The sequence below is a fragment of the Bradyrhizobium sp. CCBAU 45394 genome (assembly GCF_028128655.1).
In the GTDB taxonomy this organism is placed as follows: domain Bacteria; phylum Pseudomonadota; class Alphaproteobacteria; order Rhizobiales; family Xanthobacteraceae; genus Bradyrhizobium; species Bradyrhizobium diazoefficiens.
In genome coordinates, this window is the sequence record NZ_LBIX01000165.1 from 1 (window position 1) to 115,343 (window position 115,343).

101 protein-coding genes, 1 tRNA gene and 6 pseudogenes (1 of these 108 running past the window's edge) are annotated in these 115,343 nt (G+C 59.0%); 46 read left to right on the forward strand and 62 right to left on the reverse strand.

Annotated elements, in window-relative coordinates:
* From WN73_RS22220 to WN73_RS22240, 5 genes are all read right to left on the reverse strand, one after another.
* On the reverse strand, positions 1–583 hold a 583-nt coding region (locus WN73_RS22220; RefSeq protein WP_271554975.1), incomplete at its 3' end, for an ABC transporter ATP-binding protein.
* Between the two features lie 735 nt (positions 584–1,318).
* Positions 1,319–2,116 carry an ABC transporter permease gene (locus WN73_RS22225; RefSeq protein WP_271554776.1) on the reverse strand — a complete coding sequence of 266 codons (798 nt, stop codon included), beginning with the start codon at positions 2,114–2,116 and terminating at the stop codon, positions 1,319–1,321.
* A complete protein-coding gene (locus WN73_RS22230; protein ID WP_271554777.1) occupies positions 2,116–2,940 on the reverse strand; it encodes an ABC transporter permease in 825 nt (274 codons plus the stop codon). The genes WN73_RS22225 and WN73_RS22230 overlap by 1 nt, the downstream gene beginning before the upstream one ends.
* A gap of 83 nt (positions 2,941–3,023) precedes the next feature.
* Positions 3,024–4,151 carry an ABC transporter ATP-binding protein gene (locus tag WN73_RS22235; protein ID WP_271554778.1) on the reverse strand — a complete coding sequence of 376 codons (1,128 nt, stop codon included), beginning with the start codon at positions 4,149–4,151 and terminating at the stop codon, positions 3,024–3,026.
* 339 nt (positions 4,152–4,490) lie between these two features.
* A complete protein-coding gene (locus WN73_RS22240) occupies positions 4,491–5,600 on the reverse strand; it encodes an ABC transporter substrate-binding protein (protein ID WP_271554779.1) in 1,110 nt (369 codons plus the stop codon).
* Between the two features lie 224 nt (positions 5,601–5,824).
* On the opposite strand from WN73_RS22240, the gene WN73_RS22245 reads away from it, so the two are divergent.
* The gene (locus WN73_RS22245; protein ID WP_271554780.1) at positions 5,825–6,070 is read left to right on the forward strand and encodes a hypothetical protein; all 246 of its coding nucleotides are present in this window, start codon (positions 5,825–5,827) and stop codon (positions 6,068–6,070) included.
* 76 nt (positions 6,071–6,146) lie between these two features.
* Here WN73_RS22245 and WN73_RS22250 read toward each other — a convergent pair whose 3' ends face one another.
* From WN73_RS22250 to WN73_RS22265, 4 genes are all read right to left on the reverse strand, one after another.
* Positions 6,147–7,808, reverse strand: a complete 1,662-nt coding sequence (locus WN73_RS22250; RefSeq protein ID WP_271554781.1) for an electron transfer flavoprotein-ubiquinone oxidoreductase — start codon at positions 7,806–7,808, stop codon at positions 6,147–6,149.
* 547 nt (positions 7,809–8,355) lie between these two features.
* Positions 8,356–8,736: a RidA family protein gene (locus tag WN73_RS22255; protein ID WP_271554783.1), complete on the reverse strand. Its 381-nt coding sequence runs from the start codon at positions 8,734–8,736 to the stop codon at positions 8,356–8,358.
* A 755-nt stretch (positions 8,737–9,491) separates the two neighbouring features.
* Positions 9,492–10,562, reverse strand: a complete 1,071-nt coding sequence (locus tag WN73_RS22260) for a dipeptidase (RefSeq protein WP_271554784.1) — start codon at positions 10,560–10,562, stop codon at positions 9,492–9,494.
* 199 nt (positions 10,563–10,761) lie between these two features.
* Positions 10,762–12,024, reverse strand: a complete 1,263-nt coding sequence (locus WN73_RS22265; protein ID WP_271554786.1) for an ABC transporter substrate-binding protein — start codon at positions 12,022–12,024, stop codon at positions 10,762–10,764.
* A 282-nt stretch (positions 12,025–12,306) separates the two neighbouring features.
* Between WN73_RS22265 and WN73_RS22270 the strand changes: the two genes are divergently transcribed.
* Entirely contained in the window at positions 12,307–12,489 is a 183-nt protein-coding gene (locus WN73_RS22270; RefSeq protein WP_271554788.1) for a hypothetical protein, read from the forward strand.
* A gap of 179 nt (positions 12,490–12,668) precedes the next feature.
* Here WN73_RS22270 and WN73_RS22275 read toward each other — a convergent pair whose 3' ends face one another.
* The 8 genes from WN73_RS22275 to WN73_RS22310 all read right to left on the reverse strand — a co-directional run bounded on the left by WN73_RS22275 (position 12,669) and on the right by WN73_RS22310 (position 23,461).
* Positions 12,669–13,553 (reverse strand): 3-keto-5-aminohexanoate cleavage protein, encoded by an 885-nt coding sequence (locus WN73_RS22275; RefSeq protein WP_271554790.1) that lies wholly within the window; start codon positions 13,551–13,553, stop codon positions 12,669–12,671.
* A 141-nt stretch (positions 13,554–13,694) separates the two neighbouring features.
* A complete protein-coding gene (locus WN73_RS22280; protein ID WP_271554792.1) occupies positions 13,695–14,654 on the reverse strand; it encodes a 3-hydroxyacyl-CoA dehydrogenase NAD-binding domain-containing protein in 960 nt (319 codons plus the stop codon).
* A 190-nt stretch (positions 14,655–14,844) separates the two neighbouring features.
* The gene (locus tag WN73_RS22285; RefSeq protein WP_271554794.1) at positions 14,845–15,627 is read right to left on the reverse strand and encodes a carnitinyl-CoA dehydratase; all 783 of its coding nucleotides are present in this window, start codon (positions 15,625–15,627) and stop codon (positions 14,845–14,847) included.
* Positions 15,620–17,698: an acetate--CoA ligase family protein gene (locus tag WN73_RS22290; RefSeq protein WP_271554796.1), complete on the reverse strand. Its 2,079-nt coding sequence runs from the start codon at positions 17,696–17,698 to the stop codon at positions 15,620–15,622. The genes WN73_RS22285 and WN73_RS22290 overlap by 8 nt, the downstream gene beginning before the upstream one ends.
* Positions 17,699–17,864: 166 nt before the next feature.
* Positions 17,865–19,025: an acyl-CoA dehydrogenase family protein gene (locus tag WN73_RS22295; protein WP_271554798.1), complete on the reverse strand. Its 1,161-nt coding sequence runs from the start codon at positions 19,023–19,025 to the stop codon at positions 17,865–17,867.
* A 42-nt stretch (positions 19,026–19,067) separates the two neighbouring features.
* Positions 19,068–20,261 carry an acyl-CoA dehydrogenase family protein gene (locus WN73_RS22300; protein WP_271554800.1) on the reverse strand — a complete coding sequence of 398 codons (1,194 nt, stop codon included), beginning with the start codon at positions 20,259–20,261 and terminating at the stop codon, positions 19,068–19,070.
* Between the two features lie 33 nt (positions 20,262–20,294).
* Positions 20,295–21,902, reverse strand: coding sequence for a 3-hydroxyacyl-CoA dehydrogenase NAD-binding domain-containing protein (locus WN73_RS22305; RefSeq protein ID WP_271554802.1), 1,608 nt, complete (start codon positions 21,900–21,902; stop codon positions 20,295–20,297).
* A gap of 587 nt (positions 21,903–22,489) precedes the next feature.
* Complete coding sequence (locus WN73_RS22310) at positions 22,490–23,461, reverse strand: D-2-hydroxyacid dehydrogenase (RefSeq protein ID WP_271554803.1); 972 nt, start codon at positions 23,459–23,461, stop codon at positions 22,490–22,492.
* Positions 23,462–24,327: 866 nt separating this feature from the next.
* Here WN73_RS22310 and WN73_RS22315 point away from each other — a divergent pair.
* On the forward strand, positions 24,328–25,134 hold the full coding sequence (locus WN73_RS22315; RefSeq protein WP_271554805.1) for an HNH endonuclease: 807 nt from the start codon (positions 24,328–24,330) through the stop codon (positions 25,132–25,134).
* Positions 25,131–26,351, forward strand: coding sequence for a DGQHR domain-containing protein (locus WN73_RS22320; RefSeq protein ID WP_271554806.1), 1,221 nt, complete (start codon positions 25,131–25,133; stop codon positions 26,349–26,351). Before WN73_RS22315 ends, WN73_RS22320 begins: the two co-directional genes overlap by 4 nt.
* A 351-nt stretch (positions 26,352–26,702) precedes the next feature.
* Here the strand turns inward: WN73_RS22320 and WN73_RS22325 are convergent, their stop codons facing one another.
* Positions 26,703–27,443: an HAD family hydrolase gene (locus WN73_RS22325; RefSeq protein WP_271554807.1), complete on the reverse strand. Its 741-nt coding sequence runs from the start codon at positions 27,441–27,443 to the stop codon at positions 26,703–26,705.
* Positions 27,444–27,448: 5 nt separating this feature from the next.
* A complete protein-coding gene (locus WN73_RS22330; RefSeq protein WP_271554808.1) occupies positions 27,449–28,330 on the reverse strand; it encodes a hypothetical protein in 882 nt (293 codons plus the stop codon).
* A gap of 512 nt (positions 28,331–28,842) precedes the next feature.
* Here WN73_RS22330 and WN73_RS22335 point away from each other — a divergent pair.
* From WN73_RS22335 to queD, 8 genes are read left to right on the forward strand one after another with little or no spacing between them, the layout of a single operon-like run.
* Entirely contained in the window at positions 28,843–29,916 is a 1,074-nt protein-coding gene (locus WN73_RS22335; protein ID WP_271554809.1) for a hypothetical protein, read from the forward strand.
* Complete coding sequence (dbpB, locus tag WN73_RS22340; protein ID WP_271554810.1) at positions 29,916–31,055, forward strand: DGQHR domain-containing protein DpdB; 1,140 nt, start codon at positions 29,916–29,918, stop codon at positions 31,053–31,055. Before WN73_RS22335 ends, dbpB (WN73_RS22340) begins: the two co-directional genes overlap by 1 nt.
* On the forward strand, positions 31,055–32,344 hold the full coding sequence (gene dpdA, locus WN73_RS22345) for a tRNA-guanine transglycosylase DpdA (RefSeq protein ID WP_271554812.1): 1,290 nt from the start codon (positions 31,055–31,057) through the stop codon (positions 32,342–32,344). The genes dbpB (WN73_RS22340) and dpdA overlap by 1 nt, the downstream gene beginning before the upstream one ends.
* Positions 32,341–33,426, forward strand: a complete 1,086-nt coding sequence (gene dbpB / locus WN73_RS22350) for a DGQHR domain-containing protein DpdB (RefSeq protein WP_271554814.1) — start codon at positions 32,341–32,343, stop codon at positions 33,424–33,426. The genes dpdA and dbpB (WN73_RS22350) overlap by 4 nt, the downstream gene beginning before the upstream one ends.
* A gap of 4 nt (positions 33,427–33,430) precedes the next feature.
* Positions 33,431–34,063: a 7-carboxy-7-deazaguanine synthase gene (gene queE / locus WN73_RS22355; RefSeq protein WP_271554815.1), complete on the forward strand. Its 633-nt coding sequence runs from the start codon at positions 33,431–33,433 to the stop codon at positions 34,061–34,063.
* A complete protein-coding gene (locus WN73_RS22360; protein WP_229158514.1) occupies positions 34,060–34,434 on the forward strand; it encodes a 6-carboxytetrahydropterin synthase in 375 nt (124 codons plus the stop codon). The genes queE and WN73_RS22360 overlap by 4 nt, the downstream gene beginning before the upstream one ends.
* Positions 34,434–35,141: a 7-cyano-7-deazaguanine synthase QueC gene (gene queC, locus WN73_RS22365; protein ID WP_271554817.1), complete on the forward strand. Its 708-nt coding sequence runs from the start codon at positions 34,434–34,436 to the stop codon at positions 35,139–35,141. Before WN73_RS22360 ends, queC begins: the two co-directional genes overlap by 1 nt.
* 50 nt (positions 35,142–35,191) lie before the next feature.
* Complete coding sequence (gene queD, locus WN73_RS22370) at positions 35,192–35,617, forward strand: 6-carboxytetrahydropterin synthase QueD (RefSeq protein ID WP_271554819.1); 426 nt, start codon at positions 35,192–35,194, stop codon at positions 35,615–35,617.
* Here queD and dpdD read toward each other — a convergent pair whose 3' ends face one another.
* The 9 genes from dpdD to WN73_RS44730 all read right to left on the reverse strand — a co-directional run bounded on the left by dpdD (position 35,618) and on the right by WN73_RS44730 (position 54,000).
* Positions 35,618–37,867, reverse strand: coding sequence for a protein DpdD (dpdD, locus tag WN73_RS22375; protein WP_271554821.1), 2,250 nt, complete (start codon positions 37,865–37,867; stop codon positions 35,618–35,620).
* Complete coding sequence (dpdK, locus tag WN73_RS22380; protein ID WP_271554823.1) at positions 37,864–38,403, reverse strand: phospholipase D-like domain-containing protein DpdK; 540 nt, start codon at positions 38,401–38,403, stop codon at positions 37,864–37,866. The genes dpdD and dpdK overlap by 4 nt, the downstream gene beginning before the upstream one ends.
* Positions 38,400–42,944, reverse strand: coding sequence for a protein DpdJ (dpdJ, locus tag WN73_RS22385; RefSeq protein ID WP_271554825.1), 4,545 nt, complete (start codon positions 42,942–42,944; stop codon positions 38,400–38,402). The genes dpdK and dpdJ overlap by 4 nt, the downstream gene beginning before the upstream one ends.
* On the reverse strand, positions 42,941–43,669 hold the full coding sequence (locus WN73_RS22390; RefSeq protein WP_271554827.1) for a hypothetical protein: 729 nt from the start codon (positions 43,667–43,669) through the stop codon (positions 42,941–42,943). Before WN73_RS22390 ends, dpdJ begins: the two co-directional genes overlap by 4 nt.
* Positions 43,666–46,767: a protein DpdH gene (gene dpdH, locus WN73_RS22395; RefSeq protein WP_271554829.1), complete on the reverse strand. Its 3,102-nt coding sequence runs from the start codon at positions 46,765–46,767 to the stop codon at positions 43,666–43,668. The genes WN73_RS22390 and dpdH overlap by 4 nt, the downstream gene beginning before the upstream one ends.
* Positions 46,767–47,669 (reverse strand): protein DpdG, encoded by a 903-nt coding sequence (gene dpdG, locus WN73_RS22400; RefSeq protein WP_271554831.1) that lies wholly within the window; start codon positions 47,667–47,669, stop codon positions 46,767–46,769. The genes dpdH and dpdG overlap by 1 nt, the downstream gene beginning before the upstream one ends.
* Positions 47,666–50,233 carry a protein DpdF gene (dpdF, locus tag WN73_RS22405; RefSeq protein WP_271554833.1) on the reverse strand — a complete coding sequence of 856 codons (2,568 nt, stop codon included), beginning with the start codon at positions 50,231–50,233 and terminating at the stop codon, positions 47,666–47,668. The genes dpdG and dpdF overlap by 4 nt, the downstream gene beginning before the upstream one ends.
* Positions 50,220–53,498 (reverse strand): protein DpdE, encoded by a 3,279-nt coding sequence (dpdE, locus tag WN73_RS22410; protein ID WP_271554835.1) that lies wholly within the window; start codon positions 53,496–53,498, stop codon positions 50,220–50,222. The genes dpdF and dpdE overlap by 14 nt, the downstream gene beginning before the upstream one ends.
* A gap of 160 nt (positions 53,499–53,658) precedes the next feature.
* The gene (locus WN73_RS44730; RefSeq protein WP_442870125.1) at positions 53,659–54,000 is read right to left on the reverse strand and encodes a PilZ domain-containing protein; all 342 of its coding nucleotides are present in this window, start codon (positions 53,998–54,000) and stop codon (positions 53,659–53,661) included.
* Positions 54,001–54,614: 614 nt separating this feature from the next.
* Between WN73_RS44730 and WN73_RS22415 the strand changes: the two genes are divergently transcribed.
* From WN73_RS22415 to WN73_RS22430, 4 genes are all read left to right on the forward strand, one after another.
* On the forward strand, positions 54,615–55,007 hold the full coding sequence (locus tag WN73_RS22415; protein ID WP_271554836.1) for an avidin/streptavidin family protein: 393 nt from the start codon (positions 54,615–54,617) through the stop codon (positions 55,005–55,007).
* Positions 55,008–55,576: 569 nt separating this feature from the next.
* On the forward strand, positions 55,577–56,137 hold the full coding sequence (locus WN73_RS22420) for a transcriptional regulator, SarA/Rot family (protein WP_271554837.1): 561 nt from the start codon (positions 55,577–55,579) through the stop codon (positions 56,135–56,137).
* A 445-nt stretch (positions 56,138–56,582) separates the two neighbouring features.
* A tRNA-Ile gene (locus tag WN73_RS22425) sits at positions 56,583–56,658 on the forward strand.
* Positions 56,659–56,828: 170 nt separating this feature from the next.
* Entirely contained in the window at positions 56,829–57,092 is a 264-nt protein-coding gene (locus WN73_RS22430; protein WP_271554838.1) for a hypothetical protein, read from the forward strand.
* Between the two features lie 21 nt (positions 57,093–57,113).
* On the opposite strand, the gene WN73_RS22435 is transcribed toward WN73_RS22430, so the two are convergent.
* The gene (locus WN73_RS22435) at positions 57,114–57,299 is read right to left on the reverse strand and encodes a DUF3606 domain-containing protein (protein ID WP_271554839.1); all 186 of its coding nucleotides are present in this window, start codon (positions 57,297–57,299) and stop codon (positions 57,114–57,116) included.
* Positions 57,300–57,419: 120 nt separating this feature from the next.
* Here WN73_RS22435 and ligD point away from each other — a divergent pair, with 120 nt between their 5' ends.
* Together ligD and WN73_RS22445 are read left to right on the forward strand one after the other, a co-directional pair.
* Positions 57,420–58,340, forward strand: a complete 921-nt coding sequence (gene ligD / locus WN73_RS22440; protein WP_271554840.1) for a non-homologous end-joining DNA ligase — start codon at positions 57,420–57,422, stop codon at positions 58,338–58,340.
* The gene (locus WN73_RS22445) at positions 58,340–58,537 is read left to right on the forward strand and encodes a hypothetical protein (RefSeq protein WP_271554841.1); all 198 of its coding nucleotides are present in this window, start codon (positions 58,340–58,342) and stop codon (positions 58,535–58,537) included. Before ligD ends, WN73_RS22445 begins: the two co-directional genes overlap by 1 nt.
* A gap of 173 nt (positions 58,538–58,710) precedes the next feature.
* On the opposite strand, the gene WN73_RS22450 is transcribed toward WN73_RS22445, so the two are convergent.
* Positions 58,711–58,944 (reverse strand): hypothetical protein, encoded by a 234-nt coding sequence (locus tag WN73_RS22450; protein WP_271554842.1) that lies wholly within the window; start codon positions 58,942–58,944, stop codon positions 58,711–58,713.
* A gap of 382 nt (positions 58,945–59,326) precedes the next feature.
* On the opposite strand from WN73_RS22450, the gene WN73_RS22455 reads away from it, so the two are divergent.
* From WN73_RS22455 to WN73_RS22465, 3 genes are all read left to right on the forward strand, one after another.
* Positions 59,327–59,788 (forward strand): Hsp20 family protein, encoded by a 462-nt coding sequence (locus WN73_RS22455; protein ID WP_271554843.1) that lies wholly within the window; start codon positions 59,327–59,329, stop codon positions 59,786–59,788.
* 83 nt (positions 59,789–59,871) lie between these two features.
* Complete coding sequence (locus tag WN73_RS22460) at positions 59,872–60,363, forward strand: Hsp20/alpha crystallin family protein (protein ID WP_271554844.1); 492 nt, start codon at positions 59,872–59,874, stop codon at positions 60,361–60,363.
* Positions 60,364–60,444: 81 nt separating this feature from the next.
* Positions 60,445–60,771: a hypothetical protein gene (locus tag WN73_RS22465; RefSeq protein WP_271554845.1), complete on the forward strand. Its 327-nt coding sequence runs from the start codon at positions 60,445–60,447 to the stop codon at positions 60,769–60,771.
* Positions 60,772–60,898: 127 nt separating this feature from the next.
* On the opposite strand, the pseudogene WN73_RS22470 reads toward WN73_RS22465, so the two are convergent.
* The 3 genes and pseudogenes from WN73_RS22470 to ku all read right to left on the reverse strand — a co-directional run bounded on the left by WN73_RS22470 (position 60,899) and on the right by ku (position 62,707).
* Positions 60,899–61,490 (reverse strand): annotated as a pseudogene (locus WN73_RS22470) (cell envelope biogenesis protein TolA).
* A gap of 24 nt (positions 61,491–61,514) precedes the next feature.
* Positions 61,515–61,763, reverse strand: coding sequence for a hypothetical protein (locus WN73_RS22475; protein WP_271554846.1), 249 nt, complete (start codon positions 61,761–61,763; stop codon positions 61,515–61,517).
* 17 nt (positions 61,764–61,780) lie between these two features.
* Positions 61,781–62,707, reverse strand: a complete 927-nt coding sequence (gene ku / locus WN73_RS22480) for a non-homologous end joining protein Ku (protein WP_271554847.1) — start codon at positions 62,705–62,707, stop codon at positions 61,781–61,783.
* Positions 62,708–62,852: 145 nt separating this feature from the next.
* Between ku and WN73_RS22485 the strand changes: the two genes are divergently transcribed.
* The 4 genes from WN73_RS22485 to WN73_RS22500 all read left to right on the forward strand — a co-directional run bounded on the left by WN73_RS22485 (position 62,853) and on the right by WN73_RS22500 (position 63,967).
* The gene (locus WN73_RS22485; protein ID WP_271554848.1) at positions 62,853–63,068 is read left to right on the forward strand and encodes a hypothetical protein; all 216 of its coding nucleotides are present in this window, start codon (positions 62,853–62,855) and stop codon (positions 63,066–63,068) included.
* A gap of 3 nt (positions 63,069–63,071) precedes the next feature.
* The gene (locus tag WN73_RS22490; RefSeq protein ID WP_271554849.1) at positions 63,072–63,317 is read left to right on the forward strand and encodes a hypothetical protein; all 246 of its coding nucleotides are present in this window, start codon (positions 63,072–63,074) and stop codon (positions 63,315–63,317) included.
* Positions 63,318–63,358: 41 nt separating this feature from the next.
* A complete protein-coding gene (locus WN73_RS22495) occupies positions 63,359–63,532 on the forward strand; it encodes a hypothetical protein (RefSeq protein WP_271554850.1) in 174 nt (57 codons plus the stop codon).
* Between the two features lie 78 nt (positions 63,533–63,610).
* Complete coding sequence (locus WN73_RS22500) at positions 63,611–63,967, forward strand: PRC-barrel domain-containing protein (protein ID WP_271554851.1); 357 nt, start codon at positions 63,611–63,613, stop codon at positions 63,965–63,967.
* Between the two features lie 509 nt (positions 63,968–64,476).
* Here the strand turns inward: WN73_RS22500 and WN73_RS22505 are convergent.
* From WN73_RS22505 to WN73_RS22520, 4 genes and pseudogenes are all read right to left on the reverse strand, one after another.
* A pseudogene (locus WN73_RS22505) lies at positions 64,477–65,027 on the reverse strand (extracellular catalytic domain type 1 short-chain-length polyhydroxyalkanoate depolymerase); the annotation flags it as partial.
* A gap of 26 nt (positions 65,028–65,053) precedes the next feature.
* On the reverse strand, positions 65,054–66,166 hold the full coding sequence (locus WN73_RS22510; RefSeq protein ID WP_271554852.1) for a glycosyltransferase family 4 protein: 1,113 nt from the start codon (positions 66,164–66,166) through the stop codon (positions 65,054–65,056).
* A 141-nt stretch (positions 66,167–66,307) separates the two neighbouring features.
* Entirely contained in the window at positions 66,308–66,517 is a 210-nt protein-coding gene (locus WN73_RS22515) for a hypothetical protein (RefSeq protein ID WP_271554853.1), read from the reverse strand.
* Between the two features lie 560 nt (positions 66,518–67,077).
* A pseudogene (locus WN73_RS22520) lies at positions 67,078–67,288 on the reverse strand (response regulator); the annotation flags it as partial.
* A gap of 193 nt (positions 67,289–67,481) precedes the next feature.
* On the opposite strand from WN73_RS22520, the gene WN73_RS22525 reads away from it, so the two are divergent.
* Positions 67,482–67,874 (forward strand): DUF2513 domain-containing protein, encoded by a 393-nt coding sequence (locus WN73_RS22525; RefSeq protein ID WP_271554854.1) that lies wholly within the window; start codon positions 67,482–67,484, stop codon positions 67,872–67,874.
* 66 nt (positions 67,875–67,940) lie between these two features.
* Here WN73_RS22525 and WN73_RS22530 read toward each other — a convergent pair whose 3' ends face one another.
* The gene (locus tag WN73_RS22530) at positions 67,941–68,171 is read right to left on the reverse strand and encodes a hypothetical protein (RefSeq protein ID WP_271554855.1); all 231 of its coding nucleotides are present in this window, start codon (positions 68,169–68,171) and stop codon (positions 67,941–67,943) included.
* A 1,254-nt stretch (positions 68,172–69,425) separates the two neighbouring features.
* Positions 69,426–69,704, reverse strand: a complete 279-nt coding sequence (locus tag WN73_RS22535; protein ID WP_271554856.1) for a DUF6894 family protein — start codon at positions 69,702–69,704, stop codon at positions 69,426–69,428.
* A gap of 866 nt (positions 69,705–70,570) precedes the next feature.
* On the opposite strand from WN73_RS22535, the gene WN73_RS22540 reads away from it, so the two are divergent.
* Positions 70,571–70,834 carry a hypothetical protein gene (locus WN73_RS22540; RefSeq protein ID WP_271554857.1) on the forward strand — a complete coding sequence of 88 codons (264 nt, stop codon included), beginning with the start codon at positions 70,571–70,573 and terminating at the stop codon, positions 70,832–70,834.
* A gap of 140 nt (positions 70,835–70,974) precedes the next feature.
* Here the strand turns inward: WN73_RS22540 and WN73_RS22545 are convergent, their stop codons facing one another.
* Positions 70,975–71,289: a hypothetical protein gene (locus WN73_RS22545; RefSeq protein ID WP_271554858.1), complete on the reverse strand. Its 315-nt coding sequence runs from the start codon at positions 71,287–71,289 to the stop codon at positions 70,975–70,977.
* On the opposite strand from WN73_RS22545, the gene WN73_RS44735 reads away from it, so the two are divergent.
* From WN73_RS44735 to WN73_RS22555, 3 genes are all read left to right on the forward strand, one after another.
* Positions 71,170–71,505: a Fic family protein gene (locus WN73_RS44735; protein ID WP_442870126.1), complete on the forward strand. Its 336-nt coding sequence runs from the start codon at positions 71,170–71,172 to the stop codon at positions 71,503–71,505. The genes WN73_RS22545 and WN73_RS44735 overlap by 120 nt on opposite strands.
* Positions 71,441–71,779 carry a DUF2130 domain-containing protein gene (locus tag WN73_RS22550; RefSeq protein WP_333937982.1) on the forward strand — a complete coding sequence of 113 codons (339 nt, stop codon included), beginning with the start codon at positions 71,441–71,443 and terminating at the stop codon, positions 71,777–71,779. Before WN73_RS44735 ends, WN73_RS22550 begins: the two co-directional genes overlap by 65 nt.
* A gap of 763 nt (positions 71,780–72,542) precedes the next feature.
* Complete coding sequence (locus WN73_RS22555; RefSeq protein ID WP_271554859.1) at positions 72,543–72,836, forward strand: hypothetical protein; 294 nt, start codon at positions 72,543–72,545, stop codon at positions 72,834–72,836.
* A gap of 111 nt (positions 72,837–72,947) precedes the next feature.
* On the opposite strand, the gene WN73_RS22560 is transcribed toward WN73_RS22555, so the two are convergent.
* On the reverse strand, positions 72,948–74,141 hold the full coding sequence (locus WN73_RS22560) for an MFS transporter (protein WP_271554861.1): 1,194 nt from the start codon (positions 74,139–74,141) through the stop codon (positions 72,948–72,950).
* Between the two features lie 336 nt (positions 74,142–74,477).
* Between WN73_RS22560 and WN73_RS22565 the strand changes: the two genes are divergently transcribed.
* The 3 genes and pseudogenes from WN73_RS22565 to WN73_RS22575 all read left to right on the forward strand — a co-directional run.
* Positions 74,478–74,948: a GNAT family N-acetyltransferase gene (locus WN73_RS22565; RefSeq protein WP_271554862.1), complete on the forward strand. Its 471-nt coding sequence runs from the start codon at positions 74,478–74,480 to the stop codon at positions 74,946–74,948.
* Positions 74,949–75,136: 188 nt separating this feature from the next.
* Positions 75,137–75,353, forward strand: a pseudogene (locus WN73_RS22570) (P-type conjugative transfer ATPase TrbB); the annotation flags it as partial.
* A gap of 7 nt (positions 75,354–75,360) precedes the next feature.
* Positions 75,361–75,641 (forward strand): annotated as a pseudogene (locus tag WN73_RS22575) (DUF7146 domain-containing protein); the annotation flags it as partial.
* Positions 75,642–75,706: 65 nt separating this feature from the next.
* Here the strand turns inward: WN73_RS22575 and WN73_RS22580 are convergent.
* Both WN73_RS22580 and WN73_RS22585 read right to left on the reverse strand, forming a co-directional pair.
* Positions 75,707–76,294: a tyrosine-type recombinase/integrase gene (locus WN73_RS22580; protein ID WP_271554863.1), complete on the reverse strand. Its 588-nt coding sequence runs from the start codon at positions 76,292–76,294 to the stop codon at positions 75,707–75,709.
* A complete protein-coding gene (locus WN73_RS22585; protein WP_271554864.1) occupies positions 76,236–76,967 on the reverse strand; it encodes an Arm DNA-binding domain-containing protein in 732 nt (243 codons plus the stop codon). Before WN73_RS22585 ends, WN73_RS22580 begins: the two co-directional genes overlap by 59 nt.
* Positions 76,968–77,156: 189 nt before the next feature.
* On the opposite strand from WN73_RS22585, the gene WN73_RS22590 reads away from it, so the two are divergent.
* The 3 genes from WN73_RS22590 to WN73_RS22600 are packed head-to-tail and all read left to right on the forward strand — an operon-like array spanning position 77,157 to position 78,537.
* Complete coding sequence (locus tag WN73_RS22590) at positions 77,157–77,807, forward strand: hypothetical protein (protein ID WP_271554866.1); 651 nt, start codon at positions 77,157–77,159, stop codon at positions 77,805–77,807.
* Between the two features lie 3 nt (positions 77,808–77,810).
* Entirely contained in the window at positions 77,811–78,053 is a 243-nt protein-coding gene (locus WN73_RS22595) for a hypothetical protein (protein WP_271554868.1), read from the forward strand.
* Positions 78,046–78,537, forward strand: coding sequence for an HAD hydrolase-like protein (locus WN73_RS22600; RefSeq protein WP_271554869.1), 492 nt, complete (start codon positions 78,046–78,048; stop codon positions 78,535–78,537). The genes WN73_RS22595 and WN73_RS22600 overlap by 8 nt, the downstream gene beginning before the upstream one ends.
* Before the next feature lie 638 nt (positions 78,538–79,175).
* Here the strand turns inward: WN73_RS22600 and WN73_RS22605 are convergent.
* Entirely contained in the window at positions 79,176–79,478 is a 303-nt protein-coding gene (locus tag WN73_RS22605; RefSeq protein WP_271554871.1) for a hypothetical protein, read from the reverse strand.
* 605 nt (positions 79,479–80,083) lie between these two features.
* Here WN73_RS22605 and WN73_RS22610 point away from each other — a divergent pair.
* On the forward strand, positions 80,084–80,317 hold the full coding sequence (locus WN73_RS22610; protein ID WP_271554873.1) for a helix-turn-helix domain-containing protein: 234 nt from the start codon (positions 80,084–80,086) through the stop codon (positions 80,315–80,317).
* A gap of 247 nt (positions 80,318–80,564) precedes the next feature.
* On the opposite strand, the gene WN73_RS22615 is transcribed toward WN73_RS22610, so the two are convergent.
* A complete protein-coding gene (locus WN73_RS22615; protein ID WP_271554875.1) occupies positions 80,565–82,154 on the reverse strand; it encodes a hypothetical protein in 1,590 nt (529 codons plus the stop codon).
* A gap of 202 nt (positions 82,155–82,356) precedes the next feature.
* Between WN73_RS22615 and WN73_RS22620 the strand changes: the two genes are divergently transcribed.
* Complete coding sequence (locus WN73_RS22620; protein WP_271554876.1) at positions 82,357–82,527, forward strand: hypothetical protein; 171 nt, start codon at positions 82,357–82,359, stop codon at positions 82,525–82,527.
* Here WN73_RS22620 and WN73_RS22625 read toward each other — a convergent pair.
* Genes WN73_RS22625 through WN73_RS22635 form a run of 3 tightly spaced genes read right to left on the reverse strand, consistent with a single transcriptional unit; the run spans position 82,512 to position 88,830 of the window.
* Complete coding sequence (locus WN73_RS22625) at positions 82,512–85,751, reverse strand: ATP-binding protein (protein ID WP_271554878.1); 3,240 nt, start codon at positions 85,749–85,751, stop codon at positions 82,512–82,514. The genes WN73_RS22620 and WN73_RS22625 overlap by 16 nt on opposite strands.
* The gene (locus WN73_RS22630) at positions 85,748–87,673 is read right to left on the reverse strand and encodes a trypsin-like serine peptidase (RefSeq protein ID WP_271554880.1); all 1,926 of its coding nucleotides are present in this window, start codon (positions 87,671–87,673) and stop codon (positions 85,748–85,750) included. Before WN73_RS22630 ends, WN73_RS22625 begins: the two co-directional genes overlap by 4 nt.
* Complete coding sequence (locus tag WN73_RS22635) at positions 87,637–88,830, reverse strand: trypsin-like peptidase domain-containing protein (protein ID WP_271554882.1); 1,194 nt, start codon at positions 88,828–88,830, stop codon at positions 87,637–87,639. The genes WN73_RS22630 and WN73_RS22635 overlap by 37 nt, the downstream gene beginning before the upstream one ends.
* A gap of 255 nt (positions 88,831–89,085) precedes the next feature.
* Between WN73_RS22635 and WN73_RS22640 the strand changes: the two genes are divergently transcribed.
* Positions 89,086–90,510 (forward strand): tyrosinase family protein, encoded by a 1,425-nt coding sequence (locus WN73_RS22640; protein WP_271554884.1) that lies wholly within the window; start codon positions 89,086–89,088, stop codon positions 90,508–90,510.
* A complete protein-coding gene (locus WN73_RS44740) occupies positions 90,510–91,253 on the forward strand; it encodes a copper chaperone (protein ID WP_442870123.1) in 744 nt (247 codons plus the stop codon). The genes WN73_RS22640 and WN73_RS44740 overlap by 1 nt, the downstream gene beginning before the upstream one ends.
* A 3-nt stretch (positions 91,254–91,256) precedes the next feature.
* Here the strand turns inward: WN73_RS44740 and WN73_RS22645 are convergent, their stop codons facing one another.
* The 4 genes from WN73_RS22645 to WN73_RS22660 all read right to left on the reverse strand — a co-directional run bounded on the left by WN73_RS22645 (position 91,257) and on the right by WN73_RS22660 (position 96,050).
* Positions 91,257–91,610: a helix-turn-helix domain-containing protein gene (locus WN73_RS22645; RefSeq protein ID WP_271554886.1), complete on the reverse strand. Its 354-nt coding sequence runs from the start codon at positions 91,608–91,610 to the stop codon at positions 91,257–91,259.
* Positions 91,611–92,106: 496 nt separating this feature from the next.
* On the reverse strand, positions 92,107–93,579 hold the full coding sequence (locus WN73_RS22650; protein WP_271554887.1) for a LytR C-terminal domain-containing protein: 1,473 nt from the start codon (positions 93,577–93,579) through the stop codon (positions 92,107–92,109).
* Positions 93,572–94,957: a hypothetical protein gene (locus WN73_RS22655; RefSeq protein WP_271554889.1), complete on the reverse strand. Its 1,386-nt coding sequence runs from the start codon at positions 94,955–94,957 to the stop codon at positions 93,572–93,574. Before WN73_RS22655 ends, WN73_RS22650 begins: the two co-directional genes overlap by 8 nt.
* Positions 94,923–96,050 (reverse strand): trypsin-like serine peptidase, encoded by a 1,128-nt coding sequence (locus WN73_RS22660; protein ID WP_271554891.1) that lies wholly within the window; start codon positions 96,048–96,050, stop codon positions 94,923–94,925. The genes WN73_RS22655 and WN73_RS22660 overlap by 35 nt, the downstream gene beginning before the upstream one ends.
* A 102-nt stretch (positions 96,051–96,152) precedes the next feature.
* Here WN73_RS22660 and WN73_RS22665 point away from each other — a divergent pair.
* From WN73_RS22665 to WN73_RS22675, 3 genes and pseudogenes are all read left to right on the forward strand, one after another.
* Positions 96,153–98,414: pseudogene (locus WN73_RS22665) on the forward strand (DNA/RNA non-specific endonuclease).
* Positions 98,415–98,489: 75 nt separating this feature from the next.
* Positions 98,490–98,699 carry a hypothetical protein gene (locus WN73_RS22670; RefSeq protein ID WP_271554892.1) on the forward strand — a complete coding sequence of 70 codons (210 nt, stop codon included), beginning with the start codon at positions 98,490–98,492 and terminating at the stop codon, positions 98,697–98,699.
* A gap of 27 nt (positions 98,700–98,726) precedes the next feature.
* Entirely contained in the window at positions 98,727–100,043 is a 1,317-nt protein-coding gene (locus WN73_RS22675) for a metallophosphoesterase family protein (protein WP_271554893.1), read from the forward strand.
* Between the two features lie 435 nt (positions 100,044–100,478).
* Here WN73_RS22675 and WN73_RS22680 read toward each other — a convergent pair whose 3' ends face one another.
* Complete coding sequence (locus tag WN73_RS22680; protein ID WP_271554894.1) at positions 100,479–100,826, reverse strand: 4-fold beta flower protein; 348 nt, start codon at positions 100,824–100,826, stop codon at positions 100,479–100,481.
* Between the two features lie 662 nt (positions 100,827–101,488).
* The gene (locus tag WN73_RS22685; RefSeq protein ID WP_271554895.1) at positions 101,489–102,472 is read right to left on the reverse strand and encodes a hypothetical protein; all 984 of its coding nucleotides are present in this window, start codon (positions 102,470–102,472) and stop codon (positions 101,489–101,491) included.
* 827 nt (positions 102,473–103,299) lie between these two features.
* Between WN73_RS22685 and WN73_RS22690 the strand changes: the two genes are divergently transcribed.
* Positions 103,300–104,307 (forward strand): S8 family serine peptidase, encoded by a 1,008-nt coding sequence (locus WN73_RS22690; protein WP_271554897.1) that lies wholly within the window; start codon positions 103,300–103,302, stop codon positions 104,305–104,307.
* On the opposite strand, the gene rplJ is transcribed toward WN73_RS22690, so the two are convergent.
* The 6 genes from rplJ to WN73_RS44745 form a co-directional block, all read right to left on the reverse strand.
* The gene (gene rplJ, locus WN73_RS22695; RefSeq protein WP_271554898.1) at positions 104,253–105,716 is read right to left on the reverse strand and encodes a 50S ribosomal protein L10; all 1,464 of its coding nucleotides are present in this window, start codon (positions 105,714–105,716) and stop codon (positions 104,253–104,255) included. The two genes, WN73_RS22690 and rplJ, sit on opposite strands and share 55 nt — an antisense overlap.
* 4 nt (positions 105,717–105,720) lie before the next feature.
* Positions 105,721–106,695 (reverse strand): CHAT domain-containing protein, encoded by a 975-nt coding sequence (locus WN73_RS22700; RefSeq protein ID WP_271554899.1) that lies wholly within the window; start codon positions 106,693–106,695, stop codon positions 105,721–105,723.
* Between the two features lie 158 nt (positions 106,696–106,853).
* Positions 106,854–108,113 carry a hypothetical protein gene (locus tag WN73_RS22705; protein WP_271554900.1) on the reverse strand — a complete coding sequence of 420 codons (1,260 nt, stop codon included), beginning with the start codon at positions 108,111–108,113 and terminating at the stop codon, positions 106,854–106,856.
* 969 nt (positions 108,114–109,082) lie between these two features.
* Positions 109,083–109,331 (reverse strand): hypothetical protein, encoded by a 249-nt coding sequence (locus WN73_RS22710; protein ID WP_271554902.1) that lies wholly within the window; start codon positions 109,329–109,331, stop codon positions 109,083–109,085.
* 185 nt (positions 109,332–109,516) lie between these two features.
* Positions 109,517–110,782 carry a tyrosine-type recombinase/integrase gene (locus tag WN73_RS22715; RefSeq protein ID WP_271554904.1) on the reverse strand — a complete coding sequence of 422 codons (1,266 nt, stop codon included), beginning with the start codon at positions 110,780–110,782 and terminating at the stop codon, positions 109,517–109,519.
* 408 nt (positions 110,783–111,190) lie between these two features.
* Positions 111,191–111,478 (reverse strand): helix-turn-helix domain-containing protein, encoded by a 288-nt coding sequence (locus WN73_RS44745; protein WP_442870124.1) that lies wholly within the window; start codon positions 111,476–111,478, stop codon positions 111,191–111,193.
* A 976-nt stretch (positions 111,479–112,454) separates the two neighbouring features.
* Here WN73_RS44745 and WN73_RS22720 point away from each other — a divergent pair.
* Positions 112,455–112,931, forward strand: a complete 477-nt coding sequence (locus tag WN73_RS22720; protein WP_271554905.1) for an Lrp/AsnC family transcriptional regulator — start codon at positions 112,455–112,457, stop codon at positions 112,929–112,931.
* A 132-nt stretch (positions 112,932–113,063) separates the two neighbouring features.
* On the opposite strand, the gene WN73_RS22725 is transcribed toward WN73_RS22720, so the two are convergent.
* A complete protein-coding gene (locus tag WN73_RS22725) occupies positions 113,064–113,582 on the reverse strand; it encodes a hypothetical protein (protein WP_271554907.1) in 519 nt (172 codons plus the stop codon).
* 286 nt (positions 113,583–113,868) lie between these two features.
* On the opposite strand from WN73_RS22725, the gene WN73_RS22730 reads away from it, so the two are divergent.
* On the forward strand, positions 113,869–115,074 hold the full coding sequence (locus WN73_RS22730) for a diaminopropionate ammonia-lyase (protein WP_271554908.1): 1,206 nt from the start codon (positions 113,869–113,871) through the stop codon (positions 115,072–115,074).
* A gap of 246 nt (positions 115,075–115,320) precedes the next feature.
* Here WN73_RS22730 and WN73_RS22735 read toward each other — a convergent pair whose 3' ends face one another.
* On the reverse strand, positions 115,321–115,343 hold the 3' end of the coding sequence (locus WN73_RS22735) for a hypothetical protein (RefSeq protein WP_271554909.1). It continues 217 nt past the right edge of the window; 23 of the gene's 240 nt are visible here — the last part of the coding sequence; its start codon lies off the right edge, out of view — the gene reads right to left on this strand; it ends in the stop codon at positions 115,321–115,323.

Below are 115,343 nucleotides of genomic sequence, written 5' to 3' on the forward strand. Positions count from 1 at the left end.
AGACCACGGTGACGCCGAGATCCTCGTGGATATGCTTGATCTCGAGTTGCATGTGCTCGCGTAGCTGCTTGTCCAGCGCACCGAGCGGTTCGTCCATCAGCACGAGCTTGGGATCGAAGACAAGTGCGCGGGCCAGCGCGACGCGCTGCTGCTGGCCGCCGGAAAGCTGGCCGGGCCGGCGCCCGCCATAGGCACCGAGACGAACCATGTCGAGCGCCCGCTTGATCTTTGCCTCTCTCTCCAGCTTCCCCAGCTTGCGAACCTTCAGTGGGAAGGCGAGGTTTTCCTCCACGGTCATATGTGGAAACAGCGCGTAATTTTGGAACACCATGCCGATGTCGCGCTTGTGCGGCGGCATATTTTCGATCGAGCGCCCCGCCAGCAGGATCGAGCCCTGGGTGGGCGCCTCGAAGCCAGCGAGCATCATGAGGGTCGTGGTCTTGCCGGAGCCTGAGGGCCCCAGCATCGTCAGAAATTCACCCCTGGCGATGTCCAGGTTGAGATTCTTAACGACCAAGGCTTCGCCATCGTAGGTCTTCTGAACACCCGAAAATTCCACAAAGGCATTGTTCGTGCCCGGCATCGACCCTTTTCCCTCCCCCGCGCACCCAGGCGCTCCCACTCCTGCGGCGCCCGCCGAAGACCAGACCACGATCTTCTTCTTGACGGATTGTAGAAACTGCGTGCGCGGCCAGGATCGCAGCGACACACCCGCATACGGCGCCTGCAGTTGGCTCATCGTTTCCTCGCCCTTCGTTTTTTGCCCCTGCGGTCTGGTGGCCTGCAGAGACTTCTTGTTCGGGAAAATATGTATCCGCTGGCAGCGCTGGTTTTCACCGATATCTCCTGCCGGACAACCGAAATTGTGCGCTGGATGAAGGAAATCTGACTCTTTAGAGCGCCACACTTGAAGAACCGGTTTTGAACGGGCGCAACCGCCGTGACACAAAGGGCGAACGCCAGATCATTCAACTCACAAACGGACTTCTTGCGCTCGAAAAGAGCATCTTAGCTCGCATGGAGCTTCTTCGTCCGAATGCGACTGGGCGCTTGAATGACGGTCTGCGCATGAGGCGCGTTCCGCTTTAGGATTTTCCGCCCGCCGGTCCGAGTTGGGCGGTACCGGATCGGCTAGCTGGGTCGGGACGTAGGCGCTAGCATTCCCTCGCCAAACATCGTGGCGGGCGCAGGCGTTAATCTGCCCGCGATCAAACATACTAATCTTCAGGAGCGATTGATGGACATCAGCCGTTCAAAGTAACTCCACCAATCACAAGCAATTGCGGTCGCACGGGCAGGGCCTAACCCTGGATCATGCTTAGCCCTTTGCGTTCTTCAACTGCTGGGCGCGCCTCCGCATAAGGTGCGCAGTGGCGAGCAGAAACGCAGTCAGAATTATCGTGAGCGTCGATACGGCCGCGATCGTGGGATTGAGCTGGAAGCGCAAATCATCCCACATGCGCCGCGGCAGCGTGACAGCACCAGATCCAGACAAAAAAAGCGCTATGATTACCTCATCGAAGGAGGTGATGAAGGCAAACAGCGCGCCGACTAGGACGCCCGGCCGGATCAGGGGTAATGTTACTTGCCACAAGGTGGCACCAGGTGTCGCGCCTAAGCTCAAGGCCGCAAGCTCAAGCCTGGGATCAATTCCAGCGAGGCTGGCGCTGACGCTAGTTACGACGAACGGCACGGCCAAGCACGTATGCGCCAGCACTAACCCAATCGGCGAGCCGACCAGCCCGTAGCGGGAGAAAGCGTAGTATAGGCCGATCGCCACGACTATTCCCGGCACGATAAGCGGCGAAAGAACGAGCGCTGTCGTGAGAATGCGTATCGGGCGAGGCAGGCGAACAATGCCGATCGCGGCAAGGGTGCCGAGCGTGGTCGAAAGCGCCACGACAGTTGCCGCCACCCAGAGGCTGAGCCAAGTTGCGTCCAGCCAATCAGAATCCCCAAAATAGGCTTCATACCATCTGAGGCCAAAGGCCGGTGGTGGGAAAGTGAGATACGCCGCCGAGGAGAAGGAAAGCACGAACACAACAACAATTGGAAGAGCAAGGAAGAGCAGGATAAGCGCAACGATCAACGATGGCACGAGCCGAATAGCACTCATCACTTGCTTGTCCTAAACGCGTTGCCCACGCCAGGCAGGAACTGGGCAATGGCGACTAGGCCGAGCGCGATCGCGAGCAACAATGTGGAAAGAGTGGCAGCGTACCCCCAGTGGAGTTGATCGACTTCCTGAGCAATCAACATCGAGAGTGTAATATCACGAGAGCCGCCCACCATGGCCGGCGTAATGTAGAATCCGAGCGCCAACACGAAAACCAGCAGCATGCCAGCCGCCACGCCTGGCATTGACAGAGGAAACGTCACTTGCCTGAAGGTGCCCCACGGCGTGGCGCCGAGACCAGAGGAAGCCAGCGCCAGCGAGGGATCAATCTGCCGCAGCGCATTGGCAATCGGCAGGATCATATAGGGCAACAAGATGTGGATCGTTGCGATCTCCGTCGCAAGCGTCGTGTTGAGCAGCCGGAGCGGCTGTTCAATCACGCCGAGCGCCATCAGCGCCTCGTTGATGATGCCGTGGCGGCCGAGCAAGACCATCCAGGCATACGTGCGTACCAGCACCGACGTCCAAAACGGTAGCAGGACTACAATCAGGATAAGGGGCGCGATTGACCGGGCGCGAGACAGAGCAAGTGCCACCGGATACCCCAGTAACAGGGTGCTGAGCGTCACCACAAATGACGTGCTGAGCGTGATCCAGAGAACTTTGAGAAAAACGACGTCGCCTGGCAATGCTACGTAGTGGTCCAGCGACCAGTTCGGATCGTTGAGGCTGCGCAGCAGCATCGACACGACCGGAATGGCATAGAACACGACCATGTAGAGGATCAGCGGCGCGGCGAGCAGTAGCGGAGCGAGCCACGACATCTCGCGCCCCCACCTACTCCAGTTCCATCGGCCCGATAAGAGGCGCATGTATGACGTCATGCTCGAGTCAGACATTGGGCGCCCTAGACGATGATCGTGTCCGCGACCGACCAGGCGATCTCTACACGATCACCAACGTCACGGCGGCGGACCGTGGCACTGGAAGCTTCCTTGAGCACCATGGAAGTTCCATTCTCGGTCTTCAGCAAGTACCGGCAACGCTCGCCGGCAAACACCGCCTCCGTCACCCTAACAGTGATGCGATTAACAGCGCGTTCGGGCTCAGCAAGCCTTTCGACGAAGCGCAGCCGCTCGGGCCGGGTTGCCAACGTAACCTCCGCGCCGATTGCTGTACGGAGCGAGGTCGCGGCCCGCAGCAGCACACCCTCGCTCTCAGCAACGACTATGTCACCTTCCAAGCCGCGCACAATCGCAGGAAGGAAGTTGGATTCACCGATGAAGCTAGCCACGAAACGATTGCAGGGCCGGTCGTAGAGATCCTCCGGCCGCCCGACCTGCGCGACCTTCCCGTCGTTCATCACGACGATGCGGTCCGACATGGTGAGTGCCTCTTCCTGATCGTGAGTCACATAGATGAATGTGATGCCGAGTTCTGCGTGCAGCCGACGCATCTCAAGCTGAAGATTCTCTCGCAATTGCTTGTCGAGTGCGCCCAGTGGCTCGTCCATCAACAATAGACGCGGCTTGAAGACCAGAGCACGCGCCACAGCCACGCGTTGCTGTTGTCCTCCGGAGAGCTGGCGCGGATAGCGCCCGCCATAGCCTGGCAGATGCATGAGTTCAAGCGCCTCGGCGACCAGCCTTGCCCGCTCCACTTTCGGAACACGACGCTGCTTCAGGGGGAAGGCGATGTTCTCGGCCACGGTCAGGTGTGGAAAGAGAGCGTAGTTCTGAAACACCATGCCGATGTTGCGTCGATAAGGCGGGGTATCGACTACCGACAAACCGTCAATGGCAATGTCGCCCTTGCTGGGAGCCTGGAATCCCGCGATCATCATCAGCGTCGTCGTTTTGCCTGAACCGCTGGGTCCCAACAAGGTGAGGAATTCACCGGATTGAATATCAAGCGACACTCCGGCCACAGCAGCGAATCCGCCGTAACTCCTCTCCAAATTTCTGAGCGACACCGAAGCACCGCGAAGACAACCATCGCCCTTAAGGAGAGCCGAACAGCCCGACGCTTCGTCCATAAGATTCCTCTGGGGTAGCCTTAAAGCACTGGTTGACGACGACAACGAACTTCCCCAAGAGGTACTTGGCGGTTGTGCCGCGATTGTCCCGCCACTGGTCATATTCATAGGACACGAATTGATTTTTCGATTCGGGCGCAGTCGGCAATATCGTTACCCGTTCTCGCGCGACGTCAAGCTTGGGAATCGAGTTGTAGCCGCAGATGCGGCAGTAGGGCCGTTGGCACCGCTGCCTTTGAGATGCCAATGACCCGTGTAGGCTACGCAACTCTTCGGTCCGAGCAGCAGTTCGACCCGAACTCGATGCCGCGCAGGGGCCGGAAGGGGAAAAAGAAGGCATTAGCCCAACATCCATTTGTTGAACTTGGCGACAGCCATGTCTTGATTGGCAATCCACCAATCGTAGTCGTACGGGATCAGTTTTTTCTTGATCTCTGGCGCGCTTGGCAGCAACGCCGTTCGCTCTGGCGGGATATACTTAAAAGCGCTTTCATTAACAGGGCCGTATGGTATGGAGAGCGCAAAACGCGCCTGCGGAATTGCCATGGTCGAATAGGCGACAAACTTCATCGCGTTGGCCTTGTTCTTGGCTCCCTTGGGAACCCCCCAACCGTCACGCCGGGCCACGCCCTGATTCCAGCAAATCGTCGCGGGCACCCCCTGCTCCTGCAATGCAGCCATCCGGCCGTTCCACACCGTGGTCATGACGACCTCGCGATCGGTCAACATCTGCGGCGGCTGAGCGCCCGTGGTCCACCACTTCGTCACGCTCTTCCTGATTTTTTCGTAGCTCGCCAGCGCCTTGTCGACGTCGAGCGGATAGAGCTTGTCGGCGGGTACGCCGGCCGCCATTAGGGCGAACTCCAATTCCGGATGCTCAGAGCCGATGCCGTACAAAGCGCGGCCGCCGGGAAACTTGCTGATGTCCCAGAAATCGGCCCAGCTTGCAGGCGCGGCGCCGTTGAATGCATCGGTGCGGTAGGCCATCACGCTGGCCCAGACCAACATTTCGAGCCCATACTCGGACCGGTATTCTTTGCCGACGCCATCATCGACGAGGGAGTAGTCGATTCTCTCAAAGTAATCGCCGGACTTCATCAGGTTCATGATGGAGCCGTTGCTGAGTTGTACGATGTCCCATTCGACGTTGCCGGTTTCAACCATGGCCTTGACTCTAGCCTGGTCGGCGCCGGGGAGGGCGCGAACCTTTATGCCGGTCAGCTTCTCGAACGGCTCGAAATAAGCTTTCTGCTCCGCCTGCTGCAATGCGCCACCCCAAGTGGCGATACGCACCTCGCCTGAACCCTTGAGGATGTCAGGAACGGCGGTCTGCTCTGGCCAAGCCGATTGTGCACTCGTCCCGCGGCTGACGAAAGGTGCAGCGAGCCCAGCGGTGATAAGGCTCACAGCGCGACGACGATTAATAATCCGGATCGGACGTTCATTCATTAAGGCCCCTCCTTCATTCTCCTACAGTGCGGCTTCGGCGGAAGCGCCTAGAACGATCCATTCGCACGAATGCGGTGAAGGACCGCAGGCAACGCCGGTCATGGCTAGGGCGCTTCTTCGCGTGAAGCAGAACCAGGTAATTTTGGGATCGTAGAGGCGCCCAACGCACAAAAGCGGTGAAAATCGACCATGAAAGCCCAAAATCTTGCGTATGAGACGCCTTCTTGCGTTTTTTTTTCCACGGCAGTCCCACTGTTTTCTTTGGCCTGCCGGAGAACGACGTGGCGCCGCCCCAACACTTCGCTGCTTTCTCACGGAAGTGGCTGAACATTCGATGGGCGAAGACCTTGAGAGGTGAACAAAAGGAACAATCGGCTGCACAGGTTCGGAAATTAGGACTCGCACTTGAAAATTCTCCCGCAGTTCGCATCGCTTTGCTAACGACGGCTTTGTGCGAACGCAACAAATGACGCGATGAGCCAATAAGCCCAACGATAGAACTGGCCTATCGTCCAGGTCAGGTCGAAGAGATAGCCTTAAGCTGTCTTACATCGCCTCGTAGTTCGGGCCGCCGGCGCCCTCCGGCGGAACCCAGGTGATATTGCCGTTGGGGTCTTTCACCTCGCAGGTTTTGCAGTGGACGCAATTTTGGGCGTTGATCTGGTAGCGCGGGCCCGCGCCTTCCTCCACCCATTCATAGACGCCGGCGGGGCAATAGGAGTTCGAGGGACCAGCGAAGACGTCGTGCTCCGACATCTTCTGCAGGTTCATGTCAGCAACCCGGAGATGGACCGGTTGGTCCTCCTCATGATTGGTGTTGGACAAGAACACCGACGACAGCTTGTCGAAGGAGATCTTTCCGTCCGGCTTCGGGTAGTTTTTCGGCGCATGCTGCTTGGCCGGATTGAGCGTCGAACGATCGGGCTTGGAATGAGACTGCGTGCCGAACAGCGAAGCGCCGAACAGCGTGTTGCACCACATGTCGAAGATGCCAAGCCCTGCGCCGATGAAGGTGCCGGACTTCGATAGCAACGGCTTGGCGTTGCGGACGGGATGGAGGTCCTTGCCGACGGAGGACGAGCGCCACGCATTCTCGTATTCGACGAGTTCGTCATTGGCGCGGCCCGCACCGAGCGCGGCGGCGACATGCTCGGCCGCGAGCATGCCGGTGCCCATCGCGTTGTGCACGCCCTTGATGCGCGGCACGTTGACGAAGCCAGCCGCGCAACCGATCAGCGCACCGCCGGAGAAGCTCAGGCGCGGCACCGACTGGTAGCCGCCTTCGGTGATGGCGCGTGCGCCGTAAGCGAGCCGCTTGCCGCCTACGAGCGTACCGCGCACGGCCGGATGGTTCTTGACGCGCTGGAACTCGTTGAACGGCGACAAATAGGGATCGGTGTAGTTCAGGTGAACCACGAAGCCGATCGACACGAGGTTCTCGTCATAGTGATAGAAGAACAGGCCGCCGCCCGTGTCGTTCTTGAGCGGCCAGCCGACGGCGTGCTGGACCAGGCCCTTCTGGTGCTTGGCGGGATCGATCTGCCAGACTTCCTTCAGGCCGATGCCGAATTTCGGCGGCTCGCTCTTGGCATCAAGCGCGAACTTCGCGATCAGTTGCTTTGTGAGCGAGCCGCGCGCGCCTTCGGCGAACAGCGTGTATTTGCCGAGCAATTCCATGCCACGGGTAAAGGAGTCCTTCGGCTTGCCGTCGCGGCCGATGCCCATGTCGCCGGTGGCGATGCCCTTCACGGTGCCCTGCTCGTCATAGAGCACCTCGGCCGCCGCAAAGCCAGGATAGATCTCGACGCCGAGCGCTTCGGCCTTGCGCGCTAGCCAGCGGCAGACATTGCCGAGCGAGCCGATGTAGCAGTGATGATTGTTCATCAGCGGCGGCATGATGAAGTTCGGCAGCTTGATCGCGCCGGTCTCGCTGAACCAGAAGAAGCGATCGTCCTTGACCTGCGTCTTGAGCGGACAATCGGCATCCTCGCGCCAGTCGGGCACGAGCTTGTCCAGGCCTGCGGGGTCGATCACCGCGCCTGAGAGAATATGCGCACCGACCTCGGAGCCCTTCTCCACCACGACGACGTTGAGGTCGGCGTTGAGCTGCTTCAACCGGATCGCGGCGGATAGGCCCGAAGGGCCGGCGCCGACGATGACGACGTCGAAGTCCATGGATTCGCGCGGGGGAAGCGGCTCGGTGGTCATGCTCCTACTCCAATTCGCGACTCGTCAGTAAATTGATTCCAACTGGTTACCATCTTTGTAATCGGTCCAAACGCGCGCGCTTGCAGACCTGGGGCGTTCGTGCACTCCGATGATGTGGCCGAACGACCAACGTCGTAAAGTGAAGCGAAACCAGCTGTCGGTTGACACGCCAATGGAATGACACAGTCGAAGGAAGCCGGTCTCCCGCCGTTCTGGTCGAAATCAACATTGTCAAAAAAATAGGCCTGTCAGTCGTTGGTGTGCTGCCAGTCTCAACTTGCGCAAAACGTGAGGAGCCTCTCTTCGCGAGCGCCGCATCGAATATCGCGCTGCAGCTGCGCGCTAAACGGATCGCTCAGGAACTGCAGTATTGGCAACTTGCCGATAACGGACGATCGAGCGTACCGCGTCCCGCAATTCATCCTTCGTGCTGAGCCTTGCTGGATAATGCGGTCGCCACGGCAGGTCCAGCATGATCGGCCGCGACGCGCGGCCGATTCGTCCAGCTGTCCCGCCCCGAGGACAATGATCCGGGCAGGAACGCTCATCACGCCTTCTTGCGGTAAGCCCAGCAATCGATCTCGACGAGAGCACCATTCCAAAGCTCGTGAACGGCCATCGTCATCCGAGCCGGCGGATTATCGTCCGTCGTGGACGGGAATACTTTTGTGTATTCGGCGTGCATCGCCTCGTAATCACTCCACTTCACCAGATAAACGGTTGCCTTGACAACATCTGCGGAAGTGAGCCCGTTGGCCTCAACGATGTCGAGGAGATTCTTTAGTGCCTGCCGCGTCTGTGCAGCAACTTGCGCGGCCCGGTCGCCGGGGGCGGTGACGAGCCCTCCCGGCGCAGTGCCCAATTGGCCCGCCACATTCAACAAATCACCAGCCCAACGGGCTGGGCTACAAGGAATCTGTTTGCTCATTTTGTGTTCGTACCTTTCGTGATCGACATTCGACAGCGCGAAAAAAGTGAGAGGAGCTGATCAACTTCCAGAAATGCTATTCTGAACATCGCGCAGATTTTCACCGAGCTTTGATCGCTATCGTATTATTTCAAACTCACTTGCGTTTTCCGAGCAGCTTTACAACGCGGTGTTGCGAAAAATCGCTCTGACGCGGCATCCCCCTGCGCCGCGACTACCTAACGGTCAGCGGTGCGCCCGCCAATACGACAGACGCAGTGTTTCTTGGGCTTGCACTACCGCGACGCGCAACGAACGGCAGAACTCGCGGTCATGCAGGAGTCAGCTGATTTCAAGAGGAAATAATATACTAAGGCGGCTGCGCCCGGCGCAGCGTGATCGCGATTGTTGATGATTTACCCGCGAAGGAAAGCAGGAACGCGGGAATACGTGGCGTGCACGCATTGAGTCCGCTTCATCTACTCACAGGTTCACATGCGCGAACCGCATGCGCCGAGGTCGGATCGTTCAATTGTCGCGGACATTCGCCCTGATCTTCGAAAAGTCTGGCGCCGCCGCTACCATGCCCTCATAGGTCGCACGACAATTCTTGGGTTGGCCCAGCGCGCTGTGACCGGCTGTCTAGCCGGTCGGGGGCATTGAGGCAGCGCGGCATTGGGTTCGAGCGTGTCGCATCGAGCGCGATAAAGACAGCGCCGGTCATGCACCGCGGCCCGAGCGTCTAGCTCCCGCCCGAACTGTAGGAGATTCCCAGGTCAGTGTGTCCCAGCCACCTGCTCCCAGACGCGGAAGAAGTTGCCGCCCATCACCTTTCCTACTTCCTCAACCGAGTAGCACTCGGCCAACAAGCCATCAGCGATGGCACGGAAGTTCGCATCCTCACCGAATTCAGCCATATATTCCGGCTGGGGAGCACTTCCCGCCTCCCGGAGAAGGTCGCTGCCGATACCGATATGATCGATGCCGACGAGGCGCCTGATGTGATTGCAGTGGCGCACGAGGTCGCTCAAGCGAGGCATCCACTCGCGGACGAGGATCATGCCGATGACGCCGCCCTTCGCCGCGATGGCCTGGATCTCTTCGTCCGTGAGGAAGCGATCGAAGCCAATCTGTTCTTGCCCATTGTACAGACTCTGAACGCCAGTGTGGCTGCAGATCACGGGGTGCGAAGAGAGCGCGAGGGTGTCCAGGATCGTCTCGGTGTTGGCATGTGCCAGGTCGACGATGATCCCAAGCGCATTGCACTCGCGCACGACCTCACGCCCAAAAGGCGTCAGGCCCCCAGGTGAGTAAGGAAATGTCTGGACGTGCCCAACTTCGTTCGCACGCATGTGAACCAACTGGAGGAGACGCAATCCACGCCGATGGAACTTGTGCAGGTTGTCGATCAGCCCTTCCAGACTGTCCGCCCCCTCGAGAGCCGGCAGCAACGCAAGCTTCCCTTCGCGCTTGGCCGCTCGCACTGCTGCCGGGCTTTCCGCCAGCACAGCGTCGCCATCCTCGATTGTCTTCAGGATCGCCGACAAGCGATCAAGGTCGAGTGCGAAAGGCTCCCCGCGCTTCGGGCGGTACCGGCCGCGAAAGGCCGCTCCGGACCCGGGCGGGTATTGGCCGGATTCGTCGCGCTTCACGCAGCTATACGTCGCGTCGCCGACGAGGCTGCAGACGACAAGGTCCATGAGGCTGCGGCGATATCGTTCGAGCTCGTCGGGCCCGATGCGCGGCACGCCGGGCCAGCAGAAGCCACTCGGATGGGCGTGCACGTCGACGAATACTGTCTGCTGATGGATCTGTTCCAGTCGATCCGGGCGACTTGCGTCAACCATATTTGTCTCCGTCATACGCCGCAGCGCTCCACTATAGAATTGTATCGAACCTAGCGTATGCTCGCTTTTGCATCCCAGGCGGAAACACTAAGAGCGATGCGACCGAGAAGGAATACCGCAAGGAAAATGCTCTCGAGCAGCGGCAGACACGAACGCCAAGCAGCCGAAACTCCGGTCGCAAGGTTTCCTTTCGCCGAGATCACTGGACCCGCCATGCCAGCCAGCGTTCCCCAATGCGTTCGAGATTGGTCTTGCCGTCAGGGCGCTTGGCGGCAAGCCAAGCGGAATCCTCGTGGACCACCTTCGCGGCATTCTCCGGATTGATGCTGAGCAGCGGAACGAGATCCGAAGGCAACTGCTTCAGCTGATTTGTATTTGGTCCAGGGTACCCGGTTCCCAACGTAAAACCCGCGGCAATAGCGGCTCGATTCAGGAAGGCAATCAGCTTCTGCGCGTTTTCGGTGTTCGGTCCACCTTTCAACACGACCCCATACGTGTAACTCACGTATGCGCCATCCCAAGCCATCTGAACGGGTGCTCCTTGACGAATTGAGCTGATCGTTCGACCGTCGAAGCAACTTGTCATTACGACTTCCCGGTTGATCAGCAACTGATTTGGCTCGCTGCCCGCTGTCCACCACTTCGCTACATGCGGCTTGATTTCGTCGAGCTTCTTTAGTGCCCGATCGATCTTGTCATCAGTCAGCGGCCAGATGTCTGATTTCGCCACCCCATCGGCCAGCAAAGCAATCACCATGTCGACTCTTGCGGTGGCTGCCAGGCCGGTGAGACCACGCGGACCAGGGAAGGTTTTGACATTCCAGAAGTCGGTCCAGTTTTTGGGCCCGTGATCCCCAAACGCCCGCTTATCGGAAACGAGCAACTGCGCCGATGCGAACACCGGGACCGCCGTCTTGAGACGGACCGATTCGGGTGTCCCCTCCAGGGACTCAGAGTCCCACAAGCTGTAGTCGATGGGTACGAACATGCCTGCGTCGTCCATGGGCGGAAAAACGGCCGCCTGCAAGAAAGCCGTATCCCAATCGACCCGCCCCGCCTGGTTCATCGCCTTGACCTGAGGGTCGGAAACATCAGCAATCACGTCGACCACCTTGATCCCGGTTGCTTCCGTAAACGGGTCGTAGACGTATTTGCGAATTCCCTGAGTAAACAGACCGCCATATGAGAATGCGACGACTTGGCCGGAGCCGGCGAGCTTATCCTTGGCAAAGGCGGCCGTGGATCGCGCAATGGCCGGAACAGCCATAGACGCGGCTGCGGCCCGCAAAATGTCCCGGCGATTGAATTTCGATTTCTCATCGGGAGCCGAATTTCTGCTCTTCGACAGCCCTTGCGGCGCTGAACATTTGTTGTCCATGACGATGTCCTTCCCTAGCAGCCGAACATTGAGCATAAAACTGAAGCACTTTAAGCGAATTTCAAGATGAATACCTGCATCCATTCGGCTTTGCTGCTCGACTTCTGCGCCCCGGCGCTTTCTTTTGCCGGAATTGAAAGCACGTCGCCTCGGGACCGATGAAATGCGCAAAAGCGGGTGGCGTTCGCGCCTTACAGATCCTCAGAGGGGTATTCTCGTTGAGAGCGGCAGGCGTTTGGGCGGCTCATCAAGTGCGGCCCACCTAATGATTGCCGCCAGCTTCAGATCCACCGTTTGCAGGCACCCATCCAACGCGCGCGGCATCGCTTTGTGGCACGGACGTCAATCTTCGAGGCGGAGGGTTCCTTGGTCCTGGCCGAGCAGCGTGGCCAGTATTTGACCTTGCTCAATCTGACGCAATTCATTCGTCGCACGATGCGCTCGACTCATCTGCTCGCCGAAGAGCACCTTGGAATTTTCCGGATTTCGCCTCTTGCACGAGGGTTTTGGCTGAAGCAGGTCGCCCCTTTGATACCTTTGACGATCTAGGATGAGTCGTCGCGAGCGCCATGCCAGCAATCAAGAAATCGCGCACGTAGGCCAACGAGATAGCTCCAGCTGAATCGCTGCGACTGCAGCGTGTGCACGGCAAGAATTGTAACGGACGACTCCGCGTTTCCAGCGTCCGAGAACCGGCATGGCATGACCCATGCCGGACCCTCGTACGTTCACCCGCGCTTCTTGAGACCTAGAATTGCCCGCGCCTCAGCGGGTGTGGCGACGCTGGCGCCCATGCGCTCGATGATCCCAACCGCATTCTCGACGAGTTCGGCGTTGGAGCCGAGCACGCCACGTCGAAGATAAATGTTATCTTCTAATCCTACCCTGACGTGGCCGCCCATATTGACCAGCTGTCCGACCATTCGCATTTCGTCTGGACCGCAGCCAAATCCCCCCCAGACGGCGCCCGGCGGTAGGATCTCTCGCATCGCCTGAAGAGCGATTGGAACGCCGGGAGCGCCATAGCCTGTGCTGAGACAGAACTGGAAAAGAGGCGGCGCCTCAATCAGCTGTTCAGATATCAGTCTCTTGGCAGTTTCAATATGGCCGAGATCAAAGCATTCAAGCTCGGGCTTCACGCCGGCTTCTCGCATGAGCTTCGCGAGTTCTCGCAGGTCCGACATTCGTGCGACGAATATGCGTTCCCCGAACGCCATCGTGCCGCAATCCAAGCTGCTAATCTCGGGCTGAAGTTTGACGGCATGAAGACAGCGCCCCAAGGGCTTTTTGAGCGTACTTGTCTCGCCAATCTTTGCCGGCTCAATCGAATCGAGCACGAGTTCGCCATCCATTCCGCTCGTCAAGTTGATGATGACGTCAGTCGATGCGTCCCGAAGCTTCTTGACGACCTGCTCATAGAGGTCAAACCGGTTCGATGGGGCTCCGGTCTCTGGGTCGCGGACATGAATGTGAACGACCGCGGCACCGGCCTTCGCAGCGTCCAGAGCCGCATCTGCGATTTGGGACGGCGTGATGGGAATCTTTGGATGTTTCGCAACAACGGCGGAATTCCCTCCGGTCACTGCACATGTGATGACAACTTTCTCTGACATTAAGAGCTCCTTTGTTGATACTTTTTCATGTGATCAGCGGCGACGAAGGCATACTAGGCGGAGTGTTTTCGAGTGCCACCGTGGCAGTGCCTGTAACAATTTTGCTTCGGCAAGAAGCGCACATCGTTGCCTGTGATCGGTTCAGACCCCGTGGTTCGATAGTCCCGCGCGGCGCTGCGCTAGGAGAATCTCGACCACCATCCTGTCGCGGGCCGCCGCAAGTTCGGTTCTGCTACGGTCGGCGGACATGGCGCGGCTCCCCTCTACCATCGCCCGGATGAATTCAGGCGTGAACTCTGGAGGTTTCAGGTGAGAGAGAGACGGTTCGCTCCCCTGATAAAAGCGCTCGAAATAAGCGCCGATACCGGCGGGATTTCCCATGTTGCGCACCATACAGGGGCCAATTGCGCTCCAACGTGGGGCGAGACCATGCACCACTGCGGCATCGATCTGCTGGGGCGTTGCGTGGCCCTCAGCAACCAGGTGCATTGCCTCCCGTTCCAGCGCCGCCTGCAGATGGTTGGCGATGAAGCCGGGAATTTCGTGATCCATTCGAATGACGACTTTCCCGATCGACTGATAAAACGCCTCCGCAGCGGCGAGTGCCTCCGTGCTGGTGTGGGCTGCACCGGCCACCTCAACCAGCGGGATCAGATAAGGGGGGTTAAACGGGTGGCCGATGACGACCCGCGGCGATCGTGAGCCTTCTGCCTGTAGTTCGGCAATAGTGAACCCGGAGGTGGACGTAGCGATGACCGCATCGGCCGGCACCAGCGGTTCGATCTCGGCATAGAGTTTTCGCTTTAACTCCAGCCGTTCGGGAGCACTCTCTTGCACGAAATCTGCGGCAGTGACAGCCTCGGCCGCTGTCTTCGCCCAGGTCAGACTGCCGCGATCCCCGGCACGCGCTCCGAGGCGCTCCTGGGTCGGCCAAGCCGTCTTGAGGAGTTCATCGAGGCGATCCTTTGCATCTGGCGCCGGATCCCAAACGACCACGTCGAGCCCACGCGCCAGAAAGTGCGCGACAAACCCGCCGCCAATGATTCCCGTGCCAATGCACGCGACACGGCGAATCCGGTCTGGCCCACGAAAAGCGCTCATAGTTTTGCCTCGTCTCGGTTGCGCTTGCCAAACTGATAAATTGTCATTTGATTGATCCCTTCTCTCGCATCGGGAGTTTACGTAGACCCTGTTGGCTTATGCCTCGATTGGGCCGCGCTGACGGATGAACTCCGTTGGACTTTTACGTGACTAAATCTGGCTTCAAACCATTGCGGTCGTCGGCCCCGCGCTATCTACCCTTCCAAACAGGGGTGCGCTTTTCGGCAAAGGCCCGAGCACCTTCAAGGCTGTCCTCCGACCCATAGAGTACGTCGACAGTCGCAAGCTGACGGCGTGTCAACCGGTTCATGGCGTCTTGAAACGAGAGCGCTTCAGATATGCGCGCCGTTTCCTTGATAGCGGCAAAGACCAACGGCGGGCCGTTAGCGAGTAGGCGTGCGACCTCCCACACCCGTTCCTCGAGTTTATCGTTGGGCAGCACTTCGTTCACCAGACCCCAGCGATGCGCCTCAGCAACATCCATCCAGCGCCCAGTGAAGAGAAGCTCCATTGCAATGTGATAGGGCATGCGTTTCGGCAGCCTGACCGATGCCGCATCCGCCAAGGTTCCCGCACGGATCTCCGGCAGCGCAAAGGAGGAATGATCGGAGGCGTAGATCAAGTCGCAGGAAAGCGCCAACTCGAAGCCGCCGCCAACCGCCATACCGCTGACGCAGGCGATTACAGGTTTGTTGAGGCCGCGCAGTTCCTGCACTCCGCCGAATCCGCCGATGCCCCAGTCACCATCGGCCGTCTCGCCCTCCGCTCTCGCCTTGAGGTCCATCCCGGCGCAAAAGAATTTGTCACCGGCGGTCTTGAGAACGGCAACACGCAACTCTGGATCGTCGCGGAACGCCTTGAAGGTTTCGCCCATCAACCGCGAGGTCTTGGGATTGATGGCGTTAGCCTTGGGCCGGTCCAGGGTGACTTCGAGAATTGCGCCTTCGCGATGGGTCCTGATCGCATCAGACATTCTTGTTTTCTCCGTATACGAGCAACGCATCAGCGATCCAGGCGCCCTTGCCTTCGGCACAAACGATCAGCGGGTTGATGTCGAGTTCCTCGATCTGGGCATTCTGCTGCACGAAGGCAGCGATGTCCGCTATGGCCTCGATCGCCGCTGTCACGTCGGCCTTGGGCCGCCCACGGTATCCTTCGAGCAAAGGGTAAAGCTTAAGGCGGCGCAACGCTGCATCAATGTCACTGTGTGTTGCCGGCAGCATCAGCGTCGCACTATCGCGCAAAAGCTCGACCAACACGCCGCCTGAGCCCAACGTCATCACCGCGCCGAAGATTGGATCGCGAGTGAATCCGACGATGAGTTCGGCGACACCATCGCGCACCATGCGCTCAACATAGAGCTCACTGGCGAGAGGCAGCAGATCGCGTGCCGCGCTGTTGATGCTTTCAGCGTCCCTGAGGTTGAGCCGTACCGCCCCAACCTCAGATTTGTGGCTGACGCCAAGCGCCTTCAGAGCGACTGGGAAGCCGATCGCCTGGGATGCGGTCACCGCCTCGGCCGCACTACCGGCGCGCATGCCTTTGGGCACTGGCAGCCCGGCCTCGATCAGCCGCGCCTTCGCCTCTGCTTCATCAAGCGTAATACGGCCGACTGCGCGTGTGCCCGACCCTACAGTGTTGACCGGTCGGGCCTCTGGCTCACGCCAAGCGGAGCCAATGAATGCGGCCGCTTGGGCGGCATCCAACGCTTCCGGAACGCCGAACAACGGTGTGACGCCCCGCGCCATCAGTTCTGTGGCATAGTCTTCAGGCATGTTCTCGTGCAGCGACGTGACGATTGCTCCCTTCGCCTTGTTTGTCTTCAGCGCAGCTTCGAATGCGCGCACGATCGTCCAATAGGGACCAGCGTTCGAACAGCGGTCGGGACGCTGGAAGTCGAGCACCGCCATGTTCAGATCGAAACCGCCCGACACCATTGCGGTAAAGGTCGCGGTCAACGCCGGCTCGTTGTTCCACGTGAACGTGTTGTAGTCGAGAGGGTTGGCCACCGCCACCAGGGGACTGAGTGTTGATCGAACCCGTGCGCGGTGCTCCTCAGTGAGGCCAGGGAAACGCACCAAGCGACCTTCCGCTGTGTCGGCCATTATTGACGCTTCGCCACCCGAATAGCTCATTGACGAGAGGCGATATCCCGACAAGGGCCCGGTAACGTGCAACAGTTTCAGCGACTCAATAAAAGTGGGAAGGGAATCCACCCTGGCGATTCCGAGCCGCTTCAGGAACGCACCGGATGCGGCGTCGGAACCAGCAATCGAAGCCGTGTGCGAAATTGTCGCCAGTCGAGCCTGCTCCGAACGGCCGGCCTTCATGGCGATAATAGGCTTTCTTAACTCTCGCGCCCGTGCCGCCAGTCTTTCGAAACCGGCCACTGAGTCGAAGCCTTCGATGTGCAAGCCGAGCGCGGTTACGCGCGTATCTTCGATGAGGCCCTGCGCAATTTCAGAAAGGCCGGTCTGCGCCTGATTTCCAGCAGTCATCAGAAACGCAATAGGCAAACCGCGCTTTTGCATCGTCATGCTGATGGCGATGCTGGAGGATTGGGTGATGATGGCCACGCCACGTCCACCCTCGGCAAGTCGGATTCCGCCATGCTGGTCCGGCCATAGAAGCGCGCCGTCGGTGTAATTGATCAAGCCGTAGCAGTTGGGACCGATGATCGGCATTTCGCCGGCGGCGGCGACCAATTCGGCCTGCAGTCTCTCGCCGTCTTTATCGTCGGCTTTGGTCTCGAGGAAACCAGCGGCAAAGCAGACAACACCTCCGGCATTACGCTCAGCCAGCGCCCTGATCACCTCTATGCTGAGGTGCCGGTTGACGCCGACCCAAGCAGCATCCGGCGAGCCGGGTAGCTCCGCCACGGAACGATAGGCTTTCCTACCGGCAACCTCGTCCTTGGTGGGGTGGACTGGCCAGATCTCTCCGGCGAAACCCATCTTGATCGATTGCGTGACGACAGTTGCTGCCTGCTTACCGCCGAACACGGCGACCGATTTGGGCCGCAGAAGACGCTCAAGCTTGCTCATTGATCAGCCCCTTTGCTCAGCATCGCCAGCGAAATGAGATAGAGGCATTTTCGGTCCTCCGCCCAATTGTGCTCGATGCGGAGCGGTGCAGGCCGCCCGACCGGACGGCGTGATGACGCAGACCGAAGTGCTAAACATGACATTCGAATTCGACTGGAGTTTTTCCTCACTTGACTTGGCCGTTGATGAGCCCTCCAAGGCCAGCAAGTCGCTTCAGATGATGGTCGGCATCGCCAAATAGCAAGTCGAGCATGGTCACATGCTTGAAATAGTGGCCGATGCTGTACTCCATGGTCATTCCAATGCCGCCATGGAGCTGGATCGATTGATGGCCGATTGCCTTCGCGGATCGGCCGATCTGGACCTTTGCCGCGGAAATGGCACGCTCGCGCTCGATGACGTTGTCCTCGCCCACCATCATTGTGGCATACATGGCCATCGAGCGCGACTGCTCCAAATCGACAAACATGTCGACCGCACGATGCTGCAGCACCTGGAAGCTACCGATCTTCTTACCGAACTGCTCGCGCGTTTTGAGGTAGTCGAGCGTGATCTGCTGCATTGTTTCAAAACAGCCGACAGCTTCCGCGCAGAGCGCTGCGACCGCCTCGTCCGCTATCCGGGAGATGATTGGAAACGCGCCTTCTGGATCGCCAATGACGTCAACATTCTTGACGCTTACATTCTCAAGGGTGATTTCGGCCGCACGCAGACCATCCTGTGTCCGATAGCCGCGGCGGCTAAGGCCTGGCGCGTCGGCATCGACAATGAAGAGACCGATCCCGTTCCTCTCGCGTGCATCTCTGGAGGTGCGCGCAGAGACGACGATCTTATCGGCAGTATCGCCGTGGAGGACGAGGCACTTGCTTCCGTTTAGTATCCATTGGTCGCCGTCTTTTTTCCTCGCATGCGTCTCGACGTCAAAAAGATCGTAGCGCGACTGCGGCTCGGCGTAGCCGAAGGCGCACTTCAATCGGCCTTCCGCGATACCGGGGATCAGTTCGGCTTTCTGTGCTTCGCTTGCCCCGAGCCGAAGCAGGCCCCCGACCAGGACAACCGTCGCGAAGTATGGCTCGAGGATCAGCGACTTCCCGAATGCCTCCATCGCAATCATGGTCTCGACGGCGCCGCCACCGAAGCCACCATGATTTTCCGGAAATGGCAATGCGAGCAGCCCGATTTCTGCGTACCGCGCCCACATTTCGTCGCTATAGCCTCTTGCGTCAGCCTGATAGATGCGACGCTTCTCAAAGCCATAGCTGTCGGCCAACAGGCGTTCCACGCTATTTTTGAGGAGTTGTTGTTCCTCGGAGAGATCAAAGTTCACGATAGAAATTCTCCTGAATGAGGGCGCCTGGCCGATCTCCCATCACAGGCCGAGGATTGCTCTTGCGATGATATTCTTCTGGATTTCTCTCGACCCCGAATAGATTGATGCCGCGCGGCTGTAGAAATAGCCGGGCGCGGTCGTCGCAGCCCAATCGGGGCCGATCGGCGGCTCGTTACCTTCGAGTTGTTCTTCTGAAAGATAAGGAAGGGCGTAAGGACCGGCGACATCCATCAGCAACTCCGCAATGTCCTGCTCGATTTCGGCGCCCTTGAGCTTTAGGATGGAGCTTGCGGGATCCTGCGCACTCTTCTGCTGCCTCGAGGCGTTCGCTAACACCCGAAGCTGCGTCATTTCGAGCGCCTTCAGCTGGATCTCGACGGCGGCGATCTTTTCGCGAAACCAGGCGTGGTCTATTAATGGCTCCCCGCCGACGCAGGACCGTGCGGCAAGGTCCTTGATGCGACCGATGCTTTCCTTGGAAGAGGTTACGCCAGCGTCCGAAAACCGTTCATTGGCGAGAAGGAACTTAGCGTAGTCCCAGCCCTTGTTCTCTTCGCCGACCAAATTCTCGACCGGAACACGAACGTTGTCGAAGAAGATCTCGTTGACTTCGTGACCACCGCTGATCAATTCGATTGGGCGCACCGTAACACCAGGTGTCTTCACATCGACCAGGAGGAAAGAGATACCCTGCTGTTTCTTCGCTTCGGGATTTGTCCTCACCAAGCAGAAGATCCAATCAGCGTATTGCGCCCAGGTCGTCCAGGTCTTCTGACCGTTGACGATATAGTGGTCGCCGTCACGTACGGCCCGCGTTCTGAGCGAGGCGAGGTCGGAGCCGGCGCCTGGTTCTGAGAAGCCTTGGCACCACCAATCCTCAGCGTTGGCGATACGCGGCAGGTAGTACTTCTTCTGGGCCTCATTGCCGAAGGTGTAGATTACGGGGCCGACGAGAGACTCGCCGTAGCCAAACTGTGTCCACGCGGGAAACGCCCGCACCTCCTCCGTGAAAATGTAATATTGCACCGGGGTCCAGCCCGTCCCCCCGCACTCCTTTGGCCAGGTGGGGACGCCCTTCTTGTAGAGGACGCGCACTCCGGCGGCCTTGTCGTCCTTTGACAGCTTTCGCCCTTCAGCCAATTTGCGCCGCAACTCCGGCGGCATGCTGTCACGCAAGAGCTGTCGTACTTCTTCGCGGAAAGCCCGCTCTTCTTCCGTGAACGCGATATCCATCGATTTCTTTCGGTTGGAAATCTGGCTTCAATCTCAGCGCTGCCGGATGCTGGCGCCTACGCGCTCGGGACGAGGCAACTTGGCGTGCCGCTCGGCAAGCTCTAGCAATCGCTCGCGAACCTCGCCCCGCACGGGCGCGCTACGCCGGCTGCTTGCGTCGACATGAATTAGCATCTGCTCCGACATCGCGACCGGCTTCTGGTCCGCTTCACGGGTGAGAACGTGAAAGACATGAAGGCGCTTGTCCTGGGCACCGAGCACCTGCGTGAGAACCTGGGCACGGTCGCCGGCGTGCAACTCTCCGAGGTGGAATAGGTGGGTCTCGACCGTGTAGAAAGCACCGCACCTTGACCGGTACTCGCTGTCTATGCCGACATAACGTTCCAGGGTGCCGGTGGCTTCACTGAAGAGCTGGAGGTAACGACTCTCATTGACGTGTCCGTTGCTGTCGAGCCAGTCAGAGGGCATTTGGGCTGGCGGCATCCGCAGTGGTCCGCAGCCGTCGTCGATCTGGAAGTTGGCCTCACGCAGCCCCTGCTCCCAAAGCGCAACCGTCTCGCCTGCACCATAGCCTTGTGAACGGAGTCCTTGCAGAAGGGCTACGTAGCAGTCGTCGCGGTTCTGTTCGATCTCGAGGCTACCAAGCTTCTCGCCTCGGTCGTCTGCTTGCTGGGCGAGCTTGTCGAGGAAAGCATCCGTGAGCTCTGGCACCTCGGTGAGCTTCGACCACGGCCACTTTAGCATCGGCCCCCATTGCTGCATGAAGCGGCGCATGCCGTCTCCCCCACCGGCAATGCGGAAGGGTCCCATGATCGCCCGGCGCAGCCCGAAGGAGTAGCGGATGGCGTCATCGACCTCCTGCACTGTCGCCAGGTTATCGTGCACCAACCAGAGCGCCTCGCGCCACATTGCCTCTTGGAGCCGGTTTGCGATGAAGCCGTCCACCTCTTTGCGCACCACGAGCGGGTGCATTCCGAGTCCCCGGTAGATCTCCGCCGCCCGCTCCAGCGCCTCGGGTGCCGTCCTCTCTCCACCGCAAAGTTCGACCAGCGGCAGCATGTAGACTGGGTTGAAGGGGTGCGCGACAAGAAAGCGCTCCGGCCGATCCATCTCAACCTGCAGCAGGGATGGGCGTAGCCCTGACGTGGATGAGCAGATCAGCGTCTCCGGCGCGGCCGCTCGACTGGCGGCCGCGAGCAGCTGCTGCTTGAGATCCAGCCGCTCCGGCGCCGACTCCTGCACGAGTTCGACGCCCTGAACCGCGTCCGCAACTGACGTCGCAACCGACAGACGCCCCTCCGGCGGCAGCGCGAGTCGCGTCAATCGCCGATATGCGCGCCGCGCATTGGCCAACTGCTGCTGCACGCCCTCTATTGCACCAGGCGCGGGGTCATGCAGCCGCACGTCCACCCCGTTAAGAACAAACCGGGCGGCCCAGCCGCCGCCAATCACTCCGCCCCCCAACAGCCCGACTGTTCGCAGCCACCTCTTAGACATGACCTTCACCTCACCGGTCCATGCGGGTTCCGCTCTACCGCAGTCCCACTCCCCGTAACCGCGCAGGTGATGAACACCTCCGAGATCATTCCCACCCAGTACGGTCGCTGAAAAACATCCCTGTTCAAACACGGGCAGCGACAAATTTTATCTCCTGAACTTGTACTTTCCTCCTTGATCGGGATTTGGCCGATATAATCAGTCGCGAAGCAGAAATTCTGCGCATCGTCGGCACCGGATGAAGTTTTTCTCACGTCGAACTCAACATTGACGCAAGGAAGCCACATAAGCCGGGACGATCGCCGCAACGAGAAGAATGTCCTGAGAGCCTTACACCGCTGCGCGCAGGAACGGATGCTCATCAGGTACTGCAGCGGGCGTCCATTTAATCAACGCGAAAAGCCGGATTGCACCCTCCGCATTGGCAATGCCAGCGGAGCGCCCATTGAGAACAGAGAGGATCGCCGATGCCGAGGACAGAGCCAACGCGAGCAAGTCGGCAAACTCTCTCTCGACAATTCGCGCGTATTTATCGAAGCACCATCGCTATCAATCGATGAAGCCTAGCGGCTTTGGATCCGGCAGCATTGAGAGCGCTCAAAAAAAGGGCCACTCCGGAAGGAATGGCCCGCAAGTGGTGGGAGGAACGCCCACGCGAGAACTCTGAAATCAGGCCGCAGCCTGATCAAACAGCGAGATGCACAGCGAGCACTCGCCTTGAATCTCGATAGTCAGTACCCTCGCGTCAGGTCGATCACATTATGCAAGGGCTTCTTATCGATGAACCGCTGCAGGTTAGCGGCGAAGATCTCGAACAGGCGCGCGGAGTAGTCGCTCGGATACCCTGAAACGTGGGGAGCGACGAGGACATTAGGCATTGTCCAGAGCGGACTGTCGGCCGGGAGCGGTTCTTGCTCAAATACGTCGAGAAGGGCACCTGCTATGGTCCCCGCTTGCAGTTCCTCCACAAGCTCGCTCTCCGCAACGACTGACCCGCGAGCAATATTAACTAGAAAGGCACTGCGCCGCATAAGACGAAGCTGCTCACGGCGGATTAGCCGGGTCGTTTCGGGAACGAGGGGAACGGCAAGCACAACGAAGTCGGAGAGTTGCAAGAGTTCTGCAAGGCCGTCGGGCGGGAGGAGCCTGTCGACGCCGTCCACCGGCGTGCTCACATCGCGCTTCGTGCCGAGAACTGTCATCCCCGCGCCTTTGCCGCGGCGGGCGATGGTGGCCCCGATCGAGCCCAGCCCGACCACGCCGAGCGTCTTCTGCGAAATCGGCGGCACCGGTCGCGTGTGCCATTCCTTGCGAGACTGCTCCCGCATGAACCGCGGGAAGTCCCAGTGCATCATGCCAATGCCCGTCATTACAAAATCCGCGATGGATTCACCATGGACGCCCCGGGCATTGGTGACCATGAGATCGCGGATACGGTTGCAAGTCGGCAAGATCGCGTCGATGCCTGCGGAGGTCGACTGGAACCAGCGTAGCCGACGGGCCTTGTCCAAGACCTGGGGAGGAAAATCGATTCCGGAGCCCACAATGACATCCGCATCGGCGACTTGGGCTTCGAGCGACGCAGTATCTTTGGCACTCAACACGTGCACCCCGGGAAAGCGTTCACGGGCGAGGCGAGCGACCTCGGAACCATGCACCAAGACAGTGACCGTATCGCTGGCGGAAAATGTGGAGGATGTCATCACCGGCTCGTCCTTGTTGCGCGAATAAACCGAAACGATTTTTGAGCACCAGCGCGCGCTGTGCTTCCCTCAACGGCACAGGTGATGAACACCTCGGAAATCAATGCACCTTCTCCTGTCGATAGAAGCCCGACGTGTTCCCGACCCGAGCTCAGCGATCATTTTGCGGGAAAGGTTGTATTCTGCTGAGGGATCGGAAATCGACCAATGTGGTCGGTTACATGCCGAAATTCTGCGTATTGTCGGCAGAAGATGAAGCTTTTATCGCCTCAGGCGGTAAGCTAACGCGAACAAGAGCCTTAAGCCCAGTCGCGTCCATTTCCAGATAGCCACGGGCTCCGTCACCAAGCACGCCAAGGCCATGCCGGCGCGTCAGATGAGCAGCGCACGACATCCAGCGCACTAGGTGTACGCTTTGAGGATAAAGGAGTTACCGCTGTCTGCGGTGCCGGGAAAACGTCGCCTGTCCAGCCATCGAAATCAGTTGAACCCGAGCGATGGAAGGGCAACGGTCGTGTGTTCATCACGGCGCTTTGCTCTTCCATGCCGACCACTCTCATTCTGCTGCTTCCCCATCAAGCCAGAATGCATGAGCGGGCAAGGCTCGACTGCGCCGCCTGAATCCGCGCGGCCAGCAAAGCAGGACCCGCGCTCCATGCCAGCATGAACCACTCGCGCCAGGCGGGCCAAAGGCCGGGTGAGGCAATTAAGGATCAGCGCATTTCACGGTCGATCCCGCTTTACTACTCCTGCTTGTATCACGTACAAGTCTGTCGGCCCGGGGTACCGCACATCTTGAGCCAATAATGTTGGGGGCCTGAGATCATGCAAAGCTCAACCGGCCGCTTCGAAAAGGTGCAAAGTCAATGCTCTGGCGGCCTACGACTTACGGCGAGCGCGCATTTTTACATATCTACGGAGCCCTCGGTCGCCATGTGATCGTCGATGCATCCTTCGGCACAACGCTGGACTTTTTGGTGAACGAGCGATCGTTCCAGGAGTTTGCGAAGCTACATGCAACTATTGAAACATTCATCAGGTGCATGCGGGCGGCGGTCTATCTGCAGCCGGAGATCGGCCATCTCGCGCCCGCAGAATACGGCCGACAACTCGGTAAGCGTGACTACGTACCACGCAGCCTCTCGTCGGATCGCCGCTTCTGTGAATTGCTCAAGCAGACTGCAACAGTTAGCTTCGAGGCGAAAGCCGCTCCCCCTGCTGTCGCCAAGGATATCAAAGACGGGACCTCGGACGGGACCACAAGATGCTACCTATGTGGAATCAAGCTGACGAAGGCTGGGCCACAGCATTCCAGATCGACCGTGGAGCACCTGTGGCCTTTGAGCCTGGGCGGCGAGTCGATTGAGGCAAACCTCATCGCTGCCTGCCAGGATTGCAACACCAAACGCGCGAATTCGATAACTTGGGCTTGGGGGCCGGTACAGTCCACCGACTACCGACATGACCCGAAGATCAATCCGGACGTCCAACTACGCATATCATTGGCGATGGCCAAGCTGATGCTGGAAGCCTCCGGAGGGCGCAGGGGTGGTCGTTGTTCGCTGAAGGAAGCGGCCCTGCGGCTTGCTCCGCTGTTTCCCAATCTCGACATCAAAGATCGTCGGCATCGGGTCTATTTCGAATTATTCGATGAAGTGAGGAAAGCCGGATGAAGAGTCCGTCAAAAGCCAAGACGTTTGACTATTACGCTCTAAGCTATTCGCAACGGGGGACAAAGAACTCCCCGAAGTTCATTATGTTTCACGCGCCAGCGGCTGAGATCATCGAATGGGCTGATGTTGATCGGCTAAAGCCAGACAACCGCACCGGAGCGCAGCGCCCTCTTCGAGACCTCAAGGTTAAGAAGGTAGCGAAGTTTCTCGACGCAGACCCACGTAATACGATCCCGACCGCTGTTGTCGTCGCTCTCGATGCTGACGCAGTCAGCTTCAGCGGGAGTGCAGACAAGAAGGATCGCGGACAATGCGGCACACTCGTCATTTCACTGAAGGGCTCAGACAAGCCGGGCCTCATCATTGATGGCCAGCACCGCGCCTTTGGCGTTGCAAAGCACAGCGCCATGCTTCAACTGAACGTGATCGCATTCATCGGCGGAGATGATGCCGAACGCGCATTCCAGTTTGTCGTGATCAACAATAGCGCGACGCGCGTTTCCAGAGATCACATCAGGGCACTCAATCTCGCGTTCGATAAGGACACGCTGAACGATCGGCTGGTGCAGAGCGCGGGCGTCACGTTGGGGATGAAAGATGCGAAATTTGAAGACTACACGTTCGTAGATAGCATCCCACCGTTCAAAGGGCTTTTGGACTGGCCGACCAACAAGCATGGATATATCGCCCCGAACGCTATTGAGAGTGCCTTGGCGGAGACAAGGGACAGAGCGACGTTGCTGGGTATCGAAGACCTGGAGCGCGACTTCTTTCTCGCGATCTGGATGCGCATAAAGGAGCGATTCGGCCCCGCCTGGCGGGCGAACACCGCGGAAAAGCCCAGCCATTTATTGCAAAAAGTCTCCATCATCGTCCTGACGATCTATGTTCTGGACAGTCTTGAGGCTGCACAAAGGATGGCCGATCAGCCGCTGGACTTCGCCAACGAGGAGATTTTTGCGATATCTGTCGACCGTGTGCTCAAGCGCATTCCACTCGAGTTCTGGACGGTCGAATGGCAGCAGAAAGAACTCGACACCGGCGCAGGCCGCGACGTTTTGCTGGAAGCATTGAAAACAATAGACTCGAATGCGCGCTATGGCCGTCCGTGGTACGACCGTGTCGCACTCGTTGATCCCGGCGACCTAACAGAACAATATGATCGGCCACACCCCTCTAAGAAGAAAGCCAAGAAGGCAACGAAGAAGCGGGCGTAGGACAAGATGCGAGAGAGGCCGGGCCCACCGGCTGCTCTTTTTCGTACAAGACAAGCGCCCACATCTGGACGTCGCACAGCGGGCCAACGTGCTGAGGCCGTACCCTCGCCTCTCCGGATCAAGCGACGGCCGAAGTTTCGAGTCTTCTAGTACTTGCCTGTAGCCTCGATAAGAGTGAGTTCTTGGGACTTTATCGGGGCGAGGATTCCGCGGATTGCGAAGATTACGGATCATAATTTACTCGCTCAACGGCACGATGCTAGCTCGCCTGTGATCTGCGGCTGGCGAGCGAGCGGCGGTTGTTAAACAGGCTCGCCCGTTGAACGAACTCTACGACCTCCTCCTCAGGGTTCAGTTCGCGACGACCTCAGCAACAATCTCGTCGAAGCGAGCAATCCGCCGTGCGCTGCTGGTGTCAATTCCCGTGACCCAATAAGGCTCAAAGCCGCCGGGATAATAGAACGCCAAAAACCCGGCCGCCGCAGCCGCCTGCACGTCGCGGTCAAGCTGGTCACCGACCATGAAACACCGCTCACATCCAGCTTTTCGCTTGAGGTCGAGGTAAACCTCGACGCTCTTGCGCACCGAAATCACCTCAGTAATCAGGCTATCGAGTCCATGCTCGGCGAGCAGCGATCGACATCGCTCGGGTCGCTCCTCCGTCACGATGGTTATAGGAACATGAGCTGCCGAAATGGTCTGCAGGCCCGCTCGCACTCCCTCCCGAAGAGGCGGTATCCGCTTCACTAATTCGAGAAATTGGGCTTGCACCTGCTCGAATTCCCCGGCGATCTTGGCACCGGGGCGAGTGACATGTTCCACCACCTCCGCGATATCTTTTCCCGCAAGCACCAGGGCCAAGCCTTGCGCCAACAGACCCGGAGGATATCGTAGATGATCCGGATGAACCGCAGCGATTCGTTGATCGACGGTACGCAGGAAGGCGAGCCCTCGATTTTCGTCGTCTGGCGCGTTGTGGCCCGTGCGCCGTTCCATTTCGCGCAACATCTCCAGTTGAGCAGCCGCAAACACCGCATCGGTATCCCAAAGCGTGTTATCCGCATCGGTAAAGAGATGAGCGCGGTTTGCCACGAGGCTCACTTTTGTAGAGTTGGTGGGGCGGCCTGCTCGGCCGGAGGTTTGGACGGCATGGCCGGCGTATCCGGCGGTGCCGAAGCTGGCGTTGGCCGCGCGGCGGATACCGCCGCCGACGTCTGGGGTGACGCGGCCGGCTCCGAAATCGCTGCCGCCGAAGCTCGCGGTCCGCTGACAGCTTGTGGCGAGCCGACGAACATTACGTTTGCGCCGAACAAGAAAAAGAACAACAGCAGGATGCCCATTGCAATGCGCAGGGCGCCAACTCCGGGGCTTAGAACCCGCAGCTTCTCGGCTACTTTTCCGGCGACAAGATAACTTTCCGCGATATAGCACCGGGCATAGTAAGCCTTGAGATTATCCCCATCGTCCGTCCCCAGCTTGATAAAGGCTTCCCCCCAGTTCGGAGCAGTGACATCCAGGATGCGTTCGTAGAACAGCATCGACGGTGGAAGACCTTCACGGGCGAGGTTCGACCAACTCTTCGGAACGTTGAACTGCGGCTTCACCGCACCCAGGATGAACAGCACGGAAGCTGTCACCAAAAGAACATATGCAAAGAACGCTAGATATGCCGCGATGGTCAGGGCCGATAAGCAATTCGTGGCAGGCGCCTGAAACCCCGGCCAAGGATAGTCGGTCGCGAAGCGGGTGAAGACTGCTCCCACCACGGCGCTCAAGAACGCAATGATCGTCAGCAGTCGAGATACCTTGCCGTCTTCATATTCGGTGAGGGCCTTTACCTCGGTCAAGCTGGCTTTTGCGCCATCGTGGATCCGGTCCAACGCCTTAGGTGGAATCTTCCACGCCTCGAGCTTGCGTATCAACTCGTCGAATGCCGCATCCCGGTTGGCCGCGCTCGGGGGCGTACCCTTGCCGATCATCGTTTTGCCGCTTCTTGAGACTATCGAACCGCCAAAAAGGGTATATCGGTGCGATCCGGGGCTTCGCAACCAGCACACGTCGAAGCCCCAGCAACTTAAAATTCATTTCGTTTCACCTGCTTCGCCCATCTCGGCAGTAGCGTGTCGGCATGTTTGTGCAGGGCCCCTCAAGCTGAAAAAGCTCGTTCGCAGTGCGTTTGCCACCTCGAGTCTGCGGGCGCGGCATGCGGCAACCGCATCGGCCGCGTTTCGAAACGTAGCGCCCCGCGACTGGCCCTTCGACCGGTTCCGGGCGATGGCTTGCGAAAGGTTCGCCACCGGATAGTTCCGGTTGGGTTGACCGGCGGCATGAGCCGGTCTGCCGCAGAAAAGCAGCCGATCGCATCGATGGTAGTGCGCGATTTTGCCAATAACTGCGCCCCTTCTTTTTGCAGTTGATCACTTCCTCCTTCCGCAAATCGCAGTTTGCAATTTCTAAGATGACGGGCTAGCTAAGTTGCCACGAAGACAATATGTTGCGAATCCTGCGGCGGTTCGACGCTTGTATCCTGTGCCGCAAGGGTTCGCCGGTTTCGTCTTTCATTCGAAACCGTGCATTCAAGGGCTTGGCGGGGGCACAGTTATTCATGCAGAAAAGGGCAAAATACCGCTCGGAAAGCAAAGGTTCCATAATACCTAACGGCGTCGTGATCACAACCTGCTCCCATCGCAAGTCAGCGAAACCGACCCACGCTGCGACCCCGTCTTCACTGTCCCACGGAAATCAGTCGACCGTCGCTTCACAATGGATCACCAAGGTCGACGGCCTCCCTAGGTGCGGGGCGGCAGACAGTTTTTACGCCGGTCGCGCATTCGGTCTCGCTAAAGAAGCCGCTAATCTCTCGGCCGCGCGCTTCTACATTCTTTCGGCGGGCCTTGGCATCGTGCCGGGCTCTCGGCCGATACCCGCGTATGGATTGACGATTTCGCCGCGGCATGAACAGTCAGTTCTTCGAAAGATCCTCGGAGACTTCGATCCCGCCGACTGGTTTTCGAGCCTTTTGACGAGCGTTCATTCCGATGCGTGGAGTGATGTCGCTAGTGGGAAGTCCGGGCGCATTCTCATGGCGCTTTCACGACCCTACGCGGAGATGGTCGGGGCCAGTCTCGCCAACGCGCCACGGAGAATGCTCGAAAGGCTCAGAATTTTCGGCATTTCGCTTGAGGCCGCATTGCCGGCAAATTTGCACGCGGCCATCGTTCCCTATGACGAGCGCCTCAACGCAATCTTTCCCGGCACGCGTACGGATTTCGCCCAGCGAGCCATGCTCCATTTCGTCAGGTCGGTAGCGATAAAACCGAGCAAGGGGCGCGAGGACGACTTCGCAGCCGTGAGATCCTCGCTCAAGAGTCTGAAGGCGCCGCCCCAGGTCCAGCGTCCGCGATTGACGGACGAGGAGATTGTTGCCGTCATCAAGAGACGGTTGCGGATGCAGTCCGGTGCCGCGCGGATGCTGGCTGCTCTCCGGCATGAGGAGGGGGTTGCCTGCGAGCAATCCCGGTTCGGGCGACTATACCGCATCGCCGCCGCAAAGAAGGGGATGTGATGACCCGCCCGAAGAAGAGTGACGATCCAGTGCTCGCGGTCCGCGCGGTTAGAACCCGGCAAGCCGACAAACCGGTCTATGCCTTCTTCATGGCGGGCGCGGACCTGCTGAAGATCGCGGAGATCAGCCGCGTGCACCGCGACAGCGAGGGTTCATTACACGGCTTTCAGCGCAGGGGAATTAGGAGCCACGTGCAGGCCATCACAGATTTTCTGGATCAGGGCCCGGTCCTCTTTCCGAACGCGATCATCCTGGCCATAGCGCCGTCGGCGCGCTTCGTCCAATCCCGTGGCGAGCGTCCAGACGGCGACACCCGGATTTGCGAGTCAGGTACGCTTCGAATTCCGATGCCGCGCGATGGCGCCAAATGCGCCTGGATCGTCGATGGTCAGCAGCGCTCGATTGCGCTGTCTCAGGCCCAGAACAAAGCCTTTCCGGTGCCGGTCGTAGCCTTCGTCTCGGAAGAACTGTCGGTGCATCGCGAACAGTTCATTCTGGTGAACAAGGCGAGACCGCTCGATCCTCGACTTATTAACGAACTGCTGCCGGAACTGGACGTCGTGTTTCCGCGCGACCTGTCGGCGCGAAAGATCCCGAGCGAACTGGTGCATTTGCTGCAGACTTCGCACAACTCGCCGTTCAAGGGTTTGATCAAGCGCATATCCGAAGAGTCATCCGAAGCCGTGGTAACAGACACCACTCTGGTCAAAGCGATCCGCAATAGCATCAACGGCGCCCTTGGCGCCTTGGCGCCTTATAAGGCATCCGGCGGCACGCCGGCGGATGTCGATGCTATGTTCCGTCTCCTGGTCGGATTTTGGTGCGCGGTGCGAGACGTATTCCCTAACGCCTGGGGACGGCCTGCAACCGAGAGCCGATTGATGCATTCTGCAGGCATCGCCGCCATGAGCATACTGATGGATCGTGTGATGTCTCGCGCGGCGCCCGGCGCGGATCTGCGTCGACATGCCGCCGAGGCGCTCGGGCGGCTCGCTCCGCAATGCCGCTGGACGTCGGGTCGCTGGAATGAGCTTCAACGCGACTGGAATGAATTCCAGAATGTCAGCAAGGATGTCCGCATGCTGGCGGGCTATTTGGTCCGTCTCGATCACGCTCACGCATTCTCGAAGGTGGCGTGATGCGCTTCGTATTTGCCGATAGTATCGATACCATCGATCCCCTGTACGACTTCGTTGCCGACCGCAATGGCCTCGGCCGCCTGGTACATCGCGACGACCAATACCCGCACGAATTCCTGGAGAAGGCTCCGTACGACGGAATTCTGATCTCGCGAGCGATTGTGGGCGATGCAGCGTTTCCCGGAAAATATTCGGAAGCCCAGATGATGCGCTTCCGGCGTGAGGGGGCGAGAAAATTCCTGCGGTATCCGCTCGCCAAGTTTCCCGACAGCATGCTGGTGGGCGACTGCGGAGCGTTCAATTACAGAAATCTTCCAGAGCCGCCCTACCACGCGGATGATACCGCCGAGTTCTACGCAGACGCCGGCTTTACTCACGGCTGTTCTCCGGACCACGTGATCTTCGATTTCGACGAGGTCGGCCTCGTTCGCCGCTTCCGTGACGTGCCGGTCGACGTACGGCGACGCTTCGAGATCACCCAGCAGAACGCCGTCGAGTTTCTGAAGGTAGCCAAGAAGATCGGTAAGGACTTTACCCCGATGGGTGTCATCCAAGGCTGGTCGGCGGACAGCATGGCCGATGCCGCGATGAACCTCGTCAAAATGGGATATCGGTATCTCGCGATCGGGGGCACCGTGCCCCTCAAGATCGACCAGATCCAACGGGTTCTTTCCACCTTGAGGAGCGCGATCCCCTCACGCATCCGTCTGCATCTGCTCGGTTTCGGCAAGATCGAGGAGCTCGCGGTCCTCGAGCGGAACAAGGTGAACAGCTTCGACACCACATCTCCGCTGCTGCGTGCGTTCAAGGATGCGAAGAAGAATTACTGGGTGCGCAACTCTTCCGGTGAGCTTTCCTACTACACCGCGATACGCATCCCGCAGGCCACCGAGAACAACAAGCTCAAACAGAAGGCCTGCGAAGGCAGCCTCAATCAGGAAGTGGCCAGGCGTCTGGAAAGCGCGGCGCTCGAAGGCGTGCGCGACTACGCCGCGCGCAAGGCTGGTCTCGAGGAATGTCTCGACGCGGTGATGGACTATTGGGTAGCCCTCAACTGGGATGCGGATCCGTCTATGACGAGCCGGTCTCAGGCCGCCCTGCGGCAGCGCGAGGTCTATGCACGCACGCTTTCCGAGCGGCCCTGGGAAGGCTGTGATTGCCGCGTTTGCCGCGAAGCAGGCGTCGAGGCCGTCATCTTCCGAACTTCGAACCGCAATAAACGCCGCGGAATCCACAACCTCCACGTATTCCACACTCATCTGAACCAATTCCGCGAGGAACTCGCATGACCAAACAGAGATATCTGCACTTCGACGCCCTCGCGCCGATCCAGAGTCCGAATGTCAAGGTTTTTACCTTCGTGGCGAAGGCCGACGAAATATCCAAAATCGCGCGTATCGAGCGCGCCGGTCGCGATGAAGGCGGTGCACTTCAAGGCTTCCAGCGACCTCAGATCGCCGGGCATATTCGGGAGATTCGCGACTATCTGGAGAAGCCGAGTGCCATTCTCCCCAATCCGATTGTCGTCGCCTTCATGGGAAATGCGAAGCTCAAAGGCGGATCCGCCGGCGATCGTCGTCGCGAACTCGTCGTCGACACTGCCAACGGACCGCCGGGCTGGATCGTGGACGGTCAGCAGCGCTTCACTGCACTCTTAGAACTCCGCGGCCGCGACTTTGAGGTTCTCGTATCCGGCTTTCTTTGTGAAACCGAAGAGGAGCTTCAGAAGCAATTCATTCTCGTCAACAACACCCGTCCTTTACCGAAGGCGTTGGTCTACGAGCTTCTTCCGAAGGTGGGCGATCTGCCGCCCCGCATGTCCGGTCGTTCGCAAGCCGCTCTCGTCACGGAGGCGCTGAACTATCGGTCTGGTTCCTCGCTAAAGGGCATGATCAAGCAGCAGACCAATCCCAAGGGCTCGATCCGGGATACCGTTCTTCAGCGCGTAATCATGAATTCGCTAAGCGACGGCGCCCTGCGGCTCTACGCCAGCGAGGATCAGATGCTGCTCAAACATGGCGTCACCATGATGAGCGAATTCTATCATGCCGTGCAGCATGTCTTCGCCGACGATTGGATCGGCAAGACGCCCAAGACGTCGCGCCTCGTGCACGGCACGGGCATCATCGCGCTGGGCTACGTGATGGACTTTCTGAACGGAGCGACGGGTGCAGAATCGCGCGACGAATTCGCCCGCGGCCTGAAACTACTGAAAGGAAAGACGGCGTGGAGTTCAGGCGAATGGGACTTCGGCAGCGAGCGCCGCAGATGGAACGGGTTGCAAAACGTACCGGCAGACGTGCGTCAACTTACGCTGTATCTCACTCAGGTGCTGAAACGGCGCCTCGCGGGTTCGGTCAAGGCGGCGTGACGACATGAGATACGCCGTCAAGGAGATGTTCTATTCTCTCCAGGGCGAGGGACGCCATGCGGGGCGGCCCGCGGTGTTCTGCCGGTTTGCAGGCTGCAACCTGTGGAGTGGGCGCGAAGCTGATCGGGCGAGTGCCGCATGCAACTTCTGCGATACGGACTTCGTCGGAACAGACGGGCTGGGCGGCGGCCGCTTCGATGGGGCCGCCGCGCTGGCCGACGCGGTCGAGGGCATGTGGGGCGGGGTGGGCGGCAAGCGCTTCGTGGTTCTGACGGGCGGAGAACCACTCCTCCAGGTCGACGACGCTCTCGTGTCCGCTTTGCACGGGGCCGATTTCGAGATCGCGATCGAGACCAACGGGACGCTTCCAGTGCAGTCGCCCATCGATTGGATCACCGTGAGCCCGAAGGGCATCACGAACCTCGCTCAGAAGTCCGGAAACGAGCTCAAACTCGTCTTTCCGCAAGAGAACGTCGATCCCGCCTCTTTCGAAAATCTCGCTTTTGAGCACTTCCTGCTGCAGCCGATGGACGGTCCTCATCGGGACTTCAACATGGCGAGTGCGATCGCCTACTGCCTCGAACGACCGAAGTGGAAACTCTCGCTCCAAACGCACAAATACATGAGCATCAGATGATCTACGAACTTAGCAAGGAATTCCGTTTCGACTCGGCGCACACCCTGCATCGCACGGTCGACGTTGAGCCGAGCCTTAGGATCCACGGACACTCCTATAGGGCCGAAGTCGTTCTGCGCGGACAACCGGACGCGAGCACGGGAATGCTGATGGACCTGTCTTTGTTCGAGCAAAGTCTCGAGGAAGCACGTAATGGCTTGGATCACCGGTTCCTGGACGAGATCAATGATCTTGGGCCAGCCACCATGGAAAATCTGGCCGCCTGGATCTGGCGTAAGGTGAAGCCCATTTGTCCCAACCTTTGGCGGGTCACCGTCCGCCGGGACAGCGACGCCGGGGCCTGCAGCGTGTTCGAGCGGGAGGCCGCCTGATGTCGGGCAACACTGCCTTGGTGCTCTTTTCGGGGGGACAGGACTCTGCGACTTGCCTGGCCTGGGCTCTCGACCGCTTCGATCATGTAGAGACGATCGGATTCGACTATCGCCAGCGCCATCGCACCGAACTAGACGCAAGAGACGATTTCCGCCACGAACTGGAAACGATGTTTCCCTCCTGGGCTGCAAAACTTGGCACCGACCGCGTTCTGGATCTTTCCGTGCTCGGGGAGATCAGCGAGACCGCACTGACGCGAGACGTCGAGATCATCGCGGAAGCATCCGGACTGCCGAACACTTTTGTTCCCGGCCGGAATATCTTGTTCCTCACATTGGCTGCGGCCGTCGCCTACCGACGAGGACTGAAGCATATTGTGACCGGTGTGTGCGAAACCGACTTCTCCGGCTATCCGGACTGTCGCGACGACACGGTCAAAGCTCTGCAAGTTGCGCTCAACCTTGGTATGGAAAGCCGCTTTGTTCTCGAAACGCCGTTAATGTGGATAAACAAGGCGCAGACTTGGATGCTTGCCCATCGATTGGGAGGAACACCCCTTGTTGATCTCATTCGCAGAAGCACCGTGACCTGCTATCAGGGAGACATCGCGACGGTGCATGACTGGGGACGCGGATGCGGCGAATGCCCGGCCTGCAAGCTACGAGAACGTGGATTTACAGAGTTTGCTGAGTCACCAGTTGATTAGCACCCCGGTGAGCGAACTGAAGGCAACATCCTAATCTAGGAACACTGCGGATGACGACACATGTCAAGCCTCCCCATCTTGAGTCGAGCGCGCCTGCCAGCACTGAACCAAAGTCACCGGCTTCCAAATTGGTCACCCGGATTGGCCGTACCTATCGTTTCGAGTCAGCCCATCACCTCCCGCTCTTGCCGGACAGTCACAAGTGCAAGAATGTTCACGGCCACAACTATCGGGTGGAGGTGGTCATATCTGGCGCTTTGGATGCACGCGGTTTCGTGATGGACTTTGCTGAAATCGACGCGGAGATTTTGCCACTTATAAGAAAGGTCGACCACCGACTTTTGAACGAGGTTGAAGGCCTGGAAAATCCGACCGCTGAGGTCATTGCAACTTGGTTTTTGCAGCGGATCACCGGCTGCGAAAGCGTGAGAGTTTACGAGAACGACGATTGCTGGGCTGAGGTCAAGATCTCCTGATTATTCCAGATTGTCCAACACTGCTCTTAAGATGCTGGCAGTCCCTTTGCCGACAGCCCAAATCGGCTCACCCCTGGGTAAGGCATCCTTCACGCAATAGAACGCTTGGTGACTGCTGCTTTTCCACGCGAACACAAACATGTCCGAGGCTTTCGCTAGATTGGTCAGCCTTGTGGTGCAAACCAAGTCTGAATTGACCTCAATTCTGCAGCCAGGGAACATTCGCTCGAGCGCGTCCTTCGCACGGCTGCCCGCGCTCTCAGACAGAGTGTAGATGCCAAGCGTCTTGCCCGCGAGATCGGGTGACCGCGACGTGACGTTCTGAGTTTCGCTGGAGCGCCGAAGGGCATCGAGCGTTTCTGTCTCGATACCATAGTCTTTGGCCAGGAACTCCATCGGCAGTAGATCCTGCGGACGAAGTCTATGGGAGAACCCCCGCGCCTGTCCAAGTACCTGGACAAAGAAGCGGAGCCTAGCCTCGCGTGCGGACGCCGATGGGCTCGGCGCGATCGCCAACGCCTCGCAAATATCCAGGCTCCAAGGCAGATGCGCATACGAGCCGACACGTCGTTGCACATCTTCCAGGTCGCCAATCAATGACTGATAGTCGGCTTCAGACAGCCCGATTTCGAGAAGACGGCCAAGCAATTGAGCGAGCAAGTCCAGGTCTGTGCGACTGAGGACCTCCTCCATGGCGATGAGGAGAAACAGAATGTGGGCGATCGCGCGCAACGCGGGCGTTGGCGTACTTTCCTCAGAAAAAAATGCGGCCAAGAGATCCGGCACAGTCCGGCGGACCACGGCGGCCGCATCTCCGCTAGCACCGCCTATCAATTCGGCAAACGAGTTCGAGAGCTTTTCGTTTTCACGGAATGGCGCTATGTCCCAGCGGCTCACGGCATCACGTGCCTGGAGTTCGGCTGCCTTCAGATTACGGCCGCTAGAGATTTCTTTCGCCCAGCGCATCCAAGCAAGCGGATCCGCATCGACCGCTGCGGTCGGCGATTTGCTCGGGCGAAGGGCCTCTAACTTGGCCTGAACCGCGGGAGCGAGATTGCTGACAATGGCTGGAGCCGCATCGATGGCGCCAAGCAAGCGGCTCTTTGCCTCTTCAGTATCTATGAAAGTGACACAGAAGAGAAGCCGGCTGACCGATTTTCGACTGAGAGGCAGGACGAGAAAGAACTCAAAAGCTCGGTCATACTGCGCATCATCGAAAGCCGCTTCAGCCTCGGCTTCGGTGATCCCGTCATCCGCAGGTGCCTCTGATGCAGACGATAGCGCTTGCGCCCAGAGACCTTCTCGGTCGGTGTCCGGGAGAAGAGATAAGAGATTATGGAGGATACTGATGTCGGGTCGGGTTTGCAGGCTCTCGTGCAGTACAAAGGCCTTGATGACGCGCGGGGTGCGGATTCCGCGGCGGGACGCGAACAGTCGCGGATAGCGACCAGCAATTTGCAGTTCGAACGCCGGAAGGACCTGCGCCAGGGAGCCAGCCGCCTCCACTTGGTCAATATACGTGCGGTAAAGCGCCTCAATAACATCAGCGAGAACCTGAGGCGGCAAAGCGAGGTCCGACATCGTCGAAACCAGCCAATGATCCCGCGCGATCTGCGGCCAATAGCCAAGGCCTGCCTTGAGCCGGATATCGAGATAGCGCATATTCTCTTCGTTGAGCCGCCCGGTTGCCCGAAGTTCGGCAATCATCAACGCGGCGCGCGATTCATCCTGAGCAAGCAGGGCACGATCGAATTCTGCGCGGATGCTGCCGATCGGGCGAATGGTCTGCCTCACCGTCGGCGGGCGCAGTTGTAGCGTTTCGCCATAATCGGCGATCCGTGCTGCAATTCTCTCGTTGCTCTGAGGATCGGGCCCAGCAAACCTATGGACCATGCCGCCGAATCGACTGCGCATCGCTTTCGCCATTGCGTCGTTCGATTTGACCGGCACGACATGGAAGGTGCTCAAATACGCTGGGCCGAGCCAAGCCTCTAGTTCTGCGCCCAACTCTAAGCCGCCTTCTGCGGTTTGGGTTGTTGCGTACCAACCAGCAATTTTTCCATCACGAACGAAAGGCAAGAGAACCGGCGCGTGCGGATCAACTGCGAGTTTTTGAAGCCATGGTCGAACGTGATTGGCGATGGCGACCGGAGCAACCCCGTTTTGAAGAGCCTCCCAATCGACCCCATTCGGGGCGGTAAAGAACGTGCGGAGCCACGCGAGATCGCTGGGAGATAATCCTTCGATCATGCGCCGTCCCCGGCATAAGATTCAAAATTCAGCCGCGCTTCAGCGAGGGTCTTCAAGCTGGTGTCGTAGATGACCATCTCGTCGTTCAGTTCAAGCCCGTTGTAGGTCAAATTCATCGAGCCCGACAATAGACCGCGCTTGAGAAGCACGCCCTTCGTATGCAGATGCTGACGACGCACGACCGTGAGCTTGTCGCTCAGGCCCGCTTCAGCGGCGGCATCGGAGATTGCGGCGATCAGCGCGTCATTGTGCTGGTCGAAGCTCGTTGCAATACCTAAACGAGACCCACGCGCCATCAAGTCTACCGCAATTTCGACAAGTCGGATCTCGCGACTGCCCCAGTCGGGATTGACTGCGTCAAAGCCTCCAGCGCGGTTATCAAAGAGCACAACGTTGCTGATCCACGGGCTGACCAGCCACGCCCTATCGCGATCTGGTGCGAGCAACTCGCCGAGAAACATCAGTTGTAACAGTTCGCGAATAAGGTTCTGACTGGTTACCGCACTCTTGAAGATGCGCCGGGTCTCGAAAATCATTGAAGCGCCTCCGCGACATCGAGGTCGACCTGAAGGCTATCCGCCACACGACGAACGGCCTGGACGCGCGCGAAGACCGATAGATAGTTGGCCTGAACCGGATTGGTTGCAATGAAGCTCAAGGCGTCCGCAAGACGTATTGAAGAAGTCGTGGGGCAAGATAACGTCGCAGTACCGACATCGGCGAGTCGTTCCAGGCATCTTTCTTTCCAACCCGCTTCGTTAACATCGATCGCATACACGCCTTCTTGAAGGTAGGACCGCAGCAGGAGCGGTTCGGGCAATGGGAGGTCGACGTAGGGTGAGTAGAGCCTGAGGCCTGATTGCCGAATCTGCGCTCCGCGCGGCCAAAGCAGTCCATATATGACGCCAAAGCGCCATTGATCAGGATTTATGGTCGGTGCATCTATTCCTGCAAAGGCGAGCGCGGCATCGATATCACCCCGTCTCGCAAGTCGATAGGCGATGACGCGCGCGTCCAGTTCGACACCAAGGCGTTGCTCCTGCGCATCCCACTGCCGTATGGCTTCAAGGAAGAAGGCATCGCTTTCGGAACTCGATCCCGGTCGGAGAACTCTGTTCGCGAGCGCCACAATGAACGCATGGAATGTCGCAAAGCCCTCCTCCGCGAGAGATTGGCGTAGCGCGGTGAAGGCCCTGTAGCTTTCGTCCGCACCGTAGGCGCTGCGAAAGGCCTGGGCGGCCAAAGACACTCCACCATCGGTATCATTCTCGACAACAGTCTCTAAATATTGGCGAAGTTGAAAATCACTTAGCGAAAAGTCGTTGTCGCGTAGCGCCGCGGTCATCAGGTTGAAGAAGCGGCGGGGGTCCTCAGCATATTGACGGACCGCCTCCTCGATGTGACCGTTGCCTCCCGGTGCGAGTTCGCTGATCCACACTTCCGCGCCAGGCTCGCCAGCGAAGACGTCATCCTCCTCCCGAGGCCCCGCGTCGATGTCGACGACCAGAGCATCGCCGTCAATCTCCGGGCATAAGCTTAGGATCGCACTGAAAGCGGCCGCTCCAACCGTCGCAGTGAAGCGCCCGCGGAGCCACGGCTCCCAATCGGCGGCGATGGGAGTCCATAGAATCGCAGCTAGATCAAACAGGCCTGCATTGACTTTTGGATCGGCAAGAAGGGCTGCAAGGTCCTGGCGCAATCGATCTTGAACATTGGCTTGTGCATTGATGTCGTCGACCACGGCCGATTGAAAGAGGATATCGAGGGTCTGCTGTAGGCTCAACTCAGCAGTGCCTCCGGCCAGATTAGCCGCAGCCGCTTGCAAGCTGATCGACTTGGCGATTGCTTCGTTGCTGAGTGAAGCCAGCAGCAGATGCGCCAACCATTCTCGGGCGAACGGGTTGTCCACCCTCTCGAGGTACTCGCCGCGCAAGGCTTGGTCGTGGAAACGAGCCGTGCGCATTGCGCGGTAGCGAATATTCGATTCGTCACCGAGATCGGACCACATGGCTTGTGGAAAGCGCAGTCTGATGCTCATAGCATCAACCGCCAAGCTAAAGCCCAGCGCAGCCGGAGCCTCCCCCATTTCGAAGCTAAATTCTTTTACAAGGGTGGAGCCATCTTGAAAGTTGATTGTGGCGTCGCTAACGAGCGCCATGCGCCTTAGTTCGACGGGGCTCAAGCCCTGGTGCGTATGGAATCGCACGTCCGCAACATAGCGAGCCCACTGGCTGCCCTGCGGCGGCTCAAGAACGAGTCCTGCTTGACGTGCAACGATCTGGGTGCGCCAGCGCAGTCTGGCGTTGGAGGTATCGACAATGTTTGCAGGAGGAGGCTGGACCGCGATGACCCGCGGCCGGTACACCGGAACACGTTGTGGGCCCTCAAATGATTGAATGAGCCAATCGCCAAGTAAATCCGCCTGCACGTAAGGATCGAGCGCAAACTTTTGGGCACGATTCTGATCAGGTTGGGGGCACAGCCAGTGACGTTCGCGTCCATGGCTAAGACCGAACCGGCGAGACACCCGGCCGGCCGCAAACTCACGCATTGCCTGCGCGATTGGCATTGTGATCGGATCGGGCGATCCCGCGCGAGGCAAGGCGATCTGGACCTCGGGAAGATTCAAATCGCTAAAGAGATTGGCCGGCGCAAAATCGGGAAGCGGCGAATTTCGGATCTGGTAGTCTTCGCCGGCCTGGCCGTTGGCGCGCCAGGCGGTCTCGAGCCGGCGTAGCGCCGTTGGCAGGACTTGCGTGAGCAGCGGCCGTGGATGTTCCCATAGCAATGATTGCACCTCAGCCCGATCGAGACGCAACGCATTGGACAGGTACGTCGCATATCGCTCCTGCTCTGTAGCATCGATTAGGACACGCCGGATGACGCTCGCCAGGTGCGCCTGCCTTTCGCGTTGGTTCTGCGCTGATGCCGGCCCCGCCAAATTTGTCCAAACACTACCCCTTATGCCCGAACCGATCGTCTGACTGAGATAGTCGAGCGTTACGTAGACACCTTGGATGCGCTCGACATACCGATTACCAATTGGGAGCGTCCGGACGGGAACTTGGGGGTCGAAGAGAAGATCATAACCTTGGTATGCGATGCGGTCGCGACCGTAATCAGATAGAACCGCGACCGTCCACGGCCTCATTCGCCGCGATCGGCCAGCGCGACCTTTTCGCTGCAGAAACTGGGCGACGTCGACCGGCGCTTTATGCTGGATGACGCCGCCGACACGCGGATCGTTGAAGCCCACTTCTAGGGACGCGGTGGCGACGATGATGTCGAGATTGTTGCCCACCCCTGGGTCCATGGCCATGACCCGTCCGACGGACTTGCGATCAGTCGGCTGAAGGTTATGGCCGATCTCAACCGGCACTTCCCAGTCCTGCCCATGAAGCTTGCGCTGTTGGCTTGACATTGGTCTTCTAAGAACAGCAAGACCGCCATTTGGGTGGCGGGTCATGTCGACCGCACCAGTGTTCCGGCGGCCTTCTGCGTCGAGCATCGCGAAATACATTCGATTGATGACATCGATGTTGTCCGCAAACAGGAACAGACGCTCGCCGAGAATACCCTGGCTCTTCAGCGTATCGGGCGCATCGAGTATACGTGAAAGTAGCATTGCGGCTTGGATCGTGGTCGAGAGCAAAGCCGTGCGCGAAACCGGATCACCGCGAAGCGCGATCAGGTATTCAGCGCCTTCGGCGATCATATCGCCAACGCTCGGCGCGATCTCAAGGGAGACATGTTCGTTAAGGCCTGTCAGCCGTCCAAAGAAACGCGCGCCATCGGCAAGCGTAGCTGAAAGGCCAACGAAGCTCACCGGTTTGCCGAGAAGGTGACGCCAACGGCGGAGTAAGAAAGCAACCTGCGCGCCAGAGCCTCCGGAATATGTATGGACTTCGTCGAGGAGCATCATCTCGACCGGCCGTTGGCAAAGATCGCCGAGCCCAAATAAATGACGAATCCTGTCGTCTCCCATGCGCTGGTTAAGCATCTCCGTTGTCGTGAACAGAATGTCGGGGCTTTCTCGCTCAAGCCTGCCACGCGTCAGGATGATTTCGTCGCTCTCAATTTGCGTTCCGCATTCGAGGCAAGACAGGCGTTCGGTTCCCGTGCGACGGTCAGCTTCGCCCCAGACCATCTCCCCACTGCAATCATTGCGGGGGCACCGCAGATACTCACAGACAATACCATCCGCATGCAACCGCCATCCCTTGGCCTCATGGGCGGTGGCGGCGCTGTAGGGAGTCGGTCCGAAGAATGTACCGATCAGAATTTTGCGAAGGCCGCGCCCGGCGAGAGAACCATCGAGGCGCCGTGCCTGCGCATAGACTTCAGCAAACTGGTCCTTCAGCAATTCATTGCGCGGATAGAGCGCGAGGATTTTGACCCAACGGCTCGTCGTCGCGTCTCGCTGGATGTGGGACGCGACGCGCGCAAGCCCAGGCAGATAGAACGCCAGTGTCTTTCCGCTGCCCGTTCCCGCGCTCACCAGCGTTGCAAGCGACCTCGGACTTTCGAATCCTCCAAGGATGCGCGCCGCAGCGGCAACCTGAAACCGAGCAAGGGTAAACTTGGCTCCGTAGCTCGCTATAAGCGAAGCAATCGCCTGGCGGGCGTAACCATCGGACGTGGCCGGACTGATCGCCGCTAAGGCATCGCCGGCATTGATCGTGCGTTTCGGATAGCGGCGGCGGCGCCAGATAAAGCGAAAGTCTGCCACCAGCGTCGGTGCGCTTTGCCAACCCGTCAGCCCGCTGTGCTTTGGGAAGAGCTGCCGCAAGCGGAAAAACAGTCGTACAGCCTCTGCCATGCGCGAGCGGTATCGCGTACCGGGCGTCTCGCCAATATCGAACAGCAATGCTCGGATTTTGAGCACGTCGACCACTTCAGACGCGCGAACGAAGCTTGTTCCGTCAACGTATCGAGGATCGTCGAGCAGAGGATCTATGATATCGGCAATTTCCTCAGACGTTAAAAATCCGTCGACCAGCCCCCAGGTGAGGAGGCGCGCCTCTCGCTGCTCTATCTGATCGAGCGCTGCGAGGATGATGGCTTCATTCGCCATCATCCGCGCCCCGTCGCACTTACGCGGTAATTGTCAAAACTATCGTTTTCTTTAAGCCACTTCACAACCTCAGGCGTGAGCAGCGCTAGCGGCGCTCCGCTGACCGAGAGTACAGCCTCGAGAAACTGCTTTACCTCGGCAGGCACTGCAAAATCAAAGTTCTGCGCAACTGTTTCAAGATCTGTGGCCAGTTGTTTGACGCGGTCGATAGTTGCTCGATCAGATGGCAGTGTTTCGAATGTGACCTTGAGCCGGTCAAACAGCCGATGATAGTCATTGAAAGCGGTATCGTTTACCTTTGTCCGGGCAAGACGCGACCTGATGACCGCCGGTGTATCGCCGGCGAAAATCTGCTGACGATATGCCCGCCAAGCCGCCAGAACTGCCGAAGCGAGATCGCGTGATGCTCCATCGATTTCATCGAGCATCGATTTCCACGCCTGCCCCCTCTTCAGCGTTGCAGCCTTGGGCTGCGCGCGAAATCTTTCCAGGATGTTGCCGGCTCGTTTACGGGCGGCCAGCAAAGAGGCCGGCGGCGCCACTGCAATAGCCGCATCGACCAGCATGGCCTGGTTCTTTAAGTGAACGGCCAGTTTCTCGGCTCGCCCCGAGAGATCACCGCGTAAACCCTCAAGATCACTCGCTTCGGCAACGCTTGAGCCCATCATTTCGAGCCGAGCTAGTCGTTCCCGAAGCGCCGTTGCCCGGGCTGGCAGGGTTGTTGTCATTGGGCGACCTCCGCAGTCTGCTTAGGGCCACCGACAAGTTCGAGCAAAGCAATAATCTCACCGCAAAGCGCTTCGGGGTCAGCCTGACCGCGATCCGCCTCTTCTCGAGCGACGCTCTTGTCCGCCGCGGCAATAAGCGCGTTGGTGGAAACCAAAAATTCCATGGTGCGGCCGATTAATCCGAGATCGAGCGCACCAAGTGCGTTCAGCAGTTTAGGGATTTGCTCGCGATCGGCCTCCTCAACAATCGTGGCGGCCTTGGTGACGAGATCAACGATTGGGCTCGCCTGAAACTCGACAAGGCGCCGTTCGAAATCACGCAAGTTAGTCGTCCAGTCGGATGGGAAGCTTCCCGTTGCGCTGAGCAACCGGATAACTTCCTGAAGATCCGAAACGAACCCTGCTTTGTCAAACTTCTCGTCCAGGAGTTCGTTAATGCGAGTTCGAAAGTCGCGTAACTTAGCGACGATTTGCGTCAATTGTCCCCAAAGGCGGGCCTCACCAAGCGGTCGGACGAAGGCCCTGACTTCATCAGGTAGACGATCGACAGCCTCCGGAACTGCGTCGTCGGCAACGACCTCGAAAAGGCGCGCGATGTCAATTGCAAAGGCCTTTCCGCCGGTACCCTGAAAGCTTGCGACACGCTCCAGCAACTCGGATTGAAGGACGTCGCGAGCAGGCCTCGTACCGATGTAACCGAGTGCGCCGTCACGCACCTTGTCCCAATTGTCTTCGAAGGCCTGCCTTTCCTTTGGCTCTGGCTTTGCGAACAGAGCCGCGAGCGTGGCATCGACGCCTGAAGGACGAATAGGTGGCGAGAGCCCGGCGATGCGCGATTGAGTAACCAGTGATCGCGCAAGCGCGGCTGCTTCCGCTTTGGTGTCCTCGATAACGATCGGCGTCATTTGCGTAAGCAGATGATCCACCAGAGCCGCACTTGCGACATAGTCGTCGTCAGCCCCCGGATAAGTCCAACGCTTTTCCTTGGCGAAGCGGATCGCACCAAGAATGCCCGCACGCACCGTGCCATTCTCGTCGAGATGATCATCGCACAGATTTAGCTGGCGACCAGATTGCGGGTTACCTCGGGCATTGGGAATCATGATCCAGTTTGCCCTCAGATACGGCTCACGTATACGCAGACTGGGCCAGTTTACCGCGTCCTTCATCATCGCGAAGAGGGAGCTACGAACATCATTAGCGTCCTTCTGCGGGAGTGGTGTACCCGCGGCCCATGCTTCGAGCCTTGTTCGCCATCTCTCCATTTCGGGATCGGCGGTGGGGACGACCGCACGCGTCTGCCCCTCTCGGACCGTTTCCAATCGTTTGATCGGATTCGGCCCCGGCACATTGCCTCGCGACGGCTCGGGAACAAACGGAATATTTGCAATCTCGGCCGGCGTCGGCAGTCTGAAGGTTGTAAAGACTGCAGGCGGAATGTGCCCGATCGCCGCGACCTCTACGGGATTTCCACCCCAGACTGCCAGTAAGGTCGCGAGGCGCCGGCTGGTCTGATCGGCTTGATGGCTTTGACGGATCCAGTTAGCAATGGTGGCATTGGGGCGGAACTCTTGGAAATCTGGAGGCGGAAAATGACCCGCCTCATAGGACGGGCGCATCAGCAGCGTGTGGCGCAGAATTTCGTTGATGACACGGCGGGGATTGAAAATCAGCCTGCCGCCTTGGGACAAATGTCGCTCTGCGAGTTGTTCTATGGCATTCCGGTTGAAGGGAAACAGACAAACCCCTTTCGCGCTGAAGCCGAATGCAGGGACAGCGTCGCTGCCCTCATCGCCTAGGTCCTCATCACGCCATACCGGAATCCAATCGGCTAGCGATTGCTCGGATCCGCGCTGCTTGAATAGCCGCCGCAATTCCTGTTCGCCCAAGCGTGCGGCATTCAAGTAAGCGCCGACCATTTCGATCACGCCAGCTTTGATTTCCTCATCGCTTTGCGTCTGACCGCCGATAACCCATTCTCGCTGAGCGCGGGTTAAGATCGTGTCGCGGAAAGCGAGATAACCATCCGTGAGCGCGATCGCAGTTCGCATGGTCGCACGCACCTTCTTCCCTTCATATTCACCCTCTTGAATGCAGACCTTAAGAAGGACATCTTGTATGCCTGCGAGCGCCTGAAAATCCTCGATCAGCAATACGAGATCTTTGCCATCCTCAAAGAGGATCTTACGAACTGCCAGGATGATGTCCTGCAGCGTCATTCCCCCTGTGTTCTGCTCGAGCTGAAAGACATTCGCAATCGCCGGGTCGACTGCATCGTTCAGGAGGTCTACGATCGGCTTCAGGCGCTCGGGCGGAGCGATCGCGATTTGAACCTGATAGTAGTCTCGAACCTGCCTTGCTGCTTGGTTGAGGTCAATCTCGCGCGGCAGAATCAGGTCTTCCGCGGTGAATTGGGACAACGTCTCGTCGTCGCTTTCGGAGCGACCGCCAATCGCCCGAGAGACAAGACGCGTAAGAACATGTTTTATGAAATGTTGATCGAGGGCCGCATCGGAGAAGAGACGAGGCAGCTTCTCCGCATGACCAATCAGCGCCTTAAGATGCGTACGATTGGGATGCTCGCGAATTTCGGCGATCATGCGTTCCCGCCGCGCGCTGAGCGCGTTCTCCAGATGCGCGCGAAATGTAATGACAGCATCCTTAACGTTGACCTCGGCTACCGCGCGGTTCAGGTCCGCACTCGGTTTTGCATATCGAGGATCATTGGCAAGCGGTGCTAAGATCAACTCTACAACAGTACGCAGACTAGCGCTCTTTGGAATCCGGATGATATGCAACTGCTCGCGTTTGGGAGAGCGTTGCAACTGGGCGTCAAGCCAGCGGATGATATGCGACTTACCGACACCGGAGGGCCCGGTTATCGGCACGATCAGGGCGCCGCCAGGCACATCGTTGGTCAGAAAGGCTTCGAGCAGATCTTTCTCGGTCGCCGCCGTCGTGAGGTTGGTGCCAGCATTGCGCTGGACCAGCGGTGAGGGTTGATGGACGGCTAGCAAAACCGAAATGCCTGCGGTCTCAGCCTCATTCTTAATGCAAGCATTGACCGCGGCGGCTTGAGGCCAATAGTTCCTGAGCATCACTTGCCCTTTTTCGTCTGAATCCGGCGGATATGCGTCATGCTGCGCCAGGGCCGCTGATCCACACCTATCAGCATGATGCCATCTTCACTGTCGCTCTTCTTCTCAGTTGCAATGAGACCTTCTCGATCCAGGCGCTGAATCGCCCGTGAGAATGCCGTCGACAGATGCCCCTCGGCCGGGCGTATCCAACTCGAGTCCCTTAGCACCTCTTCGATCTTTAGCCGGTATGCGCCGCCATCCAATACAGGTAGCGCGGTTGCGGCGCGCTCGACAAAAGCAGGCGCCAGCAATGATTCGTCCTGGCCGAATATGCTAGGAAGTGCATCCCGCACCGCGTCCGTCGGATCGATCGTAACCTGTGCTCCGCCGCGGGCGAAACCCAGATAAAGCATCCAGGTGCGAAGCCCGTTCCAGCGCGTGTCGTTCTGCAGCATGCGTTTGGCGTCATCGGCGACTTGCGTGCTCTCGAGCGCGGCAACTCTTTGGTGAGAACTGGTATCCAGCGCGTAGACGTCTTGTGCCAGGATCCAAGAAAGACCACGGCTAAAATCCGCACTCCTGTTTTCCTCGGCCTCCCAGAAGCGGACGTTGTTGTCCGCCGCAAGAGCTATCTCCCGCGCGACTTTTGGAAGTCGCGCCTCTGCCACATCGGCGTTCCTGCCGAGAAATGATCTATACGGCTCACAGAGCTCAATGACACCATCTTTGGCCGCAAACAAGCCAAGTTCGGTCCACCTCGTTAGCGACTGGTTTAGGTGCTTGGGATCTACCGCGTCCAGTTCGGCTCCACACGCTTTGAGGAGTTCGCTTCGAGTCTTCGGACCGAGCCGCACGAGCGCGCGCGTCAGAACGACCAAGACGTTGAACAGTCCGTCGCTCGGCATATTGAGTATGCTCACGTTCGTGCCCCTAGCTTGAATTGGTCAAAAGAAAGGACATTGGTGCCGGTATCAGCAAGTCTGCGACCGGCGTGCAACGGATCGGGCGTAGACGCGGGCGCTAATACGACATGCAGTGGCCGATCGAGAAGAAGGATGTGCGACGGAACTGATCCGCCGCACAAGAGGGTGGCGCGTGGAACCCTATATGAGGATGGGCGAGAGGCTTCCTCCTCGATCGACTGCATGAACAGCATTCCATCGCTGGCTCTGGCGTGGAGCGATCCAAGTTCGGGGTTGCCTGTCTTGAAAGCGTCAGGTGCGGCGATCTCGCGGACTCCGAAAGTCGCGACGAGATCGCCGAGGATTTTTACCATCGACGATGAATCCATAGATTCTGGAACCGTCAGAATAATAGGCGCAGCAACATTGAGGTGCGGGAATTGCTCGCGGAAAAAGCCAGTGTCGCAAGGCACAACTCTTTCAATGCCATAAGCCAACGGCTCCAAGTAATTGAGATCTTTTCCTCCCACTTCACGGTGCACTGGGCATCCACCGCAAGCCGTAGAGACGATCAGAGTTCGCCCCGGCGTATGGTTGCGATAAAGCTGGTCGAGCAGATGCGACATTTCAGTCTTGCCGCCTAGCAGATCGTCGAGGAGTTTGCGGTTCAGAGCGGCTGCATTGAACGAGCGGGAGCGTTCATCGCGAATTTGCTGATCAAAGACCGACTTGTTGCGGTGTCCCGACTTGCGCACGCTGACGACTGTTTGCCTGAAATACCGTGCCCAATGTTCCTCATTGCGGAGGTCAAAGGCGGCCTCGGTCTCATCTTCAGCGCGGGATATCATCTCGGGCGGCCTCGATTCCAATTCGAGCATCTCTGCCCGGGCCATCATGATCAAGGTTCGCATATTCCAGGAGGCATTGTAGTCTGATTGCTGGCGCAGTTTTGGGGGCACGACGTCGAGATCAAGCTCGAGAAGACTGCCCATCGCGTCGAGGCTTTTGGCGTGTGCGAACATCGTCGACCATCGTTCGAATGCCAAATCCTCACTAATTAGAGCGGGAGCACTCAAACGGTCTGCCATCTCGCGGTCCGCTTCTGAATAAAGCAGGATGGACGCCGAGGGCCGGCCGTCGCGCCCGCCGCGGCCCACCTCTTGGTAGAAGCGGTCGAGGGTTTCGGGTACCGCGGCATGGATGATCGTGCGCACATCGCGCTTGTCGATGCCAACGCCGAAAGCAGAAGTAGCGACGATCCCGTCGATTGCGTTGCGTGACCACTGATCGATGATCCGCCGCCGGTCGGTGTCGCCGGTCTCGCCGTGAAAGCATTCCGTCCGCGAAAAGCCTTCACGTCGCAAAATCGCCAGCCACCGACGCGCATCGTCGCGTTTGGTCACATAGAGAATGAAAGGACGTGGTGCGTGACGGACTACCTCAAGGACCTTACGGTCCTTGATTGCATCTACATTCTCGCGGTGGACCCAATATTGCGGTTCAGGACGTAAATGAATGGAGGCGACCATCTGGACGGCATGAGACGGGCCGAACAGCGCGTCAATAGTGTCAATGGTGTCTGAGGTCAGCGTGGCTGACATGAGGATAGTTCGGAAACCAGGACCCTCGCAGGCATTGAGCAAGCCGCGTCGGACGCCTGCAAGCATCTGGAAGGCGGGCCGGAAGCCGTCACCCCATTGGCTGACGAGATGGGCTTCGTCCAAGACGAGGTAAGAAAGCAGTCCGTTTCTCGCGGCGTCGTAGAGCGCAGGCAGCAGCGCCCCAGTCACAGCTTCGGGTGAACAATAAAGAATGCCCTGCCGACCCTCGCGGATTGCCGATTTGATGCTCAAGCGCGCGTCAGCAGTCAGATTGGCGTGCCAAGCAAGCTCAGGAATCTCACGTCGTGGGTGGCGCGCCCTTAGCAATTGGGCCATCTGACGCGCTTGATCGAGAACAAGCGCTGTGGTTGGCACGACGCAAATAGTCAGCCCGCCTTCAAGGCCCCGAACCAGCACTGGTGCCTGGGCGACGAGGCTTTTTCCCGATCCTGTTGGCAGTGAGACTATGAGCGTTTCGCCTGAAGGAAGAAGGAACGCACTACGCACAGCTTCGCGCTGACCTGGGGAGACGTATGTTCCAAATCCACTAGCTTCGGCGAGAAACGGATCGATCGGCCGTTGCCAATCGAGCCGCACGTCGGCCTCGCCACAAGCGTCGTCGAATAATGGGGTGTCCGTCTCAGCCATCCAAGAGGGCGACCAAGGCAGCGCTTCGATCAGGAACTGGCCGGTTGCAACGGGTTGCGCGCGAATTCCGAATTCTGCCCAGCGATCGCGGTTCGGCCATTCGCCTGTCGAGGGGATGCGTAACCTCGCCATGTTCATTGTCTGGATCGAATGGCGGCGCAGCACATGCCGGAGCAGCGGCATGAGGTCCCCCATCTGAACTCGCTCGCCGTCAGAGATCGCGCGTTCGAGTATCTGGCGAATGCGATCGAACACCCCGTCCGAACTGCCGGCCGGCAGGGCTCGGGATGGCCATCCGGCGAGGGTATCGTAGAGCGTGTCAAAGGTGAGCATTGGGCTCACGCGCGGCATCAAGGACAGCACTGGCCGCCCGATCACCTGAAAGAAAACAGGCAAGTATTGCATCGACGCGAATACTTGGTTCACGAATGCCGTCGATGAGACTTTGGGAAAGGGATTGTTCGAGCGTCCACTCAAAGCTGTCCGCGGTGCTGTCGCCTCGTTCGGCGCGGGCGCGCAGCTGGCCGAGGCGAGCGCGGTCTAACTGCGTGGCATGGCCGACGGCGATGTCGAGGCTCGCGGTAAGAGACGGAAGGTCCCGCAAATAGGCCTCCGCGCGGATGCGAGCCTTGGCGCATAGGTCAGCCCAGTGCTCCAGCTGCGGTACGTCGAGCTTACCCATCTGTTGCCAACGCTTGGAGTTTAGGTTGAAGTCGCGGTCGCCCTTCTTATCTACCTCGGGGCGATAGGCTAACCCCAGCCGCTCAAGCGTTGCGATATCCAGAACGGGGTTAAGCTCTTGATCAAGCCAGACGGTTTGAAAGAACGGTGGGAGAAGCATATCTCCGCGACGAACGATGGAAGCGGCGGAGGCGTCCGTCCGCCGATCCGCACCGGCGAGAACATTGCATGAGCGTTCAACATCAGCCTCCACGACGAAGTCGAACCGAAAGAAGAGGTCAGCAGTTCCGTCACTCCGGTAGTCCGACATCTGCCGCCAAAGGCCGGTTGAGCGGCCACGATCGTCCGCTTGCGCTACCTCCCACATCCCGGTGAAGAAAGGGTCCCCATAGCGCAGCAGGCGCGTGGCGACCGCACGACCCTGCCTACTGAGCGCCGTTCGCCGGCGATAGGTAAATGGTACCGTCCGCACCATGCGGGCGAGATGCGCGGCCGGCGAGACATCTATGGAGGACTGACAGCTTTCATAGAACGTCTCGAGCGGAACGAGTGTGTGGCGATTCGCCGTAAGGTAACGGTAGCGGAAGAGCTCGACTCCTTTGCCCTCAGCAGGTTCTGGTATACGAGCAAATTGCAGCGTCCCCTCAATCCAAGACGAGGCATCGCCCTCGATCGCCTGCCAATCATCATCGACGTCGGTCAGGGTTTCCAACATGCCGCTTGGTGGGGTACCAAGCGCGTCCAGAGCGTCTTGTTCATCGATATTGCGAATTTCGCGCTCGATGACACCGTCTTTGCCCGCACTTTGCGCCGTGAGATCCACGAGTGCTTCCGTACCTTCGGCGAAAAGCGATTCCGCCAGGCGGCGAGTCGTATCTTCGATAAGATACTGAAGGCTCGCGACAGAACGGTCGAAGACGCGCAGACCGGTATTAAGATAGTCAATCCAGGCCCCCTCGATTGGGTTGTCACAGCAATTTAAAACGATCGACTTGACCGCATCGCCCGAACCGTAGCGATCGGCGCGGCCAAGCCGCTGCTCGATCCGGTTAGGATTCAGAGGCAGATCAAAGTGAACGACGATCTTGCGGCCACCTTGGAGATTGAGCCCCTCTTCAGCGCGATGATCTGCGACCAAGATCGGACGGCTCGGATCAAGATTGAAGGCCAGCCAATTATCGCTTCCCGGATCGTGGCGATCGACCACGACTTTCAACCGATTTGCCAATGCTAACGCGAGCGCATCAGCGGTGCTTGCGTCGGAACAGAAAATCACAAACTGCTGTCTGGGCGCGAGAAGCGCTCGCAAATTCTCCACCAGAGCCGCGCAGCGTGCCTCGAAATAGTCGCCGCTTCCTAAGCGCAACAGCACTCGTCCAAAGAGATCGGGTCCGGAGGTTATGTGCACTTCTTGCCTGAGCAATTCAACCGCGCCCCTGTTCTCATGGGCATACTCAAGTATTTGATTGAGGATTCCACTAAAGACGTGCACCCGATCACTACGGACCGAATCGTTCTCAGCGCCGAATATGCCGCCCACTTCTGTGATGCGCCAGTCTTCGAATGCCTCGAACAACCGATGCACTTCCGCAGACGCATAGTTTACGATCATCAAGCCTGAGCGATCAGGCGTTAGCCCGGCAACACTGCGGCGCCTATGCCGCAAGATGCGTCGATGGAGGCGATAGGACTCGCTGAGATGAGCCCTCACGCGGCCTACGGCCTCGACCAAAGCGGGGTCATCCTCAGCCGGCATCTTATCACTTATGGCGCGCAGCGCTCGCGATTGCTCCTGCAGCAACTTGTCGTCGGGAAACATCTCCGCCAAACAATCGAGCGGGTGATCAAGATAAAGCACGTTTTCAGGTGTGAGACCCGCGACGATGCCGGCGAGCGCCTGCCGATTTTCGACGCGAAGCCGAAATCCCTCTAGATCGGCTAGCTTGTAGGTGTCGTGATCCAGGAGATGAAGCATCTCAAGAAAGCCGCGCTCATTATGGAGCGCTGGTGTAGCCGAGAGCAGGAGAACACGTTCGATCTTGGGGGCCGCGGCAGCAATGTCGTCATACAAGCCACCCGGATCAATCGTTGGACGATGGCTGGTCAGGTGATGAGCCTCATCGATGACTAGCATGGCGGCCTTGCCAAGAAGAGGCTGTATTCTGTTCCTCTCGTTAAACCCCAAGACATGTATCGTTCTGTCGAGAAAGCCCCCTAGGAAGAACTTCGACTCGAGTTCTGATCGCCATTGTCGAACGAGCGCTTCGGGCACGATCACCAGAACGAGCGCGCGGTCGCCTGCATCTAGGATGCACTGACGGATCAAAATCCCCGCTTCGACCGTCTTGCCGAGGCCGACCTCGTCAGCAAGTAGGTAGCGCTGTACTGGATCTTGCAAGATGCGCCGAACCACTTCGATCTGATGTGCTTCAAGCTCCACGGCGGACGAGGCCAGCGCCGACATCCCCATAGCAGCAGCGCGCTGAGCGATCGCGGTCCGCACAAACCTCCTCCGGCCTTCGACAAACCTCGGCGTTTCGCTAATCTTGGCACCGAGAAATGCCGTCGGGTCCTCGATCGCACGGCGACACCGCACGAAGACGTCCGACACCTTGAGATATCTGGAAACTCCATTGGGGAACCGGATGAATTGCTTGTCGCCATGATCGTCGAGAAGGCGTCCGATCTCCCAAGCACCCAACACATCATTGAAATGGTAAATGCGAGTCTGCTCGGGTAGGGTCACGGCTTCAATAGCGTTGACATCCAAGTCGAGGACGATCGGCTTAGAGACCGGAGCATCAAAATACTCGACGGAGCAACGTTGCCCGTTGGCATTGAGCTTTTTTCCGATGCCGAGCGATGCCCCCTCGCCCTCCCTAACACGTACGAACACAATTCCCCCGTGCGCCTTCAATCTTTTTGTTTCTTATACGCGAGTCGAGGCCCTAAGCCAGTCCAGCAAAAGTCGTAAGTCCGTCAATATAGGTCCGGATCTGGCAGCCAGTTGCGAACAGCTGGCAAAGTCCCGGCGGCGAGCCACCGCTCTGGGAGCGCGCGGATCCGGCGGCATGTCCCTACGGGGCACGGGGACGAGTTGAGTTGCCTTCACCAGATAAACGCCTCTGTTGTTTCAGGCTGGACAGACGTGTTCCGGCCAAGCGCTTAGGCGCGAACGGTCCTGCTCGTCTTAAACGCACGCCAACTTCCGGGGCTTCTAACCGGACCAACTCACACCGGCGGAAGACCAGTCCCGTCGTTGAAAACGACAGGAAAACTCGGGTTCTGAGGACGCCTGGCGATCTCCCTACGCGGAGGCGTGCCCCTAGCTCAGAAATGTCGAGGATAGTGCAGTCCCACTGCCACGCGCCATCGCCACCGCGACGAAAGGAACGGCTGCATACTCTCCGGCAGTTCACGAGACCAACGTCGACCAGATTGAAAAACTGCCGTCGGAGACTGCCCGGCAGGCTTGCGCTACCTGCATTGCGGCACGTCAATTCCGGCGGACGCCGCGAGCGTTAGCGCGACGGCCTCCCAGAGGACGATGTTCGAACCTGTCTTCCCCGTGTGGAAATTTCGCGATCGCAAGGTTGCCATTGGCCTCGCATACCGACGCCCTCGGGCGCGCTCGCCGAGAGACGAGCCCGGCGCGATTAGTAATCGAAGATCCTCTTCGCTCTCTTTATCCTCGATTACCCTCTCTGTGGCGCATAGCCGACCCGATACAGCTCCGGGCAATTCCCTCTGCGCTCCGTATCCCCCGCCGTCGATCATTGTCATGGTAGCGCACGTCACATCAACCTAGCCGAACATCGGCTCGGCGCACGGCGGCCCAGCCGAACCGGTTCGGGGGCAAAAGACGCCGCATGGTTACGGAGTCCGGCTGCGCCGCGATCCATCGTGATTTCGTGCATGTGCGCCGCATTCCGTTGCCGAACGGGAGATAAGAGCAGCCAACGTGACCTCAAGTTGCATCAGATTAGATGGTCTAAGTTGCTACTTTTAAGCGAACTCTTTTTGGGGCTTCAATATGAAGAGACTTCTGGGATTCTTGCTGCTCGCCCATTCCTTCTTTCTTTCTGCCGAGGCCATGGCGCAGGGGCTTCCTGCTCCCTCATACTGGAAGAATGAACGAGGTTCAGAACTGCTTGTTTGGTCCACCAATAGCGGGGCAATACAAGGGACTTTCACAAACCATGCTCAAGGATTTGCGTGCCAGGGCATCCCTTATCCTGCATCGGGAGCCGTCAGTCCAACCGGGCTGTATTTTGTTGTTACTTTCGCCCAGTGCAATTCTTTTACCCGCTGGGTTGGAAAAATTAACGGGTCCCACATGCCAACGTCTTGGACGCTGTTCTACGTTGACAAGAACGGCAAGCCTGGCAAGTTGAAGGGCGCGGATACATTCACGCGTGTATGGTAGTTTAACGCGATCAAGCCGAATGATGGCGGAGCCGACGTTTTCGTCCACATCAGGGCGGTCGAGGCTATAACGAGTCCGGATCAGCTTCGAGATCAAGACTGGCAGCTCCGGCAAGGTATTCGGAGAACATTTGCGTATAGGATGATTTGCGCGATCGGCTACACGACACGTCGAATTGGACCGATTGCCGTAACCTGCGCAAGGACGACGCATGATTCAGATCGGCACGAAGTCGCGCTCAAACCGGTTTGTGACGCTGAACTGCATGCGTGCGGCGGATCACCTATTCTGCGAATCCGTTTGATGCGCTTGAGAGGCGGCGTCTCGCTCGAATTCTGCGTCTAAGGGCAGATTTTGACCGATTTCATCGCGGTGAGTGTGTGAAGTTGGTTTGTAGGCTTGGCAGCTTCAGCGCCGGACTTCCCTGCAAAGAAGGTTGGCACGAAGTGAGTTGTTGGCATTGCGGGCTATTGACCTGAGATATGACGTTCAGGCAGGCGAACATTTGTTTCCGCTTGTCGAGCTCTGCTCGCCCGGAATAGTTTGAGGATGGAGCTCCCCGAGATCTGATGGCGCCGAAGTTGCCAAGATTAACAAGACGGCTCGGAAAGAGCCCTGCAGCGGGTCAGGCTGTACTCAGGCGATTCACATGGGAAATTCGATCCATCGATTTGTGTCTGGACGACCTACGCTATTTCCAGGCGAATGCGCTCGGTATTACTGGACCGCAAATGATGATCTTGATGGCCCTGACGGAGCTGGAACGGGACGACGGCGTTCCGGTTAATGTCGTTGCAAAGTTAATGACGGTTGGCTCGGCCTTCATCACGAAGCATTCGAAAGAGCTGGAGAACAAGCGGTTTGTGCGGCGCAAGCCCTGCACGAAGGATGCGCGAGTCGTACACCTATCGCTAACAGATAACGCTCGCAAACGTCTTGCGAGCATCGCGGCACAGCAGGAAGAACTCGAGCAGTTTGCTTTTGATTATCTTAGTATTCAGGAATTCGCCAAATTGGCTAGCTGCCTTAGCGGACTGAGGCATCAGCTGGAAAAAGCTCGCCTGCACGCTGCGCTCGGGATGCAGGAACCGTTCCCAAGAGAGCAGCAAGCGCGGGAAGATAGCGAGTGACCATCGAAACCGTTTCACGTGTCGTGTCGTAATTGCATAGTGATCGCGTGCTTGACTTAATTGGCAATACTCAATGCGAGATCATGATTTCAGACCGGCGGTGGCTCGCGAGTTTTGACCTGCAGAGCTGAAAGCGAACTGAGTGCGTGCAATCCCTCGCTCGCCACGGGATTGCCGGCGCAGCACCACGGGCTTGTCAGACAGGAAACGGACGTTCCTGAGATGGTGAGCGTCATTGCCATCGTCTGGCGGCGACTGCACCGGCGCTCCCGCTGGACCGAGGCGAGAAGCCCACCTAGTCAATCAGACCGTTCTGTTTAGCGAACATGAACTAAGGTAGTGAGTTAATGGGCAGTGCTTTCAACGGTATTGCCAGAATGCCAGGCCCCCTGTAAACGAGCCCCCCGCGCTGGTCCGGGCTGTCGTTCAGCGGTCGCCCGCAGCGGGGCCTGTAGCTCAATGGTTAGAGCCGGCCGCTCATAACGGTCTGGTTGCAGGTTCGAGTCCTGACGGGCCCACCAGTGCGCGCTATTTTTTTCCGTGCGGACTACGAAAGAGTGACTCGATTCCAGAATAAGAGACGGAACAGGTGGACAAGCGGCAGCCACCACGATTCCGAAACCCAGCCCTGTGTTAGCAGCCCGGAACGAACGACGGGGGCCAAAGATTCGCCCCGAGAGGAGCAATCTCGATGCTGATGACGAAGGAGGGACGGCCGGCGATCCCGACGCTGCGCGGCTGGGCGATCAGCGTTCTGATGGAGGCCGGCGCCATCCACGAATGCGAGGAACACGGCTGGATGCAGGACCGCGCCGACCCGCATGCACGCGAGCGGGCCGTTCTCCTCGCCCGCCAGTATCCGCCGGCCGGCACTTCTCCAGAGGAAGCCATTGCCGAAATGCATGACGTGCTGGACTCGATTGGCGACACCTGCCCGGAATGCCCGCCGGAATAGCGGGCACCGCCGGGGACTGCTTCAGCGCCCGAGGCGCTTCTCCACCCGCTTGCGAGTATTGCCGACCTTCTTGACGGCCTTCTTCACGGCCGAGGCCGAACGCCCGGTCTTCTTCGATTCGTACCGCACCTCGTAACCCTGCCCGCCCGCCACCCGCGCGCGATCCTGCTTGCGCCCGCGTGCCGTCTTCTTCTTCGGTCCGGCCATCGGCTCCTCCCGTTGAATTGGAACGCCGAAGCAACGCCGCAAAGGATTCGGTGGTTCCTCGCCGGAACGATTTGAACTGTGCCAGTTTGAATCGTTCTCGCTGCGTGCGGAGTAGTACGAGTGGCGTTTCAGCGTCAAAAACCGGCGGCCATCGGCGTCAAGGCGCCGCTGCCCGGCTTCATCGAACCGGCCTTGGCATCTCCGATCGAGAAAGTGCCGTCCGGAGCGCGCTGGATTCACGAAATCAAGTTCGACGGCTATCGCGTTCAGGTGCACCTGGCCAACGAGGCGATCAAGATCTTCACCCGCCGCGGCCATGACTGGACCCGCCGCTTCAAGAAGGTCGCCGACGACGCCTGGCACATCAAGGCCGGCTCGGCGATCGTCGACGGCGAGATCGTGGTGCCGGCCGCCGACGGCTCGACCGACTTCTCCGTGTTGCAGAACGAGCTCAAGGGCAAGTCGACCAGCATCGTGCTGATCGCCTTCGACCTCTTGTATCTGAACGGCCGAGACATCCGGAAGGAGCCGCTGGTCCGTCGCAAGGCCGAACTGAAGAAGATCATCGCCGGCACCGACGTCCAGTTCAGCGAGAGCTTCGAGATCGAAGGTCGCGAAATGTTCGCGCATGCCTGCAAGCTTGGCCTGGAAGGCGTGGTGTCGAAGGTCCGGGACAGCGTCTACGCCGGCGGCCGAGGCAACAACTGGGTCAAGAAGACCTGCGCGCAGCGGGAGACGCTCATCATCGCCGGCTTCGCGCTCGACGAAGGCAAGTGGGACGGCATCTACCTGGGCCGGCGCAAGGGCGATGACCTGATCTACGCAGGCAAGGTGGACCATGGCTTCGACAAGGCCTCGGCCGCGGACTTGCAGAAGCGGCTGAAGCCGCTGATCCGGAAGTCGCAGCCCTACGCCAAGCGCATCGCCCACAAGGGAATCTGGGTCGAGCCGAACCTGCTCGCGGAGATCGAGTACCGGGCGAAGTCGGCAGAGGGCAAGGTCCGGCACCCGTTCTTCAAGGGCCTTCGGGAGGATCTGTGATGGATGCCTTCGGCCGCTTTTGGAGCTGGGCGGACAAGCCTCTCGAAAGTGGGCTCACGATTCCGGCTGAATTCCATCGGGTGGTGATGGAGCTCAGCCCGATGGATAGGCGAAACCGCGCCAGGGTGAACGCGGCGGCGGCACGTCTCCAGGGACCATCGGACGAGAGCGGAACGCCATCCGACACCGGCCAATAAAGAACATGCCGCTCACGCCGCGAACCGATCCGGTAAGCCGCCCTGGAGCTGGTCCAGCAGCCGCTGCTCACGCTCGATCCGGCTCCGATAGCTGGCGCTCGCTTTCGGTTTTGGCACTCGCCAGCAGCAGGCGACAGTGTCCGATGACCTTTTCGCTGCCGCGGATGAGGAGCTCATGGACGTCGCTCATCGCCCGTCCCCCATCCTTGCGGATCCTGACCTTCCGGAAGCGTGAAAGCGACGGGGAAGGTTTCGGCTGCCAGAGCATCGAGCGCGATCTGCTCCTCGGCGAGGCGCCGTTCGATGAACTGACGTTCCAGCTCCGATAGCCTGCTCCGAAGCAGGCGTCGATAGCGGTGGATGTTGTTGCGGTGCGCACGAATGCGGGCAAAGTCCTCGTCGAGCATCGTCGTCACTCCTGACGGTCGTCACGGTCCTTCGGTGTTTAGAAAACCGGGAAAGAGAATTTTCCGACGCAAAAATATTCGGGGCGATACCGGAGTCAAGATTCCGGCGACGGTCGAACGCCCAAATCCTTGGCCGGGTCACCCAACGGCGTTTGCGATGCCGCAATGGCCGACGGCTCTGCACCGCGACCGAGCGCCGCATGGATTTTTTTCGATCCGCCCCTTGAAACGATTTCTCGTTTTTCTAATTGATTTTTCGCCGCGAGAGCGGTGTGCCGGGCGCCTTCACGGGTCCGGCGCGGGCGCCAGGCCGGGTATCAGACCCGCTCTGACTCCTGCCTTGCGCTCCTTGTATCCATCTTGCTCTTTGGAGGACTTGGACATGAGGACTACCTTCGACTTCGCGCCCCTGTGGCGCTCCACCATCGGCTTCGACCACCTGGCCGACCTCGTCGACAGCACGCTGCGCCAGGCGAGCGAAGACCACTATCCCCCGTACAACATCGAACGCACCAGCGAGGACCACTACCGGATCTCGCTCGCTGTTGCCGGCTTCGGCGCCGACGACATCGCCGTGACGGCCGAGCAGAACGCGCTCACGATCGAGGGCAGGAAGCCGGAGAAGGCCGCCGGCGAGTACCTGTATCAGGGCATCGCCGCGCGTCCGTTCCGACGCGTGTTCAACCTCGCCGACTACGTCCAGGTGAAGGAGGCTTCCTTCCGCGACGGACTGCTAATCATCGATCTCGTCCGCGAGGTGCCGGAAGCCATGAAGCCGCGCCGGATCCAGATCGAAGGCGGCGCCTCTCCCGCCTCGCAGATCGAGCAGAAAAAGGCGGCCTGACGCCTGATCGAGGTTCGACGGCGGAACGCGGCACGCGCAAGCGCGGCCGCGCTCCCTGGCCCACGCAACGAAGGAGAAAAACCATGGCAGTTCGTGATCTCATTCCCTGGACCAGAAACCAGGAGCTCGCGCCGACGCGCGGCAGCCACGATCCGTTCATGACGCTGCATCGCGAAATGAACCGGCTGTTCGACGATGTCTTCCGCGGCTTCGGCGCCACCAGCCTGTCGCCGCTCATGGAAGGGCAATTCGGTTGGCCAAAGATCGAGCTCAGTGAGACCGACAAGGCGCTGACGATCTCGGCCGACCTTCCCGGCATGACGGAGAACGACGTCCAGATCGAAATCGCGAATGGAGTGCTGACCATCCGCGGCGAGAAGAAGAGCGAACACAAGGACGAAGGCAGATACTTCACCGAGCGCTACTACGGCTCGTTCCAGCGGCAGATCGCGCTCGAGGACGTCGCGGACGACAAGGCCCAGGCCTCGTTCAAGAACGGCGTCCTGACGATCTCGGTCCCCAAGTCCGAGAACCCGCGCGCGGGCGTCAAGCGCATCGCGATCAACTCGCAGTAAAGACGATCACGGGCGGCGGTCTCCGCCGCCCGAACCTACCGAAAACCGTCCCGAGGAAAGGAGCGTAAAGGGAGCCAACCGATGACCAATGCCAACACGAACACCGGCAATCTCAATCCATTCTTCCATCCGGCCGCGCACTATGCGTCTCCGGAGGACGTCCTGAACGACAAGGAGCTCTCCGCACCGGAGAAGCGGATCATCCTGTCGTCTTGGGCGTCCGACATGTTCGCCGTCGAATCCCGTCCCGCGCTTCGCGAGATTCCCGGCATGGGCCACACAATCCGGCTCGCCGACATCCTCGCGGCGCTGCGGCGGCTCGACGGCGACGACGACCCGCCGCCCCCCGGGGGCGTGCCGATGCGGCTGCGGCGGCCCTGGGCCGCCGCCTTACGGAGGTCAGCATGATGCTCACGCAGGCTATCGTGGCGATGGTTCTGCTCGGGCATGCTTCGGCGGCGTGGGCCGTTCCGTTCATTGCTTTCATGAGCGAGTTGGAGACCGGCCCGCGCAGCGCGCGTAGGCGACACTCTGACTAATCCCGCGCCCGACGCAGGTCGGCCTCGAGTTTTTCCTTCCGCTTCTCCCAGCGGATTTCCTCGTCCTCAGCTCGCTTTTCGAAAGCCGCGCGTTCCGCTTCGATGGCGCTCGCCTTGGCGTCGTGGCGCGGCCTGAGCCTTCGCGACCGCCTTCTCCCGCCGCTCGCGCTCCTTGGCCATGGCGGACTCTTCTCGCAGGCGCTCGGCATCGCGCCGCTTCTGCTCCTTCTCGAAATCGGCCGCGGCCTTTCGGGCCGCTGGTTCGCTGATCTTCGGAGCGGTTCGCCTCGCTGGCTTCGGGCGGCGTCTCTCTCGCCGACCCCCGTTCTCGCCGGATCTTAGGTTGGACGGGAGATCGGAGTGCTCGGCGAAGCGTCCGTTCGATCCGGCGGGACGCTTGAAAACCACGCCCGGCTTCGACATCGTCGCGACGACTATGTCCGGATCGTCCGTCTCCTTGGCGGCGCCCTGATGGAAGAGATTGCTGCCGGCACCCCACGCCTCCAGCGCCGCCTTCATCGACGGCGCCGCGATCGCCAGGTCGTAGAAGCCCAGCGAGGTGCGAAATGTCTTGAGCTTCCTTGCCATGGAGCTGCCCGGCCCGCAGATCTCCTAGCGCCGGCGCGCAACCCAGTACCCGAGCAGGAACGCGACGAAGAGCGATTGCAACGGAGCCGTCACGGTCACCTCGCGCAACTGTTCGGCCCAGCGCATCGCCATGTCCGATTGGGGTGAGTGCCTCCGAAATTCTCGCGGCTGCGCCCGGCTGCTCGGCCTGGCTTCAGAAGCCTGCTCGATGCCACCCTGCTCGTTGGTCAGCCCGGAGGCTTCCGTCATTGCCGAGGCTTCTTTCATGTTCATGCGGTTCTCCTTTGGCATCAGGCGGACTTGCGCTGCGGCCTGGCTGTCGGCTTCTTCGCCGCCGTCTCCTTTGCCGGCTTCTTGCCGGCGATCGGCATCAGCATTTCCTTCTGCCCGGCCGCCGCCTTCCTAGCCTTCTTCGCGGGCTTCTTCGGAGCGGTCTCGCCGGATGCGCCGCCGACGCTCCGCCGCAGCGCCTCCATCAGGTCGACGACGTTGCCCGTGGCTGGCCGCTCCTTCGGCGTGATCGGCTTGCCGCTCCGCTTCTGGTTGATGAGCTCGATCAGCGCGGTTTCGTAGTGGTCCTCGAACTTCTCGGGCTCGAAGCGCCCGGCCTTCTGGTTGACGATGTGCTTGGCGAGGTCGAGCATGTCCTTGGTCAGCTTCACCTGCTGGATGTCCTCGAAATACTCCTGCTCCGATCGCACTTCGTATGGATAGCGCAGCAATGTGCCGACGAGCCCCTTGTCGAGAGGCTCGAGCGCGATGATGTGCTCTCGGTTGGTCAGCACCACCCGCCCGATCGCGACCTTGTCCATCTCGCGGATGGTCTCCCGGATCACGGCGAAGGCGTCATGGCCGACCTTGCCGTCCGGACGCAGGTAGTAGGGGCGGATCAGGTACCGCGGGTCGATGTCGCTGCGATCGACGAACTCGTCGATCTCGATTGTCCGGGTCGATTCCAGGGCGACGTTCTCAAGCTCTTCCTTGGTCACCTCAATGAAAGTGTCGGTGTCGACCTTGTAGCCTTTGACGATGTCCTCGTTCGGGACTTCCTCGCCGGTGTCGGCGTCGACCTTGAGGTATTTGATCCGGTGGCCAGTCGCCCGGTTGAGCTGATTGAAGCTGATCTTCTCGCTCTCCGAGGTGGCCGGATAAAGCGCAACCGGACAGGTGACGAGGGACAGACGCAAGAAACCCTTCCAGTTCGCTCGGGGGGCCATAGCACTCAAACTCCGGATACGTAGCGGCCTGGATTCAAGACGATCATGTGGGCCAGGTTCCGACACGTCCATACGATCTTCCGACGATGCCCTCCGCGGCCGCCTGCGCCTTGACTCAACACGAACAAACAGAGAACAATGGGCCATGTCCGCAGCCCCCGAAACCACACCCGAAGTCGCCGACCTGGACCTCGCTGCAGACCAGGCGATCGCGGTCTGCGGCGGCGACGCAAGGGAGACGGTCAAGGCGCTCCTGGTCGCGAACGACTTCCTGGAGCGGCAGCTCGACGAGCTCCGGCCCAAGGTGTCCACCGGCTACGCGCGAGGCCGGTTCGATCGATCGCGCGATCGCAAGGAGTGACCGATGGACGTCACCTACTACGTCGCGCTTCCCTTCGTCCTGGCAGACGACGGGGTAGCGGCCGGCGAAGCGGTGGAGTGCCTGAGCGCCAATGCGGCCGTCATGCGGGCGGAGGCGCTCTCGCGCAAGCCCGGCTGCGCCGGCGCGATCGCGTTCAGCCGCAGCGGGGATCCGGCGACCGGCGAGTTCGGCGAGGCCAAGCTGATCCGGAAATTCGGCGACGCGCCCGAGGACCTGAACGCGTTGTGAGAACCGCGAAGCTCAATTGGGTGCGCAACGAAATTACCCGCATGCGCAGCCAGCTCCGCGCCCAGGAGCGCGAGATCCGGATGCTGCAGCGAGCCGGCGTTCCGACGGCGGCCGCGGAGCTTCTGCTGTCGCGGATGAGAGCGAAGGTCGACGACCTCTGCGAGGAGCGCGAGGCGCTCCGCAATTCCGGCGCCTCTCTTACCGGCCGGTCTTAGCGAGCGAGAAAGCGGAGGAACGAGCACACCTGCCGATCTCAGTTGTCCTGCATCAACGTTTCTAGGAGGAGAATAACGATGGAAACGGAAAGGCGTGAGACAGGAACGCTGATCGGTAGCGACAAGGTCGAAGGTACCGCCGTCTATGGCACCGACGCCCAGAAGATCGGCTCGATCGAGCGCGTGATGATCGACAAGGTCAGCGGCCAAGTATCGTACGCGGTTCTCGGCTTCGGCGGCTTCCTGGGCATCGGAGACGATCACTACCCGCTGCCATGGCAGTCGTTGAAGTACGACACGGGCCTTGGCGGGTACCGAACGAATCTCACCGCGGACAAGCTCCAGGGTGCGCCGAAGTATGGCAACGACAATGCCTGGGATTGGGATGACCCAGGACGAGCGAGAGCAGTAAACGATTATTATTCCGGGTTCTGACGCTTGCCGCGACGGGAAAGGTGTCGGCCGTCGACAGAAGCGCTACCTATCAGGAATTTGAGGTGTCGGCGGTGCGAATACTCCTCGGCGAGGACGACCCTCTCATCCGCGAGTTGGTGGAGGCTCTGCGAGAGGAAGGTTGTCTTCCATGCGGCCAATGGCGAAGAGGCGTTGGCATGGTGCGGGCGGCACGCCGCCGACGTTCTCATCACAGACGTCAAGCTGCCCGGAGACATCGACCATGGCAGATCGCCGATCCCGGACTCCCGGTGATCTATGCGACCGGTTTCTCGCCCGTCGCGCCCCGTCCGGTGCCCGACGTCAGACGTTGCAGAAGCCCTATCGTGTGGAGGACATCGTCAGGGCCGTTAGGCGGGTAGCTTCGAATCCGGCGTAGGCGCCGCCATCCGCCGCAGCGGGAATCCCCGCGAGCGGCGACGTCGGCGACGCCAAGCTGATCCGGAAATTCGGCGACGTGCCCGAGGACCGGATCGCGTTGCGAAGCCCGACTAACCCGGGAGCGAATGCTCAAGGAAGAAGCGCAGCATCTCCCTTGTCGCGTCCGGCCCCCGCGGATCGGTGTAGGAGCCGGCGGGACTGCCTTCCGACCAGGCGTTGCCGGAGCCGTGAACATTCCAATACTCGGAGATGGCCCGCCCTCTCGCATCGGTCAGGTTCGTGCGGGTGTAGGCGTGCCCATGGGGCACTCGTCCGTCGCTCACCTTCGCTTTCAAACCTGCCGCCTTGACGGACTGCTCGACAATCCGGTCGCCGTTGTTCGGATGCACCGTGATGTCGCGATCGCCATGGAAAACGATGGTCGGCACTGGCGGTCCGCCATCGGCAATTTTAAACCCGCCGCCCTGCCGCATCGCGACGAGCGCGGAGGGAAGTTTGCTTGCCGCCCCGCAGGCGAGGCCGGAATGGATCCCGACGGCCGCGTAGAGATCGGCGTGGGTCGCTGCGATGATGGCGGCGGCCCCCCTCCCGCCGACAGGCCTGCGACGTTGACCCGCTTCGGATCGATCGGATAGTCCCGCATGATGGATGTCCGGGAGCCATTTTCAAGGGGCAGCGGAAAGTCGGTTAGCTGGACGCCGGCAGTTCGTCGGCCGGCCCCGTTTCGCGCCGACGTTCAGCGTGTGGCGCCGCGAATGCCACAGCCGAGGACCCGGCGGCGGCCATCAATCCGCGGTACGCGCTTTCATACTCGCGCGCCATTCGGTCCGCGGAGAAGCGCTCCTCGAAGCGGGCGCGTACTTTTCGTCTGTTGAGCCGGCCCAGATCGCCCACGGCTCTGACAGCCTGCTCCTCGTTCTCGACGATGAAGCCCGTCACGCCGTCCTCGACGACCTCGGGCACGGAGCCGGAGCGGTAGGCGATCACTGGCGTCCCACAGGCCATCGCCTCGATCATGACGAGGCCGAAGGGCTCCGGCCAATCGATCGGAAACAGCAGGGCCGCGGCCTCGGCGAGGAACGGTTGCTTCTTCGCCTCGTCCACCTCGCCGACGAGCTGGACCGCCCGACCGTCGATGTGGGGCTCAAGTTGCTTCTTGAAGAAGACGGTCTCGCCGCGCGGAATCTTGGCGGCGATGCGCAAGGGCATTCCGGCGGCGCGCGCGATGCGGATGGCGTCCTGGGGCCCCTTTTCCGCGGTCAGGCGGCCGAGGAACGCCAGATAGGATCCTTGATCGAAAGACGGGCGAAAGTTGTTCGATGGCAGTCCGTGCTGGATCGTGGCGATCCAATTCGCCTCCGGCAATGGCAGACGCTGATGGTCCGATATCGACACGAAGCCTGCGCCGGGAAACTGCCGCAACACCTCGGAAAGGCCCGGCAGGTCGAGCCGGCCATGCATGGTGGTCACGAAGGGCACGCCGAGCCGACTGAGCAGCGGAAGGGGCAGCCAGTCGATGTGCGCGTGGATCACGTCGAAGTCTCTGGCGCGCCTGGCAATCGCCTCCAGCAGCACGGCGCAGGCGGCATTTGGGTCGGCGCCCTTCCGTCCGAGACGCAGTGCGCGCGGCCACACGGTATGAAGCTCGCCTTTCGTCCGGGAGTCGCCGCTCGCGAACAGCGTGACGTCGTGGCCGAGCTCGACCAGCTCATCCACCAGCCACGCCACGACCCGCTCCGTGCCGCCGTAGAGCTTGGGCGGGACGCTTTCGGCCAGGGGAGCAAGTTGAGCGATGCGCATCGATGCCGCCCCTCTAGACCGAAAACATCGAGCGGAAGAGCAGCACGACGGCCGCGGAGGCGAGTTCTGAGACGGCCAGCAACGTCCAATCCGGCCTGGCGCTGTCGACCGCAACTCGCCTGACGAGCCCTTCCATCAGCCTCAACATTCGTCTTCGGGAAGGCGCTCAAGGTAAGCCAGGCCGAATCCCGTGAGTTCTTCGGCATCGCTCACACGCGCTTCCCATCTCCCTTGCAGATGACGCTCCAGCAGGCAGCGGCGGGTGTCTGCAGCATCGACGTCGCGGTGCTTCGCCAGGTAGAGGGACCAGACCGTATGTACCGCCGTGCGTAACGGGACGTCGTCGACCATGTTTGGCTCCTCGTCGGAAGCCAACTCGCCTCGGGAGATGAAGTTTCTACTTTTTCCCGAAAAATCGGGTCCCCGTCGAAGCCGAGTCAGTCCTCACGAGATGCACAACGTCGGCCGTCGGCGAAGAAGCCAGACTGGCAACGAAGCCGAAAGCTGAGGCATCGACCCGGCGGCCTGCCCCTAGTGGGCCATGGCCTCACTTCTGACCGGAAGGCGCCTGGGCCACCGCAGGCTGGATGGGACCCCTGAATGGAAGACGGATGGACAACCGGAATCGGCGCCAATTCTTCGGAAGCTACTTAGCCGGCGGGCGCAGCGGACTGTCCGCCCATTTTTGGGCGGCAGTGGTGTGCAGCGGATCCCCCTCGCAGGCGGGGCAGACGTATCGCTCGACGTGCCGCCCCGTCTCGTCGGGGACAAGCTTCATCGCCTTCCCGCAGTGCGGACACCGCTTCCGGATCAGGTGCAGCTCGGACATCTGAATTTTCCTGCCGCGACCAGCTTAGTTCCGCACGGAGCCGCTGCTCAAGAGAAAACGCGTAGCACGCCACAGCGAACGGGCTAGTCCCGGTAGCAAGTAGCTGCGAGACGGCGGAAGCCAATTGCGCCGGCGCAAAGGGCTTCTCAATCAGGAGGCTGCGATTTCCAGTCTGGCGCGCTGGCGCTCGTCATGTAGACCACGGGAAAGCTAGGTGTGATTTCCCTCTTCTGCCGCGCCAACTCCCATCCGCTAATGCCATGACCTAGGTTGACATCCGTCAGCAGCGCGGACGACCCGCCAGGGCGACGCATGCGGCGGGAGGTCATGGATAGCGCCACGGCGCAGGAACAGGCCAAGGCCCTCGCGCGGGCTGAGCAGGACAGGCTGGACATGTCCCAGGAATGCGCGCGCCCCACCGTAGTTTGCCGGATGTAAAATCGGGGTTTCGGTTGCGATCATGCAGGCGAAAAAGGGAAGGACAGCATGAAAAGAAACATGGAATTGATACGCAAGATTTTGTTGCGCTTGGAATCCCTCCAAATGCGACCAAACCAGATCATTCTTGTTGACGGATCTACCGACGGCATGTCGGAGCCGGGCGAAAGCATCCAAGAAATCAATTATCAGCTGAAGTTGCTACAGGAGGCGGGCATGTTTCGCCATGCCGGAACAAACGGATTGGACGATCGCATCAAGTTCAATGGCCTGAGCTGGGAGGGCCACGATTTCCTCGATTCAATTCGCAGCGAAAGTGTCTGGGAAAAGACGAAAGACGCGACAGACGGGATTGGTTCTTGGACCTTCGAAATTGTAAAGGAACTGGGAAAGGGCTTCATAAAGAAGCAAATCGAAGATCGCACTGGGATCAAACTCTGACGCCTGCATGGGAGTCCGCGAGTCGCCCGTACCGCGAGCAACTCCCAAGGCGGCTTTCGCAAGTTGCTAAGCCGTTGCGGAGTTTTCAGTAGGCGCGTTCAGCGCCTCTTCCTGAGGAGGATGCAGGCAGCCCCGCGCGATCGCCTTCAGCTTGAGCCTTTTCGCGATGTTCTTCTGGCGGCTCGAAGGGTGAACGGAATAATCTGCAATCGCGTGCGCGGCATTTGAAGTTTGATCGTCCTCGATTGGATCGGAACGACAGACGACATGCTCTTGGCCGAATTCTCCAACGGTCAACCCAAACACCGCGCACGAAGAGAGGCCCGCGGCACCCGGTTTCCTCGACGCTGGTCCTACGGGAATGCAACAAACAGCGCTCTGAAGAGCTTCACGGTTGGCTAGGGCCCCGCAGGGAGTAGAGCCCGGTCCGGGAGCCGGATGCCTCCCTCCAATAGGAGGAACTCGTATTCGACTCGTCGTACTTCCCTGGGAAACAGCGCACAACTATGAGCGTGCGGCGCGGCGCCGCGTAATACGAGCACGGCTGGCGCGCGCGACCATCTGGGTGGCGATAAGGATGGCTGCGCTCTCCATGCTCGAGATAGGATGAGCGTTGTGCTGGCTATAAACGGCCAAGTCCACCTCGACACCAAAGCCAGGGACAGTAATCGTCTGACGCAGCTTTCTGATGCCAGTCACGGTACGAGAGCAGATGAAGCTCTGGCCGTTATATAAAATCCGGAATGGGATTCGTTGCTCGCGCATTATAACCGGCCCAGATGACTCAAGGGGAACTTTGGACTCATGGTCTTGCGTCGGCTTCCCGAAATCATTGCCACGCGCCTGGCAGAGACGATCAGGGCGGTGAAGGTATTAGCGCGATTCGCTCGCTATGATCGTTCGTTCAGCAGCCTCGTACTGCAGGATTTCAGCAGGTTAGCCTGGAGTTTCGTTCAATTCCGCCCAGAGTGGCGCTGACGATTAAACATTGCGAGAACTTTACGCTGCCCCGACGCTTTCGTTCGACGCCTTTCGCGCCGAAACTCCGTCGTCTCGACAAAGCGTCCGTTTGATCCTGTGGGAGGCTTGTCGCCTATGCGGACGGCCGGCTTCCGCCGGCGCGTAAACGCAGGGATGAGGCAGATGTCTGAAGTGACCTACTAAGCCACTTTGTCGTCGCTCTCCTCCAACGACGGCATCGCGCCTGACGAGGCGACGTCATGCTTCACCGCCAACGCTTGCGTTTTGCATGACGATTTCGATATCGGGCCCTCCTGCCGGAGAGTTCGTTGAGGAGAGTGTAAACGAAACGGGCGACAGTGGCGGCATCTGTGACTTCGGCGCGGCGGCGTGTGCATATGACCGATGTCTTTCTCTACTGTCTGCTCCGCATCGGGTTGATTTAGTTCTGCGTCACAGGTGCCAATGTGACACTTGCAATCCGCTAGACAGAGCCGGGCTTAGCCGGACCTCCGGCTGGCTGCCCGCAAGTCTGAACTCTGCCACGGGCCTGGTTGCACGAACGCGCTCATAGATCCGCGAATTCGGCTGTCAATCGGCGTTCGAAATTGCATTTCGATCCTGACCTAGGCCTGTCGCGTCGCTCTGTTCGATCACGAAGCTAAATCTTGCCTCCAAGATAGGGCCACGATCATCGCGAACTTCAACTGCCATGCGATGCTGCGGCCTGCCTCTGCCCCATTCGCGAGCTATCTCCGAGAGCGCAGCGGTCGCCTCCTGCCGCGCAGACTCGATGTCCGGCAGTTCTAGACCTTCATCGTCACGGATGAATTGGTTGCCGTCGCGGATATCAAAATAGTATCTCTTCATCGCAACCGACTCACGCGGCGACCATCGAACAACTCTTGTAGTTCCAGATGATCTGCCTGGGCCCTTGAGGTTCTGCTGCATCAGCGTCAATCATTGCCTGCGGTGCGTGAAAGGCAGCCAGTATGTTGGCTTTAGATCAAGGCAAAGGCGATTAGGCTCGTGCAAAGCAGCGCGATGCCAGCCGCAGTCAGTGCCAGGAGACTTCCCGAGACAAGGTCGTGATTGGGCATGCAACGCTCTCTATCACAGAATGAGAGCAGCACTCGCTGCCGTCACCGCTTAACCGGCCAATGCATACATTACTATTTGAATCGAGCGCACTATTCCTGCTGTTACTATGAGTAGATGCATTTTTTCAGCGTGATCATGGGCACGCTCGCCGTCTCGCGGCGAAGAAGACGCAAAGGATTATAGGGCAGGACGCCTGAGCCGCTGCGTTTTGCGGAGAGCTTGGCCTCTGGGTCTGGCATTGTGCGCCAATTCCCTGAGCTTATCCGAACGCACCGGATGTGGACGTTTCATTGTCTTGCGCCCCCAGCTTGCGAAGATATCTGAGCCGCGCTCGTCGCAGTTCCTCTAGCGGCCAACGCAAGCGAGTTCGGTCTGCAATCTTGGTCCTCGCTGAGCGAGCTATGAATATGAGTCCGACGGCTGGAAACACCTCAGCATAGCTCGACGAGCCTTGCGGACGTTGCGAGCCGTGGCCAGATTCGGCATGAACGGCCGAGCTTCGGATAGCCGCGCGCGACATCGCGCCCGAGCACAAGCTGGTCTAGCAGAAATACGGCGGATCACGCCCGTCAAACGCCGCTGATCGTCCTGATTGCAATGTTAACATCCTTCGCCGATCGGCTGGGGGAACAAGCATGGTTAAGGCATTTCGCAACACCGTCATGGCACTCACTTTTGTCGTACTCGCCGGCAGCAACATAATTTGGAATTTACTGGATGACTACGTTGCCTGCGGCCTTGCGGTAGCCGCTTCAGTCACCGCCGGCTTTTGCGTCGAGCGCGCCTTCATCAATCGGTCCCACCGCGAAATGATCCGCCGCCACGGCGCGGACTGGCAGGCTGGTAGCGAGCGCATAGGGTCTGGTGGACCAACAACGACGGCGAAGGCAGAGAAATGACAGTCGATCGGAATATTACCGCGAGCGGCACGAAGCGGGAGGCGCCCAAGCTGGAGGTGTTCGATTGCCGGGCCCCGTCGCAACCGCTGCGAGGCCATGCGTCGGCGATCGAGGCATGGCGCGCTTAGTACGCCATGCAGTCAACCGTCAATTCCGTCGCGCTCTACGACGCAGCAGCAGCGCTGTTCGGCTCGGATTTCGACTGGGCAGAACCATGAGGTCGAGTGAATATATCTGATCTCGACGTGCTTGCAGTTGCGCAACCGCTCAAAGTCACGCCTCGCGCGTCCTTCTGCTATCCAGAGTATATTGAGGGAGAAATGGACCTGCTGCTCGTGACGCTCGGACAGTCGCTCACGGCCGAAAACGGTGAGCAGTCCGTCAATCAGGCCGCGAGATTCCTCGCCGTGCTCAACGCTATCCATCCATTCCGGGAGGGCAATGGCCGTACCCAATCGGTTTTCATGTCAATGGTTGGTGAACATGCCGGCTTCCCAAGTTGCGCGATGATCAGAGACGCTGCGGGGCCGACATTGCGTTGGTCATCTCGAACGCTCTTCCAAAGGACAACGAACTTTCGATTTTGTGGACGGTATTTGGGTCGCCATGCAGTCACTTGTCGCAGTCAACAGTGCTCGTACCATGCAGCAGGGTCAACTCAGCAAGGCTGAGGAGGTTTATCAATATCTGACCGGAAAAAGATTCCGGCAGCGTCTCGAGGCTATCGTTGAGCGCTTCAACGACATGCGTGAGGATCTGGAAAAAGAGCGCAAATTCATGACGCGCGTATGGGCGAAGCGCGAAAGCCAATTGACGAGTGTCATTGAGTCCACGATCGGAATGTATGGGGACTTGCAAGGCATCGCGGGCAAGGCCATGCCTGAAATAGAAAGCCTTGACACGCCACTCCTTGACGGTCCTGCACCTGGCGCTGCGGCACAGTAATCCCAGGGAATCGCCGTCCAAAGCCTTTTGGGCCTGGAGGTGCGCAAATGCGAATCAGGATAAAATACCCAGTATCGTCACCGGCAACCCCTCTGCAGCCGGCCTAACGGCCGGGCTCCCTCCGCGGGGACTCGGCGTTACGCGAGTCCGAGCCGGCGGGCTGTAACCCGCCCAAGCAGAAAGGGAGGCGGTCATGGCAAACCATGGCGGCCGGCCGAAGTCCGTTTACGTCAACGCCTACTTGCGCTGGCGTTTTGGCAAGTTGGAGCACGTCTGCTCCCACTTCCGGTCCCTTCCGGGACAACTTGACTTCGGTTTTTAACAATTTGGGCACGGCTCAGATTGGTTTGATGATGCCGGAGATACGTCGCCGGTGAGAGTGCTGCGTAGCGAGACCTGGCCGATCGGTCGGGTCTCGTTTCGTGGGGTCTAAGCGTACCTTTCGGTATCGGCTCCTTGCCGACATCGCAACGAGAGCACCGTAGGTCGAACGACAAGACTGACTTTGTAATGGCGTAGCAATCGGATTTGCGAGCAATGACATATCCTCTCCATCTTCTCGGTTGGAAAGCATTTCAGGACCTTTGCATTGCCCTTGCCGAAGAATGCCTCCGTCGTCCTGTTCAGAATTTTCTGCCTGGCAATGACTCAGGGCGCGACGGCGCCCTTATCGGCCGATGGGACGGAGACGATCCGGCTGCAGGTGCGTCTACCATCCAATTCACGTCGAAGCCGTCAAATCTGACGTTGAGCGTTCTCAGTGATGAACTGGGAGAAGGCAAGAAAGCTCGCTAAGCGGCGGTTGGCAGCCGACTACATCATCCTCACAAATCATGCCGTCTCAGGCGCAAGCGAAATCAGGATCAAGGAAGCCTTCGAACAGCAAGGCGTGGGCCGCTGTCGCGTGTTCGGCTATGATTGGATTGTAAGATCAGGTCAAATCTTCTCCGCGACTAAGGATGATGGCTCACTATCGCACGCCAGAGCATTGGAAAGCGACATCGAAGCGGCATTCGCGTTCGTTGCAGATGCGCAGAAGCCTGCCTTCTTTGACTAGTGGACGCCGTATGCCGATCAGTTGATCACGGCCACTGCACTCTGTTGGACTAAGGTTAAACCAGCCAGACTCCAATGGCGCCCTGCTGACGCAGTCAAATTGATCGCGAGTTCAGGATTTCCGCAACCGTTGCCGAACCTTGGTCCAAAATGATAACCCAACGACGCAGACCACGATAAACACGCCACATGCCCTGTAAAGCGTCGCCTCGGAGGCTTCCGGTACAATTGTCGGGAGGAGATATATCGCAAGTCCGAAGCCGCCTGTAAGCAAGGTCGTGAACGCCTGCACACGGCCAATCATGCGAGAGTCAACAACAGTCAAAAGGTGGCCGTTGGCCGCCGCACGCGACACGTTCCAGAGCATGCCGGCCATACAATAGAGAACGATGGCGACAGCTCGATCTCGCGTGAGGGAGAACAAGAACAGCGATGCGCCAGCGGTAGCCTGGATTGCAGGTGTGAGACCTTGCAGGCGTTTCGCTATGGACGGGAAGCTCACCACCGCCAATGCGACCATTCCAGTGATCGCGGCAGCCATTTCGAGGAAGCCAAACAGGCCGCTGTCACCGCCGAGCGATCGGATCACAAAACCTGGAAGGAGAAGGTTGGTAATCTGGATCACGGCAAATGCCAGTCCCACCGTCACCGCCGCTGAGAGGGCTTGAGGGCTGCTGAGAAAATAGCTGAGAGCCTGCCGTGAAGCAGGAAGCAAGCTAAGCCGTTGAGACGATCGGATGTGGCGGGCCTGGGCTGTGATCAGCTTCAGCACAGGAAGACATGCTAGGGCTGCCGCCGCAAACGTCAATGCGGACGTGAGACTGCCGAGTCTGTCAATGGCAAGCCCCGCAACACCCGTCCCAACCGCTATTCCCAGCTGATTAAAAAGGGAAAGTCGAAGAGCGAACCCCATGCGCTGGGCTTCGGGGACGATTGCCTGCAAAATGCCGCTCAGTGATCCCGACAGGAGTGCGAAGCCGAAGGCTCCCAATACGCTTGAGGTGATTAGAAGCACTGGTGATAGAGATTCTGCCACAAATCCCATGGGTGCGAGAAGGGCCAGTCCAAACGCTCGGATCGTTTGCCCCACCGCCGCGACCTGTGCCCGATCATGTCGATCGGTCAGGTGGCCAGCAACCGGCGCGAGCAGCAAGCCGGCGACGCTGGATGAAAGTAACACCAGTCCAACCAGTCCAGAACCACCAACGTGGAAAGCTATCCAGCCAGGCAGAACAATACCGACACCAACGATGAAGAAAGAAGCCGACGAAAGCGCTATGAACAGTGGTCTTTCCAAATCCTTCACGCTGAATCTGCTTCATGAGAGATCGTAGTTGGCATCGTCGTCTCCTTGTGATCTGGCAAATCTGCTGCTTCAAGCGACAGTTTTGCATCTGACATTTGCAATGTCCTCGGGTCTGCCGGGAATCGGCGCGCATCTTGGTCGAAATCTGCAGGAAACCTGCGTGGACCCGAGCAAAAAATCCGCTAAGAGCCGGAAGAAAGAGGGAACATGCCGTGGTGCGCTTTCACAGTCATAAGAATTTGCTGGGCGAGTGCCGCATTCCGCCGAGCACTGTTGATCAAAACTCCGGCAAACTCGCAATCCGAACTAGGCAGAAGCATCTGGAGTCCACCTCTCATGACGATCGAAGATGTTACCTTTAGGGTCGCTCGCCGCGAGGACGCGGAGGCGGTTTTCAACGTCACCAAGGCGTCGATCGACGGCCTTGCCCGCGCATCCTACTCTCGCAATCAAATCGAGAATTGGATGGGCGAGCGTACACCGGCATTTTACGAAGAGCTCATCGCCAAGGGGCGAATGACCGTGTGTCTGCGCGGCCGCGTCGTGGTCGGATTTGTCGATGCAGAGGCCGGCGAAGTAACACGCCTATTTATCTTGCCGGACGCCGCTGGCGCCGGACTGGGTCGGCGGCTCCTCGAGATCGGGATTGCCCAAGCACGGTTAGGCCATGACGGTCCAGTGAGGCTCGAAGCGACGATCAATGCCGAAGGCTTCTACCAAAAGCATGGTTTTAGAAGCATTGGTAGGGGCTACTTCTCTCACGGTCTCGGCGGCGAGCCTATCGAGATAGTGCATATGGAATTGTGAACTTCGATACTCTTGGTACGGTTAGATATTGAGCGAGTCGCATTCACGCCCTCACAAGTATTTTTTCTCTCCTCTACGGCGGCCTCCTACGACCGCTGAATACTTGTTGAACTAACCCGTTTCCTGCCTTTTCTATCCATCCCCGTCGCCGATCGCTTGTTGCGATTGGTTGTCGACGGGTGACGATCGTGGCGGGCACTTCACTTCATTCGGAAGCCTTCTCGCGTGGCGCGCGGGTGCTGCGCACCGCGCTCGGCCCCGCGATAGCGACCGTCCTCGAAGACCCCGCGATTGTCGAGGTGATGCTCAACCCCGACGGTCGGCCCTGAATCGAGCGGCCTGGAGGACAGCGGACGAACCATGTCCGCCGCCGATGGCGAACGGATCGTGCGCCCGCTCGCGCATCAGGCGCAGCCCGACCGAGACCTGGCCGGCGATGATCGCCGCTGTCACCGATCTGAACGCCACCTGACCGGCGCGCATCGCACCTGGCTTGACCCCGACGGCTTCCACTAGACGACGCTAGGCAAGGCACGGATCGAGACGCCAAAACGGGCAACGGGCGACCTGCTTGGTCACGCCGTTCGATTTGGCGTAGCTGGTGACGTCATGGCGGCCGGCGAGGGCATCGAGACGATGCTGTCGCTCCGCAGCGTCCTGCCGACCATGCCGATGGTCGCAGCCCTCTCGGCTGAATGAAGGTTGCGACTCCGGAGCCAAAGGACGAAGCCGGCTGCTCTCGCTGCCATCGTAGGAGGCTATACCGACTGCCGGCCAGGAAGCCGGATCACGCTAGAACCGCGCGCGACATATCGCCCCCACGCATCCATCAACTGCCGTCGCTTCTTCAACGCATTGCCACGCCGATACGCTTGCTCGGTTTCGTCGCCGACCTTGTGGGCCAATGCCATTTCCGCAATTTCGCGTTCAAAACGCGTTTCGTCACCCGCCCAATCGCGGAAGCTAGATCGGCACCCGTGCGCTGTCATCGCCGGATAGACGGCTTTGAGGGCGTGGAGCACGGCATTCATACCGAGCGGCTTCGTATGGTCCTTTGACCATTGCCCGGCGAACACGTAGGCGTCGCGTGCCGCGTCCTTCGGGATGGCAGCTTTCAAGATCGCGACAGCGCGGTCGCAGAGCGGCACCTCGAAATCTTTGCCTGCTGGATGGTCTTCGGTTTTCATCCGTTCCGCTGGGATGGTCCAAAGCCGCTCTGCGAAGTCCACCTCGCGCGCGCGCATCAGTCGGGCTTCGCCGGTCCGTACCGCGGTTAGAATGATGTACTCAGCGGCGAGGTTGACCGCCGTATCCGCCGCTTCGTGGTTGGCTTGCAGCGCCTGCACGATGCCGGGGACGTCTTTGTAAGGCGCAGCCTTGTGATGGCGTTTCGACCGCTTCGACTTCGGCAACAGCGGCTTCAAGGTTTTCCACATGGCGGGGTCCCGGACCGACCCCCCTGGCCTCCGCAGCGTCAAGGACGCGCTCAATCCGGCTTCGCGTTTCGCGCGCCGTGCGGTTGATCGTCATCCATATGGGCGACAAGATCCCCAACACATCGTTCACCGTGATGTTGGCGAGTTCGATGCCCCGGATCGGCTTGCACCGGACCTTTAGATCTCGTGTCCAATCGGCCAGCGTGTTCTTGCCTTTGAAGCCCGCCTTGATCGATACAAGGAAGGCATCCGCGAACTCTCCGAACGTCGTAGCCGCGACTATTTCGGCACGCCGCTCCGCCGCCGGGTCCTTGCCTTCGGCCAGTCTCTTGCGTGTGTCTGCGGCCTTGAGGCGGGCGTCAGCCAGCGAGATGCCGTCCCTGCCTTTGCCCTTGGCGGCGCCAAGCCCGATCTCGCGGCGCTTGCCGGTGCCGCGCGCACGGTACAAGAAAATCCATTGGCGTCGTGCGTGCGCACCCGTCTCAATCGCGAGGTAAAGTCCACCCCCGTCACTGTGGCGCCCGGGCTCAATGATAGTCTCTGCTTCCCGAGCGGAGAGCTTGTGCAACTGTCTTTTGGCCATATCCGCCCCACTGCCCGCCCCACCATTGAACACGGATTGCACCGGTTAGCGGCGAACGTCCGTGAACGGCGGCGAACTTCAAGTGACGCGATTATAGCAGATCTTACAATTAGTTAGAAGCCTGCAGCGAACGATTGAGGACAAACGCGGAATCCCACCACGGACGCAGCGAAGGCCAGTCTCGCCGAAGTGAAGGCGCTCACCGAATATGAGGACGGCAAGGCCTCGCGTCTCCTGACGATCGCGGCGTTTTTGAGCGCCGCGGTCGCCGCCGTCTTCACCAGGTTCGCGACCGACTATCCCTGGCCCGGATTCGGCGCGGTCGACACCGACCGTCTTTCGGTATTGACCATAGCGACCTATGCCGCGTTCTTTGCCTACGTGCTGCTGGTGACCGTTTCCGTGTTGATTATCCTCAGCGCGGTCAAGCCGCGGTTCAACATACCCAAGACCTGGACAGCCGGATCGAAGGTCGATCGGCCGCCGTCCATGCTTTTCTACAAAGGCATCCTGGACGTCACCGCTCCGACGTGGGGCGAGGCGTTCATCGGTCTCGGTACCAACAAGGGCGAAGAGCTGAGGGCATACTACGCAAAGTGTTACATCGCGGAATCCTATCTCGTCGCCGAAAAAGTGGCGGACAAGCTTCGTCTGCTAAGTCCGGGCGTCGCCACGCTACAGGCCGCAATGTGGGTGCTTGTGGTTTTCTTCACCCTGTCTGGTGCCAACGTGATCCTGGTGAAAACTTCGAATGCCGCCGCGACCGCCCGCACGTCAGCTCCCGTCGCCTCACCCGCCGCACCCGTGGTGAACCCGCCGGCCAGCAAATCGAAAGGATGAGCGTTGAAGGCCCATCTCTTCACGGACGCCGACAATACGCTCTGGGACACGGATACCGTGTTCGCAGCCGCTCAATTGGAGATGCTGCGCGAAGTCGAAAAACTCACCGGTCGCCGTGCGCCGGACGACGAAGACCGGGGCTTGGCTTTCCTGCGCACCATCGATCAAAGAATTGCGACGGAGCACCCGGATCACCTGGAGGTATCCGCCCGCATTGCTTGCGCAGGGACTGGCACTGGTGCTTGAGGGAGAGAGGGTCGACGATGCGGTCGCACGAGTCGCCGCACCAAACCTCGCACCCACGAACGCGTTCGAATCCGCTCAGTCGCGATTTTTCGACGCCATACGTCAGCTTCCGCCTCTGCGGCAAGGCGTTCGCGAAGGTCTCCTTTCCCTGACGCGGGTGCGGATTCCCGTCACTATCGTGACCGAGGAACGAGCCGAGCGATGCCGAAAGTTCGTGACCGAACATCGGCTTGACGGTTTGATCGACGACATCGTTTCGGTACGGAAGACGCAAGAGGCTTACGCTAATCTCAAGCAGAAGGCCCGTGCGGGACGATGCTTCATGGTGGGCGACCAGATCGATCGTGACATCGTGGCGGCGGTCGCCGCAGGCTTCTCGACGTTCTATTTTCCCGGCGGGTTTGCTCCGTACTGGACTTCAGAACTCGATTCGAGCGAAACGACCCGGATCGACCGCTTCGATGCGATAGTACCAGAAATCTAGGCCGCGGCTCTTTAGGGTTAGCTTACCAGCTAGGCGGCCGCAACGATGCGTGTCCGTTGCCACGTTTCCGCCCTCTGGCTCGTGACCCCGCTCGATGGCGGACAGAGCGGGATGAGGGCTAAGGCGCGACCTTGAACACCGTCGTGGTCGCTGGAGCCAGGCCGGTCCGCCCCGGCCCGGAGGCCTAGTCCCCACGCTACGCGAAAGAAGCAATCGACCGGCGAGCCGAAGCCAGGACGGCTCTGGATCAGGAATACCAGCCACCGAAACTGAAATGCGCTCCACGACGATGCTCAATGATTGCAGAGAAAGGTCGGTCGGCTCCGGGAATTCGATCCCGACGCGCGCGAGACAGTGGGCCTTCAAGTCGTCGGTCAGCGGTGTGTGAGGGCCCGCCAGATTCGCAATCTTCCGAGCAATTCTATGAGCACCGCGGCTCGACGTGATAGTTGAATGATCTTGACGGCCGCTCTCGGCTGACCGGGCATTCGACTCACGACGGCGAAACATTCAGCCTCGATGTCGACGCCATCGAACCACGAGCGGCCGGCTACAGTAGTTCCTTCTCGAGATCTTTCAGGAGACAGTCGGCATCGAACACGTTCGTCTTGTCAGTCGCCTTTCCGTCGCCGCGGCACTCAGCCGGCAAAGGGTCTTCGGCCGAGATGAGATAGACCGTCCCTCCGGATAACCTCCTCGACAGGAGCGCCGAGATGCTCCGCAATGTGATGCTCTCTCGTGAACTCCTCCTGCTCGGCCTCGTAGATGCAGCTCAAACACGCCCTTTGGGCCAACACTTCGTCGAGTTCGCGCAGCCCATAGTTCTCCTCATCCCACCGCTTGTATTCAGGAGCTTGGGGCGCGAGCTCCTCATCGTCGAACCATAGCAAAGTCAGGGTTTGGTCCCATTGCCCCAGATGCCGGGACTCTTCGAAGTGCACCCGTCACGCTCCCAGTCCGAGCAGGGTGCGCGTCTGATCCAGGGCGCGATCGAAATAGGCTAGCTTTGCGACAATGACGCGATACGAGCACGGCCCATCACCGCTCGGTGACGATGACAGTGGAGCCGTAGCCGCTGCCTTACCTCATTTGATCGGCGATCAACTATCGTTCACATGCGATGCAACATTCCCGCCTTTTTCGCCAACAGAAGCATCTTTTCGACGAGATGGCGGTGGTGTCCGCCGTTTGCAGAAGTCGACGGTTTCGACTTCGAGGAAATAGAGGACGAATCTCCCGGAAGTCTGCATCCAGCGCATGATCTAAGTTGGCAATTCGTCGCTCGAGATAAATTCGCTCATCTTTCAGGCGTAGTGCACGCAAACTTGGTGAAATACTGCGTGGCTCGTGGAGTAGGCTCCCGCGCGGGCGACAACCACCCTGTGCGAGCGGGCGCACAACTGGCAGCATTCAGTTGAAAGCAGAGCCAAATTGGGTTAAATCATCCGCAGGGCGCATTTTCGCCTAACAATACTTGCCGGTTGTACGGCCATTTCTGGGGTATCAGAAGCGGGCTACCCCAACAAGGATTTTGGGGAGTATGGGCATGTCGATCGCCGACGAATTTCACGAGACCCGCCCGTATGGTCTGACCTCCAAGGAGACGCAATGTCTTCACTGGTGCAAGGAGGGAAAGACCAACTGGGAGATTGGTGAAATCCTAGCCATTTCTGAAAAGACGGTGGAGTTTCACCTCGCGAACACAATGCGGAAACTTGGCGCTGGCAACCGTATTTCAGCGGTGATCACCGGCATCAAGAGCGGCCTCATCCGGCTCTAGGCGAGGCAGCTCAACGAGGGTTGCAAGAGTTTCAACTCCCATTGGGAGCCCCTTTCGAACGCTCAATCTGCACCACGCGCTCCACTCGTGCGCGTCCTGATCCAGGAGCAGCCAAGCATCTGCTGCTGCGCAAGCTCGAGGATCGGAAATGCCGTCTGAGCTGGACCCAATTCGGGTACACGCGCAGACTTGGGCACTCGGGCCAACCGCGCTGCAACGTTTCGGTAAGCTGTGGCAACCAATCCCGTCATGAAACGGTCAGCGAGCTCGCTTCCAGGAGTTCGCCATGAGAATCCATTCCCGTAGGCGCGAGCAGGTATCCCGCACCATTCCGCCAGACAGCTCGCGACGGCAGGCGAATGGCTAAAATTCCCCCTGCAACATCTCGCCTTCTCGAATCGATCAATATCTCACCCAGTTTCTTTCGGTTGCCGCCATACAGTTGAGGCAAGGATATTTCGCATATCCAGAAGTTTGGAGGCAGACTGTTCATAAAGCTTCTGAAGGAATGCGGCTCTTTCTCACCGGGAGAAATCCAGGTCGGAACGGGCTCGCCTGTAGACTGGATCTTGTCATCGAGCTTCTGGAGGTGGATTTGGTAGTCTTGCGAAGAAATGAAGGTCGTTCTGAGAACGACGTAGCTCCCGTTGTTGCAGAGATAATCCCACCAGCGTCCTGTACCGGGATTGACCTCCGCGACGCGCCTCAGCCAAACGCCGAGATACTGTCCAGCCAGCTGCTCGGCGTACACAGGAGAAACCTTCACCTGAGGCGTCCAGATGGGAGCGACGACGAGCCGTGGCTTCATGCCTGTCGTCGCGGCGCGACCAAGCTCTTCTGCAAGCCAAGCGCGTGACATGCAGAAGTAAGGTCCGAGCTCGGTATCGTGAACGATGACATGGTCGATCCACTGGCTGCTCGAGAACCATCCGGATTGCCTCTTCGGACGCGAGATCGAACCGCCTGGATGCCATTCGTCCGTATTCAGCGTGTAGCCGAGAATCGGGATTATCCGGTCCTGGTTTCCCTTGCCCGAAACAACGAGCAACGGAGGATTACCGGATTCGATGAACGAGCAGATGGCCGTCCAGACGTCGTCAGCGCTCGCGGTGCCGTCGATCTCGTAGAGATTGTATCCATAACCGCGGTTCTTCAGCGTCTTGACGATGACATCAGCGATGCCTTTGGGGTGCGCAGCCTTCGACAGCTTATCGTCGTCGACTGAGCTGGTGCCTTCGATTGACCGGATCGCGATCCTCAAGGCCGCCTGGACGCTGCCTCTGCTCACCCCATTCTCTTGGCAGTAGTAGGCGCCGGCGACTGCATAGTGACATCCAGCGGTCGTCCGATAGAACGTCTGCGCTTTGGGAACGCAACGGTTGACCAGGGAGGTTTCGTGCCCGTGCTCCCAACGCGCTGGCACGCGCATGATGGCATCGAACACATAACTTTTCGGCCCTGACGGCAATGGGTAAGTGAGGACGACGACCTGACCTATCATGTGGTCGGGTTGTCCCTCTGTCTGATCGGGCAAAGGCAAGACGCGCAGGAAAGATATCGCGGTGGCGGTTACGACGCCGCCGCTCGAAAGCTTCTTCCTCAGCCCCTCGATCTCGCGGCGGACATCCTCGCGCTCAAGCGCGTCCTCTATCAGGACCGCAGAAACCCCCATTTTCCGTGCCAGCGTGCAAATGCGGTTAAGCGGCGCCGCCCGCTGCTCACTTGCCCCCCCGGCCCAGTATCGCTGTACCACGTCAAAATAGAATGAAAATTCGCCCTCGATCCTTTCGGTCGGCGTTGTTTTCTTCGTCCATCGTTTGCGGCGTTTTTCGGCCATCCCCAGTCAAATCCCCAAAATAGAAGCAAAAACAAGAAGTTAACGAATTGTTAAGAGGGTTCCTTCACTGTAATGTGCGGAAAATGCTCGCCAGCGTACGGCTTGCACCGGCGCCACAGCGCGTTTATTTCCCTGCAATCCGCCGCGGACGGGCTGTCACTTTGCGAATCGAGCGGTTAAAGTCGCGCATTCGGAGCGAATCATGAATTTCAAGAGTATTAAATCGGCCCAAGCGCGCGATTCCAATACCTCCGCATTTGAAAGCACGCCGGTCAAGCCGCCGAAGCTCAGCGAAAGAGCCACCCAACAGGTGGAGCGTATCCAACGCTGGGAGGACGATTCCGCGAGGAAGTCGATTCATCTCGACGACTGAGGTCTCTGCTTCCCTGACCTGGGTTGGCCTGTCGGACGGGAGGTCCACCAGTAGCATTCGCCTTCTCCGGCGAGCGCTGTGTCCCAGGACGCGAGCGTGGACCTTACATGCATGATCTTCAGCGGCTCGACTGCGAGCGGCAGTGCGGCATCTAGAATCCCCATTAAAACTCGAGCCTTATCTGCGAATTCGACGAGGAAAAGAAACGCGCTCTTCGGATCGTCGGCAGCCCGCGAGGCGAACCAGTTAGGTGCCAGTTCCCTTGGTTTGACCGAGAACAATGGCTGGATGCTGACCATGAATTTCCTGACCCGGGCCATATAGTCCTGATCGCGTACCCCTGCCGGCCCGGCACCGAGTGCCTCCACTAGCGCCTCGCGCGCGGGCCGGTGCAGTTCTGGCGTTTGTCCCCGCAACAGAAGCGCCTCGAGAGTTGGATCAGAAGAGGCGTGCTGCCCCACTCGCACTGTCGCCTTCGTACTTCCGAACGATAACTTGAGGAATTCATCACTTCCGCGTCCATCGAGCCGGTCGATCTGCTCCTGAACGGATCTGAGAGCATTCGTGGTAGGGGCGTGAGACTGAGAGCGAAATACAGTTTGGGACCCGACGCGTATGATGTCCTGATTGGACGCCCCGATCCTCTCGGCAAAATTGCGCTGAAGCGTAACAACCGATCCGAGATCGAGTGTCCATTCCAGGAGCCGCGACCCCCAACGTCCTCGCTGGAGATGGAGCCTCGTTATCGACGTGAAGGGGGAGGACGTGGCGAAAACGGGCTTCGGCAGGATCTCGCTTTCGCACAGGCCCTCCACGATCGCGGTCAGGGAGACCAAATCATCTAACGCGCCGGATCTGGAGTTCGTCGCATGGACCCTGCGTAGCAGTTTTATCAGCGTCCCGAAGGCGGGTTTGGCGCCGATGAAGCCGTCAGGGTAGGACATCAATGCGAGACCCGTTACCCAATAGAGTCGCCGCTCCAATTCGGAGGAGCGAATTGCCCCGTCTTGAGGTACGGCGAGGTTCAGCTCGTGGGCGATCGCCTGGATGTCGGCCTCGCCGGCGTTCCATTCCGCGCTTTCTGCGAGCGCCCGCAGCACGAATGTGGGAGGCCGCCCAGGATGACCGAACCGCCGCCTGCGCCAGAGATTGAGCGCCACAGCCGGATCGCCGCTCTCCGCCAGCCGATCTCCTTCGCCGGGGCGGCGAAGATCGCCGGCGATGAAACTTTCCCAAAGATCGTCTGGCAATTCTTTCAGGGCCTGCTCGGCCGAGATCGAATTGCGGATCACGGCCTTCCTGCCGCGGCTAGTTCCGCCCTCGAAATCGAGCACTCCGACGAACGTACGTGCGATGTCCGGATAGTCCTCAAGATGCCGTCGCAAGAAGGGACCGGTGCCGGAAAAATTATACCCGTCCAAAAGAGCTAGATCTTCCTTTGTATCGACCCGCATAAGCAAATGATAGGCGAGCGCAGCACGGTCGGAGATCATCCGCGATTTCGCATGATGGAGTATCGCTGCCAGCCGCACGCGCTTGACCTCGGCGCCGCGCTGGCGATCGGCTGACATCAGTTTCAGCATCAGGCGTCTGACATCCGGTCTTTGCACCAGGGCGCCTTTTTCCAGGTGAACGAGCCAGGATGCTGAGGCAAGCTCATCGAAGATCTTCCTTGCCCTCTTCTCCGACATGCGAGCCTCGCCTTTCAGCGGCCCCAGAACGCGGCGTATCAGGATAGGAGTGAGTTGCGGCAAAACCAAACCGGGATGGGCATATGATCGAGCATCCTCCGATTTCAGATGCTTCAGGAAGCGATCATAGAGCACTCCCTGCAGAAGCTCCTGAGGTATAGCGTTCGATCTGACATCTTCCGCGATCGCCTGCACTTCGCCGACACCATCACCCATCTTGACGAGCTTGCGAATGAGTGAGAGCACCAGGGGATTTCCGCCGAGCGCCTTGTGCAGTGAGGCCGCAACGTGCGGCGGAATATCGGCCGAAGTGAGCATGCGGCAGGCATCGGCTTCAGAGAGCTCGTCGAGATGCATCACCATTGGCCTGCGCCAAGCGAGAATCTTGTCGAGATTGTGCGAGGCTGGATCGCTTCGACCGGCTACAACAAGGCGCACCGCGTACGCGCCGGCGACATTGATCAATCTATCAATCCATCGCCTCAATCCGCGGAGCGTAGCGTCGCCAGCCGTCTCAACATTTTCGAATGTGTCCAGGACGATCAGGAGAACACGACGCTCTACCTTCAGCCGCGTCAGAGACTTGGCTAAAAGCAACATTCCATCCTGTGTACTCCTTTCGCGCGAGCTGTAGGCTGGATCAGTCAGACGCCGGTGAAGTAGGCTGCGCAAGTCATCCCGCCTGGATTTGAGATCCGCGTCCATTTCCTGATCCATGGTCCCGACTTGACGCAGGAGCTCCATCGTCAGCGTCAACGTATCGACCACAGACAAATCACCGCGATCAAAATCCAGGTGTACCGGGACAATCCGCGAGTCGCGCTCGCGCATGACATGCGCCAGGAGCGCCGCAATCAGTGTTGATTTTCCAATACCGCCTGTTCCCCACAGCAAGGCGGTGGACGCCTTATATTTGCGGTGATCGGATCTAATGAACCGGAGCAGGTTCTCGAGCTCCGCGTCGCGTCCGATGACCCCCTCGCCTATAAAACGATGGAATTCCTCTATGCGCGTCCTAAGCGCCAAGTGACGCCTTATCTCAGCTGTCGGCGGTATGCTCGTGCTCAAGCCCGCCACAGCAGGTTCGATCGCAATCAGTGCGCGCAGCTCATCGGACGCAAGGGAATCGAGGGCAAAAGGGGTGCCGAAAACGCGGATGAGAGCCTCGGTGATCTGGTCGGGGGCGGAAATCGCCTGCAGAGCAGAATAGATGATCTCCGCGCTATGCATCGCGAGCTGAACGCGCCTGGAGACGTCTGAAAGTAGCCAGAGGCCCTGCTCGTCTCCGGCGCCGGCGTCGCATTCGTCGGCGACGAGATCGAGAACATCGCCCCAATGCGTTCGGTCGATGTCCAATTGCGCGAGCAAGACCGCGGGATCGGTTCTCCCGCGCAGCGCCAACGCGAACCTCAAGCGGTCAGCGTTAGTTGTTAGTGATGAGGCGGTCCTTATTTGGCCCTGGCCGAAGGCGTTCTCCATCAGGCTGGCGAACGAACCGTCTGTGAGGGCGCGCTGGAAACCGGTCGGATTCATGACGATCTGCCTGCAAGGTTCATTGCCTGCAGAAAACTCAGGGTCTTGGTGAAGCGTGTGCGGCCGGCAGTCCCCGCGACGACGGCCTCCCAGACTTCCTTCCCGGCGGCTATATCTGCCGCTTTGTCTTCCGTGCGCACCTGGTTGGCCTCAATGAAATCCTGCACGTCTGGCCAGGCGAGTTCGGGAACGGTCTCGGTGAACGGACCAGCCTTTGAAAAGATCGCATGAAACTCGGCTTGGCGTCCTTCTGAGATTCCGGCGACCACCATCCTCATCCAGTCTCGCTGCAACGCTTCGTTCATGAAGGCCATCCAGTCCTCCTCGCGCCCTGTCAGCCAACCTTCGTCCTTGCCGAAGTCGACGAACAACCAGAGGCGGCTTTTTGCACCCTCGCTGGTCGTGAGCAGGCGATCCAGCGTCTCCAGCCCTTTCGGGATGAGATCATGGCGCAACAAACCAATATCGGGACGGGTCGCCGTGCGAAAGGGATCGTCCTCGGAAATGCCGGCTGCGACCGCGAGTCGCTCGAAAAGATTGGGAATGCTCGTCAACCTCGCGACCTCAGGTGCGATTGATACGAAGATGTCGGGAGCATCGGAGAGCTTGGCGCGCATCAAGGCTCCGGTAAAAGTCTTGCCGCAGCCCTCGGGAGCGGAAACGAGCGCCAGCCGCTCGGTGCTGCCCTCGATTGCCGCGCGGCGGACCCAGTTCTGAAACTCGGTTCTGCCAAGGATTGGATGATCCGATCTGACATCGGGGAAACCAAGACTCTTCCATGACTCGCTGGCCTGCGACGCAGCTAACCAGCGCAGCCGCCGCGACCGCGGCGACAAGGGATCATCGCTCAACTGTCTGATCTTGCGCCTGATGGGCAACATGTGCACGGACCGATTGTAGGTAGATCCGCTCGATCGGACCGTTCCTTCATGGATGCCTACCACGCGAGCCAGCTTATCGAGGCACGCCCCGCCAGACATTCCATCGGCAGTGTTCACGGTATGGTGCAACCTGCCCGTCCGTCTGCGGTGTTCGTGCAGTGTCCCGCTATGAAACCGGCACAATGTGCCACCCGCATGACCGACAACCACCAACGTCGTATTCATTTGAGCATCAGCAGGCTCATCGATGTCGAGGATTCCGATCTTATCCCCGATCTTCTCGTCGATGCGCACGAGCGCGAAATCGTGATTTTTGGCCGCAAGCTCCAGGTTTGTGGCGTCGAGATCGCGAGGCGGTTTGCCGCACGGTTCGCTCGCTGCAACAAGCCATTTGCGTGCGAATTTCGTGACCCGGGGCTGTTTGGGGGCAACTCGCCCGCCAAGGTTCCAGAATTCCACCTGAACCCCGTCGGCTGCGCCTGTGATCTCCTCTGCTGGGTTCTTCTCGAAATCGATCATGCCCCAGATCACGTGGGCGGCGGTCATGATCAGGTCTGCCCCGACCAGAAAGCACGTACCAATGTATTCCGGGTCACGCCTATCGTCGCGGATGACTCCGATCATTGGTTGAACCTTGCCCACAACGTTGGCGATTTCGACGCTTTGCAGGCCGCCGCTGTCAGGAAAGACAGTCTGATGCAACCCCTTCTCGACCTTCAGGATAACCTCTGTCGGAACAACGGTTCTGAGATCGTCTTGATTTGGAAGATTGAAGCTGATCTCGGCCAGCAGTTTCTCAAAAAAACCATTCTCGACCGCAATGCGGATGCATTCCTTGATGGCGGACAGAAAGTCCCTGTCACTCAAGGCATAAACTGTAGCGAAGACACGGCTCCTGCTTTCGCGCCCAAGCGTGTCGAACGAGCGCCCGAAGACCTCAGGTGCCATGCCGCCATGGTCGTGAATCAACTGGGCTACTGAGGCGATATCGTCGGCCGATAGAGTCACTTGCGCCATTTCCTGAGCGTCTGCATAGCGCAATCGAGGTCCGTTCCGATCGAGGCGAGGAATTCGGCCTGGTTGGTGACGAAAGTCGTCCCAGACACATGTACCCCGATTGCCGGCTGATCCTCGTCCTTCCAGGCGATCACCGGAGATCCAGAATTTCCGCCGGCTGTCGTCGCGTCATGACCGAAAGTGGTGGCGTCGGAATGTAACTCAGGCTGCCGCTTGGGAAGACCGGGCGCCAGACGCTTTACTCCCTGAGCTCCCCCAGTCAGGTGATGTCTCACCCATTCCCAATCAACCGAATGCCCATCTGGCACAGAGCGCGGTGGCGAGAACCTTGCAGGGAACCCGATCACACAGAGCGAGCCCGGGATCGGCTTTCCTCCCGGAGGCACAACCAAGCGAGTGCCGATTTGTGCTGGCACCTCGGCCTCGGCGTGATCAGCATCCTCCGCTTCCTTCAACGGACGAACGGCGAGCAGAGCTGCGTCTGCTGACGTGCCGACGCGAACGCCGGCCTCGACCTTCAAGAGGTGTCTTGCAGGAGCGTCCGCCTCACCGTCAAAGTCGATACGGACTTCATCACCGAACTCGAAGACGTCAGCCGAGTTCGATCCCTTGCGGCCAACGCGCTTCAAGATCTGGTCGAATACGTGGCCTGCAGTCATCACGATCATCGCCTTGCAATCGATGACGTAACCTGTCCCAAAGAAATCGAGCGGGCCCCCGCCACTGGGTTCGAGGCGCCCCACCGAGCTTGCAAACTGGCGGATTGACTGCACGTCGCCGCGGATATCGTTTGTCCATCTGCCCAGAAAGGGATGGTTTGGATCGACCACGCCGTTACGGAGCACGAACGCAGGTCTTGAGCCATCGAACTGCACGACGGCTTCGAGAGAGCCGATCTCATCATCTGAGAAATTCTCCGGCCCGTCGCCGGCCGCGAGCTTACGTAGCGCATCAGCGCCGTGCCCGATCAGGAGTGATCTGGCTTTGTCGAACTCGCCTCCAGCAGCCGCGCCGCGCCTTTTGGCTTCCAGATCCAATGAGGTCGATACGCGGTGCAGTATAGAGTCGGGTGCAACTGGGACGGGGTGGCTTGCCGCCGGAGCGGCGCTTTCGTGGCCGGCTGGAAGGCTGCCGGACAGCACGTCGCGGATCGCAGACAATTGGTCGAGCTGGGAAGTCATGGCACGGATGAACACCACGCAAACTGGCGGGCCTCAGCAGAGCAGTCTGCCACGTTGCCCGGTCTTTAGGCGACAATCACCCAGTCTAATCATTGGGAGTACTAGGGTTTTCCCCAGTGTTCGCCAAAACGGCGCCCAAACCGGTAGCAGGGCGCTCTGTGCGAATTCGGCTGTGCCTAGGGATTCTCCTAGTTTCGCTTCGTCGGGCCGAGCGCGAGGAAATGGTTCTCTCGCTCGAAGATACGAGGTGCAACAATGGCCCCGAGGATCCGCAAAAACGTTTGGAAGCTCGATCCCCGCGACGAGACATTAGGGTGGTATGCCAAGGCCGTGGCAGCCTTGATCAAGCGTCCCATCGAGGATCCGACCTCGTGGCGATATCTTGCCGCCGTTCACGGCACACCCCAGGGTATGCCCACACCGGCTTCCGCGCGCGGCTATTGGGATCAATGCCAGCACCAGAGCTGGTTCTTCCTCCCATGGCACCGTGGATATCTGGCGAGTTTTGAGGCGGCCATCGCCAAAACTGTCAAGGATCTGGGCGGCCCAGCTGATTGGGCGCTTCCCTTCTGGGATTATAGTGAGAGCCTGTCCATCAACCGCAATGCGAGACTGCTGCCGAGAGCCTTTGTCGAGCGGACGCTGGCGGATGGCAGTCCCAATCCACTCTGGTCACGACGCGCGCAGGCTGTGGGTGGAGACTTTGAACTCGACGAGACGGCCATATCCACGGCGGCCCTCCGCTTCACCAACTTCACCAACTCCAGGCCGGGAGTTCCATCCGGCTTCGGGGGGCCGGTCACGGGCTTCAATCCCGGCGGCGGCGACAATGGCGGCGTAGAGAACGTTCCGCACAATCGTATCCACGTCAAGGTAGGCGGAGATACGGGCTTCATGTCGGATCCCTCGACGGCGGCTCTCGATCCGATCTTCTGGCTGCACCACGCCAACATTGACCGGTTGTGGGAGGTCTGGCGGAATCAGGGGCCCCAGTTCCGCGACCCATCCGACGCGCAATGGCTAACCTCCGTCGTTTTTAAGATGCATGACGGGGACGGTGAGCCTATCACTTTCCGTTGCGTCGACATGCTCGACACCACGAACGTGATGCACGGCTATACTTACGAGGGCGTAGCTGTCGCGCAGGAACCAGAGCTCGAGTCGGTGGAGATGGCGGTGGCTGGTGGATTGAAGCCGGAATTCGGCGGGGAGAGCGAAGGGCCGGTCGTTTTGACCGGACCCAGCACGAATGCAGACGTCGTCTTGGTGCCGCCATCAAGCTTGGAAGCAGTCACCGCGGAGCCGCGCCATGTTTATCTAAATCTTGAGAACATTACAGGCGCGGGAATTCCCGGCGACTATCTCGTCTATGTTGACGTTCCGGATGACAATCACTCGCCGTCGTTCATTGGCGTGATGACGACTTTCGGCCTTGAACGGGCGAGCGACCGGTCTCTAAGTCACGGTGGCAGCGGATTGACCCAGGTGTTTGAGATCACCGAGTTGGCCAACCAGCTCAAGCTATCACAATCCAGTGTTTCTCGTCTCAAGGTCACGTTTGAGCGCGAGGGCTTAAAGCCGGCCGACGCCGAGGCTCCCGCTGAACTAGCCGACTACGCCGGCATCAAGCGCAATGCTCCGACGGTCACGGTCGGCAAGATTTCGCTGTTTTACGACTGATGAGCGACGGCCGCCTCTTTGGCGTTACCCCTCCGCCCGCGTCGGTGCGAGACAGGTTCTCCGCGTTCGAGGTCGCGCGCTTTGTGATACTGCCGTCGGCGCTGGCTTGGGCGATTATCCTCGCCCTCCCCTTCTTCGGGGGACCTACCGACATCTGCACGGCCAGGTCGTCCGGCCAAGATATCGTGTCGCGCTATCTGGTCCCCCAGTTGCTTTGGCTGTTGATGATCAGCGCAATGATGGTGCCGCTTGCGGCCCCACAGATAAAGATCCTTGCAGCCAGAAGTCGGACAGCTCGCCGGGGGCGCTCGGTAGTACTGTTTCTCTTAGGCTTCGTATCCTTGTGGATGTGCGCGGGTCTGTGCCTCACTATAGTCGCCGATATCATTGGATGGCCGCGATCGGGCGATCGTATGGGCTTGTCGGCACTGTATTTCACCGCGGCAATGTGGCAGCTCTCGGATTTGAAAAGGCGTGCCCTCAACAGATGTCACCATGTCGCTCCGGCACGCTCGCTTGGACGGACTGCCGATCGCGACGCCTTCCGCAATGGCGTGCTGCACGCTCGATACTGTGTATCATCCTGTTTTCTGACAATGGCGCCCTTATCCGTGACCAGATTAGGACCTACGGCAATGCTTGCCGTATTCGCAATTCTCCTCGCGGAACGGGCGGATCACACGGCAAAATTTGGACTGTCAGCCTTCGTCCTCCTCTTAATGTGGATGAACGAAATGCTCTAGGTCCTATCGCTTGCGGCCATGTGGCGGCGTAAGGCTTTCGATCAGTTCGATTGCCTCGCGCCTTGTTTTCCGATCGGCAATTTTCAGGAACGCGGCCACGAGGCGATCACTCTCATTGTCGCTGCCGCGGGCGGGGCGAGAGGGGTCAACGAAGAAGTACGAGATCGGCGTCTCGAGAGACTTTGCGATTTCGGCCAATCTGCTGCAGCTGACCCTGTTCTGGCCTGTCTCATACTTTTGGAGCTGCTGAAACGTGATGCCGAGTTGTGCAGCGAGTTTTATCTGCGATACGGAAAGCTCGGTCCTTCGTTTGCGGACTCTGCGGCCAACCACAATGTCGACTGGATGCGGCTTCATCGCCGTCACTCTCCTTTGTTTGTTCGAAGCCATGCCGGTAGGCACAGGGCAGGCAAAACCTCGGCCTTTCCCCAGCTTACTCTTGCGGATCGCTTAGGCCACCATCTCGTCACCGCAACAGCCGATGCAGAGATACACGCAGAATGAATGAACGTTCGAAGGGCACTGGAACGGAGGCATTCCTCTTGGAGGCGATAGGCGTCTGCTATCGGCACAACCCGGACCTAGGCGCTCGCATTGCGAAAATCCTGGGCAGACCGCTACGTGGGGCATCGGAGGTCGCAGCTGGCGTCGATGACATTCGTGCCGCGCTGCGCATGTTCGACTATCTGCAACGGGACAGTCATGGAACGGTCGCCGATAGCGCCAGGATAGAGGCTTGTATAGAGGAAATTTGTTCGCACCTGACAACCCACAGAAAGTCTCGGCGCCAACCCGCCCGGCCCTTATCGCTGGTCTTGCTCGGCAAGGCCCATCTTTCATCTTGAACTCCGGATCATTTTGCCGCCGACAGATCAATCCACAGTTCGAGCACACCTGGGAAATTACGGGCCCCCTTTTGCGAGGTCACGTCGACCACCTTGGGCACCTGAACGCCGCCCCATTGCAGCTCCTTCAATGCGGTGCCGAGAGCAGCTGACAGCCTCTCGGTCGCGGGCTTGTCATCTGCAAAGTAGTAGTGAATTTCGCTTATTCCCTTTGCTAGATCGGAAGCCTCTACCCCTGCAACTCGAAACCCCTGTCCTTTGAGCTTCTGTGACATGGTTTGGGCTAGCGCTGGGTTCGCAGACGCATATTCGATGTAGACGATCGGTTGATCCGACACTTGCACTTCGACCGCTGCCCAGTATTGCAGGACAGTCTGCGGGGCTCCGGCCGCAGGCGCGGTGGACTTGAGGGAAGCGGGAGCCGGTCGCTTGTACGGGACGGGCGCACCCACAAGCTTGATGGTGGATTGCTCGGGAACGACGCCTGCACTTTCACTCTGGAGGTAGTCTGCGCTTGGAGGCGCTGCCCGCAGCACGAGATTTTTGCTTACGCTGTAGGAGTTTCCGGGGACCGCAGCCGAGGGCTCAACCGGCGCGCCGTTCGTGTCGAGCAGATTGGGGGCGGCATCTGATCCGAGCCAGATGTATCCGCGCAGATTTTGCAGCCCCGGTTTTTTGGCGATCCGCGCCTTTGTCTGGTCCATGACCACGGCTTCGGACACGGTCTCGGTTATTTCTGCAGGAGCTGAGAGTTTGGCGCTTTTGAGTTCCTGGGTGAGCGCTTTGATCTTGGTCTCTTGCAGATCCACCTGGGCGGCGCTCCGTTCGGCAGCGCGCTCGGCGAGCACAGCCGTTCTTTGCGCATCGAGCTGCGCAAGCTTGCGTTGTTCGGCAGCTCGGTCATTGAGGAGCCATGCGATGATGGCGACGAGAACCACGCATACGACCAAGATCCACATGTTGCGCCGCTGGGCGGCGACCTTACTTCTGCTGGCAAAGACGAGATCGCTGAGGTCGCGGTCTCCCTTTGCGAACTTCTCCGCTTCAGCGAGCGCGCTTCCGTTCAAGAGGTAGCCGGTCGCCTGGCCTGAGTCTTTCCACAGGCGCGCTGCGGCTGCCAATTGAATCTTCTTCCGAGCGTTCAGTCGGGCTGCCACGCGCTCGGTCGAGGGCTCGGACGTTCCGCCCGCAGCGGGATCGAACGGCACTAGCCTATCAGGCGTCCAGTCCTTTCCGATATCTTCAACGCTGACCGTTTCTGCGCTCCAATAGTCCAGTATGTTTTGAGCGGCCTGCCGCTCCGCGGCGTCCTGAAGGCAGGCGCCACTGTTCCTGGCGCGCTCCACAAACTCCTCGATCGTTGGCTTTGCACTTGATGTATCCCCCGATCCCAACGTGGGCCTCAGGGTCCTCATCAATTCGACATGCGCTCGTTGCAGATCTTCGAGTGAATTGAACCGATTGTTGGAGCCATCAGCCATGGTCTAGCATCTCCAATATGCCCTTGACGGGCGCACCAATGGCGACAAGCGATTCGCAATCGCGCCTGAGTTGCTGATCGACAACGAAGAACCGCAGACGCGACTCGCTACGCAGGCTGGCGAACAAATCAAACAGGCCTGCAGTCCGCGTCGTCCCGATGGGCACCACTGCATTGGGTGACTGTAGCCTGAGCAATTCAACGTCAATGCGGTCAGAGTATTCTTTGACATTGCGTGACCAATCCGCCGCTGGACTGAGGTCCGCCATGGTTCTGAGTGGCGTCTTCAGGTCGGGCCAGGCGACCATGAACGCGTCTGTAGTATCGACCGTATCGGAGAACAGCTGCTCGATGACCCAAATCTGCTTATCGATTTCTTGCCATAGATCGTGCTCCGCGACACGACCGCGTACCGCCTGATCAAGTCGACTGAGCGCCGCCTCAGCATTGGTCAGATCGGAAGCTCCTTGCGTCACCGCAGCTGCGAGGTTACCGAGCGCCACTGACAGCTTTTGCAGAGGAAGCTCTGTAGCGGCCGCCACAATCAGATCGTTCAGCCGGGGCGGTTGAAATTGGAGAACTCGCGACATCCTGATGATACCTATACGCGCGGCATTCGGATTGCGGTCATCCAACGATTTCTGCAGAAACCGTGATGCCGTATCGAGCTCATCTATCCATTTCGTCTCGACCGACCTCAAGGCGGCATCGTCGGGAAGCTTGTCGATAACGTCCCTGGCGCATTGCACCTGAGTTCGGACTTGGTCCTTGTATTCGCGCAACGCATTATGCTGAAGACTGTCAGAGGCGATCTTCGTCGACGATGCGATCAGGAGCGATATCTGCTTGACCTGCAGGCTGTGTAGGCAATCGTGCAATCCCTTGTATCCGTCCAGAAGGGAGATTCCCGTCCCGAGGTTGGTCAAGGTTTGCCTCGATTGCTCAATCGTCGCACGCGCAGCCGGGTCATTCAGCAAGGACCGGGTTCGCTCCAGACCCGCACGGACCTCTTCCACCTGGGATTTGACCTCAGGCAAAGCGTCCTTCGCCTGGGGCATCGCTTGTATGATGAGCAGGTACAAAGTTCCGGACGGCGGCAGCGCGCTCAGAACGTATGCGAGAAACAGGACGATCAGCCCTTGCTTCTCTGCACCATCTATACAGTTGCGTGCGATGGTCCAACGTGGAAGCCGGTCATTCGTCCAGCCGTTGATGCGGTGCTCACCAGTGCACCTATAGATGATGGCGTCGAGTTGCGGGAAATCGAACACGTCGCCGATGCCCCTTGCCACACCGTCGACCAATCCAGGAGGTATCTTCTCGCCCGCCAAATCCGAATTCCGTTCATTCGCCGATAAGCGCGGCCAGACCATCTTCAACGATCTTCATCCGGACAAGTTGGGCCGGCACACCTTGATTGTACAATGGCTGCACCCAGGTGGGATCGCCGAAGTGATGCAGAGCAATGAGTTCCCAATCAAGCGTGAAGCAGGGCGACCCGGATGATCCAGCCTCCGTGTTCGTGGCATACCTGACTCTGGTCCGGCTTTCATTGACCGCGATGATCGCTTCGGTATCCAGCGCAAGCTTCATGGGCGCGCCATCCGGATGCTGCACGATGATGAGGGGATCGCCTTTCTTCATCGGCATCTCCGCTACGGGCAGCTTGATCCAGCCACGAGGTCCAACATTGTCTCCACTGCCGACCGCCCGTTCTAGCCTGAGGAGGGCATAGTCGAGCTCGTTGGAGCTTGGCTCAGGTACGTCCGGCGTCTTCGTCTTCTCCGCTGCAGAGTAAGTGCGGTACGAAACGCAGCCTTCTTGTGCCAGAGCGACGGCGATGCCCGGCTGTCGCGTTCCGTTCACGAGTTTGAGGTAATCAAAGCGACAGATAACGTCTCCCATTCGTCCGGCGTTCTTTGCGGCCTCGACAACGTGCCAGTTCGTCAACACCACGTCGGGCCCGACGAGAAAGCCAGTACCGGCGGCGTTTCCGGATATTTCGACGCGGCAGACCTGCCGCTCGATGATCTCGAGCCTGGAGAGCCAGACATGCACGTCGAGCTGCGGAAGATTCGGCCGCACGTTGCGCTCGAAACCTGGTGCCGCTGCTCGCGCCGGGCCATCGACCTGTGTCTTTCCAGCCTCCTGAACCTCGATGGCGGCATCGCTCTTAGCCGTTTCGCCGGCCGCTTCGGGACAAACGCGAACAATTTCCGTGGCGACGTCTGGCCGATTCTTCTCCGTGTCACGATGGGCGGCGGCAAGGAAAAGCCGCAACACCCCCTTCTTCTGCAATGCGTCCAGCAGCTTCTCGAGCATGGGGCGAAGCGGCAGATTGTCCGGTACGAACTCGTCATACAGCCGATCCCCCGTCGACTCGTAGACAAGACTTGCAATTTCGTCCGCAGTGAACGCATCGGCCAGCATTCTGGCCAGAGATCTGATATCCGCACCCGACAGGTTTGCCATCCAGCCCGCTTCCTTTGGCCGCATGCCTAACACAACAACATTTGTATTCAACCCTGAATTGAGTATTATGCAAGTCTGAATTGGGAAGTTGGGGGAAATCCTATGGCTGGAATCGAACAGGACAGGTTGAGAGACTACGTTGCCCTGCTTAAGCGAGCCCATGGCGATCTCCAGCCACACGTCGAGGAGGCGGCTGAAAAGCGCCGGGAAGGCGCATCGGGCCTGGAGGCGGTCGATCCAACGGTCCACGCAGAGGAAGCTGTTCGCCAGGTCGATCGTGGTGCCGAGCTATCCTCGGAGCAAGCCTTTGGTCTTGAGGCAATAATCGATGCTGATATTCGACCTGCGATAGACATCATCAATGGGACTTTTACTTCGGCGCATCCTTTGTGGACCAAACTGTCACAGGATCAGGTACTCAAGAGCCGGATCGAAAAGGTCATACCGTCTGTTGGCCGTATTGGACTGCCCGGCAACAGGAGATACCCTTACGCGGGCACTGGATTCGTCGTCGGAAAAGGCCTTCTGATGACCAACCGACACGTTGCGGAGATATTCTCGCGCGGCTTGGGCAATCGGCTCATTGAATTTCTGCCTGACGCGAAAGCTGACGTGGATTTTCTCCGAGAACTGAATGGTCCGCCGAACCCTAAAACGCTAGCGGTCAAGAAGACCGTCATGATCCATCCTTATTGGGATATGGCGATCCTGAAGGTTGACGGGTTGGACGACGATCATCCTACGCTCGCGCTTTCGCTTCAGGATGCACGGGATTTGCCTGAAGGGCACGAAATCTTCGTTATCGGATATCCGGCCTTCGATCCACGAAATCCTGCAGACGAGCAACAGAAGCTCTTCGATGGAAATTACGGTGTCAAGCGGCTGCAGCCTGGTGCTCTGCATGGGAAGGTGAGCGCTGCAAGTTTCGGAAAGACGGTCCCTGCCGCGGCTCATGATTGTTCTACACTGGGCGGAAATTCGGGAAGTGCAGTATTTGATCTCACCACCGGCCAGGTGTTGGGACTTCACTTCGGCGGCCAATACCACCAGAAGAACTATGCTGTTCCTTCGTTTGAGCTCTCAAGAGACAGCCGTATCGTGGATGCCGGCGTGAAGTTCTTTGGAGACGGCGCTCGTGGAGGAGCCGGCGACTGGGCTAATTGGTGGACGCGAGCTGATCAGGCTGAAGCAACGGCAGAACCAATTAAGAACAGCCCGAAGACATCCGTTCAGAGGCCCCATTCGCCAATGGCCGCAGGAGGAATTTCGCAATCGGTCTTGACGGACGGTGCCGTCCGAATTGAGGTGCCTTTGGTCATCACGGTATCGCTCGGCCGAGCAGCCGAGGGTATGCGAGTCGAAGCAGCAGCCTCACGGGAGGAGATGACCGCTGACTTCACCGAAGCGATGCGGGAGCCGTTCAGAGACACGAGCTACGATGGGCGAGGTGGATATTCCGCCAGCTTCCTCAACGAGAATAGCCCCGGCGAAACCTCTCTGCAGATTCCGTTACCCCGCGCCGCCGACCCTGCTGTGCTTGCCAAGACGAAGACCGGAGAGACCATTCTCAAATATGAGCACTTCTCGATTGCTATGCACGAGAAACGCCGAATTGCACTATTTACAGCCTCGAACGTCGTCGCTTCTCCCGAGCTGAAGAAACCGGAGGCCGGTAAGGACTATTCAAGGCGCGGCCTGAGCGGACTCGGTCCGAGCGATCAGGAAAAATGGTTTCCGGATCCTCGTATCGACGCTCGGTTTCAGCTTCCAGATGTCTTCTACAACAAAGACCGCCAGGCGTTCGATAAGGGACATATCGTTCGGCGCGAGGATGCCGCATGAGGCAGGACGTACGATGAGCTCCGCCGTGCAAACGGCGACACTTACCACGTCACCAACTGCTCACCGCAGGTGAAGGAGTTCAATAGATCAAACCTCGGAGACGCCAATTGGGGCGACCTGGAGAACAACGTTCTGTCGGAAGCGGCCAGCGAGCGGCTTTCGGTGTTCGCCGGGCCGATCCTGACCGACAACGATCGGATCTTCACGGGTGCAGGAGATGGGGGAACGGTGCTGAAGGCACGAATTCCGGAAAAATTCTGGAAGATCGTCGTTGCACGTACGGACGAAGGTTGCGCCGCGTTTGGTTTTGTCCTTGAACAGGACCTGTCAGATGTCGAGTGGGAATTCACCCCGGCTGACGAACTAGTCCCGTTCATGTATCCAATCTCCGACATCTCGGAGATGACCGGCGTCAGATTTCCATCGATCATCGTAGACAATGATCAGTATTCGACAACCCGCGGAGGGAACGTGGCGCTCCGCAGCGGCGCAAAAAGAAAACGAAAATCGAAACGCTCCTAGGCTCGTCTATGAACACTCTGTTGGTGACTATTCTGACTATTTCGGGAGCTGTAATGATTCTCGCAGGGCACCATCATGTTGGTGGCATCGGCGGTTCAGGCGGCGGCGGTCTCGCTGAAAGCGGCTCGAAGCACAGAGGCGCCGACGGTTGATGCCGATGGTGTAGCCAAGGTGCTCGAGATGCTATCGAAGCTGCCCCAGTGGATTCGCGCGATATTGACAGGCAATTTTCAACTATGGCTTGCCCTGCTCACGCTCGCAGGGCAGTCATGGTGGCCATCCTGATCCGTCAAGGCTATTTGGGTAAGATCAATGGACGATGTACAAACTTTTCGCGACCACTTCTTGTCTCTCTATCAGTCCGCTGCGGCCGACTACGTATTGCAGAAGGCCAAGGAGACGACGACAGAAGGCCCCACGGAAGCCGATCCGCTCATGCAGGCGGTAAACGAGGTTGCAGAGCTGCGGTCGAAAAACGGCAGCGAGGTTGCCGACACGGAGGAAGGGATCGCCGATATCCCGAGGATCTGCGCCAGCCTCGGGCTTCGATATCTTGAAGCGGTGGTCACTGGCGACACGGCGCGTGCGGCACGCATCCAAGAACAGATGACCGGCGGCACGTGCGATCCAAAATGGGCCTTGACGCTCTCGGAATATGCCAAGTTCTTTGGCCCCAGCGGTACCAGAGGCAAAATTCCATACGTCCGCGCGGCGGAAGTTGGTGCGTACACGATCACGATTCCAGCGGGTGCGCGCATCGCGATCTTCGGCGACTGGGGCACCGGGGCGCAGCCTGCGCGCCGAATTTTGGCGAAGATCAAAGAGCAAAAGCCCGATGTGCTGCTTCACCTCGGAGACATCTACTATTCCGGCACGCCTGCGGAGTGCCAGACGAACTTCGTGAGTGTGATCAGATCGGCATTTGATCATGCCGTCCCGACCTTCACTCTGGCGGGTAATCACGACATGTATAGCGGCGGGCTCGGTTACTACGATCTCGCCAAAACTCTGAATGCGGGCGAGCAGGCCCAGAAGGCAAGCTTCTTCTGCCTGCGGTCCGCCGACTCGGCATGGCAGGTTCTGGCAATGGATACCGGCCTGCACGATTATAGTCCGATTTCCGTGACTGACGCGCTGACATTTGTCGAAGAAGACGAACAACAATGGCTAGAGCAGCGTGTAGCGGAATTTGCGGGACAGACCATTCTGGTCTCGCATCATCAGTTGTTCTCGGCGTTTTCCCAGATAGGCAAGCCGAGAGGCGATGGAACTCTTCTGCCGTACAATCCGAACCTGCTCGCACTGTTCGAACGCCTGAAGCCTAAGGGAAAAATCGCCGCATGGCTTTGGGGCCATGAACACAATCTGTGCATTTACGAGAGCTATCTCGGATTGGAGCGCGGAAGATGTATAGGTCACGGCGCGATTCCGATTTTTGAAGAAGAAAAGCCATACAATGTGCTCAAGGGCATCGCCGACCCGCCCACGCTCGTCGCAGAGACGCAACTGAAGGTAAGCGATGGGGCCTACGAACACGGCTTCGCAATGATTACGCTCGGGAAGAGCGAAGTCAGGACCAAGGTGGAGTATTTCACCGAAAGCGGACTGACATACGAAGAGGGGTTCTAGCCTTCTCCAGGTTCTGGAACGATTCTGAATGTGATCCAACCGGCTCATACACCGAGCCTTAAGGGCAGCTTTGCGGCAATGCTGTGGAAGCCTTTCCTCCTCGGCTCGTTTGTCGGACCAACCGTCTCCAGGATGGCTCAGAATATTGCCTAGCCAGATGGGCACGAGGCAGCTTTTATCGGCCTATTTCGTGCCGCTGTGTCGAGTGGCCGGCAATCGCCTCTCGTCGTCAGGCCAAATGCGTCAAGCTAGACCTTTCGTGACCATTTCTTGATGCTCGCTTCGAAGCTTGTGCGGTCCCGGAAGTGGCACCAAGCGGGCCGCCAGTGCCAGTTCGGAGCGGTCGATGACGTTATGCGGCCAATTGAGCGACCACTTGCGCGATTTCAGCACGGCACACTTGTCTGCCTGCGGGAGAAGCCCGACCAGTGCATGTCACCAGAATTGTTCATCTGACCACGTCGACGTGAAGGACGGTCTGAAGGGCACGAATTGCTTGAACCCCTTGAACGGCAGGAACTGCCTGAAACCCTTGAACGGCTCGAACTGGTTGAAGGGCTTCATGGGACCGCCCTGCGATCCGATCGTCGAGAGCATTGCCGACCCGGCTCTGTCCCAAAGCCAGCCACTTCTGTTCCAGCCAAGAAATTGACCGTCGAAGCGCCAGAGGTGTTCGCCGTCGATATAGCCGATTGGACGACCATCAAACGCGTAGATGTGCGTGCTGTCGTCGTCGAGATAAGCAACAGCAGCGCCATGGCGGTCGTAGTATGTCAAACTCATCAATGTCTCCTGAACGGCCCGCAGGTGCCGGAACAGGCGCACCGGACACCGACGGATTCGCAAGGTCTCTTAGGTGACAGTCCATCAGCTCGGGTGGCCCACACTGTATGCTGGGTGTCGCATTGCGACGCGTTAGGCGACAGTACGCGTGGATCGCACTCCGAGCAAAGCGGGGCGAGGACGGCCTCGCGTAATGCCGGTACACAACGTGACGAATGGCTCGCACCAACCAAACAGGCACACAACCCAGCTCAAGAGAATGCCCCGCATTTTGTCCTGCTCCGGATCAGTCATCGTCACAGATTGATAATCTCGAGGGCCGGTTGGGCCACGACTGAGATCTACATTATTTGCAGCCGCGAGCGGAGGTCGAACAAGCGATCAAAGGCGCTGCTTCCTTATGGACGTGGCGGGCAGGCAGGACAATCTGGTCCCACGGCCTCGAGCCCAGGCAAGGCACCGAGAGCAGCCCTTCCCAGCGCATATAATGCCGGGCTCGCCCTCAGCTTGAGGCCCTTCGCCTCGCAGTCATCCATGAATGCCTTGAGGACTCCTTCGCGCTCTAGCATCGAGAGCACGTTGAAAACCGTCTCCACGCTCAATTCAATGTCCTTGCTTCCTGCCTGACGTGCCATGGTGTCATTCTCTCTTACATGAGTATTCTACGGGAATCGGCCGATGCCAGTCCCCAGTCGTACGAGCGCATCCTGTGTATTGAACTCTCTCTGCCGATCTAGCGCTTCTGAGGCGGCGGCCTTGGAAGCCTCCTTTGGAGCGAGCGTGATTCTTCCGATCTCGTCGAACCGCGGCAATCCCGACTTGTTAGGCGGCAGCCGGATCAGAATGATGATCGTGTGCATGTCCTGCCGGCTGTTGTCAAAATTAGCGGCAAGATTGGATGGGACGAACTTGCCCGCCACCGGGTTCAACTGGGTCGAAGGATCCACATTGCCAGTGAACTTTGTCGTGAAAGTAATCGTGTCCGTCATCTGGGCGGTGGTGTAGTCGCTGTTTTCGCCGGCGAGATTTCCAAGTTGGTTCTGCACTAGGAAGCTATGCACAAGCGATCGAATCTTGAGCAGGCCGGCGGCGGGATAAATCGCATTGATCTGTTTGGGAACGATGTCGCACATGCCCTCTGTACTAAGCCGGGCGAGGCTATCGAAGCTATCGTAGACCCTGAAATGGCGCTTCACTTCTCTGGTCCGGTCGTTTTTGGCCGTGACCCCGATCTTGTCCGTTCCGCTCGAGAAGCTTTTCAGAAGGGTGAGATCGATTCCGTTGCCGTTCACCTCCGTCGAGTCGATGGTGAAGTCGTAGCTGATCGAAGTATCCTTGTAGAAAAGGAAGGGATCTCGAAGTTCTTTTGCGAAATCGTTCCAGTTGAGACTGCGAAAATACTCTGGGCTGGCGCGAAGCGTTTCGATCAATTGGTCCTTGGTCATCCGCTGATACACGAACGGGCTCTTCGCGGCAGCGATGTTAGCGACAATCTCCTCCCTGATCGCGTCACGCGTCTGGCATCTGATGATTGTCGCAATGTCCTCACTGGCGAAACCGGTTGTATCCTCCGGAAGCGGATAAATAGAGCAACCACCTGTTGCTAGAGATAGGAGCGAGAACAATGCCCAGCGGATCGCTGGCACCCCGCCTCGAAAATGGAATTGAGTCCCCAAATCCCATGCCCTCCAAACCATCATGGCGACTCTATCGCTACCAGCGCCAGGGCAACATGAAACCAGGGGAAATCCCTAGGTTCACTCAGGGAGGCGTGCCCAAACTATGTTGGACAAGACCCCCGACATGGTTAGATTGGTGGCAGATCGCGTGACTGAGTCAGATCGGTGGCCCCATCTTGTATCGAGTGAACGCATGGTCGAAACGCATTGCGATTCGATCTCGATCGATGGCACGCCGGGCTTGTGTTCGAATAATCATCGGTCTACGAGAACCATGAGCTGGAGCGCAATTCTCTATTCGCCTCCATGGTCTCAATCCAAGGTCTACCCAAGGACGACGAGAGCAGGACACGTATCCGAGTCCCCTTGAGCGATCAAAGTTTGAAGCAGTGCACAACAAGTTGCGCCTGTGCCGGTCGATGACGTATCTAGCGATCGCAATGGCCCCGACGGACTCGCCTACGGCCCGCCTGTTTTGAGGGCTTCCTCATCAAACGGCGGCATGATGTAGCCGATACACGTTTTAGAGGGCTAAGGCTTGTTAGCGCGCACTACCATGACCGCAACATGCCTCCAAAGCTGGTGAGCGGCGCCGTCGCATCGCGTATAGGCCCCGTCGAGGAATCATGGCAGGGTCTGTTGGCATGCAAAAATATGTTCTCCTTCGGAGTGGGACACAGTCAGGCGAAGATGCGCCCGCGACTGCGAGCATCGAGGTCTCAGATCTAAGCGATAGGGATGTCGCAGAAGCCGAGCGCGACCCGACCGTCAGTGAGGTCGCGCCCGTTGCGCCGATGGAGCTGATCGATCATTGCGAGTCTCTCGAAGGCTCCGACGATCAGCCAGATCATCATGACAACTGGGGCATTTCGGCGGTCGGCGCCGGCACGGGCGCGCTCAGTGGCGCGGGTGTTACGATCGCGGTCATCGACTCAGGTATCGTGAATGACCATCCAGCGTTTGATCCTTTCAAGATCTACGAAATGGATTTTTCAGGATCGGGGAACGGGGACCGATGCGGCCACGGCACACATTGCGCAGGCATTCTCTTTGGTCAGAGTGTTGGAGGACGGAGGATAGGTATTGCCCCTGGCGTCAAGCGAGCGCTGATTGCTAAAGTCAGGCCTGACGACGGCAGGATCCGTTCCGATATGGTATTCAAGGCGATGTTATGGACCATGCGCGAACGAGCAGACATCATCTCGATGTCCTTGGGTTTCGACTATCTGGGCATGGTATCGAAGAGCGAGGAACAGGGGTTGCCCCGCGACCTTGCGCTCTCGGATGGTCTCATCTCTTACCGGAAGAATCTTCGCATTTTTGATGCCATCGCGGCTCTGATGCGAAAGCAGGCTGCGCTGGGATACTCGCCGCTCATCATCGCGGCAGCCGGGAACCAAAGTCGACGACAAAGCAGGCCTGCTATCAAAATAGGCGTCTCGCTGCCTGCTGCAGCTACGGGCGTGGTCTCGGTGGCTGCGGTGTCGCGCGAGCTGAACGGTCGTTTTTCTATTGCAAACTTCTCGAACATCCTTCCTACGATTGCAGCACCGGGCGTCGGCATCCCGTCGGCTTGGCTAGGCGGCGGATTGAGGTCAGGGAGCGGCACAAGTGCGGCCTGCCCTCACGTTGCGGGCGTCGCAGCCCTTTGGCTCGAACGACTAAGGCAGGGAGATCGCAGGGTCGATGCGGATCGGTTGCGGGCAACGCTGCGGGACAATGCCCGCAAGGACAATCTCAGCCCGGACTACGACCCTTCCGATTTCGGGGCAGGCCTGGTGACCGCGCCGACAGCCGGGTAGGCCAGCGGCTCGTCTGCCAATTTGAATTCACCCACGTCGAAGTCCAGAGTATCAACCCCATGGTTGAAGTGGACGACAACCGGAAATTTCAGCCCTGCCAGATGCTCCGGACGAATGGTCATGTCGGTCTCGCCGAATGCGACAAGGCCGTCGGCATTCTGCACCAATTGCGTATCTGTCGTGCTGACGGTCTCGGCAAGCGGGCTGTCGATCCGCATCCGCTTGTCGATTATGGGCGCTTCGTCCAGAAGTACCGAGCGGCCGCCGACGCTAAACGGCGCTACGCGGGATAAGGTTACCCTCACGTGAAGCCGGCAAGCCGTGCCGGGTTCTTGTGGCGCGGATTGCACTTCGACCGAGGGAAAATAGGATTGGCCGGCCGCGGCTAGAAGCTTCCGGAATCCGCTGACGAATTCAGTCTGCTCCCGCTCGTTCAAATCAGTCGGGGAGGCTTTCGGGTTCAGTCCGCCGCGGAAACTCGGCGAGCCCGATACGAGGGCATAGGCTGCCAGCCGCGCTTCATCTTGATTGGTCGAGAACAATCGCTCGAACAAACGTTCGGGGATAGTGCCTCCCTCTAGGATTTCGACCGGTGACAGCGTCTTGCTCCTTCGCATGCTGTCTCCCTCCTCCTGGGATTGGAGAAAAAATGAAGCCTCCTTGATCCCTTCCAGCCTTTCCGCAACCTCTCCGGACTCAAGGTGTTTCACAATTCTCGACGGCAAAGCTTGCCTGTCGATTAACGATCCGAGTTCGGGCGCGGTTCCGACGTCGTCCGACACCGCCCCAAGCTTAATTTCATCCTTCTTTGGGCCGGATGCAAGGTCCGGGCGGCTGGCCAGAATGCCCGCCAGGCGGGCCAGATGCGCAGGAGGCTCCCGAAGGGACCTGACGATCCGGGCGGCCGGCGCCGAAAGAAGGCGGACAATCTTGCCTCTGGTCTCGTCCAGGGACGGAAGCTCCGCCAGGGCCTTCACGCCGTTGGCATCGAGCGTCATATTTTCGACGGCGCCACCGATGATGACGAACTTTTCGTGATCTTTGGCGAAGTCGACCGCAGCTTTGGATGCGGCAAGTGGATCGCTGGAATAGGCAAGTACTGTCTGCCCCTTGAGGAAGGGGACGATCCCCTCTGCGTCGGTGCCTTTGGCAGCGATCTTTGCGAGCCGGTTCTTCGCGACCTTTACCTTTGTTCGGCCGGTCTTCGCGAGCCTTCGCAAGGCCTGCATCTCTTCGACGCTTAGGCCTGCATAGGCGGCCACGATCACGCTTCTACATTCCTGGAGTTCACGCCTTAGCCCCTTGACGAACTCGACCTTCTCGGGACGGCGCGCCGGCGCGCGCCCAAACGCGACAACCGGCATCAGGTGAGCATTTTCAGGTTTCGCGAGCGGTTGAGCGGGAGCCATGCGGTCAAACCAGACGATAGTTGTCGTTGCCGATGTAAGTATACTGGAGCGCCATCGGATGCCCCTCCTCGAGCAACTTCTGTCTCGCAGCCAACAGCGCGGTCACAACGTTCGTGCCGTCCCTAAGATGGTCATAAAATACTTTTGCCAGTCTGGTCGCAAAGCCGTCTTCAATCGGTCCGGTTGTGCAGAGGATGCATGCTGCGCGACGCTGTCGGAAGAACTCGGCAATGGATGTCTTGAGGCTACTTCTGCCGATCGCGGACGAGCTGGCGTTGAGAAAAACGAGGGATCCATGAAAGTCGGCCGCCTTCACTGGATGTGTCATTTCTAGAATGCCGATCTTTGCGCCGGCACGCAATCGAAGCCTGGGAAGTTCTGAGCTCTGGTCGGTATGGCAATTGAAGTGCAGGATGTGGTTCTTCTCGGCAATCCAGTTCCGCAGAACCTCCAACTCGGCATCCGGAAGGGACTCGGTGAGGGGGTCGAGCACCAACAACCTTTCTTCAGCCCCGGCCAAATCTGCCAGGATGGAGATCTCCTCCTCTGAACGAGAGGGATCAGGCCGTTTGTGCGACCGGCACGCGCTATCTAGCGAACTATCCTCGGCGTAGCTCACCAACCTCGGACCAGCATGCTGGGCGGCTTCATAGTGCTTCCTCAGGTCTGCTCGCTTGGCGTTGATCACCCTGTATCGGCAGATGCATCTTTCGCCGAGAAAATATTCGGCGGTGCCATCGTTCAGCAGGCAGTGCTCGAACAGGGGCTGTTCTGAACGACCATAGGTGTACTGCGTCACGATCGGAGAAGTCAGCAGACCCAAGTGTCTGGCGAATTCGTCTTGCCCGCCACCGAAAAAAGCTCCGGCCAAACGCCTTCCACGCTCCTTGAGAGCGTTCACGTGCTCGGCTCTCGCAATCTCCGAAAGCTCGCGCCATCCCTTCACGACATCGACAAGCGCTCGCAGCGCATCGTTCATATCGCGAGATGCATCCCGAACGTCGTCGACAGGCGCGCTCTGAAACTCAATGGGTTCACCATCGGGCCCGCTATCAATTCTCCAAATCCAGTGGTCTCCGATGAGCTCGACGGTGGCTACAACGGGAAATGAATCAACGGGAGGCATCTGTTGGCTGACTAAACGGGTGGCAGGTTGAATTCAATACTCGTTGGGGGAGTATCGCGAGTCAAGACTTGCAATCGGATCAGATGGCGGGCCCCGTCTCGAGCTTCTATGAGAAAGGGCGCGGGCCGGCCGAAACTGGTATCGGCAAACCGCGGATAGATCTCGCAGGTAGGACTGCGTGCGATAAGGCGGTAGATATCGCGTCGCCCCGAGGCGCCACGTCCCGCCAAACCGGAAAGCGTGGCCAACTCGCTGTCTATGACGAAGTCGACCCTTAGCACGCCATTGAGAGACTTCGGCGGCCGAACGATCATTGAGACTTCGGTCGACGGGGAAGCGTCCTTCGCCAACCAAGATGCAATCATGGACGGCTCCAATCCAACGGTTCCAACGACCGCATGCCTGAGCGGCCCGTCGCCGCGCCGGCCTGCGGGAAAGCAGAAACTGGCCAGCGGCAACTTCATTCCAGTGAAGCGCCGCATATGGAATCCTATTCGGGGTGTCGTACGAGCGACGTCCGCTACGACATCCGGCCAAAGATCGAGCTGTTCGTCCGCGCCAGTCAGGCGCGCCTTCAGCCTTCGGGTGGTGCCGGACTGTGCGGCCATTCCGGCCGCGGCAAAGCCGTCCGCGGCCTGCCGGTACAGTCGAAGCGCGGAGGCCTGATCGCTGTCGCGCAGCATCGCACTGCGGATGGCGTCCGCGCACATCCGCAGTGCGATCGCTCTGAGCGGCGATCGAGAGTTGAGCTTGGGTTGATCCAAGAGCTCGACGCAAAGGCGTTCGGTCAGACGGCCACTTTCGGCCATCTCCCGTACCAGTAGGACGTCGATGGTGTTTTCGATCTCGTTCCGCGACCATCCCTTGCGCTCGCGCCGGAGGTTGTTTGAGGCGAATTTCACTAACCCCAGGTCCAGCGAGCGGCGCGGGACCGAACGATCTGAGTGCGCCCGGAACGACGCGACGATCCGACCCGCCAGCTCTTTGGCTTCTCTCGCATCCAAAGACGAGGGATCGATAAGTACGTCGAGGCCAGGCCGGTCGGCAGTCTTCAAAAGCAGTATGTCGCAGGACTGAACAGCTTCGGCGCCGGTCTCCAAATCGACAAGCAGAAAGGGTCGAGCGGCCGCCTCGACCGACCGGCGCCGAAGCGCATCCGCATCTTCCTTGCTGGCAGACAACAGCCATACCGAGCGCTCTGCCGTTGCACCGATGGCGGTTACCATAGGCAACCGAAGCTGCAAGCCGGCCTCCCGGTCGACGAGGCTCATTCCCGATCCTCGATATTTGCGATTTGATTCGCAGGATCATTCTGAATCTAGCATCGCAGAACGCCATAGTTTTGGAGCCATTCCCACAGACAACTTTGCTTCATCCCGCAGGAGTTCGTCCCAGATATCTGGATATTGGCTCTTCGATAGCTGGGGAATTCCCGAGGGGCGCGGATGATGCCGACGAACGATCCTGGTTGGCCGAAGGGGCGGAATCACATTGAGAACATAGCAGATTGATAAATAAGGACGTTCTCTCAAACAGTTAGGCGCCACACCAGAACGTCCGGTTGGAGTATACGCCATCCTTTCAGCCCAACAGACGCTCACTAAATCTCGTCAAGAGTCGTTGGAATGACGGAAGCATCGAGAACTGAATCATAGGCTTCGCAGAGGAAGCCGTTCAATACCCCTGCATCGGCACGATCGGCCACCGCGCTGGCGTGCCGTCCGCGCCGCTATCCATTTGGATCTGCGCCTTGTAGCAGGGAGCCCGTGCAGCGGAGCTGCCGAGACATTCGAAGACCCTTGGGACCGTTCTTGCGTAATCATCGGTCTCGGCTCGGATCTTAACCCGGCCGAATACCACGAGGTCGAGTAAAACCGACAGGGTACCGCATCCGGCTCTGTGCTTCGAACGTGGTGGCGATTGGCAGTCAGCTTCGCCAGCTGACGGGATGCAGCATCCATTTTCCGGCGGTTTCTGCTGCCAGCCCGCGCGGCCGGGCCGCGCAGCCAAGCAGGACAAATAGCACGTACTCGCGGCTGATCCGGCCATGTCATCGACCCGGCCGCCACAGAGACGAGCGCGGCAGCGATGAAGCGATAGTCCGCCAAGACTCGCGCGATCGGACGGAGCGCCCTCCAAGCGCTTAGGATAACCGCTATCAGCGCGACGCCAGCAACCCAGGCGGCGGATCGCGATCGAGTTGTCGAGGTCGACCGCCTCGCAGGCGATCGACCAGCCGCCTACCGCACATTCCAGGCATGGTCGACAAAAGACCGCGTTGTTTGCCAGCGCAGCACAAGCGCGGCAAGCAATCGCGCATAGAGCCCTGCAGCCAGCCCCGCGGCCGCTCTGCGGCTCAGCAAGCGCGGCCCCAGCGCCGCCACAGCGAACAGACCAAACAACCCCTCGCAGATGTTTGACGAATAGCCGCGCCATTCCCCGAACGCGACCAACAGCAGTACGGGCCCGGCCAGCAGCGCGCCAGTCACCAGCGAACCTGCGCCGAACAGACCATGCGCCAGCGAGCGGGCCCTCCGAAACCAGCACGCCCAGCGGCGCCGCACGAATTGACACAAGCCCCAAAGTCCCACGCCATTCGCCCGCAACTGATCCGTGCGATTGCGATCCGCTGCTGGAGCCTAGGAAGCCAGTGGCATCCGCCGGGACCAGGGACCTATGCTGACTCCCGACGAGGAAGCCGGATCACGTTAGAACCACTTGCGACATATCGGGCCCAAGCGTCCATTAACTGTCGGCGCTTCTTCAGCGCATTGCCACGCCGATAGGCTTGCTCGGTTTCATCGCCCACCTTATGCGCCAATGCCATCTCCGCAATTTCGCGTTCGAAACGTGTTTCGTCACCCGCCCAATCGCGGAAGCTGGACCGGCGCCCGTGCGTCGTCATCGCCGGATATACCGACTTGAGCGCATGGAGCACGGCATTCATACCGAGCGGCTTCGTATGGTCCTTTGACCATTGTCCGGCAAACACGTAGGCGTCCCACGCGGCTTCCTTCGGGATGACGGCTTTCAAAATCTCAATTGCGCGATCGCAGAGCGGCACTTCGAAATCTTTGCCTTCTGGATGGTCTTCCGTCTTCATCCGTTCCGCTGGGATGGTCCAAAGCCGCTCCGCGAAGTCCACCTCGCGCACGCGCATCAGGCGGGCTTCGCCGGTCCGCACTGCTGTCAAGATTATGTACTCAGCTGCGAGGTTGACGGCCGTGTCCGCCGCTTCGTGGTTGGCTTGCAGCGCCTGGACGATGCCCGGGACGTCCTTGTAGGGCGCAGCCTTGTGATGGCGCTTCGACCGCTTCGATTTCGGCAAGAGCGGTTTCAAAGTCTTCCACATGGCGGGATTCTTCCCAGACCGAAGTCCCCTCGCCTCAGCAGCATCGAGCACGCGCTCGATCCGGCTTCGCGTTTCGCGCGACGTGCGGTTGATCGTCATCCATATCGGCGACAAAATCCCCAAGATGTCGTTCACCGTGATGTTGGCGAGCTCCGTGCCGCGGATGGGCTTGCACCGCACCTTCAGGTCTCGGGTCCAGTCGGCCAGGGTATTCTTGCCTTTGAAGCCGGCCTTGATCGATGCCAGAAAGTCGTCCGCGAATTCTCCGAACTGCGTGGTTGCCAGCATTTCGGCGCGCCGCTCCGCCCCGGGGTCCTTACCTTCCATCAGTTTCTTGCGGGCTTCGGCAGCCTTCAGCCGGGCGTCGGCGAGCGAGATGCCGTCCTTCCCTTTGCCCTTGGCGGGGCCCAGCCCGATTTCTCTGCGCTTGCTGGTGCCGCGAACACGGTACAGGAAGATCCATTGGCGTCGCGCGTGAGCGCCCGTCTCGATCACAAGGTAAAGCCCGCCGCCATCGCTGTGACGCCCGGGCTCAACGATGGTCTCCGCTTCCCGCGCGAAGAGTTTGTGTAACTGTCGTTTGGCCATAACCGCCCCACCATCCGCCCCACCATTGAACACGGATTGCAGCGGATTGCGGCGAACGACCGTGAACGGCGACGGATCTTCTTTGAGAGGATTATAGCAGAACTTACAAAAGGTTAGAAGGCCATCAGCGCACGATCGGGCACGAGTGCGAAATCCCACCACGGACGCGGTGATGCCAGTCGCGCCTTACTTTTTTCTGCGGAAATTTGGTCCATTTTGTTACCGCCCCACCATCCGCCCCACCTTTTATATCGGGTCTTGTCCGGATGGCCGGGGTGCGAAAAATTGGCCTGAGGGGGAGTGCAAAGGGCCGCACGAAGGCAGGCGAATTACTTCGCGCCTATAGGCAAAGAATGGGCAGTGTGGGTCGTCGCCGCTGTGAGCGGGCATCCTTAGTCGACCAAATTGCTAAGGAAGATCTTCGATGCCGTCGGGGTTTGAACAACTGGCGAGCAGGGAGTGGAGTGAGCGCACAAGCACGAGTCGGCGACGTCCGACGGTCCTCGTGTCAAGCTGTCCTGTCCCTATCAGTTCATAGAGTTTGGTCCGACCCAAGCCGGTCGCTTGGCACGCTTCATCGATCGTACAGGTCAAGCGCTGGGCGAACGGTATTTTCCTTTGGTCTGAAGGCTTTGACGCGGACAGCCTCTCTACAATCTGTTCTCCGCCTTTTCTCTGTCCGTGGTCCCGATGCATAGGTCCCCCCTATTAGAGTTCATCGGGATGAGAGTTGCTGCGCGACCCAAAGCCGTCAATGCGAACACCGGCGGGCTGTCGCGTGCGCTAGCGCGCATCAGCGGTGATCCGATAGCGATTGGATATTAGTTTCGGCACGAGATTCTTTGGCTTCATCAGCGCCGTCGCGAGACACGACCGGGACCAGCAGTGCATTGGCACCCAAAACGCGAAAGGGCGCGCACAACGACCGATGTCGATATTGGCTTGAAGTCGCGATCTGAATAACCTGCCCGCCCGGTCCGCTTGGTGCTGTGGAGCGCAGAGCGCCGTTTTGAGGGACGACAGGCAAGACTTTCGTCCAGACCCGGCATTCGGGCGCCGGCCGAACATCACGAAGCGGTGAAAACCGTTATTCACACGAGAGTTTTAAGCTTCGCCCCCTTGTCCGCCTACCATTAGACCTTCAAATTCAAATACTTATCGCCTGCATTTCCTTGCGGTGAGCCCGTAAAAAGTCGCGGCACAGCATGGGCACAGCCGCGCTGTCTCGGCCAGGGTGCTCGCGATAAACAAATCGCGACGGACATGAAAGTCTCTGCTGGCCTGCGACGAACAAGGCACCCCATCCTGCCGAACTGAGCATAATTGCGCGGGCAGCGCAGTCCGATTGTCGAACTCGTCATTCGGTGCCGGGCCAATCTGTCTGATAAGCGACCCCGGCGGGGCGCGCGATGGCCCTTCCCAACGTTTTGGCTTTTTACCGAAGAGTTGCTCCATTGAAATGGAATTGGCGCGGCTGATCAGTCCGCGGTGCACAATTTACCCAGCTCCCTCAACGGATGGCTGCTTCAAATGACGACCTTCCCTCCATCGCGAATCGCCCCCCGGTCATTAGTTGAAAATAACCCTGAACCTGGGATACCCTTTTCGAGGATTTCCTGCGCCGCGAAGCCATTTCGCGGTGAAATTCACCTCAAGGTTGGGGAGTCCGATTATGCAGTACGATCGGATAGATGCCCGCATCCTCGAGATCGTGCAAAAAAACAACCGTGTAACTTCCGAGGAAGTCGGCGAACTGGCCGGGCTTTCTGCCACCGCATGTCAGCGACGACTGAAGAGGCTCCGTTCTGAACACATTATCGAGGCGGATATCTCGATCGTTTCGCCGAAGGCGGTAGGCAGACCGATTCAAATGGTTGTGCTGGTGGGTCTGGAACGGGAACGTGCCGATATAATCGACAAATTCAAGAAGGCCGTTAAGTCGTCATGTGAAGTCGTCAACGGCTTCTACGTCACCGGTGATGCGGACTTCGTCCTGTACGTTACCGCCCGCACCATGGAGGATTATGAAGACTTCACCCGGAAGTTTTTCTATGTGAACCCTGACATAAAGGGCTTCAAGACGATGGTCGTGTTGGATCGCATAAAAGCGGGCTTCGCTGTACCAATTGAGATTCCCCCGGAGGATTGATCGATTCCGGATTTTCACGTCACGGATCGATGCGTTCTCGTTGCGATTGCGCGCAAGAGCATCATCCGAGCCACGGTCGATCGCAAGTCCGAAGCGCAACAACTGAAAAGGCGGCCACGACAATCGCTTGTATTAACGCTGATCGGAGTCTGGCTCGGCGGGGAGCGGCGCGCCCCCGACCGAGACTGGCCCTTCTGATTTAGAGGGCTGGATCGTTCTCTTTGCTGGCTTCAAAACAGGATGGGGTGGCGGCGGAGAAGGAGCCGGGGGCACAGGCATGGCGGCAGGTGAATTCTGCAAAGACACTATCTTTGCCGTCAGCGCCTCGATCTGATCCGCCATCCGTTTCAAATCGGCTTGCTGCGCACCTACGTTGCGATTGAGTTCTGCAATCTCATCAATTGCCTGCCGTTGCCCCGATCGCACCTCCGAGAGAGCTTCCCGATCTTCAGGTGATAAGCCTAGCACAGGGCCAGGTTCGCGCGCCGGTGACGTCACGAAAACTGTTTCGATGTTCGTCCAATCATAGGCTGCCCCGGCGCACAGACTGATCGAGACCACGAGTGCGAGAATCCAGGAAAAACGTCTCGGGGATTTATGCAAGACGGGCGGCAGCTCGGAGGCGTTCGCTTGATCAATCACATTCACCATCCAACGGTATTGCCATTCTCATTCCTGTTGGCTTTTCTCGTTGACCTGATAACCGGCAAGGGTCAAGAGCCGCGATGAGAAGCGGCCGATGACAGCATCGTTTTACGCAATTTTGTTGGCCCGTCAGTCTAACTTCAGTGCGTCGACAGCCAGCGCATTGGAGCCTGGTCAACGTTCCGGAGCTTCGAAGCTGGGACTTGGGACCACCGCGCGCACGCGATGCGATGCCTATGCTCGAGAACAAAGGCTTGCTATCGTGCCATCGTTGGCAGGACAGAGACGAACGATGTTACTTCTCAACAGGCATCCCGATCATCGAACTATCCTGGATGTCTCCGATGCGGACACTTTGAGTGTCGAGGCCGCTCGCGAAGTCGAGCGCTTTCTCAGGCATCGTGAAGGTCACAGGGAAACGCCGCATTTTTCATTAGCAGGCCTTGCTCGTGAGATCGGCGTGGGCTCGAATCATCTCAAGGATGAGGGTCACCGACTTGGTCTTGGCAGCTTCAAGGCTTTGGGCGGGTCCTATGCCGTGATCCGGCTGGTGCTGGAGGAAGCAACGCGGCGGCTCGGCCGTGACGTTGATGTGTCAGAGCTGCAAACTCCTGAAGTGAAAGCCGTAGCCGGGGAAATGACGGTATCGTGCGCCACGGATGGCAATCATGGCAGATCAGTGGCGCAAGGTGCTCAGCTCGTTGGAGCAAAGTGCGCCGTCTTCGTTCATTCAGGTGTCAGCGATGAGCGCATCACCGCGATCGCCCGCTTTGGTGCCAAGATGATCCGAGTTAAAGGCAACTACGACGACTCCGTCGCGGAGGCGTCGCGAGTGGCCCGGCAAAACGGCTGGATCACGGTGTCCGATACATCCTGGCCGGGCTACGAGCGCATCCCCGGCTTGGTGATGCAGGGATATACCGCCCTTGTAAGCGAAGCACTGCGCCAATTGCCCCAAGCCCCGACCCATGTCTTCATCCAAGCAGGCGTGGGCGGTATTGCAGCAGCCGTCGCGGGGCATTTTTCAGTTCTGTTTGGCCAGAACCGCCCCTTTTTCACGGTTGTCGACCCCGCGCGCGCAGCGTGTCTCTTTGAAAGCGCGCGGGCTGGACGCCCCGTCAAGGTAGATCATGGGCAGTCGACGGTGATGGCTATGCTCGAATGCTACGAACCCTCGCTGGTCGCCTGGCGCATCCTCTCGCGCACAGCGGATGCCTTCATGACCGTCGACGACGAGGACGCAATCAGTGTCATGAGGCGGCTTGCAAAGCCTGGAGATGCCGACCCTGCTGTCGTTTCAGGCGAAAGTGGTGGTGTTGGTCTGGCGGGCTTGCTGAAGGTCGCTTCCGACCAGCGCCTGCGGGACAAGGTGGGTCTCGGACGAGATGCCCGGGTCTTCCTGATTAACACCGAGGGCGCGACTGATGCTCGCCGCTACGAGGAACTCGTCGGTATGTCTCCAGCGCAGGTGTGCTCGAAGAGCGCTCCGCCGGACTAAAACCTGCGGAAGCGCGCCACGCAGGGTCAGTTCATCCGGCTCGCCGAACAGCTTCGGTTCGGGTGAGGCGAGCCATGAATGGTGCACGTTAGTTGAATCGATCTGTAGCCCACCCTACGGACGCTACGCCTCGCTCTCTTTTGAACGTGTATCATCTGAAGCTACATCGAGAGCACCTCGTAGGCCGCCTGATTGTCTTCGCCCCAAACCGCACAATTTCGATATCGTGCGCCACTAACGACATGCTTAGTCCTGTCGCCTTACCCATG

Coding starts and splice junctions, on each gene's coding strand:
- WN73_RS22225 (WP_271554776.1), bottom strand. CDS start 2,116: ATGAGTGCTATTCGGCTCGTGCCATCGTTGATCGTTGCGCTTATCCTG.
- WN73_RS22230 (WP_271554777.1), bottom strand. CDS start 2,940: ATGTCGTGGCTCGCTCCGCTACTGCTCGCCGCGCCGCTGATCCTCTAC.
- WN73_RS22235 (WP_271554778.1), bottom strand. CDS start 4,151: ATGGACGAAGCGTCGGGCTGTTCGGCTCTCCTTAAGGGCGATGGTTGT.
- WN73_RS22240 (WP_271554779.1), bottom strand. CDS start 5,600: ATGAATGAACGTCCGATCCGGATTATTAATCGTCGTCGCGCTGTGAGC.
- WN73_RS22250 (WP_271554781.1), bottom strand. CDS start 7,808: ATGACCACCGAGCCGCTTCCCCCGCGCGAATCCATGGACTTCGACGTC.
- WN73_RS22255 (WP_271554783.1), bottom strand. CDS start 8,736: ATGAGCAAACAGATTCCTTGTAGCCCAGCCCGTTGGGCTGGTGATTTG.
- WN73_RS22260 (WP_271554784.1), bottom strand. CDS start 10,562: ATGGTTGACGCAAGTCGCCCGGATCGACTGGAACAGATCCATCAGCAG.
- WN73_RS22265 (WP_271554786.1), bottom strand. CDS start 12,024: ATGGATGCAGGTATTCATCTTGAAATTCGCTTAAAGTGCTTCAGTTTT.
- WN73_RS22275 (WP_271554790.1), bottom strand. CDS start 13,553: ATGTCAGAGAAAGTTGTCATCACATGTGCAGTGACCGGAGGGAATTCC.
- WN73_RS22280 (WP_271554792.1), bottom strand. CDS start 14,654: ATGAGCGCTTTTCGTGGGCCAGACCGGATTCGCCGTGTCGCGTGCATT.
- WN73_RS22285 (WP_271554794.1), bottom strand. CDS start 15,627: ATGTCTGATGCGATCAGGACCCATCGCGAAGGCGCAATTCTCGAAGTC.
- WN73_RS22290 (WP_271554796.1), bottom strand. CDS start 17,698: ATGAGCAAGCTTGAGCGTCTTCTGCGGCCCAAATCGGTCGCCGTGTTC.
- WN73_RS22300 (WP_271554800.1), bottom strand. CDS start 20,261: ATGGATATCGCGTTCACGGAAGAAGAGCGGGCTTTCCGCGAAGAAGTA.
- WN73_RS22310 (WP_271554803.1), bottom strand. CDS start 23,461: ATGACATCCTCCACATTTTCCGCCAGCGATACGGTCACTGTCTTGGTG.
- WN73_RS22315 (WP_271554805.1), top strand. CDS start 24,328: ATGCTCTGGCGGCCTACGACTTACGGCGAGCGCGCATTTTTACATATC.
- WN73_RS22320 (WP_271554806.1), top strand. CDS start 25,131: ATGAAGAGTCCGTCAAAAGCCAAGACGTTTGACTATTACGCTCTAAGC.
- WN73_RS22330 (WP_271554808.1), bottom strand. CDS start 28,330: ATGATCGGCAAGGGTACGCCCCCGAGCGCGGCCAACCGGGATGCGGCA.
- WN73_RS22335 (WP_271554809.1), top strand. CDS start 28,843: ATGTTGCGAATCCTGCGGCGGTTCGACGCTTGTATCCTGTGCCGCAAG.
- dbpB (WP_271554810.1), top strand. CDS start 29,916: ATGACCCGCCCGAAGAAGAGTGACGATCCAGTGCTCGCGGTCCGCGCG.
- dpdA (WP_271554812.1), top strand. CDS start 31,055: ATGCGCTTCGTATTTGCCGATAGTATCGATACCATCGATCCCCTGTAC.
- dbpB (WP_271554814.1), top strand. CDS start 32,341: ATGACCAAACAGAGATATCTGCACTTCGACGCCCTCGCGCCGATCCAG.
- queE (WP_271554815.1), top strand. CDS start 33,431: ATGAGATACGCCGTCAAGGAGATGTTCTATTCTCTCCAGGGCGAGGGA.
- WN73_RS22360 (WP_229158514.1), top strand. CDS start 34,060: ATGATCTACGAACTTAGCAAGGAATTCCGTTTCGACTCGGCGCACACC.
- queC (WP_271554817.1), top strand. CDS start 34,434: ATGTCGGGCAACACTGCCTTGGTGCTCTTTTCGGGGGGACAGGACTCT.
- queD (WP_271554819.1), top strand. CDS start 35,192: ATGACGACACATGTCAAGCCTCCCCATCTTGAGTCGAGCGCGCCTGCC.
- dpdD (WP_271554821.1), bottom strand. CDS start 37,867: ATGATCGAAGGATTATCTCCCAGCGATCTCGCGTGGCTCCGCACGTTC.
- dpdK (WP_271554823.1), bottom strand. CDS start 38,403: ATGATTTTCGAGACCCGGCGCATCTTCAAGAGTGCGGTAACCAGTCAG.
- dpdJ (WP_271554825.1), bottom strand. CDS start 42,944: ATGATGGCGAATGAAGCCATCATCCTCGCAGCGCTCGATCAGATAGAG.
- WN73_RS22390 (WP_271554827.1), bottom strand. CDS start 43,669: ATGACAACAACCCTGCCAGCCCGGGCAACGGCGCTTCGGGAACGACTA.
- dpdH (WP_271554829.1), bottom strand. CDS start 46,767: ATGCTCAGGAACTATTGGCCTCAAGCCGCCGCGGTCAATGCTTGCATT.
- dpdF (WP_271554833.1), bottom strand. CDS start 50,233: ATGCTCACCTTTGACACGCTCTACGATACCCTCGCCGGATGGCCATCC.
- WN73_RS22415 (WP_271554836.1), top strand. CDS start 54,615: ATGAAGAGACTTCTGGGATTCTTGCTGCTCGCCCATTCCTTCTTTCTT.
- WN73_RS22420 (WP_271554837.1), top strand. CDS start 55,577: ATGGCGCCGAAGTTGCCAAGATTAACAAGACGGCTCGGAAAGAGCCCT.
- WN73_RS22430 (WP_271554838.1), top strand. CDS start 56,829: ATGCTGATGACGAAGGAGGGACGGCCGGCGATCCCGACGCTGCGCGGC.
- WN73_RS22435 (WP_271554839.1), bottom strand. CDS start 57,299: ATGGCCGGACCGAAGAAGAAGACGGCACGCGGGCGCAAGCAGGATCGC.
- WN73_RS22445 (WP_271554841.1), top strand. CDS start 58,340: ATGGATGCCTTCGGCCGCTTTTGGAGCTGGGCGGACAAGCCTCTCGAA.
- WN73_RS22450 (WP_271554842.1), bottom strand. CDS start 58,944: ATGCTCGACGAGGACTTTGCCCGCATTCGTGCGCACCGCAACAACATC.
- WN73_RS22455 (WP_271554843.1), top strand. CDS start 59,327: ATGAGGACTACCTTCGACTTCGCGCCCCTGTGGCGCTCCACCATCGGC.
- WN73_RS22460 (WP_271554844.1), top strand. CDS start 59,872: ATGGCAGTTCGTGATCTCATTCCCTGGACCAGAAACCAGGAGCTCGCG.
- WN73_RS22465 (WP_271554845.1), top strand. CDS start 60,445: ATGACCAATGCCAACACGAACACCGGCAATCTCAATCCATTCTTCCAT.
- WN73_RS22475 (WP_271554846.1), bottom strand. CDS start 61,763: ATGAACATGAAAGAAGCCTCGGCAATGACGGAAGCCTCCGGGCTGACC.
- ku (WP_271554847.1), bottom strand. CDS start 62,707: ATGGCCCCCCGAGCGAACTGGAAGGGTTTCTTGCGTCTGTCCCTCGTC.
- WN73_RS22485 (WP_271554848.1), top strand. CDS start 62,853: ATGTCCGCAGCCCCCGAAACCACACCCGAAGTCGCCGACCTGGACCTC.
- WN73_RS22490 (WP_271554849.1), top strand. CDS start 63,072: ATGGACGTCACCTACTACGTCGCGCTTCCCTTCGTCCTGGCAGACGAC.
- WN73_RS22495 (WP_271554850.1), top strand. CDS start 63,359: ATGCGCAGCCAGCTCCGCGCCCAGGAGCGCGAGATCCGGATGCTGCAG.
- WN73_RS22500 (WP_271554851.1), top strand. CDS start 63,611: ATGGAAACGGAAAGGCGTGAGACAGGAACGCTGATCGGTAGCGACAAG.
- WN73_RS22510 (WP_271554852.1), bottom strand. CDS start 66,166: ATGCGCATCGCTCAACTTGCTCCCCTGGCCGAAAGCGTCCCGCCCAAG.
- WN73_RS22515 (WP_271554853.1), bottom strand. CDS start 66,517: ATGGTCGACGACGTCCCGTTACGCACGGCGGTACATACGGTCTGGTCC.
- WN73_RS22525 (WP_271554854.1), top strand. CDS start 67,482: ATGAAAAGAAACATGGAATTGATACGCAAGATTTTGTTGCGCTTGGAA.
- WN73_RS22535 (WP_271554856.1), bottom strand. CDS start 69,704: ATGAAGAGATACTATTTTGATATCCGCGACGGCAACCAATTCATCCGT.
- WN73_RS22540 (WP_271554857.1), top strand. CDS start 70,571: ATGGTTAAGGCATTTCGCAACACCGTCATGGCACTCACTTTTGTCGTA.
- WN73_RS22550 (WP_333937982.1), top strand. CDS start 71,441: ATGCAGTCACTTGTCGCAGTCAACAGTGCTCGTACCATGCAGCAGGGT.
- WN73_RS22555 (WP_271554859.1), top strand. CDS start 72,543: ATGAACTGGGAGAAGGCAAGAAAGCTCGCTAAGCGGCGGTTGGCAGCC.
- WN73_RS22565 (WP_271554862.1), top strand. CDS start 74,478: ATGACGATCGAAGATGTTACCTTTAGGGTCGCTCGCCGCGAGGACGCG.
- WN73_RS22585 (WP_271554864.1), bottom strand. CDS start 76,967: ATGGCCAAAAGACAGTTGCACAAGCTCTCCGCTCGGGAAGCAGAGACT.
- WN73_RS22610 (WP_271554873.1), top strand. CDS start 80,084: ATGTCGATCGCCGACGAATTTCACGAGACCCGCCCGTATGGTCTGACC.
- WN73_RS22615 (WP_271554875.1), bottom strand. CDS start 82,154: ATGGCCGAAAAACGCCGCAAACGATGGACGAAGAAAACAACGCCGACC.
- WN73_RS22620 (WP_271554876.1), top strand. CDS start 82,357: ATGAATTTCAAGAGTATTAAATCGGCCCAAGCGCGCGATTCCAATACC.
- WN73_RS22625 (WP_271554878.1), bottom strand. CDS start 85,751: ATGAATCCGACCGGTTTCCAGCGCGCCCTCACAGACGGTTCGTTCGCC.
- WN73_RS22635 (WP_271554882.1), bottom strand. CDS start 88,830: ATGACTTCCCAGCTCGACCAATTGTCTGCGATCCGCGACGTGCTGTCC.
- WN73_RS22640 (WP_271554884.1), top strand. CDS start 89,086: ATGGCCCCGAGGATCCGCAAAAACGTTTGGAAGCTCGATCCCCGCGAC.
- WN73_RS44740 (WP_442870123.1), top strand. CDS start 90,510: ATGAGCGACGGCCGCCTCTTTGGCGTTACCCCTCCGCCCGCGTCGGTG.
- WN73_RS22645 (WP_271554886.1), bottom strand. CDS start 91,610: ATGAAGCCGCATCCAGTCGACATTGTGGTTGGCCGCAGAGTCCGCAAA.
- WN73_RS22650 (WP_271554887.1), bottom strand. CDS start 93,579: ATGGCTGATGGCTCCAACAATCGGTTCAATTCACTCGAAGATCTGCAA.
- WN73_RS22660 (WP_271554891.1), bottom strand. CDS start 96,050: ATGGCAAACCTGTCGGGTGCGGATATCAGATCTCTGGCCAGAATGCTG.
- WN73_RS22670 (WP_271554892.1), top strand. CDS start 98,490: ATGTTGGTGGCATCGGCGGTTCAGGCGGCGGCGGTCTCGCTGAAAGCG.
- WN73_RS22675 (WP_271554893.1), top strand. CDS start 98,727: ATGGACGATGTACAAACTTTTCGCGACCACTTCTTGTCTCTCTATCAG.
- WN73_RS22680 (WP_271554894.1), bottom strand. CDS start 100,826: ATGAGTTTGACATACTACGACCGCCATGGCGCTGCTGTTGCTTATCTC.
- WN73_RS22690 (WP_271554897.1), top strand. CDS start 103,300: ATGGAGCTGATCGATCATTGCGAGTCTCTCGAAGGCTCCGACGATCAG.
- rplJ (WP_271554898.1), bottom strand. CDS start 105,716: ATGGCTCCCGCTCAACCGCTCGCGAAACCTGAAAATGCTCACCTGATG.
- WN73_RS22700 (WP_271554899.1), bottom strand. CDS start 106,695: ATGAACGATGCGCTGCGAGCGCTTGTCGATGTCGTGAAGGGATGGCGC.
- WN73_RS22705 (WP_271554900.1), bottom strand. CDS start 108,113: ATGAGCCTCGTCGACCGGGAGGCCGGCTTGCAGCTTCGGTTGCCTATG.
- WN73_RS22715 (WP_271554904.1), bottom strand. CDS start 110,782: ATGGCCAAACGACAGTTACACAAACTCTTCGCGCGGGAAGCGGAGACC.
- WN73_RS44745 (WP_442870124.1), bottom strand. CDS start 111,478: ATGCATCGGGACCACGGACAGAGAAAAGGCGGAGAACAGATTGTAGAG.
- WN73_RS22720 (WP_271554905.1), top strand. CDS start 112,455: ATGCAGTACGATCGGATAGATGCCCGCATCCTCGAGATCGTGCAAAAA.
- WN73_RS22725 (WP_271554907.1), bottom strand. CDS start 113,582: ATGGTGAATGTGATTGATCAAGCGAACGCCTCCGAGCTGCCGCCCGTC.
- WN73_RS22730 (WP_271554908.1), top strand. CDS start 113,869: ATGTTACTTCTCAACAGGCATCCCGATCATCGAACTATCCTGGATGTC.